The sequence below is a fragment of the Thauera sp. 2A1 genome, assembly GCF_009469595.2.
GTDB lineage: Bacteria > Pseudomonadota > Gammaproteobacteria > Burkholderiales > Rhodocyclaceae > Thauera.
Genome location: NZ_SSXV01000018.1, coordinates 1 through 99,226, shown reverse-complemented (window position 1 = coordinate 99,226; position 99,226 = coordinate 1). Strand labels below are relative to the sequence as shown.

The 99,226-nt window shown below is 64.4% G+C and carries 89 protein-coding genes and 1 pseudogene; 64 read left to right on the top strand and 26 right to left on the bottom strand.

Features of this window, described 5'->3' with window-relative positions; genetic code table 11:
* Positions 1–64: 64 nt before the first annotated feature.
* Positions 65–715, top strand: coding sequence for a hypothetical protein (locus GH664_RS15935; protein ID WP_153169055.1), 651 nt, complete (start codon positions 65–67; stop codon positions 713–715).
* 108 nt (positions 716–823) lie between these two features.
* On the opposite strand, the gene GH664_RS15930 is transcribed toward GH664_RS15935, so the two are convergent.
* Positions 824–1,738: a LysR family transcriptional regulator gene (locus GH664_RS15930; RefSeq protein WP_228111568.1), complete on the bottom strand. Its 915-nt coding sequence runs from the start codon at positions 1,736–1,738 to the stop codon at positions 824–826.
* Between the two features lie 305 nt (positions 1,739–2,043).
* Between GH664_RS15930 and ycaC the strand changes: the two genes are divergently transcribed.
* Entirely contained in the window at positions 2,044–2,670 is a 627-nt protein-coding gene (gene ycaC, locus GH664_RS15925; protein WP_153169054.1) for an isochorismate family cysteine hydrolase YcaC, read from the top strand.
* 201 nt (positions 2,671–2,871) lie between these two features.
* Positions 2,872–3,216: a cupin domain-containing protein gene (locus GH664_RS15920; RefSeq protein ID WP_153169053.1), complete on the top strand. Its 345-nt coding sequence runs from the start codon at positions 2,872–2,874 to the stop codon at positions 3,214–3,216.
* Positions 3,217–3,256: 40 nt separating this feature from the next.
* On the opposite strand, the gene GH664_RS15915 is transcribed toward GH664_RS15920, so the two are convergent.
* From GH664_RS15915 to GH664_RS15900, 4 genes are all read right to left on the bottom strand, one after another.
* Positions 3,257–3,712: a nuclear transport factor 2 family protein gene (locus tag GH664_RS15915; RefSeq protein WP_153169052.1), complete on the bottom strand. Its 456-nt coding sequence runs from the start codon at positions 3,710–3,712 to the stop codon at positions 3,257–3,259.
* 109 nt (positions 3,713–3,821) lie between these two features.
* Positions 3,822–5,954, bottom strand: coding sequence for an FAD-dependent oxidoreductase (locus GH664_RS15910; protein WP_153169051.1), 2,133 nt, complete (start codon positions 5,952–5,954; stop codon positions 3,822–3,824).
* Positions 5,955–5,962: 8 nt separating this feature from the next.
* Positions 5,963–6,793 carry an alpha/beta fold hydrolase gene (locus GH664_RS15905; RefSeq protein WP_153169050.1) on the bottom strand — a complete coding sequence of 277 codons (831 nt, stop codon included), beginning with the start codon at positions 6,791–6,793 and terminating at the stop codon, positions 5,963–5,965.
* Between the two features lie 42 nt (positions 6,794–6,835).
* Positions 6,836–8,185, bottom strand: coding sequence for an MFS transporter (locus GH664_RS15900; RefSeq protein ID WP_153169049.1), 1,350 nt, complete (start codon positions 8,183–8,185; stop codon positions 6,836–6,838).
* A gap of 270 nt (positions 8,186–8,455) precedes the next feature.
* Between GH664_RS15900 and GH664_RS15895 the strand changes: the two genes are divergently transcribed.
* The 23 genes from GH664_RS15895 to GH664_RS15785 all read left to right on the top strand — a co-directional run bounded on the left by GH664_RS15895 (position 8,456) and on the right by GH664_RS15785 (position 29,304).
* Complete coding sequence (locus tag GH664_RS15895; protein ID WP_153169048.1) at positions 8,456–9,190, top strand: SDR family NAD(P)-dependent oxidoreductase; 735 nt, start codon at positions 8,456–8,458, stop codon at positions 9,188–9,190.
* 11 nt (positions 9,191–9,201) lie between these two features.
* Positions 9,202–9,843, top strand: coding sequence for a nuclear transport factor 2 family protein (locus GH664_RS15890; RefSeq protein WP_153169047.1), 642 nt, complete (start codon positions 9,202–9,204; stop codon positions 9,841–9,843).
* Between the two features lie 57 nt (positions 9,844–9,900).
* Complete coding sequence (locus GH664_RS15885) at positions 9,901–11,748, top strand: long-chain-acyl-CoA synthetase (RefSeq protein ID WP_153169046.1); 1,848 nt, start codon at positions 9,901–9,903, stop codon at positions 11,746–11,748.
* A 217-nt stretch (positions 11,749–11,965) separates the two neighbouring features.
* Positions 11,966–12,169, top strand: a complete 204-nt coding sequence (locus tag GH664_RS15880; RefSeq protein ID WP_153169045.1) for a hypothetical protein — start codon at positions 11,966–11,968, stop codon at positions 12,167–12,169.
* A 219-nt stretch (positions 12,170–12,388) separates the two neighbouring features.
* Positions 12,389–13,600 carry a thiolase family protein gene (locus GH664_RS15875; RefSeq protein ID WP_153169044.1) on the top strand — a complete coding sequence of 404 codons (1,212 nt, stop codon included), beginning with the start codon at positions 12,389–12,391 and terminating at the stop codon, positions 13,598–13,600.
* 5 nt (positions 13,601–13,605) lie between these two features.
* Positions 13,606–14,565: an OB-fold domain-containing protein gene (locus GH664_RS15870; RefSeq protein ID WP_153169043.1), complete on the top strand. Its 960-nt coding sequence runs from the start codon at positions 13,606–13,608 to the stop codon at positions 14,563–14,565.
* 278 nt (positions 14,566–14,843) lie between these two features.
* Positions 14,844–15,746 carry a VOC family protein gene (locus GH664_RS15865; RefSeq protein WP_153169042.1) on the top strand — a complete coding sequence of 301 codons (903 nt, stop codon included), beginning with the start codon at positions 14,844–14,846 and terminating at the stop codon, positions 15,744–15,746.
* A gap of 26 nt (positions 15,747–15,772) precedes the next feature.
* Positions 15,773–16,648, top strand: a complete 876-nt coding sequence (locus GH664_RS15860; protein WP_153169041.1) for a CoA transferase subunit A — start codon at positions 15,773–15,775, stop codon at positions 16,646–16,648.
* Positions 16,649–16,662: 14 nt separating this feature from the next.
* Positions 16,663–17,463: a CoA-transferase subunit beta gene (locus GH664_RS15855; protein WP_153169040.1), complete on the top strand. Its 801-nt coding sequence runs from the start codon at positions 16,663–16,665 to the stop codon at positions 17,461–17,463.
* 22 nt (positions 17,464–17,485) lie between these two features.
* Positions 17,486–18,397 carry an enoyl-CoA hydratase gene (locus GH664_RS15850; protein WP_153169039.1) on the top strand — a complete coding sequence of 304 codons (912 nt, stop codon included), beginning with the start codon at positions 17,486–17,488 and terminating at the stop codon, positions 18,395–18,397.
* Positions 18,394–19,536 (top strand): nitronate monooxygenase family protein, encoded by a 1,143-nt coding sequence (locus GH664_RS15845; protein ID WP_153169038.1) that lies wholly within the window; start codon positions 18,394–18,396, stop codon positions 19,534–19,536. Before GH664_RS15850 ends, GH664_RS15845 begins: the two co-directional genes overlap by 4 nt.
* A 63-nt stretch (positions 19,537–19,599) precedes the next feature.
* Positions 19,600–20,352, top strand: coding sequence for an enoyl-CoA hydratase family protein (locus tag GH664_RS15840; protein WP_153169037.1), 753 nt, complete (start codon positions 19,600–19,602; stop codon positions 20,350–20,352).
* A gap of 7 nt (positions 20,353–20,359) precedes the next feature.
* Positions 20,360–21,529, top strand: a complete 1,170-nt coding sequence (locus GH664_RS15835) for an acyl-CoA dehydrogenase family protein (RefSeq protein ID WP_153169036.1) — start codon at positions 20,360–20,362, stop codon at positions 21,527–21,529.
* A gap of 13 nt (positions 21,530–21,542) precedes the next feature.
* A complete protein-coding gene (locus GH664_RS15830) occupies positions 21,543–22,601 on the top strand; it encodes an acyl-CoA dehydrogenase family protein (protein WP_153169035.1) in 1,059 nt (352 codons plus the stop codon).
* Positions 22,602–22,603: 2 nt separating this feature from the next.
* Entirely contained in the window at positions 22,604–23,767 is a 1,164-nt protein-coding gene (locus tag GH664_RS15825) for an acetyl-CoA C-acetyltransferase (RefSeq protein WP_153169034.1), read from the top strand.
* Between the two features lie 14 nt (positions 23,768–23,781).
* Positions 23,782–24,657, top strand: a complete 876-nt coding sequence (locus GH664_RS15820) for an SDR family oxidoreductase (RefSeq protein ID WP_153169033.1) — start codon at positions 23,782–23,784, stop codon at positions 24,655–24,657.
* Position 24,658: 1 nt separating this feature from the next.
* A complete protein-coding gene (locus GH664_RS15815) occupies positions 24,659–26,227 on the top strand; it encodes an amidase (protein WP_153169032.1) in 1,569 nt (522 codons plus the stop codon).
* Positions 26,228–26,307: 80 nt separating this feature from the next.
* A complete protein-coding gene (locus GH664_RS15810) occupies positions 26,308–27,195 on the top strand; it encodes an SDR family NAD(P)-dependent oxidoreductase (protein WP_153169031.1) in 888 nt (295 codons plus the stop codon).
* A gap of 12 nt (positions 27,196–27,207) precedes the next feature.
* Positions 27,208–27,639, top strand: coding sequence for a nuclear transport factor 2 family protein (locus tag GH664_RS15805; protein ID WP_153169030.1), 432 nt, complete (start codon positions 27,208–27,210; stop codon positions 27,637–27,639).
* A gap of 127 nt (positions 27,640–27,766) precedes the next feature.
* Entirely contained in the window at positions 27,767–28,009 is a 243-nt protein-coding gene (locus GH664_RS15800) for an AbrB/MazE/SpoVT family DNA-binding domain-containing protein (RefSeq protein WP_153169029.1), read from the top strand.
* Positions 27,990–28,412: a PIN domain-containing protein gene (locus tag GH664_RS15795; RefSeq protein WP_153169028.1), complete on the top strand. Its 423-nt coding sequence runs from the start codon at positions 27,990–27,992 to the stop codon at positions 28,410–28,412. Before GH664_RS15800 ends, GH664_RS15795 begins: the two co-directional genes overlap by 20 nt.
* A 173-nt stretch (positions 28,413–28,585) precedes the next feature.
* The gene (locus tag GH664_RS15790) at positions 28,586–28,813 is read left to right on the top strand and encodes a DUF4160 domain-containing protein (RefSeq protein ID WP_228111567.1); all 228 of its coding nucleotides are present in this window, start codon (positions 28,586–28,588) and stop codon (positions 28,811–28,813) included.
* The gene (locus GH664_RS15785; protein WP_153169027.1) at positions 28,810–29,304 is read left to right on the top strand and encodes a DUF2442 domain-containing protein; all 495 of its coding nucleotides are present in this window, start codon (positions 28,810–28,812) and stop codon (positions 29,302–29,304) included. The genes GH664_RS15790 and GH664_RS15785 overlap by 4 nt, the downstream gene beginning before the upstream one ends.
* Before the next feature lie 101 nt (positions 29,305–29,405).
* On the opposite strand, the gene GH664_RS15780 is transcribed toward GH664_RS15785, so the two are convergent.
* The 6 genes from GH664_RS15780 to GH664_RS15755 form a co-directional block, all read right to left on the bottom strand.
* Positions 29,406–31,235 carry a restriction endonuclease subunit S gene (locus GH664_RS15780; RefSeq protein WP_153169026.1) on the bottom strand — a complete coding sequence of 610 codons (1,830 nt, stop codon included), beginning with the start codon at positions 31,233–31,235 and terminating at the stop codon, positions 29,406–29,408.
* Complete coding sequence (locus GH664_RS23935) at positions 31,232–31,834, bottom strand: endonuclease domain-containing protein (RefSeq protein ID WP_153169025.1); 603 nt, start codon at positions 31,832–31,834, stop codon at positions 31,232–31,234. The genes GH664_RS15780 and GH664_RS23935 overlap by 4 nt, the downstream gene beginning before the upstream one ends.
* A gap of 118 nt (positions 31,835–31,952) precedes the next feature.
* The gene (locus GH664_RS15770; protein ID WP_153169024.1) at positions 31,953–33,422 is read right to left on the bottom strand and encodes a class I SAM-dependent DNA methyltransferase; all 1,470 of its coding nucleotides are present in this window, start codon (positions 33,420–33,422) and stop codon (positions 31,953–31,955) included.
* A gap of 247 nt (positions 33,423–33,669) precedes the next feature.
* Positions 33,670–36,015 (bottom strand): EcoAI/FtnUII family type I restriction enzme subunit R, encoded by a 2,346-nt coding sequence (gene hsdR, locus GH664_RS15765; protein WP_153169023.1) that lies wholly within the window; start codon positions 36,013–36,015, stop codon positions 33,670–33,672.
* Positions 36,016–36,152: 137 nt separating this feature from the next.
* Entirely contained in the window at positions 36,153–37,427 is a 1,275-nt protein-coding gene (locus tag GH664_RS15760; RefSeq protein ID WP_153169022.1) for a type II toxin-antitoxin system HipA family toxin, read from the bottom strand.
* Positions 37,417–37,677 carry a helix-turn-helix transcriptional regulator gene (locus GH664_RS15755; RefSeq protein WP_153169021.1) on the bottom strand — a complete coding sequence of 87 codons (261 nt, stop codon included), beginning with the start codon at positions 37,675–37,677 and terminating at the stop codon, positions 37,417–37,419. The genes GH664_RS15760 and GH664_RS15755 overlap by 11 nt, the downstream gene beginning before the upstream one ends.
* 220 nt (positions 37,678–37,897) lie before the next feature.
* On the opposite strand from GH664_RS15755, the gene GH664_RS15750 reads away from it, so the two are divergent.
* The 6 genes from GH664_RS15750 (at position 37,898) to GH664_RS15725 (ending at position 43,498) form a co-directional block, all read left to right on the top strand.
* A complete protein-coding gene (locus GH664_RS15750) occupies positions 37,898–38,683 on the top strand; it encodes an SDR family oxidoreductase (RefSeq protein WP_194270427.1) in 786 nt (261 codons plus the stop codon).
* A gap of 16 nt (positions 38,684–38,699) precedes the next feature.
* Positions 38,700–39,155 carry a MaoC family dehydratase gene (locus tag GH664_RS15745; RefSeq protein WP_269468955.1) on the top strand — a complete coding sequence of 152 codons (456 nt, stop codon included), beginning with the start codon at positions 38,700–38,702 and terminating at the stop codon, positions 39,153–39,155.
* 72 nt (positions 39,156–39,227) lie between these two features.
* Positions 39,228–40,430 (top strand): acetyl-CoA C-acyltransferase, encoded by a 1,203-nt coding sequence (locus GH664_RS15740; RefSeq protein ID WP_153169018.1) that lies wholly within the window; start codon positions 39,228–39,230, stop codon positions 40,428–40,430.
* Positions 40,430–41,554 (top strand): acyl-CoA dehydrogenase family protein, encoded by a 1,125-nt coding sequence (locus tag GH664_RS15735; RefSeq protein ID WP_228111565.1) that lies wholly within the window; start codon positions 40,430–40,432, stop codon positions 41,552–41,554. Before GH664_RS15740 ends, GH664_RS15735 begins: the two co-directional genes overlap by 1 nt.
* A gap of 24 nt (positions 41,555–41,578) precedes the next feature.
* Positions 41,579–42,736, top strand: a complete 1,158-nt coding sequence (locus GH664_RS15730) for an acyl-CoA dehydrogenase family protein (protein WP_228111564.1) — start codon at positions 41,579–41,581, stop codon at positions 42,734–42,736.
* Positions 42,737–42,820: 84 nt separating this feature from the next.
* Complete coding sequence (locus GH664_RS15725; RefSeq protein WP_228111563.1) at positions 42,821–43,498, top strand: EthD domain-containing protein; 678 nt, start codon at positions 42,821–42,823, stop codon at positions 43,496–43,498.
* A gap of 8 nt (positions 43,499–43,506) precedes the next feature.
* Here the strand turns inward: GH664_RS15725 and GH664_RS15720 are convergent, their stop codons facing one another.
* From GH664_RS15720 to GH664_RS15710, 3 genes are all read right to left on the bottom strand, one after another.
* On the bottom strand, positions 43,507–43,896 hold the full coding sequence (locus tag GH664_RS15720; RefSeq protein WP_153169016.1) for a type II toxin-antitoxin system RelE/ParE family toxin: 390 nt from the start codon (positions 43,894–43,896) through the stop codon (positions 43,507–43,509).
* On the bottom strand, positions 43,893–44,186 hold the full coding sequence (locus tag GH664_RS15715; protein ID WP_153169015.1) for a type II toxin-antitoxin system Phd/YefM family antitoxin: 294 nt from the start codon (positions 44,184–44,186) through the stop codon (positions 43,893–43,895). The genes GH664_RS15720 and GH664_RS15715 overlap by 4 nt, the downstream gene beginning before the upstream one ends.
* A gap of 131 nt (positions 44,187–44,317) precedes the next feature.
* The gene (locus GH664_RS15710; RefSeq protein WP_153169014.1) at positions 44,318–45,424 is read right to left on the bottom strand and encodes a Rieske 2Fe-2S domain-containing protein; all 1,107 of its coding nucleotides are present in this window, start codon (positions 45,422–45,424) and stop codon (positions 44,318–44,320) included.
* A 241-nt stretch (positions 45,425–45,665) separates the two neighbouring features.
* Between GH664_RS15710 and GH664_RS15705 the strand changes: the two genes are divergently transcribed.
* The 4 genes from GH664_RS15705 to GH664_RS15690 all read left to right on the top strand — a co-directional run bounded on the left by GH664_RS15705 (position 45,666) and on the right by GH664_RS15690 (position 51,671).
* Positions 45,666–46,739 (top strand): MBL fold metallo-hydrolase, encoded by a 1,074-nt coding sequence (locus GH664_RS15705; RefSeq protein ID WP_153169013.1) that lies wholly within the window; start codon positions 45,666–45,668, stop codon positions 46,737–46,739.
* 21 nt (positions 46,740–46,760) lie between these two features.
* Positions 46,761–48,461, top strand: coding sequence for a class I adenylate-forming enzyme family protein (locus GH664_RS15700; protein ID WP_153169012.1), 1,701 nt, complete (start codon positions 46,761–46,763; stop codon positions 48,459–48,461).
* A gap of 176 nt (positions 48,462–48,637) precedes the next feature.
* Complete coding sequence (locus GH664_RS15695; RefSeq protein WP_153169011.1) at positions 48,638–50,020, top strand: DUF1329 domain-containing protein; 1,383 nt, start codon at positions 48,638–48,640, stop codon at positions 50,018–50,020.
* A 28-nt stretch (positions 50,021–50,048) separates the two neighbouring features.
* Positions 50,049–51,671, top strand: a complete 1,623-nt coding sequence (locus GH664_RS15690; RefSeq protein ID WP_153169010.1) for a DUF1302 domain-containing protein — start codon at positions 50,049–50,051, stop codon at positions 51,669–51,671.
* Positions 51,672–51,706: 35 nt separating this feature from the next.
* Here GH664_RS15690 and GH664_RS15685 read toward each other — a convergent pair whose 3' ends face one another.
* From GH664_RS15685 to GH664_RS15675, 3 genes are all read right to left on the bottom strand, one after another.
* A complete protein-coding gene (locus tag GH664_RS15685) occupies positions 51,707–52,048 on the bottom strand; it encodes a hypothetical protein (RefSeq protein WP_153169009.1) in 342 nt (113 codons plus the stop codon).
* Between the two features lie 497 nt (positions 52,049–52,545).
* A complete protein-coding gene (locus GH664_RS15680) occupies positions 52,546–55,005 on the bottom strand; it encodes an RND family transporter (protein ID WP_228111562.1) in 2,460 nt (819 codons plus the stop codon).
* Positions 55,005–56,006, bottom strand: coding sequence for a YCF48-related protein (locus GH664_RS15675; RefSeq protein ID WP_194270426.1), 1,002 nt, complete (start codon positions 56,004–56,006; stop codon positions 55,005–55,007). The genes GH664_RS15680 and GH664_RS15675 overlap by 1 nt, the downstream gene beginning before the upstream one ends.
* A 318-nt stretch (positions 56,007–56,324) precedes the next feature.
* Here GH664_RS15675 and GH664_RS15670 point away from each other — a divergent pair, with 318 nt between their 5' ends.
* The 7 genes from GH664_RS15670 to GH664_RS15640 all read left to right on the top strand — a co-directional run bounded on the left by GH664_RS15670 (position 56,325) and on the right by GH664_RS15640 (position 62,869).
* Positions 56,325–57,548 carry an acyl-CoA dehydrogenase family protein gene (locus GH664_RS15670; RefSeq protein WP_153169008.1) on the top strand — a complete coding sequence of 408 codons (1,224 nt, stop codon included), beginning with the start codon at positions 56,325–56,327 and terminating at the stop codon, positions 57,546–57,548.
* Between the two features lie 32 nt (positions 57,549–57,580).
* The gene (locus GH664_RS15665; protein ID WP_153169007.1) at positions 57,581–58,624 is read left to right on the top strand and encodes a ferredoxin--NADP reductase; all 1,044 of its coding nucleotides are present in this window, start codon (positions 57,581–57,583) and stop codon (positions 58,622–58,624) included.
* 195 nt (positions 58,625–58,819) lie between these two features.
* Positions 58,820–59,587 carry an SDR family NAD(P)-dependent oxidoreductase gene (locus GH664_RS15660; protein ID WP_153169006.1) on the top strand — a complete coding sequence of 256 codons (768 nt, stop codon included), beginning with the start codon at positions 58,820–58,822 and terminating at the stop codon, positions 59,585–59,587.
* A gap of 13 nt (positions 59,588–59,600) precedes the next feature.
* Positions 59,601–60,677, top strand: coding sequence for an alkene reductase (locus GH664_RS15655; RefSeq protein WP_228111561.1), 1,077 nt, complete (start codon positions 59,601–59,603; stop codon positions 60,675–60,677).
* A complete protein-coding gene (locus GH664_RS15650; RefSeq protein ID WP_153169004.1) occupies positions 60,674–61,126 on the top strand; it encodes a MaoC/PaaZ C-terminal domain-containing protein in 453 nt (150 codons plus the stop codon). The genes GH664_RS15655 and GH664_RS15650 overlap by 4 nt, the downstream gene beginning before the upstream one ends.
* Before the next feature lie 39 nt (positions 61,127–61,165).
* Positions 61,166–61,915, top strand: coding sequence for an electron transfer flavoprotein subunit beta/FixA family protein (locus GH664_RS15645; protein WP_153169003.1), 750 nt, complete (start codon positions 61,166–61,168; stop codon positions 61,913–61,915).
* A 9-nt stretch (positions 61,916–61,924) separates the two neighbouring features.
* Positions 61,925–62,869 carry an electron transfer flavoprotein subunit alpha/FixB family protein gene (locus GH664_RS15640; protein WP_153169002.1) on the top strand — a complete coding sequence of 315 codons (945 nt, stop codon included), beginning with the start codon at positions 61,925–61,927 and terminating at the stop codon, positions 62,867–62,869.
* 155 nt (positions 62,870–63,024) lie between these two features.
* On the opposite strand, the gene GH664_RS15635 is transcribed toward GH664_RS15640, so the two are convergent.
* The 3 genes from GH664_RS15635 to cadR form a co-directional block, all read right to left on the bottom strand.
* Positions 63,025–63,237, bottom strand: a complete 213-nt coding sequence (locus tag GH664_RS15635) for a GDCCVxC domain-containing (seleno)protein (protein WP_034928676.1) — start codon at positions 63,235–63,237, stop codon at positions 63,025–63,027.
* Positions 63,234–63,587 carry a hypothetical protein gene (locus GH664_RS15630; protein WP_228111559.1) on the bottom strand — a complete coding sequence of 118 codons (354 nt, stop codon included), beginning with the start codon at positions 63,585–63,587 and terminating at the stop codon, positions 63,234–63,236. Before GH664_RS15630 ends, GH664_RS15635 begins: the two co-directional genes overlap by 4 nt.
* A 120-nt stretch (positions 63,588–63,707) precedes the next feature.
* The gene (gene cadR / locus GH664_RS15625) at positions 63,708–64,178 is read right to left on the bottom strand and encodes a Cd(II)/Pb(II)-responsive transcriptional regulator (protein ID WP_043743675.1); all 471 of its coding nucleotides are present in this window, start codon (positions 64,176–64,178) and stop codon (positions 63,708–63,710) included.
* Positions 64,179–64,296: 118 nt separating this feature from the next.
* On the opposite strand from cadR, the gene GH664_RS15620 reads away from it, so the two are divergent.
* A complete protein-coding gene (locus GH664_RS15620; RefSeq protein ID WP_034928684.1) occupies positions 64,297–64,809 on the top strand; it encodes a hypothetical protein in 513 nt (170 codons plus the stop codon).
* A gap of 191 nt (positions 64,810–65,000) precedes the next feature.
* A complete protein-coding gene (locus GH664_RS15615) occupies positions 65,001–67,235 on the top strand; it encodes a cation-translocating P-type ATPase (protein ID WP_211164110.1) in 2,235 nt (744 codons plus the stop codon).
* Positions 67,236–67,306: 71 nt separating this feature from the next.
* Here the strand turns inward: GH664_RS15615 and GH664_RS15610 are convergent, their stop codons facing one another.
* Together GH664_RS15610 and GH664_RS15605 are read right to left on the bottom strand one after the other, a co-directional pair.
* Positions 67,307–68,650 (bottom strand): heavy metal sensor histidine kinase, encoded by a 1,344-nt coding sequence (locus GH664_RS15610; RefSeq protein ID WP_034928685.1) that lies wholly within the window; start codon positions 68,648–68,650, stop codon positions 67,307–67,309.
* Complete coding sequence (locus GH664_RS15605) at positions 68,647–69,336, bottom strand: heavy metal response regulator transcription factor (protein WP_034928687.1); 690 nt, start codon at positions 69,334–69,336, stop codon at positions 68,647–68,649. Before GH664_RS15605 ends, GH664_RS15610 begins: the two co-directional genes overlap by 4 nt.
* Before the next feature lie 168 nt (positions 69,337–69,504).
* On the opposite strand from GH664_RS15605, the gene GH664_RS15600 reads away from it, so the two are divergent.
* The 8 genes from GH664_RS15600 to GH664_RS15565 all read left to right on the top strand — a co-directional run bounded on the left by GH664_RS15600 (position 69,505) and on the right by GH664_RS15565 (position 78,700).
* Complete coding sequence (locus tag GH664_RS15600) at positions 69,505–69,837, top strand: DUF4148 domain-containing protein (RefSeq protein WP_034928689.1); 333 nt, start codon at positions 69,505–69,507, stop codon at positions 69,835–69,837.
* 69 nt (positions 69,838–69,906) lie between these two features.
* Positions 69,907–70,266, top strand: coding sequence for a hypothetical protein (locus GH664_RS15595; protein WP_034928692.1), 360 nt, complete (start codon positions 69,907–69,909; stop codon positions 70,264–70,266).
* Positions 70,267–70,406: 140 nt separating this feature from the next.
* On the top strand, positions 70,407–71,753 hold the full coding sequence (locus tag GH664_RS15590) for a TolC family protein (RefSeq protein ID WP_228111558.1): 1,347 nt from the start codon (positions 70,407–70,409) through the stop codon (positions 71,751–71,753).
* A 1-nt stretch (position 71,754) separates the two neighbouring features.
* Positions 71,755–73,344 (top strand): efflux RND transporter periplasmic adaptor subunit, encoded by a 1,590-nt coding sequence (locus tag GH664_RS15585; protein WP_034928694.1) that lies wholly within the window; start codon positions 71,755–71,757, stop codon positions 73,342–73,344.
* Positions 73,345–73,359: 15 nt separating this feature from the next.
* Positions 73,360–73,701 carry a P-II family nitrogen regulator gene (locus GH664_RS15580; RefSeq protein WP_034928697.1) on the top strand — a complete coding sequence of 114 codons (342 nt, stop codon included), beginning with the start codon at positions 73,360–73,362 and terminating at the stop codon, positions 73,699–73,701.
* A gap of 10 nt (positions 73,702–73,711) precedes the next feature.
* Complete coding sequence (locus GH664_RS15575) at positions 73,712–76,873, top strand: CusA/CzcA family heavy metal efflux RND transporter (RefSeq protein ID WP_096453055.1); 3,162 nt, start codon at positions 73,712–73,714, stop codon at positions 76,871–76,873.
* A 90-nt stretch (positions 76,874–76,963) separates the two neighbouring features.
* Complete coding sequence (locus GH664_RS15570; protein WP_034928700.1) at positions 76,964–77,350, top strand: hypothetical protein; 387 nt, start codon at positions 76,964–76,966, stop codon at positions 77,348–77,350.
* 276 nt (positions 77,351–77,626) lie between these two features.
* Complete coding sequence (locus GH664_RS15565; RefSeq protein WP_096453053.1) at positions 77,627–78,700, top strand: glycosyltransferase; 1,074 nt, start codon at positions 77,627–77,629, stop codon at positions 78,698–78,700.
* A gap of 90 nt (positions 78,701–78,790) precedes the next feature.
* Here GH664_RS15565 and GH664_RS15560 read toward each other — a convergent pair whose 3' ends face one another.
* The gene (locus GH664_RS15560; protein ID WP_034928702.1) at positions 78,791–79,774 is read right to left on the bottom strand and encodes an arsenic resistance protein; all 984 of its coding nucleotides are present in this window, start codon (positions 79,772–79,774) and stop codon (positions 78,791–78,793) included.
* A gap of 161 nt (positions 79,775–79,935) precedes the next feature.
* Between GH664_RS15560 and GH664_RS15555 the strand changes: the two genes are divergently transcribed.
* From GH664_RS15555 to GH664_RS15545, 3 genes are all read left to right on the top strand, one after another.
* Positions 79,936–80,493 (top strand): recombinase family protein, encoded by a 558-nt coding sequence (locus GH664_RS15555; RefSeq protein WP_034928705.1) that lies wholly within the window; start codon positions 79,936–79,938, stop codon positions 80,491–80,493.
* A 2-nt stretch (positions 80,494–80,495) separates the two neighbouring features.
* Positions 80,496–83,462 (top strand): Tn3 family transposase, encoded by a 2,967-nt coding sequence (locus GH664_RS15550; protein WP_096453049.1) that lies wholly within the window; start codon positions 80,496–80,498, stop codon positions 83,460–83,462.
* A gap of 75 nt (positions 83,463–83,537) precedes the next feature.
* Positions 83,538–84,629, top strand: coding sequence for a helix-turn-helix transcriptional regulator (locus tag GH664_RS15545; protein ID WP_153169001.1), 1,092 nt, complete (start codon positions 83,538–83,540; stop codon positions 84,627–84,629).
* A 55-nt stretch (positions 84,630–84,684) separates the two neighbouring features.
* On the opposite strand, the gene GH664_RS15540 is transcribed toward GH664_RS15545, so the two are convergent.
* Positions 84,685–85,572: a cache domain-containing protein gene (locus GH664_RS15540; protein ID WP_153169000.1), complete on the bottom strand. Its 888-nt coding sequence runs from the start codon at positions 85,570–85,572 to the stop codon at positions 84,685–84,687.
* A gap of 250 nt (positions 85,573–85,822) precedes the next feature.
* On the opposite strand from GH664_RS15540, the gene GH664_RS15535 reads away from it, so the two are divergent.
* The 3 genes and pseudogenes from GH664_RS15535 to GH664_RS15525 all read left to right on the top strand — a co-directional run.
* A complete protein-coding gene (locus GH664_RS15535; protein WP_153168999.1) occupies positions 85,823–86,590 on the top strand; it encodes an SDR family oxidoreductase in 768 nt (255 codons plus the stop codon).
* An 81-nt stretch (positions 86,591–86,671) separates the two neighbouring features.
* Positions 86,672–87,526, top strand: a complete 855-nt coding sequence (locus GH664_RS15530) for an SDR family NAD(P)-dependent oxidoreductase (protein WP_153168998.1) — start codon at positions 86,672–86,674, stop codon at positions 87,524–87,526.
* Positions 87,527–87,559: 33 nt separating this feature from the next.
* A pseudogene (locus GH664_RS15525) lies at positions 87,560–89,062 on the top strand (4Fe-4S dicluster domain-containing protein); the annotation flags it as partial.
* A 379-nt stretch (positions 89,063–89,441) separates the two neighbouring features.
* Here GH664_RS15525 and GH664_RS15520 read toward each other — a convergent pair.
* A complete protein-coding gene (locus tag GH664_RS15520) occupies positions 89,442–90,056 on the bottom strand; it encodes a hypothetical protein (RefSeq protein ID WP_153168997.1) in 615 nt (204 codons plus the stop codon).
* A gap of 175 nt (positions 90,057–90,231) precedes the next feature.
* Between GH664_RS15520 and GH664_RS15515 the strand changes: the two genes are divergently transcribed.
* The 4 genes from GH664_RS15515 (at position 90,232) to GH664_RS15500 (ending at position 96,703) form a co-directional block, all read left to right on the top strand.
* The gene (locus GH664_RS15515) at positions 90,232–93,012 is read left to right on the top strand and encodes a hypothetical protein (RefSeq protein WP_153168996.1); all 2,781 of its coding nucleotides are present in this window, start codon (positions 90,232–90,234) and stop codon (positions 93,010–93,012) included.
* A 29-nt stretch (positions 93,013–93,041) separates the two neighbouring features.
* On the top strand, positions 93,042–94,019 hold the full coding sequence (locus tag GH664_RS15510; protein WP_153168995.1) for a hypothetical protein: 978 nt from the start codon (positions 93,042–93,044) through the stop codon (positions 94,017–94,019).
* A gap of 536 nt (positions 94,020–94,555) precedes the next feature.
* Positions 94,556–95,338, top strand: a complete 783-nt coding sequence (locus tag GH664_RS15505) for a hypothetical protein (RefSeq protein WP_153168994.1) — start codon at positions 94,556–94,558, stop codon at positions 95,336–95,338.
* 273 nt (positions 95,339–95,611) lie between these two features.
* Positions 95,612–96,703 carry an ISAs1 family transposase gene (locus GH664_RS15500; RefSeq protein WP_153169056.1) on the top strand — a complete coding sequence of 364 codons (1,092 nt, stop codon included), beginning with the start codon at positions 95,612–95,614 and terminating at the stop codon, positions 96,701–96,703.
* 473 nt (positions 96,704–97,176) lie between these two features.
* Here GH664_RS15500 and intI1 read toward each other — a convergent pair whose 3' ends face one another.
* The gene (gene intI1, locus GH664_RS15495) at positions 97,177–98,190 is read right to left on the bottom strand and encodes a class 1 integron integrase IntI1 (protein ID WP_153168993.1); all 1,014 of its coding nucleotides are present in this window, start codon (positions 98,188–98,190) and stop codon (positions 97,177–97,179) included.
* A gap of 168 nt (positions 98,191–98,358) precedes the next feature.
* Between intI1 and GH664_RS15490 the strand changes: the two genes are divergently transcribed.
* Entirely contained in the window at positions 98,359–99,030 is a 672-nt protein-coding gene (locus GH664_RS15490; protein WP_153168992.1) for a hypothetical protein, read from the top strand.
* Positions 99,031–99,226 lie beyond the last annotated feature (196 nt).

Below are 99,226 nucleotides of genomic sequence, written 5' to 3'. Positions count from 1 at the left end.
CATCGGTCGCCCAAAAAGACAGGAAGCTACACAAAACAATGGCTTGTGAACAGGGGTATCGCAAGTGATTGATCGTGAACGTCATTTTGGCGTGGTCAACGACAAGCGGGTAGCTGCGGCAGCCCTGGGCCAGGAGCTTGACCGATTCCCCGCCGAAATTGACGACGAAATCCGGATGTGCCGCTGTCGCACGGACACTCCGGTCCCGGTACGTGTCGCCGATCAAGGTCAGGTAGACGAGGGCCTTCTTCGGGTCGCCGGTCCTGAAATCGATCACGGCCTTTGCAGGTTTCAATTCCTTGAGGGCTTCGCCCGCCGCGCTGTGAGCGATTCCCGGTCACGGATCGCCGCCGAGCTGGGCCAACTGGAGGAGGCCCGGGCACTGCTTCAGGTCCTCGCGGCGGAACCCCGCATGGGGGAATCCGGTTCGGTGGCCGGGCAAGTCGAGTACGTCCGCGCCGAACTGGCCTGGGCGGAAGGTCAGCCGGAGGAAGCATTGCGCCTGCTGCATCGCGCGCTGGACCTGCTGCTGCAACGGGGCGCAGTCATGGACGCAGCAAGGATCCATTTGCGCCTGGCGAAGCTCCTGGCCCGCCCGGGAGACCAGGCTGCGGCCTGGCTGGAACTGAGCGCCGCAGAAGAGGTGTTCGGGACGTCAGGCGCCGAAGGCTATCTCGTCCAGTGTCGCAGGCTGCGGGATACCTTGTCGGCTTGAACCGGGACCCTGCCTGCTTCCGGCCCCTCGGATTCGCCACCGGTAGGGCCGCCACGATGCGTGGCGCTCGCCGATCATGCCCGGAAATCGGTGATGGAAGCTCGCGGCCTAGGCTTCGTCGAGGGACGCGTAGCTGGCCGCGAGGTGGTCGATCAAGGACCGGACGGCAGGCAGCAGGCCACGTCGCGACGGGTAGACCACATGGATGATCTCGTGGCGCGGCGCCCAATCGGGTAGCAGCCTCACCAGCTCACCGCTGGCGAGTTCATCGCGCACCATCAGCGCCGGCAACTGCACGATCCCCACCCCGGCAAGCGCCGCGCGCCGCAGCGCGATCATGTCGCTCGTGATGAATCGCGGACGATGACGCTGCACGACCTGTGCCCCGTCGGGTCCGAATAGCGTCCATGCGGGATCGTCCTGCGGGGGACCGAGGGCGAGGCTGGGGTAGCCGGCCAGGTCGGCGGGCCGGGCAGGGGGGCCGAAATGCGCGACCAAGGCCGGGCTGGCTACCAGGCACTGGCTTCGATCGGACAGGACGCGCAGGACGAGATCGCTATCCTCGAGCGGGGGCGGGCGGACGCGGATGGCCAGATCGAAGCCTTCGCTGACCAGCGACACGCGCCGATTGGTCGCCTCGAGATGAATCGACACCAGCGGGCAGGCCGCCATGAATTCGGCGAGCATGCGGTCGACATGCGCGTGCAGCAGCGCGATGGGGCAGCTCAGGCGGATGACGCCACGCGGCTCGGCTCGAGTCCGCTCGATCGCCTCCTGCGCGGCCTCGGCCTCGACCAGCATCGCGCGGCAATGCTCATAGTAGGCACGGCCCACCTCCGTCACCGAGAAATGACGGCTCGACCGATGGATCAGGCGCACGCCAAGCCGCTCCTCGAGCAGCGCGATGCGGCGGCTGAGCTTCGATTTCGGGATCCCCAGGGCGCGGCCGGCGGCGGCGAAGCTGGCGTGATCGACCACGCGCACGAAGTAATGGAGATCGTTGAGGTCCTGCATCGGGATCATCGTTCTACCTATGTGACGCTGCAACCGAATTTTGCCGTCTGTTGGATGCGCCGACTCGATTCTATAGTTGATTCACGCAATGAGTACGCAGCCGGGAGAACGCCATGAAAGCGATGCGAGGCCGCACGGGCGACCGCCGAGTTCAGCGCCGGCCGCTCTGGCCGCGTGGCGTCGTGGCCGCCCCGAGTCGCGACTCCTGAACCGGTGCCCAGCACGAGCTGGGCGCCACCACGGTCGGCCAGGGCTCGTCCCGACACGGCGCCTGCTCGGCCATTCCACCCCGAGAGAGAGAAAGGAGTTTCACCATGAGCAAGCCCTACGTGCGCCTCGACAAGAACGATGCCGCCGTGTTGCTGGTCGATCATCAGGCTGGCCTGTTGTCGCTGGTGCGCGATATCGATCCGGACCGCTTCAAGAACAACGTTCTCGCACTGGCCGATCTGGCCAAGTATTTCGGCCTGCCCACCATCCTCACGACGAGCTTCGAGCAGGGCCCCAACGGGCCGCTCGTGCCCGAGCTGAAGGAGACCTTCCCGGATGCGCCCTACATCGCCCGTCCCGGGCAGATCAACGCCTGGGACAACGCCGACTTCGTCCAGGCGGTCAAGGCCACCGGCAAGAAGCAGTTGATCATCGCCGGTGTCGTCACTGAGGTCTGCGTCGCCTTCCCGGCGCTGTCCGCCCTCGAGGAAGGCTTCGAGGTCTTCGTCGTCACCGACGCCTCGGGCACCTTCAACGAACTGACCCGCGATTCGGCCTGGGATCGCGTGTCGGCCGCCGGCGCCCAACTCATGACCTGGTTCGCGGTGGCCTGCGAATTGCACCGCGACTGGCGCAACGATATCGAAGGCCTGGGCACGCTGTTCTCGAATCACATTCCTGACTACCGCAACCTGATCACCAGCTACAACACGCTGACCAGCGGCAAGTAAGGAGCGGGTCGGCCGGGCGGCCTCGAGCCGCAGCTCGCCCAACGGCCGGTCCGCGCTCCTGCGGACCGGCCTCATCTCGAGGAGAAGCTTGCGACGGACCACGAATGGCATACGGAGGCGACCGCCGAGGGACTTTCATGCCGCACTGCACCCGGCTGGTTCCGAGGTGGCCGTATTGCCGATTAAAGAAAGGAGAGCACGATGCGCAATGAACGGAACGCACCCGAGACCAAGGGCGTGACGGTGGAATTGCTCGGGACCGTCGATCTTGGCCCCGAGATCGAGGGCATGGCGGGGCGCGAGCTTCGCATGCGCAAGGTCACGATCGAGCCGGGTGGCGTCTTCGGCCCGGTTCATGACCACAAGGACAGGCCGGGGATCGTCTTCATCCTGCAGGGGACGATCACAGACCATCGAAATGGAATCGCCACCGACTACGGGCCGGGTGTGGGCTGGCCCGAGGACAGGAACACCACCCACTGGCTCGAGAACCGGGGAACGATTCCGGCGGTCGAGATTTCGGTCGACATCGTCAGGCAAGCCTGAGCTCGGGTCCGACATCCTGATACGGCCGCGGGCGGCGCGCTCAGGTTCGGCTGGTTGCCTTGACCGGGACGCGCAGGTGGCGACTCAGGTCGCCGGTGAAGTCGAGCCGGCGGTAGTCGCGCTCGACGAACCACCACTGGCCGTCGATGTGCGCGAAGCGGTCGTGGTAACGGCCGCTGGCGATGATCTGCAGCGGGAAGTCGTCGGTGGCCTGCAGCACGGTGAAGCAGGAGCTGACCCTGGCGGTGCCGGCGGCCTCGTCGATGTCGAGGATGGGGTTGGTGACGAGGTGGCGGGTGCGCGGGGTGCCGCAGGGATGGATGACCAGGATGCGATGCCAAAGGGCCAGCACGCCGTCGGCGTCGAGCGGGCCGGCGGCGCCAGTCTCGATGCGCGCGTGACGGAAGAGGGCGGCGGCATCTTCCAGGCGGCCTTCGTCGATGGCTTCGGCGTAGCGGTAGAGGAGGTTGCAGATCTCGGTGGCGGAGGTGCTCATCGTGCGCTCCGTGAGTGCGCCTGCCGCAAGCGCGGTGGGCGGAAGCAAAAAAGGCCGGGCGGCGGCTTGAACGCCGCACACCCGGCCGAGGGACGACCGGAGGGGCCGGTCAGGCCGACAGGCCGGCGAGCATGCCCGACTTGACGGCGCCTTCGATGTAGCCGATCTGCGCGCCGTCGCCCACCGAGCTGACCGGCACGCCAGCCGCTTCCAGCGAGCGCGCCAGGCTGTCGTCGGGACGCGCGCCGACGGCGAGCACGACCGAATCGGCTGGCAGGGTGTGCTGGACGCCCTCGGCGTCGGCATAGCGCACCGCCTTCTTGTCGATCGACTCGATCTTCACCTTCGTGTGCAGCGCCACGCCGTGCTCGCGCAGCGTGTCGAGCACGCGCCAGCGGCGCACGATCGACAGCTCGCGTCCGAGGCTGGGGCCTTCTTCCAGAACCACGACCTCGCGGCCACGGTCGACCAGGAACTCGGCAAGCTCGACACCGACCAGTCCGCCACCGATGATCGCGACCTTCTTGCCCAGCGGCATCCACACCCGCGACAGGTTCTGGATGGCGTCGGTGCTGTCGGTCACGCCGACCAGGCTGCCGGCCTTCATCAGCGTGCGCTGGGTGAAGGACAGCTTGCGCTTGGCGATCTCGTCCGCACGGTCGTCGGTCATCAGGCGGCGCAGCTCGTCGCCCGACCACACGTGGTCCATCTCGGCGCCGGGGATCGGTGGCGCGTTGCGCTCGGCGCCGGTGGCGACGATCACCGCGGTGGCGCCGAGCTGGCGGATGAGCTCAGGGGTGGCGACGGTGTTCAGGCGCACATCGACGTTCAGCTTCTTCACCTGCGTCGTCAGGTAGTCGAGCAGGGCGCCGTTTTCCGCGTAGGCCAGCGCGGCGAAAAACAGCGTGCCGCCCAGCCGGCTGCCGCGTTCGACCAGCGTGACCTTGTGGCCGCGCAGTGCGGCCGTGCGGGCCGCCTCCATGCCGGCCGGGCCGCCGCCGACGACCAGCACGTGGCCGGGCTTTTCCGCCGGCACGAGCCGCATCTCCGCCTCGTGGCCGGTCATCGGATTGACCGCGCACTTGACGCGCTCATTGATGAAGATCTGGCTGACGCAGGCATAGCAGTAGATGCAGGGGCGGATGTCCTCGGGCCGGTTCTCGACGAGTTTCTTCGGCAGCTCGGGGTCGGCCAGCATCTTGCGCGCCATGGCGACGAAGTCGCACTGGCCGGCGGCGATGGCGTTGTCCGCCACTTCGGGCTCGAGACGGCCGACGGCGATCACCGGGATCTTCAGCACGTCCTTGATCTCGGCCGCCCAATGCAGGAAACCGGCCTTCTGCTGCACCAGCGGCGCTTCGGTGAAGGCCACGCCGGTGCTGATGTTCGCGTAGGCGGACACGCTGACGGCATCGCAGCCGGCGGCTTCGGCCATCTTCGCCACCGCCTTGGCGTCTTCCAGCGTGATGCCGCCTTCCGTGCGCAGCTCACAGGCGTCCAGCCGCAGCCACACCGGGTAGTCGGCACCGACGCGCGCGCGCACCGCGGCGATCACCTCGAGCAGGAAGCGGGCGCGGTTCTGCAGCGGGCCGCCATATTCGTCGTCACGCTTGTTGTAGTAGCCCGACAGGAAGCCGGCGATGATATAAGTGTGCGCGGCGTGGATCTCCACGCCGTCGAAGCCGGCGCGCCTGGCACGGTCGGCCGCGGCGGCGAACCATTCGATCATCTGCGCGATGTCGGCCTTGTCCATCACGCGGATCTTCACGCCGGCCTTCTCGCGGCCCTTGGACGAGCTCACGAAGGCGCCGAGTTCTTCCTGCGTGAGCGCGGCGAACATGTCGGTCTTGAGCGCCGGCGGCATCGACGGCACCCACAGCTCGCGGCCTTCTGCGAGGTCGCGCACCGAGGACTTGCCGGCGTGCTGCAGTTGCACTGCGATCTTGGCGCCATGCCTGTGCACGCGGTCGACGATGCCCTTCAGGCCGGGGATGAACTTGTCGTCGGAAATGCCCACCTGGTAAGGCTCGGCGGTGCCGTGCGGATAGGCGATGGACACCACGCCCATCGTCAGCAGGCCGGCGCCGCCCGCGGCGCGGGCTTCGTAGTAGGCCTGGATGCGTTCGCCGCAAGTGCCGTCGGATTCGGCGAAATTGGACCCCATCGGCGCCATCACGATGCGGTTCCGAAGCTCCATGTTGCCGATGCGGCCGGGCTGCAGCAGGTTGTCGAAGGCTCCCATGGCGTGGCTTACCCCTTGGTCAGAAAATCGATGCAACTACGGTTGAACAGGTCACGGTGTTCCACCTGCACCCAGTGTCCGCAGCGGTTGAGCAGGATCATGCGCGCATCGGGTGCGTTCTCGACCACCTTCAGCGCGCCGGCGTGCGGGTTGAACTTGTCGTTGGTGCCCCAGAAGCCGAAGATCGGCGCCTTGATCTCATGCAGGCGGGTGGTCATGTTCGGGACCATCATGGTCGAGAACAGGTTGGCCGGTTGCGAGGGGGCGATGGCGGAACGCTCGTTGATGATGGTGTCGTCGAGCAGGTCGGGATCGAACACCTGCAGGCTCATCACATGGCGCATCTCGGCGGGCCCCATCGGGCCCTTGGCGAAGGTTTCCACCATGCGCACGATGCCTTCCATCTTGAAATAGGTCTCGCGCTCCTCGACGCCGCCCGGCGCCATGAGAATCAGCCGTTCCACCGTCTCCGGATGGGCCAGCGCCTGGCCGAGCGCAATCGCACCGCCCAGCGAGTTGCCGAGCAGCGTGCATCGGGCCACGCCGATCTTCTTCAGGAAGGCGTCCAGGCTGGAAACGAAGAAATCCAGGTTGTAGTGCACGTCCGCGGGCTTGTCGGAGCGGCCGAAGCCGGGCAGGTCAAGCACGATGTTGCGGAAGCCGGCTTCGGCAAAGGCCGGGTAGTTGCCCTTGAAGTTGCTGTAGCCGCTCGCGCCCGGGCCGCTGCCATGCAGCCAGACGACGACCGGCCCCTGGCCGACGTCGAGGTAGTGCAGGTGCAGGCCGTTGTCGAGCGCGGCAATCTGGTCCAGCGGGATGGGCAGGTCGGTTGAGGTCATTCGTGAGTCTCCGGCTTGGCTTTCAGATGTGGAATCGACATGTCAGGAGTTGGCCAGCGCCACGGCGGCGCCTGGTCGCCGCTCGCCGAGCAGTTTCTGGCGGTAGCGTGGGACGGCTGCGAGCAGGCACGCCGACGTCAGCAGGTACAACAGCACCGAGCCCGCCAGGGCGTAGCGCAGGGCCTCCTGCCCCAGGCGAGGGTTGAGGAAATCGCTCAGCGAGCCGACGATGATCGGCCCGAGTCCGACGCCGAGCAGCGTCATCGACATCACGAAGATCGCCGTGGCCTGGCCCAGGCGGTAGGCCGGAAACAGATGGCTGATGGCGCCGAAGCAGGGCACCGACCACCAGATCGCGGTGAAACTGAAGGCGAGGTAGAAGAGGAAGGCGGTGGGGACGGGCAGGGCGCCGACATGAAAGGCAATGCCGACGGGCCAGAGATAGAAGGCGAGTCCGAGCGGGACGCTGACCATGCAGCCGATCAACGGGATGACCAGTTGCCAGCCCGGATCCCGCGCCACCATGCGATCGGTGACGCTGCCGCAGAGAAGGGTGCCCACGGTCGAGCTGATGCCGCCGCCGAGGCCGACGAGCAGACCCGCCTGCTGCATCGTGAGCCCGTGCGAGCGAATCAGGAAGCTCGGATTCCAGGTGCCGATGGCGTAGCCCATGACCGCGGCAAGCGTTCCGGCAGCGACGATGAGCAGGAATGCCGGCGTGGCGAGCAATTGACCCAGGGTCGTGCGCCAGTCTTCCTTCGCTGGATGATTTGTCGCCACGGCCCGTGTCGGCGCTGCCGGACTGCGCACCGTGAGCCACAGCAGCAAACCGAGCAGCACGCCAGGTGCGCCGATGGCGATGAAGGCGGTACGCCAGCCGTAGGTCTGGGCGATCCAGCCGCCGAGGCCGAGGCCGAACACCGCACCCAGGCTCGGTCCCATGAGGAAGACCGACAGCGCACGCGAGCGCTTCTCGGGCGGATAGAGATCCGACACCATCGCGACCGAAGGTGCCGTGCCGCCCGCCTCGCCGACCGCGACGCCGATGCGGAACAGAAGCAGCATGGCGAAGCTGGTTGCCAGGCCGCACAGCATGGTCATGCCGCTCCAGGCGATGCAGGCGAGGGCGATGACGGGCTTGCGGCCGATCCGGTCCGACAGCCGGCCGGCGGGAAATCCGAACACGGTATAGAAGAGCGCGAAGGCCACCCCCGACAGCAGGCCGACCTGCGTGTCGGAGATGCCGAACTCGAGCTTGATCGGCTCGATCAGGATCGAGATCACCAGCCGGTCGATGTAATTGAAGACGTAGATCGTCGCCAGCATGAACAGCGCATAGTGCGTGTGCCAGGTCGGGCGTTGCGGGGTTGCGGGGCTCGTGCTCACTGCCATGTCTCCGTGGGTTGCCCGGGTGCCGACACTACGGTCCGGGTCTTGTCGGGCGTCTATCGTCCCGTTCCCCCTCATGCGCGGCATCGTCCATTCAGACGAATGGGCTGCAGCGAACCGTCATGCCGTCCATGATGCGGCTGCTCGCCGAACCCTTAGTCCCATTGGACGATGCCGGTCTGCGTCATCGCGAGAAAACTGCGCTCCATCGCGTCCCTCGCCGGTCCCCCGGTGCGGGAGTGTTGCCATAAAACACGATGATGGAGACGGCAGATGAGCTTTGAAGGCAAGGTGGTATTCGTGACGGGTGCGGCCCAGGGCATGGGACGTGCGATCGCGGCGCATTTCGGCGCGCTGGGCGCAAAAGTGGTGGCGGCCGACATCAATGCCGCAGCCGCAGGCGAGGCGGTTGCCGCGTTGGGCGAGCGTGGCCTTGCGCTGAGCTGCAATGTGTCCGAGCCGGCCTCGGTCAGGGCGGCCTTCGATGCCGTCGGCGAGCGCTTCGGTCGTGTCGATGTCGTCGTCAACAGTGCCGGCATCGGCTCGGTCGATGCCTTTCTCGATACGCCCGACGACAACTGGGCGCGGGTGATCGGCGTCAATCTCACCGGCACCTTCCTGTGCTGCCGTGAAGGCGCCCGCCTGATGCAGAAGGGCGGCACGAAGGGGGTGCTCATCAACGTGTCCAGCACCGCCGCGATGTCGGGCGAGGGGCCGAGCCACTACTGCGCGTCCAAGGCCGGGGTCATGGGGCTGACGCGCAGCATCGCACGCGAGCTGGCTGCCAGCGGCATCCGCGTGAACACCATCGTGCCGGGGCCGACCAATACGCCGATGATGGCGGGCATCCCGGACGAATGGATGCAGTCCATGATCAAGGCCATTCCGCTGGGACGCATGTGCGAGCCGGAGGAAATCGCCCGTGTCGCCGCCTTCCTCGCCAGCGACGACGCGAGCTTCATCACCGGCCAGAACATCGCCGTCAACGGCGGCATGGCCTTCATCTGAGCGCCGCCGGCATGACCACCGCCAATGTCCCGGCCGAGCTGCTGGCGCGCATCGATCGGCTCGAGTCGCTCGACGCCATCCGCCAGTTGGCCGGCAAGTATTCGCTGTCGCTCGACATGCGCGACCTCGACGCCCATGTGAACCTGTTCGCGCCGGACATCCGCGTCGGGCGCGAGAAAGTCGGCCGTGCCCATCTGAAGGCCTGGGTGGACGACACGCTGCGCAACCAGTTCTCGGGCACGTCCCACCATCTCGGCCAGCACATCATCGAGTTCTCCGATGCGGATCACGCCACCGGCGTGGTGTATTCGAAGAACGAGCATGAGGCCGGCCCGGAATGGGTAATCATGCAGATGCTGTACTGGGACGATTACGAGAGGATCGACGGCCAATGGTATTTCCGTCGCCGCCTGCCGTGCTACTGGTATGCCACCGACCTGAACAGGCCGCCGATCGGCGATCGCAAGATGCGCTGGCCGGGCCGTGAGCCTTACGAAGGTAGCTTCCACGAGCTTTTTCCGTCGTGGAAGGCGTTCTGGGCGGAACGGCCCGGCAAGGAGCATCTGCCCGAGGTCGCCGCGCCGGCGCCGATGGAGAAATTCCTGGCAACGATGCGGCGCGGCGCGCCCGAGCCGAAGATCCGCGTGCGCTGACACCGGCGCCACCACAGCCTTCCGAGAGACTTTAGAAAACTCATTGGAGATGGACGCATGTCCGATTCCGCCGTCCTTATGGACCCCGTTGCCGCGCGCGGCAAGATCGTGTCGCGCGAGGTCACCCAGGCCAAGCTCGACCTGCGCTCGCGCGCGGCCAACCTGACCAGGCCGGGTGACCTGTACACCGTCGCCGATCGGCTGGAGGAGCAGGCTCGTCGATTCGGCGATCGCGACTTCGTCGTCTATGGCGATCGACGCTACAGCTACGCCGAAGTCGACGCGCGGGCCAACCAGGTTGCGCACGCCCTGCAGGCCCGTGGCCTGCGTTGCGGCGACGTGTGCGCGCTGGCGATGGAGAACCGCCCCGAGTTCTTCTTCTACTGGTTCGGTCTGGCCAAGCTGGGCGTCGTCACCGCCGTGATCAATACCCAGGTGACCGGCCGCCCGCTGGTCCATGCGCTGGAGACCACCCAGGCGCGCGCGGCGATTGTCGGCGAGGAGTGTCTCGAGAACTTTGCCGTGACGGACGGACGTCCGGCACAGCCGATGTATCTCGTCGCCGATGCCGAGAAGCCGGTTGCGGCCGGCCTGCGCGAGATCGTTGCGGCCGACATCAGCGAAGAGGTCGCGGCGGCGTCGCGCGCCGTTTTCCCGCGCGACGGGCGCGCAGCGGTGCGCGCCGACTCGTCGATGCTGCTGATCTTCACCTCGGGCACCACCGGACTGCCCAAGGCCGCGCGCTACAGCCACATGCGCTGGATGTCGTCGGGCGACGTGATGGAGGTGACGCTGGACGTCACGCCGGAAGACGTCTTCTACTGCTGTCTGCCGCTGTACCACGGCGCCGCGGCGACATCGGTGACCTCGACCGCGCTGAAGGCCGGCGGCAGCATCGTCGTCCGGCGCAAGTTCAGTACGCGCGAGTTCTGGACCGACGTGCGCCGGCATCGCATCACGGTCTTCCAGTACATCGGCGAGATCTGCCGCTATCTGCTGAATGCCCCGCCGCAGCCGGACGACCGCGAACATAGCCTGCGCTGCATGCTTGGCGCGGGCCTGACGCCCGAGAGCTGGGTGCGCTGGATCGAGCGCTTCGGGCCGGTCCAGGTCTTCGAGGGCTGGGGTTCGACCGAAGCGAACACCGCGCTGATCAACGTCGACAATTATGTGGGTTCCTGCGGGCGCGTGCCGGACTGGGACAAGACCAACTTCCGCCTGGTGCGCTACGACGTCGAGACCGAGTCGCACCCGCGCGACGAGAACGGCCGCTACATCCTGTGCAAGCCGGGCGAAGTGGGCGAGGGCATCGGCTACATCGTCGACCATCCAGAGATCGGCGCCGGTCGCTTCGAAGGCTACACATCGGCGGAAGCCACCGAGAAGAAGATCCTGCGCAATGTCTTCGTCGAGGGCGACGCCTACTGGAGCTCGGGCGATCTGCTGCGCTATGACGAGAACGGTTACTTCTACTTCGTCGATCGCATTGGCGACACTTTCCGCTGGAAGAGCGAGAACGTGTCGACGGCCGAGGTCGCCGACGCCCTGTCCGACTTCCCTGGGCTGGAGCTGATCAACATCTACGGCGTGAAGGTGCCCGAGCACGAGGGGCGCGCCGGCATGGCGGCGATCGTCATGCAGCCGGGCCATGCGTTCGATCCGCAGGCTTTCTACGCGCTCACCGAGGCCCGGGTTCCGCGCTACGCCGCGCCCCAGTTCGTGCGTGTGTCGAGTGCCGCAGACCTGACGACCACCTTCAAGCTGCGCAAGGTGGACCTGCAGCGCCACGGCTACGATCCGAAGGCCTTCGACGATCCGCTCTACGTGCGCGACGACAAGGCGGGCACCTACCAGCCGTATTCGGACGACGCGCTGAAGAACGCGGGACTGCCGCCTTTCGCCTGATCATCGTGTTGGGGATCGTATGGAGGGGAGCCGTCAGGCTCCCCTTTTTTGTGTCTAGTCCGATCGGACGATGCGCAGACGTTCCGATCGCGACAACCTGCCGACCATGCAGGAGGAGACACTTGGGCGGCAGTCGCAGGCGAAGCGGCGCTGAACCGGGTTCCTGCCTCGATGGTGTGCGTGCGCACCCGATACCCGGGAAAGGAAGGAGAGAGGAATGTTCACCAAGATTCTGGTCTGCAGTCTGGTGCTTGGCTGCGTCTCGGCGCTGACTTCGCTGCTGGACCGTGGCGTCGAGCGATCGCTCGACGAATCCGTGCAGCTTCCGGCGTGCGGCGAAGCAGGCGGCGCCTGCCTCGCGATAGGCGGTCAGCCACGCGTTTCGACCGACCGCTTCCTCGCCATGCTGGCGACTCACTGAAGCGGCCTTCAGCCTCTCCCCGAATCTCTCTTGTCCTTTCCGGCCCGGTGCGTCGATGCGCATCGGGCTGTTGCGCTTGGTGGTACAGGCGCGATCACCCGCGCGGCGGTCCATGTCGGGGGGGACTAGTCGATTTGAACGATGGACGCGGATCTGCCGTGTGGCATCTTTCTCACCCATGCAGGGCCGCGTAGGCCCCGATCAGCGAGGTAAGGGAGCATGGGTCTGAAAGGAAATGCAGCAATCGTCGGCGCCGCGCAGTACAAGCCGGAGAAGTACGCGACCGCACCGCGGATGTTCCATCTGGAACAGGTGGCCGACCTGGCCGGCATGGCACTGGCCGATGCCGGGCTCAAGGCCTCGGACATCGACGGCCTGGTGATCCACGGACCGCAGTTCCACGAGGCGCAGGTCTTCGTGCCGGCGATGGCGGCCGAATACCTCGGCCTGTCGCTCAACTTCGCCGAGGTCGTCGACCTGGGCGGCTGCTCGTCGGTGGCGGCGGTGTGGCGTGCGGCGATGGCGGTCGAGATGGGCCTGTGCCAGGCCGTGCTGTGCGTGATTCCCGCGCGCATGGCGCCCTTCGGCCCGGACGAGGATCCGAGCTGGATGGCCCGTGCGATGCGCTTCGGCGGTCACAGCACCGCTTTCGGCGCGCCCGAGGCCGAGTTCGACCTGCCCTACGGCCACATGGGCCAGAACACCGGCTACGCGATGATCGCCCAGCGTTACGCCGCCAAGTACGGCTACGACCCGGTGGCGATGGCGAAGATTGCGGTCGACCAGCGCACCAACGCCCTGGCCAATCCGCAAGCCAGCTTCTTCGGCAAACCGCTCTCCATCGAGGACGTGCTGGCCAGCAAGATGGTCGCCGAGCCGCTGCGCGTGCTCGAGATCGTGATGCCGGTGGCCGGCGGCGCGGCGGTGATCGTCGCCTCAAAGGAAGTCGCGGCTCGGGCGAAGAACCGCGGCGCTTGCATCACCGGCTTCGGCGAGCACCTCTATTTCAAGTCGCCGACCTACGCGACCGAGATGACCGACACGCCGATCGGCCCTGCCGCAGAGCGCGCCTTCGCGATGGCGGGCATCAAGCGCAGCGACGTCCAGGCCGCGCAGATCTACGACTGCTACACCATCACCGTGCTGCTGACGCTGGAAGACGCCGGCTTCGCGCCCAAGGGCGAGGGCATGCGCTGGGTGCGCGAGCACGACCTGACCTACAAGGGCAACTTCCCGATGAACACCCATGGCGGGCAGCTCAGCTTCGGCCAGAGCGGCACTGCGGGCGGCATGTCGCAGGTCATCGAGGCCTTCCACCAGATTTCCGGCCGCGCCGGCGAGCGCCAGCTCAAGCGCTGCGACACCGTGTTCGTCTCGGGCACCGGTGGCGTGATGAGCGAGCAGGGCGCACTGATTCTCCAGGGAGCATGACGAGCATGTCGACCAACAAACCGCTGCCGACACCGACCGAGATCTCGGCGCCGTACTGGAACGGCCTCAAGGAAGGCCGCCTGACGCTGCCGCACTGCAAGTCGTGCGGCCACTGGATCTTCTTTCCGCGCCGTCACTGCGACAAGTGCTGGTCGCAGGACCTCGAGTGGAAAGAGGTCAAGGGCACCGGCACGCTCTACACCTACACCCTGACCCGCGTCCCGACGCTGCCCGACTTCGCCGACGATATGCCGCAGAAGATGGCGGTGGTCGAGCTCGACGAGGGCGTGCGCATCAACACCACGCTGATCGGCCTCGACGAGGCCGATATCAAGGTCGGCATGCGGGTCAAGCCGGTGTTCGACACGGTGAAATCCGACGGTACCGCGCTGCTGCGCTTCACCGCGGCGCACAAGGATATCCCGTCCCGCATCGACAGCACGCCGGCTGCGCTCGCCGCGGCCGCCGAGGCCCAGGCCAGCGCCGAGCCGGAGGCCGCGAAGCGCCAGGTGCGTTTCGACGACGAGGCGGCGATGAAGGCGCTGGTCAGCGAGACCTACTCGGCCTGGAGCAACCAGGTGGTGGTCGATCAGGCGCTGATCGACGAGTTCGCCAGGCTGTCGGGCGATGACTACTGGATCCACACCGATCCCGAGCGCGCGCGCAAGCAGAGCCCCTTCGGCGGCACCATCGCGCACGGCGCGCTGGTGCAGGTGCTGCAGTCGCGCTTCCGCATCCCGCTCGACTACGAAGTGGTCGGCTTCAACAACATGCTCAACTACGGCTCCGATCGCCTGCGCTTCCCGGCGCCGGTCCCGACGGGTTCGCGCATCCAGGCCCGCTCGCGGGTGAAGGCGGTCGAGAAGCTGCCCAAGGGCATGCAGATGACGATCGAGATCGTCACCCATGTGGTCGGCAGCGAGCGGCCCTCGGTCATCAACGACCTGGTGATCCTCTACATGTGATCTGCCGGTGTCAGGGGTTTCGTAGTGCGTTGTTGGCGTTGTAGTGCGTTGTAGCTGTACCGGCAGTTTCGTAGCATGGTTTACTCTCCTCTGTTTGCGGCCGCCTCCCGGAAGGGTTGGCGGCCTCTTTTTTTTGGGGGGTGTGCAGCGGGCGGCCGGCGGCCCGAACAGGGCGGCCGTCACAACCGATCTGCTTAGTCTCAACGGACGATGAGCATCCCTCGCGCTCTTCGCACAATGCTCCCATCGCAAGAAAGCAGTTCACAGGGAGTCAGCAGATGGTCGATATCCGTGGTTTGGCCTATTTCGTCGCCCAGATCGACGACGTCGATGAATGGAAGCGTTATGCCGAGGACGTGCTGGGCATGATGACTTCGCCGGCACCGGGTGGCGGGTTGTACGTCAAGATGGACGAGCGCCCCTTCCGCATTCTGGTCGTGCCGGGCGCCGAGCGCCGCTATGTCGCTTCGGGCTGGGAGCTGGCCGGCGAGGGCGCCTTCAAGGCTGCTCTCGCCACGCTGGAGGCCAAGGGCGTGGGCTATGAACTGGCTGATCCGGTCGCCGTCGCCCAGCGTGGCATGCAGGCGATCGCGGTCGTGGTCGATCCTTCGGGCAACCGCCACGAGCTGTGCTGGGGCCACCTGTCGGACTGCCAGCCCTTCGTGTCGCCGCAGGGCGTGCCGCGCTTCCTCACCGGCGACATGGGCCTGGGCCACACCGTGATGCCGGCGCCCAACTTCGATGCCACCGCGGCCTTCTTCCGCGACGTGCTCGGTTTCGGCCTGTCGGACATCTTCAACTTCCGGCCCGACCCGGCGGCGCCGCCGATTCGCATCCACTTTCTGCACTGCAACAACGCGCGCCATCACAGCCTGGCGATCGCCGAGTATCCGGTGCCGAGCGGCTGCGTGCATGTGATGGTGGAAGTGGATTCGATGACCGAAGTCGGCCGCGCGCACGACCGCCGCATCGCCCACAAGGTGCCGCTGTCGGCCACCCTGGGCCAGCACCTCAACGACCGGATGATCTCCTTCTACATGAAGACGCCGTCCGGTTTCGACCTCGAATACGGCTACGGCGGCCTGCAGTGCGACTGGGAACGCCACAACGCCTTCGAATTCACCCGCGTCAGCATCTGGGGCCACGACTTCGGCGTGGGTCAGCAGGAACAGGCCGCCTGAGCGCGGCCGGCAACAGGAAAGAATCCATGAACAAACTGATGACGACGGCCGATGTCGTCGACCAACTGCGCGATGGCATGACCATCGGTTTCGGTGGCTGGGGCCCGCGGCGCAAGCCGATGGCGATCGTGCGCGAGATCCTGCGCTCGAACGTGAAGGACCTCACCGTGGTGTCCTACGGCGGCCCGGACGTGGGCATGCTGTGCGCCGCCGGCAAGGTGAAGAAGCTGATCTTCGGCTTCGCCACCCTCGACGCCATTCCGCTCGAGCCCTGGTACCGCAAGGTGCGTGAATCCGGCGCGCTGGAGTTGCTCGAGCTCGACGAGGGCATGTGGCAGTGGGGTCTACGCGCGGCTGGCATGCGGGTGCCCTTCCTGCCCACGCGCTGCGGTCTCGCAACCGACATTACCAAGCTGAACCCCGAGCTGAAGACCATCCAGTCGCCCTATGCCGATGGCGAGGTGCTGCTGGCGATGCCGGCGCTCAAGCTCGACGTCGCGCTGGTGCACGTCAACGTCGCCGACCAGCTCGGCAACACCCTGATCCAGGGCGGTGACCCGTACTTCGATCACCTCGTCGCACGTGCGGCAGACGCCTGCTACGTGTCGGCCGAGCGTGTCGAGGAGCGCCTGGCGCTCACCCCCGACCAGGCCCGCCTCAACACCTTCGAGCGCTACCTGGTGAAGGGTGTGGTGCATGCGCCCTGCGGCGCCCACCCGACCACCTGCGCGCCCGAGTACGGCTGGGACATGAGCCACTTCAAGCGCTACGTCGCCAGCGCGGCGGAAGAGGGCGGCTGGCAGGCCTACATGGACGAGTTCGTCACCCCGGGCGAGGCGGCTTACCAGGTCAAGAACGGCGGCATCGAGCGCATGGGCAAGCTGCCCCTGCCGGTGTTTTGAGGAGCGCGAGCGGCATGAGCAACAACACTGAATTCACCCTGGCCGAGCTGATGATCGTCGCGGCTTCGGAAGCCTGGCGCGGCGACGGCGAAGTGCTGGCCTCGGGCATCGGCGTCATTCCCCGCCTGGGCGCCAGCCTGGCCAAGCTCACCTACGCCCCCGAGCTGCTGATGACCGACAGCGAATGCTTCCTGATCGAGGAGCCGATTCCGCTCGGCCCGCGCGGCGACTATGTGCCGAAGTACTCCGGCTACATGTCCTTCGAGCGCGTGTTCGAGTGCGTGTGGGGCGGCCGCCGCCACGCCATGATCGGCCCGACCCAGATCGACCGCTTCGGCCAGACCAACCTCTCGGTGGTGGGCGATTACAAGAAGCCCAAGGCTGCCATCCTCGGCGTGCGCGGCCTGCCCGGCAACAGCATCAACCACATCAACTCCTTCTTCGTGCCCAACCACAGCAAGCGCGTGTTCGTCGAGGGCGAGGTGGACATGGTGTCCGGCGTCGGCTTCAACCCGGCGCGCTGGGAGCCCGGCATGAAGCAGGATTTCATGGACATCCGCCGCATCGTCACCGACCTCTGCGTCCTGGACTTCGAAGGTCCGGATCACGCCATCCGCGTGCGCTCGCTGCACCCGGGCGTCAGCTTCGACGAGGTGCAGGAGAAGACCGGCTTCCCGCTGCTGAAGGCGCCGGAGCTGGGCGAAACCCCGCACCCGACCGCGGCGCAGCTGGAGATCATCCGCCGCCTCGATCCGCACGACCTGCGTGGCGCGCAGATCAAGGGCAACCCGCCCGGCATCCGCACTGCAGCCTGAGGCCGCAAAGGAAGAAGCAGAGATGAGCGCCCCCGACCAGAACTTCGTCACCCGCCCCGACAACGCGGTGTACGAGACCGACAGCCCGGTGCAGTACGCCGTGGCCGACGGCATCGCCACGGTGACGATGAGCCGTACCGAGTTCAACAATGCGCAGAACTCGCAGATGACCTATGCGCTGGACGCCGCCTTCCGCCGTGCGGTGGATGACGACGCGGTCAAGGTCATCGTGCTGCGCGGCGATGGCAAGCACTTTTCCGCCGGCCACGACATCGGTACGCCGGGGCGCGACATCAACAAGCCCTTCGACCGCGTGCACCTGTGGTGGGACCACACCAACAAGCCCGGCGGCGAGTACCTCTACGTGCGTGAGCAGGAGGTCTACCTGAACATGTGCCGGCGCTGGCGCGAGCTGCCCAAGCCGACGATTGCGATGGTGCAGGGCGCCTGCGTCGCCGGCGGGCTGATGCTGGCCTGGGTGTGCGACCTGATCGTCGCCAGTGACGACGCCTTCTTCCAGGACCCGGTCGTGCGCATGGGCATCCCCGGCGTGGAGTACTTCGCCCACCCCTACGAGCTCAATCCGCGCATCGCCAAGGAATTCCTCATGACTGGCGATCGCATGGGGGCCGAGCGCGCTTACCAGATGGGCATGGTGAACCGCGTGGTGGCGCGCGCGCAGCTCGAGGCCGAGACCTACGCGCTCGCCGCGCGCATCGCCAAGCAGCCGCGCATGGGCCTTGCGCTGACCAAGCAGGCGATCAACCACGTCGAGGACCTGCAGGGCAAGCGCACTGCGATGGACGCGGTGTTCGCCTGGCACCACTTCGCCCACACCCACAACGAACTGCTGTCGGGCGACAAGCTCGGCGGCTACGATGCGAAAGCCATGGCCAGCGCCAACAAGCAGGCCGCCGGCGAGCACAAGGCATGAGTCACTCCGCCATGAATCCTGATTTCTCCGCGCTGCTGCGCACGCCGCTCACCGAGCGCCTCGGCTGCCGCTTTCCCATCATCCAGACCGCGATGGGCTGGGTGGCCGACGCCAACCTGGTGATCGCCACCACCAAGGCGGGCGGCTTCGGCTTCCTGGCCGGCGCCACCATCGACGCCGGCAAGCTCGAAGGCGAGATCCAGAAGGTCATCGCCGCCACCGGCGGCAGCAACTTCGGCCTCAACTTCCACATGTTCCAGGAGAACGCCGCGCAGTGCGTCGACCTGGCGATCCAGTACAAGCTACGCGCGGTGAGCTATGGCCGCGGGCCGGACAAGAAGACCATCGCCCGCTTCAAGGAAGCCGGCGTGCTGTGCATCCCCACCGTGGGCGCACTGAAGCACGCGATCAAGGCGGTCGAGCTCGGCGCCGACATGATCACCATCCAGGGCGGCGAGGGCGGTGGCCACACCGGCGGCGTGCCCACCACCATCCTGCTGCCGCAGGTGCTGGCGGCGGTGAAGGTGCCGGTGATCGCCGCCGGTGGCTACTCCACCGGGCGCGGCCTGGCTGCGGCGCTGGCCGCCGGTGCGGCCGGCATCGCCATGGGCACACGCTTCCTGATGACCACCGACTCGCCGACGCCGCCGGCCACGCTCGAGCGCTACGTCAAGGTCGACGACCCGCAGAAGGTGCGCGTCACGCTCGCGGTCGATGGCATGCGCCACCGCATGATCGAGAACCCCTTCATCAACAAGCTCGAGGGCGCCAGCCCGATGGGCCGGCTGCTGATCGCGCTCAAGAGCGCGTGGCACTGGAAGCAGCAGACCGGCATGAGCCTCGGCCACATGCTCGGCGTGTTCCGCCAGGCGCTGAAGGAAGACCCGGGCGCGGTGTCGCAGACGGTGATGTCGGCCAACCAGCCGGTGCTACTGCAGCGCTCGATGGTGGACGGCTTCCCCGACGAAGGCATCCTGCCCAGCGGCCAGGTGGCGGCGGCGATCGGCAAGCTCGAGAGCTGCGAGGACGTCATCCACGGCATCGCCGCCGAAGCCGAGGCCTGCCTCGCCGCGCTGTACGCCCGCCTCGACGACGCGCGTGGCACCGAACCCTGCAAAGAGACCGCGGCCGTCGCCTGAGCGCGCAGCCCGCGCCCCACCGCAACCCCAGACCCGACAAGAGACCCAACGGAGCCCGATAACGTGAGCCAGGCCTTCCAGACCATCATCGAGGGCGGCATTGCCGAACTCGTCATCAACAAGCCGCCGGTCAATGCGCTCGACAGCAGCGAGTGGTTCGCGCTCGCGCACCGCATCGACGAGCTCGGCCACGACCCGGAGGTGCGCGTGATCGTGATCCGCGCCGAGGGCCGCGGTTTTTGCGCGGGTGTGGACATCAAGGAACTCGACGCCCATCCCGAGCGCATCGTCGCGGTCAACGGCGGCAACTACGCCACCTTCAAGGCGGTGCACCGCAACCCGGTGCCGGTCATCGTCGCGGTGCACGGCTTCGTGCTCGGCGGCGGCATCGGCATCACCGGCGCGGCCGACATCGTGGTCGCCTCCGACTGCGCGACCTTCGCGCTGCCCGAGGTCGATCGCGGCGCCATGGGTGGCGGCGCCCACCTGCAGCGCCTGTTCCCGGTGCAGAAGGTGCGCTACCTGTTCTTCACCGGCGAGAAGATCGGCGCACGCGAAGCCGAGCGCTACGGTTTCATCGAGCGCGTCGTGACCAAGGCCGAGCTGCGCGGCGCCGCGCTCGAGATCGCCCGCAAGATCGCCGAGAAGAGCCCGGCCATGATCCGCATCGCCAAGGAGGCGCTGAACGGCATCGAGGACGGCAACCTGGAAGACAAGTACCGCTGGGAGCAGGGCTTCACGCTGCAGGCCTACACCAGCCCCGACTCGGCGGAAACCCGCCGCGCCTTCGTCGAGAAACGCGAAGCCAAGTTCTGAGGACACCATGGATCTCGCCTACACCCCCCGGCAGAAGGCCTTCCGCGAGGAAGTGCGCGCCTGGCTCGCGGCCAACCTGCCGCGCGAGCCGCTGGCCAGCTATGACACCCGCGAGGGCTTCGAGCAGCACCGCGAATGGGAGAGCAAGCTGTTCGACGCGCGCCTGTCGATGGTGATCTGGCCCGAAGCCCTGGGCGGCCGCGGCTGCGACCTCATCGAATGGCTGATCTTCGAGGAGGAGTACTACGGCGCCGGCGCACCGATGCGGGTGAACCAGAACGGCCAGTTGCTGCTCGGCCCGACGCTGATCGAGTTCGGCACCGAGGAACAGAAGGCGCGCTTCCTGCCGCGCATGGCCTCGAGCGAGGACATGTGGGCGCAGGGCTGGTCCGAGCCCAATGCCGGCTCGGACATGGCGGCGATCACCAGCAAGGCCATCCTGTCGGCCGACGGCACGCATTATGTGGTCAATGGCCAGAAGACCTGGTCGACGCGGGCGAGCTTCGCCGACTGGCTGTTCGGCCTGTTCCGCAGCGATCCGGGCTCGAGCCGCCACCACGGCCTGTCCTACCTCGCGGTGCCGCTCGACGCGCCGGGCGTGACCATCCGCCCGATCCAGGCGCTCAACGGCAAGCAGGCCTTCGCCGAGATCTTCTTCGACGACGTCAAGGTGCCGGTGGAGAACCGCATCGGTGACGAGGGCCAGGGCTGGCACGTGGCGATGGCCACCGCCGGCTTCGAGCGCGGGCTGCTGCTGCGCTCGCCGGCGCGCTTCCAATACACAGCGCGCAAGCTGGTCGAGCTCTACAAGGCGAACCGCGAGCTTGCCGACCGCGACCCGAGCATCCGCGACGCGGTCATCGAAGCCTGGACCGGCACCGAGGCCTATGCGCTGTCGGCCTACCACACCGTCGGCCGCCTGGCGAAGGGCGCCCGCATCGGCGCCGAGGCCAGCACCAACAAGATCTACTGGTCCGAGCTCGACCTGAAGATGCACGAGACCGCGATGCGCATCCTCGGCCCCTTCGCCGAGCTCACCGGCGACGCCCCGGAGGCGGTCGAGGCCGCGCGCTGGCTGGACGGCTTCCTGTTCGCCCAGGCCGGGCCGATCTACGCCGGCACCAACGAGATCCAGCGCAACATCATCGCCGAGCGCATGCTCGGCCTGCCGAAATAAGGAAGGGGCCGCCATGGACTTCACCTTCACCGACGACCAGCTCACCTTCCGCGAGGCGGTGAGCCGCTTCCTGATGACCGAGGCCGCCCCCGAGCGGCTGCGCGAGATCTGGGACACCGACACCGGGCGCTCGCCCGAGCTGCGCAAGAACATCGCCGAGCAGGGCCTGACCGCGCTGTCGGTGCCCGAGGACTGCGGCGGCCTGGGCATGGACGATGTCGCCTGGGCGCTGATGACCCAGGAGCTCGGCTACTACGCCCTCCCGGATTCGCTTGCGGATGCCGCCTACGTCGCCGCCGGCCTCATCACCGCGCTGCCTGCCGGCACCGCGTCGCGCGAGGAATGGCTCAGCCGCATCGCCGAGGGCAGCATCCGCATCGCGGTCGGCCATCCGGTCAACCCGCTGGTGGCCGACGCCAACCCGGCCAACCTGCTGCTGCTCGCCGACGGCGACGCGGTGCATGCCGTGCCGCGCGAGCAGGTCGAGGTCGAGGCCAACCCCAGCATCGACCTGTCGCGCCGCCTGGCGCGCGTGCGCTGGACGCCGGCCGCCGCCACCCTGATCGCCGACGGCGAGAGCGGTCGCGCGCTGTGGGCGCAGACGCTCAACCGCGGCGTGCTGTCGGCCGCCGGCCAGCTGCTCGGCCTGGCACAGCGCATGCTCGACCTGTCGGTCGACTATGTCGCCCAGCGCAAGCAGTTCGGCAAGTCGATCGGCAGCTTCCAGGCCGTCAAGCACCATCTGGCCGACGTCGCCACCAAGATCGAGTTCGCCAAGCCGGTGCTGTACCGCGCCGCCTACGCGCTCGCCCACGGCGAGGCCGGTGTCGATGCGCGCGTCTCGCACGCCAAGCTCGCCTGCGGCGAGGCCGCCTGGCTGGCCGCACGCCACGGCATCCAGGTGCATGGCGCGATGGGCTACACCTGGGAAGTCGATCTGCAGATGTTCATGAAGCGCGCCTGGGCGCTCGATGCGTCCTGGGGCGACCGCGGTTTCCACAAGGCGCGCGTCGCCGACGCCATCCTGGTCGAGGGCGCGGCCCTCGGCCCCGGCCACACTTTCGAGGAATGAAGATGGCGCAAGCCTCCAATCAAGCCTACATCGTCGATGCCCTGCGCAGCCCCACCGGCAAGCGCAAGGGCGGTCTGTCCCACGTGCATGCGATCGACCTCGGTGCGCATGTCCTGAAGGCGCTGGTCGAGCGCAACGCCATTCCCGCCGACGAGTACGACGACGTGATCTTCGGCTGCGTCGACACCATCGGCTCGCAGGCGGGCGACATCGCGCGCACCGCGTGGCTGGCCGCCGGCCTGCCGCTGAACGTGCCCGGCACCACGGTGGACCGCCAGTGCGGCTCCTCGCAGCAGGCGGTGCACTTCGCCGCCCAGGCGGTGATGAGCGGCACCCAGGACGTGGTCGCGGTCGGCGGCGTGCAGACCATGACCCAGATCCCGATCTCGTCGGCCATGCTCGCCGGCCAGCCGCTCGGCTTTCCCGACCCGTTCTCGGGCAGCAAGGGCTGGAAGGCGCGCTTCGGCGACCAGCCGGTGAACCAGTTCTATTCCGCCCAGCGCATCGCCGACCACTGGCAGTGCAGCCGCCGCGACATGGAGGTGTATGCGCTCGAGAGCCACCGCCGCGCGCTGGCCGCGATCGCCGAAGGCCGCTTCGAGCGCGAGATCGTCGGCCTCGAGGGGGTGACGAAGGACGAGACGCCGCGCGTGTCCACGCTGGAGAAGATGGCCGAGCTGGAACCGGTCGGCCCCGAGTACCCGTCGATCACCGCCGCGGTGTCGAGCCAGACCTGCGATGCGTCCGCGGCGCTGCTGGTGGTGTCGGAAGCCGCGCTCAAGCGCTACAAGCTGACCCCGCGCGCGCGCATCCACCACCTGTCGGTGATGGGCGACGACCCGATCTGGCACCTCACCGCGCCGATCCCCGCCACCCGCGCCGCGCTCAAGAAGGCCGGCATGCGCATGAGCGACATCGACGTGGTCGAGATCAACGAGGCCTTCGCCTCGGTCGTCATGGCCTGGCAGAAGGAACTCGACTACGACCCCGCACGCATGAACCCCAACGGCGGCGCCATCGCGCTCGGCCATCCGCTGGGTGCCACCGGCGCCCGCCTGATGACCGCGCTGCTGCACGAGCTGGAGCGCAGCGGCGGACGCTATGGCCTGCAGACCATGTGCGAAGGCGGCGGCCAGGCCAACGTCACCATCATCGAACGGCTGTAAGGGAAGGGATCGACATGGGAATTTGTGAAGGACGCACCGTCATCATCACCGGCGCCGGCGGCGGTCTGGGCCGCGCCTATGCGCTGGCCTTCGCGGCCGAGGGCGGCAACGTGGTGGTCAACGACATCCGCAAGGAAGCAGCCGACGCCGTCGTCGCCGAGATCACCGCGGCGGGCGGCAAGGCGATCGCCAACGCCGACGACATCACCCGCATCGACACTGCGCAGCAGATCGTCGACGCCGCCGTGGCGGCCTTCGGCGAGGTGCATGTGCTGGTCAACAACGCCGGCATCCTGCGCGACCGCATGTTCATCAGCCTGTCGGAAGACGATTGGGACCAGGTCATGCGGGTGCACCTGAAGGGCCACTTCTGTCTCGCCAACATCCTCGGCAAGCGCTGGCGCGACCAGGCCAAGGCCGGCAACAAGATCGCCGCGCGCATCATCAACACCAGTTCCGGCGCCGGCCTGCAGGGCTCGGTCGGGCAGTCGAACTATTCCGCGGCCAAGGGCGGCATCGCCACGCTCACCCTGGTGCAGGCTTCCGAGCTGGCGCGCTACGGCGTCACCGCCAACGCGCTGGCCCCGGCCGCGCGCACCTCGATGACCGAGAGCGCGATGCCCGACGTGGTCAAGGCGCCCGAGACCGGCTTTGACGCCTGGGCGGCGGAGAACGTCGCCCCGCTGGTGGTGTGGCTGGGCAGCGAACAGTCCTCGCACGTCACCGGCCAAGTGTTCGAGAGCCAGGGTGGGCGCATCTCGGTGTGCGACGGCTGGCGTACCGGCCCGCAGAAAGACAAGGGCGCGCGCCTGACGCCGGTCGAGGCCGGCGCGATGGTCGACGAACTCATGAAGCAGGCGGTGCCTGCGCAGAAAGTGTGGGGGAGCTGAGGTGAGCGAACGGGCCGTGGCGCAGGGGCGCAGAGAATTCCTGAAGGCGGGCGCCGCGCTCGGTGGTGCCGCCGTCACCGGTCTGGGCATGGCTTCGCCGGCCGCCGCAGGGACGGGCTCGGCGCTGCCCCTGCCGGATTACGAGCGCTGGGATGCAACCGAGATCGCACGCCGCATCCGGCGCGGAGACGTCAAGCCCGGCGAAGTGCTGGAAGCAGCGATCGCACGCGCCGAGGCGTACTCCGCGATCAATGCGGTGGCTGCACGGCATTTCGACCGCGCACGCGAGCTCGCACGCCAGCTTGACGGTGCCGGGCGGGCCGAACGCGAGGCACGTGCGCCGCTTGCCGGCGTGCCTTTCGCACTGAAGGATCTGGGCGTCGCCCTCAAGGGGACGGTGACGACCAACGGCTGCGCGTTCTTCAAGGATGCGGTCGCCGACTACGACTCCACTCTGGTGCAGCGCTACCAGGCGGCCGGACTCAACATCTTCGCCAAGCTCACCTCGCCCGAATTCGGCCAGACCGGCACCACCGAGTCGCGCCTGTTCGGACTCACGCGCAACCCGTGGAATCTCGAGCGCAGCACCGGCGGTTCGTCCGGCGGCTCCGCCGCCGCGATTGCCGCGGGCGTGCTGCCGGCCGCGCATGCGAGCGATGGCGGCGGGTCGATCCGCATCCCGGCTTCGCACTGCGGCCTGTTCGGGCTCAAGCCCAGCCGCGGCCTGATGCCGATGGGGCCGCGCGTGCTCGAGAGCTGGCTCGGCCTGTCCGTGACCAACGTGATCAGCCGCAGCGTGCGCGACACCGCGCTGCTGATGCAGCTCAGCCAGGGCCCCGAGGCGGGCACGCGCACTGCGCCACCGACGGCCGACCTGCTCGCGGCCTTGGCGAAGGCGCCTCGCGGTCTCAGGATCGGGCTGTTCCAGACCAATCTGTTCGGCAGCGGCGTTCACCCGGAATGCCTGGAGGCATCGAACAAGGCCGCCACGCTGTGCGCCGGCCTGGGACACCACGTCGAGCCGATCGACCTGTCGGCGCTGCCGTTTCTCGAAATGGCGGGCAGCATGGGCGTCGTCACCTCCAGCGGCATGTTGTACTCCGTACGCGAGCGCGAGAAGGCGATCGGCCGCGAGGGGCGCGAGGACGAATTCGAGCCCATCGATTGGCGCAGCATGCAGAAGGCCAAGACCTACACTGCGGAGCAGATCCTCGCCGCGCGCAACGTCTTCGACCGCGGCGCACGCGTTCTCGACGAGCTGTTCGCGCGCTACGACCTGATCCTGTCGCCGACCACTGCCGCACTGCCGCCGAAGCTCGGCGAGCTGTCGCTCGACCAGCCCTTCGAGGATTTCGCGCGCAATGCGGTGCAGGCCTCGGCCTTCACCTCGATGTTCAACATGACCGGCCTGCCGGCGATGTCGGTGCCGCTGCACTGGAGTGCGGAAGGGCTGCCGATCGGCGTGCAGTTCGCCGCCCCCTATGGCGGCGAGGCGCGCCTGATCGCGCTCGCCGCGCAACTCGAAAAGGCCGCGCCGTGGGCAGATCGCCGCCCGCCGGCGCTGGCCTGAGGCCGGTCCTGCACTCGACATCACCCGCCCTGCGCGGGCGGTGATTGCACCCTGCGGCGGCTGTCGATGAAGGAGAACCCATGAGCACATCCCAAGCCGCTGCGGCAGGCGTTGCGGTCGTCACCGGCGCCAGCCGCGGCGTGGGCCGGGGCGTGGCCGAAGCGCTCGGCGCGGCCGGCATGACGGTCTTCGTCACCGGGCGCAGCACCACCGACGGCGCATCGCGCATCGGCGACACGCCGCTGCACGGCACCATCCACGACGCCGCCGCCGCGGTCACCGCCGCGGGCGGGCAGGGCATCGCGGTGCATTGCGACCATGGCGACGACGCCCAGGTGAAGGCGCTGTTCGAGCGCATCGAGCGCGAGCAGGGCCGCCTCGACATCCTGGTGAACAACGCGCTGTGCATCGACGACAGCCTGATCGATCCCGGCCCGTTCTGGACCAAGCCGCTCGCCCAGGCCGACATGTTCGGCGTCGGCCTGCGCTCGAACTACGTCGCCGCCTGGTACGCCGCGCCGCTGCTGCTGCAGGCGGGGAGGGCGCTGGTCGCGTTCACCTCCTCCTACGGCGCCGGCTGCTACATGCACGGCCCCGCCTACGGCGCGCAGAAGGCCGGCTGCGACAAGATGGCGGCCGACATGGCGGTGGATTTCGAGGGCACCGGCGTGGCGGCGGTCTCGCTCTGGCTGGGCGTGCAGCGCACCGAACGCACCGAGATCGCCGCCCGGCTGCGCGGCGACGCCTACGGCGACTTCATGGCGCGCAGCGAAAGCCCGCAGTTCGTCGGCCGCGTCATCCATGCGCTGTGGCGCGATCCGGACCGGGCCGCGCTGACCGTGCGCACCCAGATCGTCGCCGAGCTCGCGCAGCGCTATGGCGTGCGCGACGAGGACGGCCGCGAGCCGCCGACCTGGCGCAACATCCTCGGCGCGCCGTGCGCCTTCCATCCGGCGCGAGTGAGCTGAGGGAGCGGGGCGATGACGCTTGAACAACGCATTGCGCGGCTCGAGGCGCTGGAAGCGATCCGCCAGCTCAAGCACCGCTACCTGAACGCCTGCGACCTCAAGGAAGTCGAGACCATCCGCGACTGCTTCGCCAGCGGCCCGATCCTGGTCGACTACGAGGCCGTCGGCCGCTTCGAGGACCGCGACAGCTTCGTCGCCCTCTACCAGTCGCTCGCCTGCCACCCGCGCGTGCGCGACAGCCACCACGGCGCGAACCCCGAGATCGAGCTGCTCTGCGATGACCATGCGCGCGGGCGCTGGGCGCTGTCCTACTTCAACCTCGACGCCGAATCCGGCGCCACCCGCCGGCTCGGTGTGATGTACGACGACGAGTATCGCCGCATCGACGGGGCGTGGAAGATCGTGGCGACGCGGTCGCGGATACTGGCGGCGGTCGCGGGCTGATCCAGCCGAAGCGTCCCGCGCTTGGACTGCAACAATCTTCGCGCGTCCCCGCACGACCTGCCTGCTCTTGGCGCCAGCTTTTATGGATATACTTGTTTTGCTTTGTATATCTTGATGAGGTGCAGCCATGCAGGTCGCCAAATGGGGCAATTCGCTCGCCGTTCGCTTGCCTGCCGCGGTCGTTCAGGCGTTGGACCTGACGGAAGGGGAGGAGATCGAGCTGCATGTCGTCGGTGAGCGCTCGCTCGAGGTCGCGCGCAAGACGCCGCCACAGGAACTGCTGACCCGCCTTCGCCGCCTGCGTGGCCGGCTTCCTGCGGATTTCCGTTTCGACCGCCTCGAGGCCAACGATGCCGACCGCGAGCGCTGAACCAACCCAGCGGGTGTTTCTCGACACCAACGTGGTGCTCTACCTGTTGTCGGCGGACGAGGCGAAGGCGAACACGGCCGAGGCGCTGCTGGCACAAGGCGGCCTGGTCAGTGTGCAGGTACTGAATGAGGCCGCGTCCGTCTGTCTGCGCAAGCTGAAGCTGCCCTGGCCCGAGGTCCGCGAGCTGCTCGACGCGGTGAAAGCCTGCTGCGAGGTGCTGCCGCTCATGCTCCCCGTCCATGAACGCGCGCTGTATCTCGCGGAGCGGTATCGGTTATCGCTTTATGACGCGCTGATTTGCGCCGCGGCACAGAACGCCGGCGCCCAAGTGCTTTACACCGAGGACTTGCAGGACGGTCTGGTGCTCGATGGCCTGACCGTCCGCAATCCTTTCAACGGTTGATGCCCTGTTGCCTGATTCTTTGCGGAGACCTTCCTGGCTCTGCGCGGGCGGGTCGCCTATTCGGCAGTCTGCTCATCGAAGCGGATAATGTGGGCCTGGCTGGGCCTCTCCGCGGATGACCAACCGAAGCAGCGGCGTTGAAGTGGGGCAATCATTGCACTACACTCCGATGCATGCCGATCCTGCAACGCTTCAACGACGTACGTGTTCTGATGTACCTGAGCGACCATCCACCGCCCCATGTCCACGTCAAGCTGCGTGATGGCAGGGAATGCACGGTCGATATCGATGGGGGCGCGATCAAGGGGCGGGTGGCTGAACGCGAAATACGTGAAGCGCTGGCCTGGATCAAAACGAACCGGGATTTCCTGTTCGATCAATGGCGGAGGAACAACCCGTGAGCGATTACTTTTTCCCGAAGCTGACAGCCGTTGTGGCGCTGGCACCCTACCGCCTGCGCACCACCTGGAGCACAGGTGAAGTGCTGGAGGTCGACGTGGGCGACATTCTGCGCAAGATCCCCGCGCTCGCACCCATCCTCGAACCCGAGGTGTTTGCGCGTGCGCATATCGCCGACTGGGGAGGCGGCATCGAGTGGTTCGATACCGAGTTTGGCGAGGACAACGTCTATGCGTGGGCCAAGGAGCAGGCCGGTGAAGTCAGTCATGAAATGTTCGGCGACTGGATGCACCGTAACGATCTGTCGCTGACCACGGCGGCCGAGGCGCTCGGCATCAGCCGCCGCATGGTGAGCTACTACCGCACCGCGCACAAAGCCATTCCGCGTTCCATCTGGCTGGCCTGCCTCGGTTGGGAAGTCACTCGACCGACGACGAAGGCACTGCCGCGTACCTTGCCGACGGTGCGCGAGTACGCTGCTGCGCGTGCTTGAGGGTGACGACCTCGGTTAACGCACCCCATGTGCATGATCTGCAGTAACGGAGGTTGGTGGTAGCGCGGTGTCTGCGAGGATGCGTTCGAGGTAATCACAGGTCATTGCCGTGCAGCCTTGTCGAGCAAGGCCAGGCCTGTCACCTCCCGTCCCTGGCCACGCTGCGTGCGCAGCGCGAAGCGCGTCTCTGCATCGAATTCAGCGGGCGTCGGGGTGGTCAGTTCGCTGATCAGGGCTTCGGCCAGATGCGCCTGCTTGGTCTGGGCGGCGGTGAGTAGGGTCTTGAGGCTGGCGGTCAGTGACTGCAGTTCCTCGACCTTGGCGACGATGCGGGATTGCTCGGCGAGTGGGGGCAAAGCTATACCGAGCGCGCATGACTTCGCCAAGTACAAGCAGGGTTGAGCACTCTGTTTAACCGACTGCCAGATTTCGGTTTGAGTGGCCGGCGAGTTCAGGTGAAGTGCCAGATAGTTTTTGTCGCAAACGGACGCAATTGGCCGGAGAAGTGTCACGCTTCGGACGAGGACCATCGCTTGGGTTTCTCGTAGCACGGAAAGGCGTCCTAGCGTCGCGCCGACAGACACCATCAATATGTCTCCTACTTCCGGCTTGCAGCGGGTCCAACATTTTTCTGCAACTGCTCTCGGTACGAAGTCGGTGACCGTGTAGTCCATATATCCGTTGCGAACATTCTTCGCGGTAACCAGCGGTACCTCTGTTGGATTCTCGACACGCTCTGGCGTGATGTGCTCGCCGTCCGTGACCTGGGAGCAAGTTTCGGCGAGCCTCACCCAGTGCCACCCCTTCGGTATTTGGTAGGGTCTTTCGTCGTCGGTGATCGGCGCAAGCGGCTTGTCGCGCTTGACCTTGCCTTCCTTGATCAGCCGCTCCTTCTCGGCGCGGATCTGCTTGAGCAGTTCGCTGGCGGGCTCGTCGTTCGGGTCTTGCGGGACGAGTTTGCCGCGCACGGCGAGTTGGAGCAGGGTGGCGTCGAGGCGGTCGATGGATTCGGGCGTGGTGAAGAGGGTGTCGAAATGCGCGGCGAGGTGCAGCCAGTGGCGGCGGAACTCATCGGCGTCGGCGGATTCGGCGAGCTGGTCGAGCGCGGCGTCGACCCAATGCCCCTGCACCCGCGCGGCGTGGCCTTGCTCGGCTTCGAGCCGGTCGCACAGGGCCATGAGTTCCTCGACCTTGGCGACGATGCGGGATTGTTCGGCGAGCGGGGGGAGTGGAATCACAAACTGTCCAAGCTTGCCGATGCTCAACCCCTCGCGCGAGACACCAACTTGCACGTCCATCACCGTCTGTTGGACGTGATTGGAGGTCAATACCACGTGCAGGAAGTGCCGTATCTCAGTTAAGGCGGGCCGAATGATCGTTACATGCTGGCTGACATTCGCTTCGTCGAAATCGTCGGGGACGAGCGCGCATCGTCCGATTGAGGCGCCAGTGATGTTGAAGAGAATGTCCTGCGCCAGAACGACTGTTCCAGACATGCGCGCATGTACTTCCGCAGGGATAAGCGCGACATCGGTGAGATGCAGTCCGTTGTTCCAGACGTTCTGCGACCGCAAGAACTTGACCCCGGAGTTCGTGTAGACCTCCTTGCCACCAAGCGGTGTTGACCCGGCGCCGATCTTTGAAAGCAGCGTGCTCAAGCGCACCCACTCCCAACCGGTTGGCAACTCGAAGGGTTGTTCATCATCGGTAATGGCCACCAGCGGCTTGTCCCGACTGATTTTCCCTTCCTTGATCAGCCGATCCTTCTCCGCGCGAATCCGCTTCAGCAGCTCGCTCGCCGGTTCATCGCTCGGGTCCTGCGGCACCAGCCTGCCGCGCACGGCGAGGCTCAGGATCAGTTCGCGCATCCTGGCGACGCCGCCGACGCTGGTGGCGAGCAGGTTGAAGTTTTCCAGTAGCGCGGCGCTCATGGCTGATCCTCCAGAGGGAGGGCGGGAGAGGTGTTCTGGACTTCGACGAGGTATGGGTCACCCGAGCAAATCCCCCCCGGCCCCCCTTTTGCAAAGGGGGGAGTTGCGCTGTCGGGAGTTACGGAGGGGGGAGTTGCGGAGGCGGGGCTTGCAGCGGGGGAGGGTATGGGCGTGGGCGTGCTTGTGACGCTGGACGTCGCCGCGCAGGTTTGAACCCCCCTTTGCAAAAGGGGGGCAGGGGGGATTCGGGTTTCCAACGTCCGATGAATCAGCTGAATCACTGCTTCAGTTTCTTTGAGCACTTGCAGGTTGTCGAACCGCAGCACCATCAAGTCTTGCTGCGCGAGGTATGCATCCCGCTGCTGGTCCCTGGACCGATGCGCGGGCTCGAAATGCTGACTGCCGTCGAGTTCGATCACGAGGCGTGCGGCGGCGCAGTAGAAATCGACGATGTACGGGCCGATCGGCTTCTGGCGATAGAACTGGAGGCCATGGAGTTGCTTGCGGCGCAGGCGATGCCAGAGTTGCTGTTCGGCATCGGTCTGGTGGCTGCGGAGTTCGCGGGCGAAGGCTTTTTGGGCGGGGGGGTAGGGTTTCATCTGGGCTTCCTGCAAAAGGCAAATCCCCCCTGGCCCCCCTTTTGCAAAGGGGGGAAATTCATTGCATATCGGCTGCTTGAGGTGGAAATGCTACGCGGCGCGTAGCGGTTTGATGGCGTCATGCGCGCCCCTCGAGCGCCGCGGCGAGGATGGCCTTGAGTTCGTCGCGCGTGGCCTGGATCTGGGCCTGCAGCGCGGTGTATTGCGCGAGCAGTTCCTGCGGGTCGTGGCTGTCTTCCTCGGGGTGGTGGGGGTTCTTGATGTCGAGGTTGAAGTTGCGCGCGCGGAGCTCGTCGATGCTGACCTTCCAGGCGAACTCGGTCTCGACGCGGGCGGCGAAGCCGTCTTCTTCCGTGCCCCACCAGGCTTTCTCGGCAGCGAATTCCTCGATGCGGATCGGCTTGGTCTTGGAGTAGCTCTTGTAGCCGGCGGGGTAGGGGTGCTCGTAGTACCAGACGTGCTCGGTGGGTCGGCCCTTGGTGAAGAACAGCAGGTTGGTCTTGATGCCGGTGTAGGGCGCGAACACGCCGTTGGGTAGGCGCACGATGGTGTGCAGGTTGCACTCGGTGAGCAGGCGCTCCTTGATGCGAGTCTTCACGCCTTCGCCGAACAGGGTGCCGTCGGGCAGCACCACCGCGGCGCGGCCGCCGTCCCTGAGCAGGTGCATGATCAGCACCAGGAAGAGGTCGGCGGTTTCCTTGGTGCGGATGTCGGCGGGGAAGTTGGCCTCGATGCCGGGTTCCTCGGTGCCGCCGAAGGGCGGGTTGGTGAGGATGACGTCGACGCGGTCGGCCGGGCGGTAGTCGCGCAGCGGGCGCGACAAGGTGTTGTCGTGGCGGATCTGGCTGGGGACTTCGATGCCGTGCAGCAGCATGTTGGTGACGCACAGCAGGTGCGGGAGCTGCTTCTTTTCGACGCCGGCGACGGCGCGCTGCCAGGTGTGGCGATCCTCGACCGTCCGGATCTGGCCGCGCAGGTGCTCCAGCGTGCAGGCGAGGAAGCCGCCGGTGCCGCAGGCCGGGTCGAGCATGCGCTCGCCGAGTCGGGGATTGACCTGGTCGACCATGAACTGGGTGACGGCGCGTGGGGTGTAGAACTCGCCCGCGTTGCCGGCGCTCTGCAGGTCCTTGAGGATCTTTTCGTAGAGGTCGTTGAAGAGGTGGCGCTCGGCCTGGTCGTTGAAGTCGATCTCGTTGACCTTGTTGATCACCTGGCGCAGCAGCTGGCCGGACTTCATGTAGTTGTAGGCGTCCTCGAACACCGACTGCACGACGTAGCCGCGCGGGTTGCGCGCGGGGTCGGCGGCGAGGCCTTTCATGCCGGGGAAGAGTTCGGTGTTGATGAAATCCTGCAGCTCGTCGCCGGTGATGCCTTCGGCGTCCGCCGCCCAGTTGCGCCAACGCAGCGGCTCGGGGATGGGCGAGCGGTAGCGGTCGTGCATCAGCTCGAGCTCGGTTTCCTGGTCGTCGAAAATCTTGAGGAAGAGCAGCCAGCTGAGCTGCGACAGGCGCTGCGCGTCGCCGTCGACGCCGGCGTCCTGGCGCATGATGTCCTGGATGGATTTGATGAGGGTGGTGCTGATTGGCATGGGGTGTCTTTGGAGCTTAGTATCCGAGTCGTACACGTTGTCGGGTCACTGATGCAAACCCTCAGCGTAATGAAAGAAGGGGCCGAAAGGCCCCTTCGCCTTTTCTGGGCAGGCGTCTCCCCGCGTCCGCGAGACGCAACGTGGACCGTTGCCGGTTCTGTTGCCGGTTCCTCCGTCTCGCTGAAAGCCTTGCTGGGCTTGAGTCAGAAGCCGCGAACGGATCGTTCATTGTTCGAATTTTTGCCGGTTAGTTTGCCGCCTGCTGGTAGAGCCCGCGCTCTAGCTCGCGGATGGCGCCGAGGTAAGCGGGCTTGCCGCCGAAGGCCTTGATGATCTGGGAGACGGAGCCGAGCGCATCGAAGGGCTGGAGCTGCAGCACTTCCATGGTCTCGACCTCGGTGATGCCGGCGTCGGCGTACTTGTCGAGCAGCAGCTCCAGCACCTTGCGCGCGGTGCCTTCGTAGCGGGTGAAGTAGTCGCGCTTGCGGACGTTGTCGGCGCGCTCGCGGCGGGTGAGCGGCTTGCGGCCGAAGGCGATGTGGCATACGAGGTCGAAGGGGTCGAGCGCCTTGCCGGTTTCCTTGGCGAGCTCCTCGAAGAGGATGCCCTGGTTTTCCAGTTCGGCGATGACGGCGGCCTTGCGGTCGGCGTCGTTCCAGGTCTTGAGGAAATCGTCGAGCGAGGCAAAGCGTTTGCCGATCTGGATGCGGGTGTAGTCGCGCAGCGATTCGGTGATCAGCCGGCCATCCGGGCCGTAGTACTGGACGCGTTCGTTCACCACGTAGACCGGCACGTCCTTAATGACGTACTTGATGCGTTCGCCGCCAGTCGTGGGCGGTTCGGGAAGCTCGCCGGGCTGGCCCCGAGTCTCCTGGTCCGGTGGCGGCGGGTCCTCCGGCGGCACGACGGGCTCATCGCCACTCGGGTTGTAGATGACCACCGGCTCGCCATCGAAGGCCGGGTCGGCGAACAGTTCGGTTGCGCGCTTGAAGTCGAGGATGGAAAACCAGAGCTTGTCGTACTCCTCGTCGATGCGGGTGCCGCGGCCGATGATCTGCTTGAACTCGGTCATCGAGTTGATGGTGCGATCGAGCACGACGAGCTTGCAGGTCTTGGCGTCGACGCCGGTGGTCATGAGCCGGCTGGTGGTGGCGATGACCGGATACGGCTTTTCTGGGTCGATGAAGTTGTCGAGCTCCAGCTTGCCTTCGAGGTTGTCGCCGGTGATCTGCATCACGTATTTGGGGTTGCGGCTGGCGAGGTCGGCGTTGGCGTTGATCAGCGCCTGGCGCATGCGTGCGGCGTGGTCGATGTCCTCGCAGAACACGATGGTCTTGGCCATGCGGTCGGTGCCGCGGAGGAACTCGCTGATGCGGCGGGCGACGGCCTCGTCGCGCTGGGTGAGCACCAGCGTGCGGTTCATGTCGCGCTGGTTGTAGATGCGGTCCTCGACGAGCTGGCCCTTGGCGTCGAGCTTGCCGGCCTGGGGACGCCAGCCGAGGTCCTTGTCGAGGTCGACGCGGATGACCTTGTACGGGGCGAGAAAGCCGTCCTCGATGCCCTGCTTGAGCGAGTAGGTGTAGACCGGCTCGCCGAAGTAGCTGATGTTCGAGACCTCTTCGGTTTCCTTCGGCGTGGCGGTGAGCCCGAGATGCACGGCACCGCTGAAGTAGTCGAGCACCGTGCGCCAGGCGGAATCCTCGGCCGCGCTGCCGCGGTGGCATTCGTCGATGACGACGAGGTCGAAGAAATCCGGGCTGAACTGGCGGTAGATGTTCCTTTCTTCCTCGGTGCCGGTGACGGCCTGATAGAGCGAGAGGTAGATCTCGTAAGACTTGTCGATCGAGCGGTTCTCGATCTTGGTCATCGCGCCGCCGAAGGGCTTGAAGTCGTTGCTCTTGGTCTGGTCGACGAGGATGTTGCGATCGGCCAGGAAGAGGATGCGGCTGTTGGGGTGCGACTTCCAGAAGCGCCAGATGATCTGGAAGGCGGTGTAGGTCTTGCCGGTGCCGGTCGCCATGACGAGCAGGACGCGGTCCTGGCCCTTGGCAATGGCCTCGATGGCGCGGTTGACCGCTGTCGTCTGGTAGTAGCGTGGCTGCTTGCCGGTGTTGTGGTAGTCCTGCGCGTAAACGGGGGCGATGTCGGCGCCGATGCCTTTCCAGGCCAGGTAGCGCTGCCACAGCACCTCGGGCGACGGAAAGTCGCTCAGCGCGATCTCCGTTTCGAGCGCGCCTTCCGTGCGCGTCCTGTCGTGGAAGACGAAGCCGTCGCCGTTGCTGGAAAAGGCGAAGGGCACGTCGAGCATCGTCGCGTAGTCCAGCGCCTGCTGGATGCCGTCGCGCATCGAGTGATTGTTGTCCTTGGCTTCGACGACGGCGAGCGGCAGGCCGGGCTTGTAGTAGAGGACGTAGTCCGCGCGCCGGATGCTGTTCTTGTCGCGCCTCCCGGTCTGCCCGCGCACCACCACGCGGCCGTCGGTGAGCCGGACCTCTTCGCGCATCTGCAGCTCGGTGTTCCACTGCGCCGCAGCGATCGCCGGGGTGATGTACTGGGTGCAGATGTCGCGTTCGGATAGCGTCTTCTTGTTCATGAGCCCGGAGGGGTCTGGCGTTGAGCTTGGCGGGGATGATGACAGCAACAAGCGCGCGGATGCAAAGGCGATGGATTCCTCTGCGGGCACGCCGGGTCGAGCCCACCTTCGTTCGCTCAAAGTGGGTGGGCGGAGACCTATTGATCACGAGCGCCGGGGGGGCTCAGCCTCCGAAGCGTCAGCGCGCAGCGTTGCTCGATCAAGGCGACGATGCTTTCGACCACCTCATTTTCGGCAAAGCCGTACTCACCCGCAGACTGAAGCGCGCGTGCAGTGTCGGGAAGCAAGTTCGCCAATTCCAGGATGCGTCGTCTGGCCGGTGCCTTGGCAAGGCCCACGCTTTCGGCGAATTGCTCCCAGTGCCGTGCCTCGACTTCGCTGAACTTGTACTTGCTGCCGATCTTCATCGCCATCTTCGGCGTCAGGGTCGGATAGACGGCGGTCGAGAGCGTGTCGTAGAGCGGGGCGAGAACTGGTGTCCTGCCGGAGTAGAGCAGCGAGAAGTTCTTGGCGTGCGCGTCGTGATTGCCGATGAGCGCGTTGAAGATCACGTAGTCGAACAGGCGCAGCACCTGCGGCGCGCTGGGGCGTGTCGCACGCCGTACCAGATCGAAGCATTGCGCCAGGTCCGGCCCGCCCTCGTTCTGGTACTTCATCTCGGGCACCACGCCGAGTGCCTGGCAGAAGTCTTCCTGGTGGAGGCGCTGGCGGCGTCCTTGTGCATCCAGCACACGGTCGTAGCGTTCGACCAGCAGGAAGGGGCGATGCAATACGGCATGGACGCTCGCCTTCGCCGGCTCGAGCTGCAGGGCCTTTGCCAGCGTCATGCAGAATCCTTCGTTGACCACGCTGTCCTCGACGGCGTGGATGGCCGGTTTGAGGATGTGCGAGCTCGGGCTACCGTTGAGGGGGAGGCCGAGGCGTGCGCCGTCGAAGACCACCGGTAGCTTGTCCTGGGCGCCCGCGAGCGAGAGCCGCAAGCCGTCCTTGCCCGCCAGCATCGGGCGACGAGGCAGTTCGTCCAATAGCTCGACGACTTCCTCGTCACTCAGCCATTGAACCTCGCCGGTCTGCGCAGGCGTGGGCAGAGTCTGCCCGGGCGCGATGAAGGTTACGGCTCCGGCACATTCACCTCCGATGTGGTCGAGCAGGGCGAAGTCGTTCTGGCCTGAGACCTGGAATTGCCGCGCGATCAGGCGACGCATCTGTCCTTCCGGCAGCAGGCCGGCAAAGAAGGGGCGAGTCGCCCGATCGTCGAACGGCTCGGCCCGCAGGGGCAGCGAGTGCGACAGGGCGACAGCGTTTGGCCGCGACAGCCAGCCGGACGCATAGCAAAAGCCGAGGCGCCCATCGACCAGCGCCAGGGTCCCTACGCGCTCGGAGAACAGCCAGACCTCCAGCTCATGCGCCATGGCTGCTGCCCTCGGTTGAGCGATTGGCATCCGCGACGGGCAAACCGCTCAACTGGAGCTCTCCTCCCAGGGCATCGATCACCCGCAGGACATTCTCCAGCCGCAGGGTTGGTTTACCCGCTTCGAGGTCGACGATGAAGCGCACCCCGACGCCCGCGGCGAGCGCCAATTGAGGCTGGGTCAGGCCGAGCTGCTTGCGTGCGGCACGCAGTGCATCGCCGAGTTGTTGGGGGGCGCGAATGGACGTCACGGCTTTCCTTGTTTCCCGTTCGGGAAATTATGGGCCAGGCTCCCGCTTTGTGCCAGCAATATTTACCGATCGGGAAACATATGCTCAGAGAGCCGCATCAGGAGGGAGAAATTTACCGATCGGGAATCCGCCACTGCTGTGGCCCCGTCCGTTTTGACGATGCCGGCACCCTGCGACCTCCCTATAAATGACGGCATCTCCACCCTTCGAGGTTCACGCCGTGAAAGAAGCCCCCGCATACGTACCCGGTCACCAGTTGCTCGCTGGCAAGTCCGTCCTGATCACCGCAGCGGCCGGCGCCGGCATCGGCTTTGCCGCCGCGCGCAAGTGCGCCGAAGAAGGTTGCCGCGCGCTGATGATCTCCGACATCCATCCGCGCCGCCTGGAAGAGGCGGTGGCCAAGCTCAAGGCCGACACCGGGCTGCAGAACGTCTGGGGCCAGCTCTGCAACGTGACCAACGAAGAGGAAGTGCAGGCCCTGGTCGCCGCGGCCGAGGACAAGCTCGGCGGCGTCGACGTGCTGATCAACAACGCCGGCCTGGGTGGCGAGAAGCGCGTCACCGAGATGACGGACGACGAGTGGAACCGGGTGCTCGACATCACGCTCACCGGCACTTTCCGCATGACGCGCGCGATGTTGCCGCACATGGAGAAGCGCGGCCGTGGCGCCATCGTCAACAACGCCTCGGTGCTTGGCTGGCGCGCGCAGAAGGGCCAGGCCCACTACGCCGCGGCCAAGGCCGGTGTGATGGCGCTGACGCGCTGCTCGGCGGTGGAAGCGGCCGAGCATGGCGTGCGCATCAACGCGGTGTCGCCGTCGATCGCGCTGCACGAGTTCCTGAAGAAGGCCTCCAGCGAGGAGCTGCTCGCCCAGCTCGCCAGCCGCGAGGCCTTCGGGCGTGCCGCCGAGGTGTGGGAAGTGGCCAACGTGATGGTCTTCCTCGCCAGCGACTACGCGTCGTACATGACGGGCGAAGTGCTCTCCGTCAGCTCGCAGCACGCTTGAGGGCGCGGCGATGACCATGGTTTTCTCCAGCGCCGAGCAGCTCGTCGCGGCCGAGGGCCAGGACCTGGGCACGACCGACTGGGTCGCGCTCGACCAGGACCGCATCGACAAGTTTGCGGACGCCACCGACGACCACCAGTGGATCCACGTCGATCCCGTGCGCGCCAAGGACGGCCCCTTCGGCGCCTGCATCGCGCACGGCTACCTGACGCTGGCGCTCGCCAACCTGTTCCTGCCGCAACTGATCCGCGCCGACAACCTGAAGATGGGCGTGAACGTCGGCTGTGACCGGGTGCGCTTTCCGGCGCCGGTCAAGGCCGGCTCGCGCGTCCGCGGCCGCGGCGAGATCCTCAAGGTCGAGCGCATCAAGGACGCGGTGCAATCGACCGTGCGCGTGACCATCGAGATCGAGGGCAGCGAGCGCCCGGGCTGCGTGGTCGACACCATCAGCCGCTACACCTTCAACGACTGACGCCGCTGCGCTCAGCCACCCGAACCCAGACATCCGCACCCACATTCCCGAATTCCGAGAGAGAGCATCGCCATGACCGAAGCCGTCATCGTTTCCACCGCCCGTACCGCGCTCACCAAGTCCTTCCGCGGCTCCTTCAACGACACCGAGGCGCCGGTGCTGGGCGGCCATGTGGTGCGCGCCGTCGTCGAGCGCGCCGGCATCGAGCCGGCGGCAGTGGAGGACGTGATCATGGGCGCCGCCGTGCAGCAGGGCACCCAGGCCTACAACATCGGCCGTCTGTGCGCCTACACCGGCGGCCTGCCGGACAGCGTGCCGGGCATGGCGCTGGACCGCATGTGCGCCTCGGGCCTGATGACGATCGGCGTCGCCGCCAAGAACATCCTGGCCGGCGAGATGAAGATCGCGGTGGCTGGCGGCGTCGAGTCGCTGTCGCTGACCCAGACCAAGCACAAGAACACCTACCGCGCGCAGTCCGAGGCGGTGAAGGCGATCGTGCCCGCGGCCTACATCCCGATGCTGGAGACGGCCGAGATCGTGTCGGCACGCTACGGCATCTCGCGCGCCGCGCAGGACGAATTCTCGCTGCAGAGCCAGCAGCGCACCGCCGCCGCGCAGGCCGCTGGCCTGTTCGACGCCGAGATCGTGCCGCTGGCGGCGCGGAAGCTCGTGTTCGACAAGGAAGGTAAGCCGGTGGGCCACGAGGATGTGATCGCCACCCGCGACGAGTGCAACCGTGCCTCGACCACGCTGGCGGATCTCGCCAAGCTGAATCCGGTGGTGAAGGACGGCCAGTGGGTCAAACAGGGCGAGTTCGTCACCGCCGGCAACGCCTCGCAACTGTCCGATGGCGCCTCGGCGGCGCTGGTGATGAGCCGTGACGAGGCCGAGCGCCGTGGTATCGCGCCGCTGGGCGCCTACCGCGGCATCGCCGTGGCCGGCTGCGCGCCGGAGGAGATGGGCATCGGCCCGGTGTTCGCCATCCCCAAGCTGCTCGAGCGCTTCAACCTCAAGGTCAGCGACATCGGCCTGTGGGAAATCAACGAGGCCTTCGCCTGCCAGGTCCTGTACAGCCGCGACAAGCTCGGCATTCCCAACGACCGCCTGAATGTCAATGGCGGCGCCATCTCCATCGGCCACCCCTTCGGCATGTCGGGTGCGCGCATGGTCGGTCACGCGCTGCTGGAGGGCCGTCGTCGTGGCGTGCGCTACGTGGTGGTGTCGATGTGCATCGGCGGCGGCATGGGCGCGGCGGGCCTGTTCGAGGTGCTGTGATGAACTTGTCCGACGAACAGCGTGCGCTGCAGGAGACGGCGGCCGACTTCCTCGCCGCCCACACCAATGCGCGCAAGGAAGCGGATGCCGACGCCGAGCTGTGGTCGCGCATCGTCGAGCTGGGCTGGGCGGCGGTGCAGGTGCCCGAGGCGCTCGATGGTCTGGGCCTGGGCGCGGTCGAGCTCGCGCTGCTGATGGAGGAGATGGGCCGGCGCCTGGCGCGCACGCCCTTCCTGGCCAACGTGGTGCTGGCGCAGACCGCGCTGCTGCAGGCCGCAAGCGCGGAGGCGCAGCAGCGCGCACTGGCGGCGCTGGCCTACGGCGAGCGCACCGCCACGCTGATCCTCGGTCCGGGCCTGGATGCGGCGCCGGCGTCGTTGACGGTGAAGGCGCGTCGCGACGGCGAAGGCTGGGTGCTGGCCGGCGAGGCCGCGCAGGTGCTCGACGACGGGCTGCTGACGCACGCCTACGTGGCGGCACGCATCGAGGAGGCACCGGGTGTGGCGCTGTTCGAGCTGGCGGTCGACGCCGCCGGCTTGTCGCGTACCCCGCTCGAGGTGTGGGACCTGACCCGCCCGCAGGCGCACTGGCGCTTCGACGAGGTTCGGCTGACGGCCGACGCGCGCGTCGATGACCCGGCGCAGGTGCTGGCCGGCCTCGCGCGCACGCGCGTCCTCGCTGCGCTGCAGGTGGCGGCGGAGCAGGTCGGCGGTGCGGCGCAGTGCCTGCAGCTCGCGGTCGATTACACCAAGGAGCGCGTGCAGTTCGGCAAGCCGGTGGCGAGCTTCCAGGCGATCAAGCACCGCGCGGCCGAGATGATGGTGCGCATGGAGACCGCGCGCTCCACCGTGCTCGGCGTGGCGTCACGGGTGTCGCAGGGCGCGCAGGGGAACGGACTCGACGACGCTGCGCTGGCGGCGGAGATCGCCGCCGCGCGCGTGCAGGCCACCGAGGCCTATCGCTACTGCGCGCAGGAAGCCATCCAGTTGCACGGCGGGGTCGGCTTCACCTGGGAATACGACCCGCAGATGCACTTCAAGCGCGCGCAGTGGGCGAGCCAGTGGTTCCGCCCCACCCGCGACTGGCGCGAGGCGCTCGCCGCCCATCTGCTCGACGCCGCCTGACAGGACCGACAAGGACCGATGAGCATGAACGAACAGCAATTTCGCCAGGAGGTCGCCGACTGGATGGCGACCCACCTGGTCGGCCGCTTCGCCTGCCTGAAGCACCGCGGCGGCCCCGGCGACGAGGAAGCCTTCCCGGCGCTGCGCAAGGAATGGGAACAGGAACTGGCCGCCGGCGGTTGGGTCGGCTTGGGCTGGCCGAAGGAGCACGGCGGGCGCGACCTGCCGCTGGCGCTGCAGCTCGCCTTCCACGAGGAATACGTGCGCGCCGGCGGGCCCGGCCGCATCGGCCACATCGGCGAGACGCTGATGGCGCCGACGCTGATCGCGCTCGGTACCCCCACACAGCAGGCGCGCTTCCTGCCGGGCATCCGTGAAGGGCGTGAATACTGGGCGCAGGGCTACTCCGAACCGGGCGCCGGTTCCGACCTCGCCGCCATCACCACGCGCTGCTGGCAGGACGAGGACGGCCGCTGGCGGCTGCAGGGGCAGAAGGTGTGGACCTCGCTCGCGCACGAATCCGAATGGATCTTCGTCGTCGCACGCAGCACGCCGGGCTCGGTGGGGCGCGAAGGCCTGTCCTTCCTGCTGGTGCCGCTGGCGCAGCCGGGGATCGAGATCCACCCCATCCGCCAGATGACCGGCGAGGCCGAGTTCAACTCGGTCTTCTTCGACGGCGCGGTGACCGAGGCCGACTGCATCGTCGGCAAGCCGGGCGAGGGCTGGAAGGTGGCGATGGCGCTGCTCGGCTTCGAGCGCGGCGTGTCCACGCTCGGCCAGCAGATGCACTTCATCCACGAGCTGCAACTGGTGATCGAGGTCGCCCGCGCCAACGGCGCGGCGCGCGACCCGGCGATCCGCCAGCGCATCGCCGACGCCTGGGTGGGCCTGCAGGGCCTGCGCTACAACGGCCTGCGCATGCTGGAAGAAGACACCGGTTCGACCAAGGTCCGGCCCGAGGCGCTGATCTACAAGTACGCCTGGTCGAACTGGCACCGCGAGCTCGGCCAACTGGCGATGGACGTGATCGGCGTGGCGGGCGACGTGCGCTCGGACGACGACGCGGTGCGCCGCCTGCAGCAGGTGTTCTTCTTCTCGCGCGCCGACACCATCTACGCCGGCACCAACGAGATCCAGCTCAACATCATCGCCGAGCGCGGGCTGGGCATGCCGCGCGGCTGAGCCGGGGCTTTCCGCATAGTCAATACACGGCAGCGCGACTCCCGACAGGGCGTGCGGCCGTTTTCATTTGGAGCATCGATGCCGATGGATGAACGCTGGAAGATGATCTACCTCGCGAGGCGCAACCCCGCCCTGGCGCCCGAGGATTTCCCCCAGGCCTGGCGCGAGCATTCCGCGCTCGGCCGTGAGTGCCGCAACGTGCAGGACAAGGTGCTGGGCGTGCGCCAGTGCTCGCGCGTGCTCGACCGGCCGGGCGTGCCGAGTGGCGCCAGCACCGACTACGACGGCGTCAACCTGCTGTCGCTGCGCGACCGCGAGGCCGCCGACGATATCTGGAACGACGAGGAGACGCTGCGCATCATGCGGCCCGACGAGCCGCGGGTGTTCTCGACCTACGTGCGGGACTTCACTCTGGTCGCAAGTGAGCAGGTGCTGGTCGACGGCACGGAGACCGGCGTGTGTCTGGTGCTGTTTCTGCGCGCGCTGCCCGGGCGACGCTTGCGAGCGCGTGACCTCGCCGGAAGCACCGCCGCACCGTGGTCGGCTGCGACGCGGCTGGTCTGGAACGAGGTGGGGGGCGAGCGACCGCCCGGCTACGAATACGACGAAATCGTCGAGGCCTGGTACGAGTCGGTCGATGCCGTGGCCGCTGCGTTCGCCGGCCCGCCGGTGTGGCAATGGCTGCCGTCGGCCTTGGCGGACGCTGTCGACACCGCTGGATCGGTGTGCATGCTGACGCGGATCACGCACAGGCGACCCTGAGCACCGTTTCAGTACGCGCGATCGGGCTTCCCGAGATCAAAGTCGAGCTGGCGGTGATGGCGGATCGCGAGCAGGTGGACGGTCCCGGGCAGTCGTGCGTAGAGGATCAGGTAGTGCGCCAGTACGTACTCGCGGATGCTGCCTGCGGCGTGCAGAGCGCTCAACGACTCGATCACCGCTTCGCGCCTAAATTGCGCTTCCATCGAGTCGGCGGAGCGGGCGAGATGATCCCGTCCGATGTCGGGATGCCGCTCAAGCATGGGGATCACGCGTTCCGACAACTCATCCAGCAGTCGATCGAAGGCTTCGGGCGCTTCGGCTCGGGTCAGAAAGGCTTCGATCTCATCCAGATTGCGCTCGAAGTTACGGGTGATCCGCACCGTGACGTGGCCGCTCATGCTCGCGAGCGCACCTGTTTCCGCTCCGTCAACGCCTCCCTCGCGTCGCGCGTCTGACCGGATACAACATCCTCGAGACCCCGCTGCACTTCGTCGAGCATCAATAAGTGGAGATGGGCTTGCTCAAGCCGATGGTAGTAGTCGAGTCGGTTTGCATCGATGAGCGCAACGTAGCCCTCGCCGTTCTTGGTGATGATCTTTTCAGCACCCGCTTTGACCTGCTCGACCAATTCGGAAAGCTGCGCACGGGCTGCAGTCAGCGAAACGATGTCTTGTGCCGTGATCGTCATGGCAGAACCTCGCTGTACAGAATTCAATGCCGAATTCTAGGACAGATTGTGTTCATTCGCCTGAGGTTCAAGTAAAGATGGCCTGCTTTCGAAAGCAGGCCATCAAGGTTGAAACTGACGCGGGAGGTGAATCAGGCAACCGCTTCAGGTTCGGTGTAGGGCGAGATGCCCTTGGGCACGTAGTAACCCTCGCACTGCTCGAGGTACTCGTTCTTCTTTGCGCGCGGGTTGTAGAACTGCTTGTACCAGATGCGCGCCTTCATGAACGGGCCGTCGCTGGGGATGAACAGGCCGTTGAGGCAGGCGGCCTTGTGCGACCACACCTCGAAGTCCTGGGCGAAGGCGGTGAGCGCCATCTCCTGGTAGTGGCGCGCGGCCACCATGTCGGTGTGGGTCGCCACCTTGCTGCCGCTGGGCGACTTCACCAGCAGCGCATGCCAGACCTTGATCGTGCCGTCATCGACCGGGGTGTTGCAGATCATCATCACCGCGTCGTAGAGGCCGGTGAGGTGCGAGATCAGTACGCCCGGGCCGTGGTAGATGGTGATGGTGTGCAGGATGGGGCTGACGCCGTCCGCGCCGACCAGGGTGCGATGCGGCCCGCACTGGCGCTGTATGGCGTTGTGGCCGTGGAACTCGTTCTCGTACTTGAGTACGGTCGAGCCGTGGATCGGGCTCAGGTGGCCGTAGTCGCAGATGTTGTCGATGACTTCCTGCGGGTGCTGGTTGAGGACGCCAAGGTGGTCGAACTTCCAGTGTACCCAGGCTGGGTCGTTCCATTCCTTGAGGCTGGGATGATCCCATTCCGGCTCGCCGCCCTCCGGGTCGTGCCACACCCAGATCGCGCCCAGACTCTCGACCACCGGCCACGACTTGACCTTGGCGGCGGCCGGGATCTGGCCCTCGTGGTAGGGGATGTGGTCGCACTTGCCGTCGGCACCGAAGCGCCAGCCGTGGTAGGGGCAGCGGATGCCGTCGCCTTCGACGTTGGTTCCACCGCCGTCGAGCACGACGTACGAGGTCTTGTTGGGCGCGGCGAGGTGGGTTTTCATGTGCGGGCAGTAGGCGTCGAGCAGCACGACCTTGCCACTTTCGCGGCCACGATACAGGGCGAAGTCCTGCCCGAAGAAGCGAACCGACAAGGGCTTGTGGGTGTCGAGTTCGGACGCCTCCGCGATCATGAACCAGCCGCGCGGGTAGGTGAATTCGCCGAGGCGATAGTCTTTCGTTGTGGCCATGCGGCCCTCCTTTTCGAAGTGATCCTGTCTGCGAGCCAACGGCCGGCGCCAGCAACTGACGGGAGGCCTTGAGCGTGTCGAATTCTGTTGACCCCGATCGAGGGGCGCATCCCCTGTTTGGACGATGGGGCCGCAGCCGCGACGCCGCCCGACGGGCCGGCATCGTCCTTTTGGAGGTGTCCGGACGGAGGCGGCCCGCCTAAGGTGAAGGTCGGACAATATTGACCCCCACGGAGACCACATGGCCGATGCCCGGCAAGCCCCTGCGGATGCAGCGCCCGATGCGGCGGATCGGATCGAGTTTCCATTCGAGCCGCCGCGGCCCGATGGAGAAGTCGTGGCGCTGGCACCCGGCGTGCTGTGGGCGCGCATGCCGATGCCGATGCAGCTCGATCACATCAACGTCTATCTGCTTCGCGACGACGACGGCTGGTTCATCGTCGATACCGGACTCAATCTCCCGCGATCACGCGAGCTGTGGGCTTCGATCGTCGAGCAGCATTTCGACGACTTGCCCCTGAAGGGCGTGATCTGTACCCACTTTCACTATGACCACGCGGGGCTCTCGGCCTGGCTCACCGAGCATTTCGATGTCCCGCTGTTCATGACGCATGGCGAGTACTTCACCATGCGCACGCTCGCCGGCCCGCCGCCCGAACCGCTGCCGCCGTCGCTGTTGCAGTTCTACGTACGTGCAGGGATGCCGCGCGAACGCGTCGAAGAGATGTTCGCCAAGCTGAGACGCGACCCGTTCATGCCCCCGCATCCACGCGCCTTCAACCGCCTGCGCGAAGGGCAGGTGCTGGCGATCGGCGGACGCGACTGGCGGGTGGTGATCGGCGAAGGCCACTCGCCCGAGCATGCCTGCCTGTACAGCGAATCCGATCGGCTGCTGATCGCCGGCGACCAGTTGCTGCCCCGCATCACGTCGAACGTGCTTGTTTCGGACATCGAGCCCGAGGCGAATCCGCTCGAGCTCTGGCTCGACTCGCTCGATCGCCTGGCGTCGCTGGCGCCCGATACGCTCGTGCTGCCTTCGCACGAGCGCGTCTTTCGCGGTCTGCTGCCGCGAGTGGCCGAGCTGCATGCTCATCATGCGGAGCAGTTCGATATCGTGCGCGCCCATCTACGCCAGGCCGGCGCAGCGACCGCATTCGAAACCAAGATGAAACTCTTCCCGCGCCTGCTCAGTGCGGTCGAGGACATGATGGCGCTGGGCGAAACCATCGCGCACCTGTCCTGGCTGCGGTACTCGGGGCAGGTGCGGCGGGTGCTGGACGATGACGGCCTGTACCGGTTCAGCCTTGCAAACTGATTTAGTGAATTGGAGTGATCGATGTCCCAGCTTTCCGACCTTGCGCACAGGACCCGCGCCCAACTGACCGCGCCGGGTGCGCCTTTCGAAGTGATCGAGGAAACCGTCGGCGGCCGTTCCCTGCGGGTTTATCGAAATGCCTTCCAGACTTTGCCGGCGCTGCTCGAGAGCGCGCGCGTGCATGGTGACAAGCCCTTCATCCGTTACCTGGGCGAGGAGTGGTCTTTCAGCCGCTTTTTCGCGGAGGCGGATGCAGTCGCGGCCCAGTTGCGGGCCTGGGATGTGCAGCCGGGCGAGCGCGTCGCGATCGCCATGCGCAACCGTCCGGAGTGGGCCGTGGCCTTCGTCGCTGCGGCCCTGATCGGCGCGGTGCCGGCGCCGCTCAACAGCTTCGGCCTCGGCGAGGAGCTGCACGATGCGCTGGCCGATGTGGAGCCCCGCGTTCTCGTTTGCGATGGTGAGCGTCTGGCGCGCATCGGGGGCGACACCCGGGTCGCAGGGTGTCGAATCCTGTGCGCCAGTGATGCCGACCTGCCCGCGGGTGTCGCGGACTTTCGAACGGTGGCGAGTCAGCGGGCCGAACCGGCACCGCCGGTTCGAGTCGGTCCGGATGATCCGGCACTGATCCTCTTCACGTCGGGTGCGACAAGCCGCGCCAAGGGCGTGTTGTCGTCGCAGCGCGCGGTGTGCCAGGCGCTGTTCAACATCGACTACATCGGCGCGATGTCGGCCATGACCTCGCCAGACGCAGTGGCTGCGATGATGGCGCGCGGCATCCCGCCGACGACCTTGACGGCGGTGCCGTTGTTCCACGTCAGCGGACTGCATGCGCAATTGCTGGCTTCGCTGCGCAACGGGCGCCGGCTCGTGTTCATGCCGCGCTGGGACCCGGCGCAGGCGATCGACATGATCCGCGAAGAGCGCATCACGCAGTTCAACGGCGCGCCGTCCATGGTGATGCAGTTGCTGGCGCAGCCCGGCTTCGACGATCCACAGCAGACCGGCAGCCTCGCGGCACTCGGCTTCGGTGGTGCCGGCCTGCCTCAGCGCGCGATCGACGACGTGCTGCGGCGCCGGCCGGACTCGATGTCCGGCATCGGCTTCGGCATGACGGAATCAAACGGCGTCGGCGCCGCGGCTTCGGGCATCTTGTTCGCCTACAGGCCGCGCAGCTCGGGCCTGCTGTCCCCGATCATCGACGTACAGGTTTCAGATCCGGAGGGCCGGCCACTGCACGCCGGTGAGGCGGGCGAGATCTGGCTGCGCGGGGTGACCGTCATGCAGGGCTACTGGCGCAATGCCGAGGCCACGGCCGCCTCGATGAGCGACGGCTGGTTCCGAAGCGGTGATGTCGGGTACGTGGATGACGAGGGTTTCCTGTTTATCGTCGATCGCATCAAGGACGTGATCAACCGCTCGGGCGAGAAGATTGCCGCGGCCGAAGTCGAGTCCTGCCTGCTGCAGATGCCCGACGTGCTGGAGGCCGCCGTGTTCGCCGTGCCGGACGAGACCACCGGCGAGGCAGTGGCTGCCGTGGTGTCTGTGCGCGAGGGGTCGACACTCGACGGGCCTGCGCTGCGAGCGCACGTCGGTGCGCATCTGGCAGCGTACAAGGTGCCCGCGTCGGTGCAGGTGCTGTCCGTGGCGCTACCCCGCAACGCCGCAGGCAAGCTGCTGAAGGGCGAAGTGCGCAGCGCCTTCCTGGCCAGCCGCCAGGGATGAGCGCGGTGCCCCCTGGGCGCCCTCATGCGGCTTAGTCCCATCGGACGATGTAGCGAAACCGCGATCGAAAAACAATGCGCAGCAGATGCAGTGGTGTCGAAACGAGATGGGCACCGTGGCATCCCCAACGCTTGAGTAATCGGGACAGAACGATCCCCACCAGGAAGGAGACGCAAATGACCAAGACCCAGATTTGGGTGCCCGTAGTGACGACGATCGCGCTGTCGCTCGCCGCGACAAGCGTGTCGGCCAAGGTGAGCGAGGCGGAAGCCGCCAAGCTCGGCAAGGAACTCACCTGTGTCGGTGCCGAGGCGGCCGGCAACAAGGAAGGCACCATCCCGCCGTTTTCCGGCAAGTGGCTGGGGACGCCCCCGGGCATCAAGTATTCGCTGCATACCGGGCAGCATCCGGTCGACGTCTATCCGGACGACAAGCCGCTGTTCCAGATCACCGCGGCGAACATGGACAAGTACGCTGACAAGCTGAGCGAAGGCCAGAAGGCCATGCTCAAGAAGTATCCGGACACTTTCCGGATTCCGGTTTATCAGAGCCGGCGCGACTTCCGTTACCCCGACGCCATCTGCGAGGTCGCCAAGAAGAACGCCCTCGAGGCTGAACTGACCGATGGTGGCCTGGGCTACACCGGCTACAAGGGCCCGGTCGGCTTCCCCATCCCCAAGAGCGCGATGGAAGTGCTCGCCAACATGAACTTCCCGTACCGCGCCTACACCGAGGAGATGGTGCGTGACATCGCCGACGTGGCTTCGGACGGCAGCGTCACCTGGGGACGTCAGGTCAACAAGAACCTGAACATCGTCACCCAGCCGACTGAACTGGGCAAGCCGATGGAAGGCCTGATGGCCTATTCCCTTTCGGGCACGCTATTGCCCGAGCGCGACCGCGGCAGCTTCACCGCCTCGCAGGAGCCGGTGAACTTCGCCAAGGCCAAGCGCCTGGCCTGGCAGTACGACCCGGGCACCCGTCGTGTTCGTCAGCTTCCGACCTATGGCTTCGATTCGCCGCTGGGCGGCACCAGCGGCAAACTCACCATCGACCAGGACCGCCTGATGAACGGCGACCCGAGCCGCTACGAGTGGAAGCTGCTCGGCAAGCGCGAGATGTACATCCCGGCCAACGCCTACCGCATTCACTCGAACAAGGTGAAGTACGCCGACCTGCTGCAGAAGGGGCACGCCAATCCGGACTTCGAGCGCTATGAGCTGCGTCGCGTGTGGGTGCTCGAGGGCAACCTGAAGGATGGCTACCGCCACGCCTTCGGCAAGCGCGTGATGTTCATCGACGAGGACAACTGGCAGGCGTCGGTGGGCGATTACTACGACACCCGCGGCCAGCTCTGGCAGCACGCTTTCATCAACCACTACTACGCGTTCGACCTCAATGCGTGGCAGGCCGGCACCTCGTTCTACCACGACCTGAACTCGGGTTCGTACGTCGGCTTCAACCTCATCCAGGAGCGCGAGAAGGGCTACGTGCTCAACAAGGGCGACCTGACGCCGGAAATGTACACGCCGGCTTCCTTGCGTGCGCTGGGCCAGTGATCGAATCGACTCTCAGGGAGTAGGCAGAATGAAGCTGCACAAACAGATGAAGCCGATCGCGCTGGCCGTGATCGGGATGGGGACGATCGCGCCGGCGCAGGCCTTCGACGAAATCACGTTCGACAACGGCATGGTGTTCGAGTCGCGGCTGACGACGACCTACACCCTGTCGTCGCGTCTCGAGGACCGCGACCGCGTGCTGAGGAAGAACGCGTCGGGCAACGACGGCGACAACAACTTCGACAAGGGCGCGCTGACGTCGAACCGCGTCAGCCTGCTGCTCGACACCCGCCTGAGGAAGGGCGACTCGGGCCTGGTCGTGTCGGCCAGTAGCTTCTACGACGACGTCTACCACCGTTCCAACGACAACGACGGCACCTCGTTCCCGAACAAGATCGGCGGCGATGCCGACGAGTTCACGCGGGACGCCAGGCGTTATCACGGCGGCTACACCCGTCTGCTCGATGCCTATGGCTATACGGGCTTCGACGTCGGCAGCGAAGGGCACGCCACGGTCCGCCTCGGCAAGCACGTCGTGTCGTGGGGCGAGACGCTGTTCATCCCCGGCATCTCGGGTGCACAAGGCCCGGCGGACGGCACCAAGGCCGGCATCCCGGGTACCGAGGTGAAGGACCAGTTGCTGCCGGAGGACCAGATCTCGGCGCTGTACGAGGTCAACGACAAGCTTTCGCTGATGGCCCAGTGGCAGTACAACTGGCACAAGACGCTGGTGAACGCGCCCGGATCCTTCATGAGCACGTCCGACGTCGTTGGCCCGGGTGCAGTGTGCCTGACGCCGGGACCGGTATGCACGGTTCCACGGCGGGCCGGAGAATCTCCGGGCAAGACCGGCCAGTGGGGCGTCGGGGCCAAATACCGTCTGACGAACGAGACCGAGGTCGGGCTGATCTATCTGAACTACAGCGATCGCGCCCCGATGGTGGACATCAACTACCTCGATCGGGCTGGTCCGAGTTTCCGTCATCACTACTTCGACGACATCAAGATGCTCGGTGCGACTTTCAGCACCAGCTTCGGCATCGCGACGCTGGGTGGCGAAATCTCGTATCGCAAGGATGCACCCGCGCTGGTGAATACCAAGGTGAATCTGGGTCGGTCCACCCCGCTCTGGGTCCAGTTGCCGACGGCGACCAAGGCGGATGTCCTGCAGACGAACATCAATACCTTCGTCAACCTCGGTCGGACCTTCCTCGCGCCGCAAGCCAACTTCCTTGCGGAAATTGCCTACACGAGCGTGAGCAATCCGGAAGCGCGGCGCGTTCCGGGTGCGACGGCCACGACCAATCGGTTCGGTCTCACCCCGTTGTCCGATGACCTCAATTTCGGCAGCTATGGTCTCGCCTTTGCCTCGACGCTCAGCCTGACCTATCCCGGTATCATCGAGAACTGGGAGCTGGGCGTGCCGATCAGCTACTCGCACCAGTTGGCAGGCCGTACGCTGCAGGGCAACCTGGGCATGGGCGAAGGCGATCATCGCCTGAGCATCGGTGCGACGATGACCTATCGCCGCAACTTCCAGATCGGCCTGACCTACCTGGGCTATTTCGGCAATGCGAGCACCGACCCGGTCAGGAACCGCCTGCTGACCGACCGCGACCAAGTGTCTCTCGTCGCGAAGTACACGTTCTGAGGATCTGACTCCTCGAATGCAGGGCCAGCCAGTGCCTAGAGCACTGGCTGGCCCTTTTTTTGGTTCATCGCGCCGTTTCGGGGAAGGGCTGCCTCGATGCATGCCGCCTCTGGCCGCGCTTCCTCATGCGCTCTCATCCGAGTTCCCGCTTCGTTTTCCTTGCTGCGTTCCACGCAAAGCTTCGCGGCGACCTCGTAGACGTCGTGGATGGCGCACATGATGTCCGACACCTTGCGCGCATCGGCGGCGACGAGGTACCCGGGAACCGGGCAGTCTTCGATCGCCTGCCATGGCGCCTGTTCGGCCGTGTAGCCGATGGCCCCGCCGATTGTGTCGGCCTCAACCCGCTTCGCAGTGCCTTGGACGAGGAACGTCACGGCGCCAGCGCTGGCGCCCTGGACACGGGCATCTGTGCAGTACCGCTTCGGATTCTCGGAACACTTCGCGTAGATGCGCTGCTCACCTCAGCCCCTGGAAACGCGCTGACTCGACCGACGCACCCCTCCGGACACGAGATGCACGGATGGATTTCGTTCCGACGCTGCTCCCATATCTTGTCGGCGACTTCCGGGCCTGTCCGTGCCGGGCGTCCGAGGCTGATGATGTCGGCCGCGGCTTCCCCGATGGCGCGCAGCGCGAGATCGGGGTTGTTCATGCGGCCGGCCAGGATCACGGGGAGATCCGTAAGGATCTGGCGCCCCTGCACCGAAAAGGGCATATGGACGCCCGCGTGCATGATCGATCAACATCGGCGAACGGCCGGTCCGCGAAAGTCCACCGGCCCTCGCTCCCGCAAAGAGAACGCAAAAAAAAAACAGGCCGGGAGGGCCGATGTCGCCATCGGCCTTCACCGGCCCAAGAGAGGGAGTTCTGGTCAGGAATGCAGCGGCTGCGTGGCTGCGGCGCGCATCGCCTGCTCGTCGAGCGGCGTGGCGGCATCGGCTCGGGCGCTCCCGGTTTCCACCGAGGTGGCCTGCCGTCCGCTTGCCGACCTGCGGCCAACATTGAGCCAGCAGGCCAGCGCCGGTAGCAGGAAGATCGCGCCGATCACGTTCACCAGGAACATGAAGGCAAGCAGGATGCCCATGTCGGCCTGGAACTTGAGAGCCGAGAATGCCCAGGTGCCCACGCCGATGGACATCGTCACCGCGGTGAACACGGCAGCCGTGCCGCGCTGGCGCATGGCTTCATAGAACGCCTCGCGCAGGGTATAGCCGAACTCCGCCATTTCATGCTGCATGCGCTCATAGATGTAGATGCCGTAGTCCACACCCACGCCGACGCCGAGCGCGATCACCGGCAGCGTGGCCACCTTGAGGCCGATGCCGAGCAGCGCCATCAGCGCGTTGCACATGATCGTCACCAGCATCAGCGGCACGATCACGCACAGCACCGCGCGCCACGAGCGGAAGGTGAGCCAGCACAGCAGCGAGATCGACGCGAAGATCGATGCAAGCATCTGCACCTCGGCGCGCTCGACCGCCTCGTTGGTCGCCGCGGCGACCCCCGCATTGCCGCCGGCGAGCCTGAAGCGCACGTTGGGCGTCTTGTCCGCCGCAATGAACTTCTGCACTTCGTCGACGACGTGCTTGAGCGTCGGCCCCTGGTGATCGTTCAGATACACCACCAGATGGATCGTCTTGCAGCCGTGCGAGTTGAGGCCGTTCTCGGGGTTGGCGGCACGCCCGCCGGTGCGCAGCGCGGATTCGGTGCGCTGCAGGGCTTCCCATCGCGGATTGGCTTCGTTGTTGCCGGCGGCGTAGAGCTTGGCCATGCCGGCCACGGTGCTGACCGACTGCACGCCGTCGACGCCACGCATGTGCAGGTCGAAGCGTTCCACCGCGTTCATCACTTCCCAGTTCAGGCAGGCCTCGTTCAGGTTGGAGGTCTCGGCGTACACCGACAGCACGTCCATGCCAATGGAATAGTTGCTGATGATCTTCGCGTTGTCCCTGTTGTAGCGCGAGTCGGCGCGCAACTCGGGTACGCCGCTGCCGATGTCGCCGGTCTGCAACTGGCGCGAGAAGTGGGTGGCAACGCCCAGGATGACCAGCATGACCACGAAGGTCACCAGCGCCGGACGCGGCTCCGACAGGGCCGATACCTTCCACCAGGTCGGATGCTTCTCCTTGGTGTCCACCGGCTGGTCGAGGGCCATGCGCTCCAGGTGCAGGTGCGACAGGATGATCGGCATGAACATCTTGTTGGTCATGATCATGAGCGCAACGCCGAGGCAGGCTGTGAGGCCCAGTTCATGCACGATGGGGATGTCGATGAGCATGATCACCATGAAGCCGAGCGCGTTCGCGAGCAAGGCCATGATGCCGGGTACGGCGAGCTTGCGGAACGCACCTTCGGCCGCCTCCATCGCCGTGGCGCCGGCGAGCACGTCCTGCTTCCAGGCGTTGGTCATCTGGACCGCGTGCGACACGCCGATGGAAAAGATCAGGAAAGGCACCAGCACCGACATCGGATCCACGCCGTAGCCGATCAGCGGCAGGATGCCCAGCAGCCAGATGACCGGCAGCAGCGCCACCGCCAGTGCGAGCACGGTGAGCTTGAGCGAGCGCGAATATAGCCACAGCAGCAGGGCGGTGATGGCGAATGCGATGACGAAGAACATCACCACGGTGGTGAGCCCTTCCATCACGTCGCCCATCACCTTGGCGAAGCCGACGATCTGGATGTCGACCTTGTCGCTGGCGAACTGGCTCCGGATGGCCTCGAGCTTGTGGGCCACCTCCGCGTAGTCGAGTTTCTGCCCGGTCTCCGGGTTGATCTCGAGCAGGTCCGCCTGGACCAGTGCGGATTTCAGGTCGTTGGCCACCAGCCGGCCGACGACGCCGGCCTTTGCGACGTTGGCGCGGACCTGGTTGAGGCCGGCCTCGTTGGCCTCGAAGCGGGCGGGAATGACGACGTCGCCGTTGAAACCTTCCTCGGTGACTTCGATGTAGCGCACGTTGGGCGTGAAGATGGAGCGCACGCTCGCACGATTGACGCCCGGCGTGAAGAAGACCTCGTCGTTCACCTTGCGCAGGATGGGCAGGAACTCGGCGTTGTAGATGTCGCCGTCTCCTTTCCACTGCACGCTGATGAGGATGCGGTTGGCGCCCGAGAACGTCGATGAATGCTCGAGGAAGGCCGCCATGTACTCATGCTTGAGCGGAATCAGCTTGTTGAAGCCCGGATCGAGCCGGGTGTTCAGTGCCGAATAGCCCAGGCCCAGGGTCAGCAGCAGGAAGAAGGCTCCGAGCGGCTTGCGCCATTGGATGAGCATGCGCGCGAGAACGGCAACCAGCGCGTCCGTCCGGCTGATGGTGTGGGCAGTGGTCATCAGGCTGCTCCCTTGTTCGTGGGTTGATTGTTACCGGCTTCATTGGCCTTCGGCGCGAAAGTACGCAGGCCGCCGTCGCTCGACATCAGCCATTCACCGTCACGCTTGACGAGAATCCCGGTGAGGCTGGCGCGGCCGCCGCGGCGTTCGATGGCGAAATGCGCGCCGCCATCCTTGCTGCTCAGCACGACGCCGCCCTGGCCCACGAGAAGCAGTTCGCCGCCCGCCGTCAGGGTGTGGCCGTAGAGCGAAACCGGCGCCGGAATCTGGGCTGCACTCCAGGTCTGGCCAGCGTTGTCCGAGAAGAAGGCCTTGCCGCGCATGCCGTAGGCCACCCAGCGGTTTCCGCCGAGGTGGACGGCGCCGTACAGGGAGCCGTGATAAAACGGCTCCACCGCTTCCCATGAACGGGCGCTGTCGGTTGAGCGCAGTACGGTGCCGTTCTCGCCGACGATCATCCATTGCTTCCCGTCCGCGGAGCTGGAGATCTGGTTCAGATGCCAGTCCGACAGGCCAGGCAGCGTGTCCGGTTGCCAGGTGTTGCGATCGTCGCTCGAACGCAACACCTGCCCGAACGCGCCGACGGCGAGCCAGTCGCCGTCGGGCAGGCGAGCGGCGGACATCAGCGGCTCGCCGTTCTTTTCGGTGAATGCGGTTTCCGTCCAGTTCTGCCCGCCGTCGTCGGTGCGCAGGATCCAGCCTTCCTGGCCGAGGGCGACGCCATGACTGTCGTCCGCGAAGACGAGGCGGGTGATCAGCGCCTGACGATCATTCGTCACCGATGCGGGCTTCCAGGTCTTGCCTTCGTCGGGCGAAACCAGGATCAGGCCGAGTTCGCCGGCGACGATGGTGCCGGCCTTGCTCTGCTTGATGTCCATGAGCTGCATCGTATCGGCCGGGATACGGGTTTCCCGCATGGGCGGAACCGATCTCGGTGAGAAGGAATAAATGCTGGCTGCCGCGACAATCGATGCCACGACCAAGCCGACCGCTACGCGCATGGGGCGCCTCCTGTTTTTTCTGGTTGCCATCCGCCGGAAGGATCGCAGGGTGTGTGCATTATTCGCCCGTGGTCGGCGAGGGCATCGTCCAAAAGGGTTACCGTCCCGCGCTTGCCCGGCGTCGGGACGCGGCGCCGGCGGGTCTCGCGTGCGCGTGCGCGGCAAACGCCCTCTGCAAAGGCAAGAATCGTTTCACGTCAGCCGTTTACGGTAGTCCGTTCAGACGATGAGTCGACGTCCGGGCTGTGGAAAATTGCGCTCATTCGGATGGCCGCACGATCCGACAATCTGCAGCACGAGATCACGGAGGATATGGAAATGGGCGCAATTGGACACGAGCAGGTACTTGGCGTCGCAACCGAGGACTACATGACGCCGGAGGCGGTCGAACTGGTCGCCAAGGCAAGGGAGATGGCTCCACGCCTCGCCGAGCGCGCCCGCGCCGCCGAGGCTGCAGGCATGGTGCCGGTGGAAACGGTGCAGGAAATGAAGGAGGCGGGGCTGTTCCGCGTGCTGCAGCCGAAGCGCTTCGGTGGCTACGAACTCGATCCGCGCGTGTTCTACCGCGTGCAGATGGCGCTTGCCGAGGGCTGCATGTCCACCGCCTGGATCTACGGCGTGATTGGCGTGCACAACTGGCAGCTTCCGCTGTTCCCCGAACAGGCGCAGCAGGACGTGTGGGCCAAGGATACCGGCGTGCTGATCGCGTCGACCTACATGCCCACCGGCAAGGCCGAGGCGGTCGAGGGCGGCTATCGCTTCTCCGGGCGCTGGAGCTTCTCGAGCGGCGTCGAGCACTGCGAATGGATCTTCCTCGGCGGTCTGCTGCCCAAGAAGGACGGTTCGGGTCAGTTGGAGCACGCCACCTTCCTGCTGCCGAAGTCGGATTTCCGCGTCGATAAGAACTGGGATGTGCTAGGCCTGCGCGCCACCGGCAGCCATGACATCGTGGTCGATGGCTGCTTCGTGCCCGCGCACCGCACGCACCGCACCAACGATCACAGCGACGCCGGCTGCCCCGGACGTGAGACCAATCCGGGTTGGATCTACAAGATCCCCTTCACCCAGGTTTTCCAGCGCGCGGTCTCGTCGGCCTGCATCGGCGCGCTCGACGGTGCGATCGCCCACTTCCGCGAACGCGCTGCCGCGCACATCGGCAAGCACGGCGCGAAGACGGCCGAGGACGTCAATGCCCAGCAGGCCGTCGCCGAAGCGATGATGACCACCGACCAGCTCAAGCTGGTGCTGTTCCGCAACTACGCCCGCATCGTCGAATGCGCCAAGACCGGCGAGCGCATGCCGGTGGAAGAACGCCTGATGCAGCGCGCCCAGGCTTCGCAGGTGCCCAAGCAGTGCGCGAGCGCGGCGAGCGAGCTGATGCGGGCCTGCGCGGCGTCCGGCACCTACAAGAGCAACCCGATCGAGCGCGTGTTCCGCGACATCCACCAGGCTCGCGGCCACATCGCCAACAACACGGATGCCTACGCGCGTGCTCACGGTGCGGTGATGCTTGGCCTGCCGAACGCGGATCCCTACATCTGAGCGGCTCGGCCGCCAACGGAGAACGACGCGACATGACCGCCCAGCGCTATCACGCCCTCACGGTGAGGGCGGTGACCGAGGAGACGCACGACGCGAAGTCGGTCGTATTCGAGGTGCCGCCCGAGCTGGCCGAGACCTTCAAGTACCGCCCCGGCCAGTTCCTGACCCTGCGCCTGCCGGTGCTGGGGCGTCATCTGCCGCGCTGCTACTCGATGTCGAGTGCGCCAACGCTCGATGCCACATTGCGGGTCACGGTCAAGCGAGTGACCGGCGGGCGGGGCTCGAACTGGGTGTGCGATCACGTGCGCCCGGGCGCTACGCTCGAAGTCATGGCGCCGGCGGGCGTATTCACGCCTGCCTCGCTGCAGGGGGATTTCCTGCTGTGCGCGGGCGGCAGCGGGATCACGCCGGTGTTTTCCATCCTGCGTTCGGTGCTGGCGCATGGCCAGGGGCGCATCTGCCTGCTGTATGCCAATCGCGACGAGCGCTCGGTGATCTTTCGCGACGAATTGAGGGTGCTCGCGGCGGCGCATCCCACGCGCCTGCAGGTCATCCACTGGCTCGATTCGGTGCAGGGCGTGCCTTCGGTGGCACAACTGGCGGAGCTGGCCCGACCGTGGGTGCAGGCGCAGGCCTTCATCTGCGGCCCCGGCCTGTTCATGGACGCGATGGTATCGGCGCTGGGCAATGCCGGCATGGCGGCCGAGAGCGTGCATGTGGAGCGCTTCGTGTCGTTGCCGGATGAAGAGGATGTTGCGGCGATCAACGCTGCGGCCCCACCTCCCGCGACGACGGTCGAACGCGCCACGGTAGAGATCGAGCTCGACGGCGAGGTGCATACGCTGGAAGTGGCCGGCAGCGAGACGCTGCTCGAGGCCGCGCTGAAGGCCGGCATCAACGCCCCGCATTCCTGCCAGGCCGGCATGTGCGCGTCCTGCATGTGCCAGGTGGTGGAGGGCGAAGTGCACCTGCGCCACAACGAGGTGCTCGACGCCAAGGACCTGGCCAAGCGCTGGACGCTGAGCTGCCAGGCACTCCCGACGAGTGAGCGGGTCAGGGTTCGCTTTCCTGGCTGAAAGGCTCTCTTCGCCGCCGCCCGCGCTCGCCCATGAGCGGGCGAGGGTTCCTTTTTTTTCAACGGCTTGTAGCCGAATGGCGTCGCGCTGCCGATAGTCTTAATGGACGATGAAAGCGTTGGCCCGAACCCGTATCTTCACTCCTCATGCAAGACGTTTGCGGATTTTCCGCGCACCAGGACGAGGAGAACATTCATGACGGGTCGTTTGCAGGGCAAGGTGGCGTTCGTGACTGGAGGTGGCAGCGGGATCGGCGCAGCCACGGCGGGGCGTCTCGCGCAGGAAGGGGCGACGGTGATCGTGTGCGGCCGCCGGCAGGGGCCGCTCGATGAAGTGGTCGGGCAAATTGCTGCGGCAGGCGGCAAGGCCGAAGCGGTCGTCGCCGACGTCAGTGACGAGGCGGGCTTCACCGCTGCGCTGGAAGCGGCGGCGAAGCGCCACGGCAGCCTGGACATCCTGGTGAACAATGCGATGGCCTACACGTGGGGCAGCATCGAGGAAATGTCCACCGCGGACTGGCACGCCAATTTCAGCACGTCGGTCGACGGCACCTTCTGGGGCACGCGCACCGCGATGCGCCTGATGAAGGGCAAGGGCGGTGCGATCGTCAATGTCTCCTCGATCTGCGGTTCGCTTGGCACGCCCTGGATGTCGGGCTACTCGGCAGCGAAGGCTGCGATCGACAATTTTTCCCGTGCCGCCGCGGCCGAGGGCGCGCCCCACGGCGTGCGCGTCAACGTGGTGGTGCCGGCCGTCGTCGAGACGCCGGCGACCGCAGGCATGCTCGCCGACGAAGCCTCGCGCAAGGCGACCGAGAAGCTGATTCCCATGGGGCGCGTCGGCCGGCCCGAAGAGCTTGCCAATGCCATCGTCTTTCTCGCCAGCGACGAGGCCTCCTACATTACGGGCGCTACGCTGCCTGTCGATGGTGGACGCTCGGCGGTGCTGGTGACCGCGCTCTGAGGAGGGGATGCCCGTGCTGCCTCATCTCTTCAGCCCCGTACGGCTCGGGGAACTCGCGCTTTCAAACCGTATCGTGATGGCGCCGATGACGCGCAATCGGGCCGACGCCGATGGCGTGCCAGGCGAACTGATGACCCTGCATTACGCACAACGTGCCGATGCCGGACTGATCGTCGCCGAAGGTGCCTGGCCGAGCGCAGCCGGGCAGGCCTACTGCCGCCAGCCGGGCATCGCGACGGCAGCGCAGATCGCCGGCTGGCGGCGGGTGACCGATGCGGTGCATGCGCGCGGCGGCTGCATCGTGCTGCAGATCATGCACGCGGGCCGCATCGGCAGCCGCCACATCAAGGGCGACAAGGTCGAGACCGTGTCGGCGTCGGCCATCCAGGCCGCCGGCGAGATCTACACCGATGCGGCGGGAATGCAGCCCTTCGACATGCCGCGCGCGCTGAGCACCGAAGAAGTCCGTGCCGTGGTCGAGGAGCACCGTCAGGCGGCGCTCAATGCGCGCGAGGCCGGGTTTGACGGCGTCGAGCTGCATTGCACCAGTGGCTATCTGCCGATGCAGTTCATGTGTTCGGGAACCAACCACCGCAGCGACGAATACGGCGGTAGTGTCGAGAACCGGGTGCGTTTCGCATTCGAATGCCTGCAGGCAATGGCCGAGGCCATCGGACCGGGCCGGGTGGGGCTTCGTTTCAATCCGGGCAACACCTTCAACGACACGAGCGACGGCGACTCGGCGGCGACCCATGCCGAACTGGCGCGCCAGGCGGCAACACTCGGTCTGGCCTACGCCCACGTGATGAAGGCGACGGTGCCGGGCATCGACGCCTTCGCGCTGGCACGCGAGGCCTTCGGCGAACGGCTGATCCTGAACGATGGCTTCGATGGCGCGTCCGCCGAGGCGGCCGTTGCCCGAGGGCTGGGGCTGGCGGTCTCGTTCGCCCGTCATTTCATCGCAAACCCCGATCTGGTGAGCCGGCTGCGCGACGGGCGCATCCTGGCCGGCTTCGACCGTCGGACGCTGTACACCGCCGGCGCGGCAGGTTATACCGATTATCCGCGGGCCGAGGGAGCGATCGCATGATCTACTGGGAAGATGTCGTCCTGGATCAGCCGCGGGAGTCGGTGCAGAGCTATGTGCTGAGCGCGGAAAACATCAAGGCGTTCGCTTCGGAATGGGACCCGTTCCCGCCGCACGTCGATGACGCGGCCGCTGCCAGATCGCCCATCGGCGAGCTGTTTGCCGCGGGCGTGCACCTGCTGTCGATCACGATCCGCCTCAGCCATACCGTGGCACACGAGGACACCTCGTCGATCGCGGGACGTGGCTGGGAGCGGTTGCGCTTCCACCGGCCCGGCGTGGCCGGAGACGAGCTTCGCGTGCGGGTGACGCATGTCGAACGGCAGCCTGCCAGCCGGCCCGAGCGCGGCCTGCTCGTCTCCCGTTTCGAACTGTTCAACCAGAAAGGCCATGTACTGGTGAGCTTCGACAATCATGTGGTCATGTTGCGGCGCGAAGCAGCGGCCGCGTGACTTTTCCTCGATACACGATCAGTCAGGAAGGAGTGCAAATTGAAGATTCTGGTCCCGGTGAAACGGGTGGTCGATTACAACGTGAAGGTGAGGGTGAAGTCGGACCATAGCGGCGTCGAGCTCGCTGGGGTCAAGATGGCGATGAATCCCTTCGACGAGATCGCGGTCGAGGAGGCGGTGCGCCTGCGCGAAGCGGGACGGGCAACCGAAGTGGTGGCGGTGAGCTGCGGCACCTCGGCCAGCCAGGAGACCCTGCGTGCCGCGCTTGCCATGGGCGCGGACCGCGCGATCCTGGTCGAGACCGACGTCGAACTGCAGCCGCTGGGCGTGGCCCGCCTGCTCAAGGCGGTCGCCGAACGCGAACAGCCGCAGGTGGTCATATGTGGCAAGCAGGCGATCGACGACGATGCGAACCAGACGGGCCAGATGCTGGCTGCGCTGCTGGGCTGGCCGCAGGCGACGTTCGCCTCGCGCATGACGTTCGGCGAGGGTGTCGTCAATGTCACGCGTGAAATCGATGGCGGCCTCGAAACGCTCGAGCTGAAGCTGCCCGCCGTCGTTACCGCGGATCTGCGGCTGAATGAACCGCGCTATGCGACCCTCCCCAACATCATGAAGGCGAAGAAGAAGCCTCTCGATGTGGTGGCGGCCGGCGATCTGGGCGTGGACATTGCGCCGCGGCTGCGCCAGGTGCGCCACGCCGAACCGGCTGCACGCAAGGGCGGCGTCAAGGTGGCCGACGTGGCCGAACTGGTGAACAAGCTTCGCAACGAAGCAAAGGTGATCTGAGGCGGAAACATGAAGACACTGCTCATTGCGGAACACGAAAACGGCCGTCTGGCGACGGCGACCCTCAATACCGCGTCGGCCGCTGCACGTTTCGGCGGCGAGATCGATGTGCTGGTCGCGGGGCACGGTTGCGACGCTGCCGTCGCGCAGGCGCAGGCGATCGCGGGCGCGAGCCGCGTGCTGAAGGTCGATGCGGCGCATTACGCCGAACCGCTGGCCGAAAACCTGGCGGCGCTGGTGACGGGGATTGTGGCCGACGGCGGCTACCGCGCGGTGCTTGTCGGTGCCACGAGTTTCGGCAAGAATCTGGCCCCGCGCGTGGCGGCCCTGCTCGACGTGGCGGCCGTCTCGGACGTCGTGGCGGTGGCGGCCCCCGGTCGCTACGAGCGCCCGATCTACGCCGGCAACGTCATGGTGGCGGTGGAGTCCGACCAGCCGCTCGACGTGCTCACGATCCGCTCCACCGCCTTCGATGCCGCGCCGCTCGGCGGTGAGGCGGCGGTGCAAGTGGTGGCGGCCGGGCCGGATCTGGGCCTGTCCCGCGTGGTCGGTCGCGAGCTCAGCAAGTCCGAGCGTCCCGAACTGGGGGCGGCCTCGATCGTCGTGTCCGGCGGGCGCGGCCTCGGCAGCGGTGAAAACTACCACCGCCTGCTGGATCCGCTGGCGGACAAGCTGGGTGCGGCGCTGGGTGCGTCGCGCGCGGCCGTCGATGCCGGGTTCGTGCCGAATGACTATCAGGTCGGCCAGACGGGCAAGATCGTCGCGCCCGGGCTGTACGTCGCAGTCGGGATCTCGGGCGCGATCCAGCACCTGGCAGGCATGAAGGACTCCAAGGTGATCGTGGCGATCAACAAGGATCCGGACGCACCCATCTTCCAGGTGGCAGACTACGGCCTGGTGGCGGATCTTTTCGAAGCGGTGCCGACCCTCGTGTCCAGCCTGGAAGCAGCCTGAGAGTCGATCCGCGGTAACTGGAGGGAAGGGCGTTGGCCAACATACGGGTCGTCTCAGAAAACGGAAAAAATCGTACGCTAAGCCGTTCCTCAGCCCCACGATGCAAACAGCCCGCGCGAAGGCGGGCTGTCGATGATGCCGGTGAAAGCTGGGCGCTACCCGCAACACCCGCGCTGCGCCTGAATCGGCGGGCATTTCACCGAGCCGAAGGAACAGAACACGCAGCAGTCGCCGGGGTTGGGGCGCAGCAACGCCTTGCAGTTGCAGCACTCGTAGAAGAACTGGCAGGCGTCGGTCGGCATGGTTTCCTGCTGGGCATATCCACAGCGTGGGCACGTCAACACGGACTCCAGGACAATGGGACTCACGGCGCACCTTGCCCGGTGGCGCGGACGCTCAGACTTACCTTGCCCTTGCTGGCAAGGTGCGCAACAACATGAATTGCGCTTGCCTCGCTGATCTTGAGCTTGGTCGCCAGGGCCGTTGCATCTGCCGCGCCCTGGTCGTCCAGTGCCGCGAGCGCCTCACGTTCCAGGCTTTCCATCCACTCGCCGAACAGGGTGTGAAGTTCGGGCGTAGCAAGCGCGGCCATCGACGTTGTCTTGTGGATGGCCGCCAGGATTTCCGAGCACATTCCCATCATCTGCTGCATGGGGTTGCCGGCCTCGCCGCCGGGCTGACTTCCCATCTGCCCCATCATCTTCTGCATCATGTCCATGGGGCCTTCGCCGCCCGAGCCCATCTGAGCCATCATCTTTTTCATCTTAGGGTCGTCTCAGAAAACGGGAAAAAATCGTACGTTAAGACTCGTTGACCAGCCGCCGCAACGCAGCGCCGATCAACGTTCCTTCGCTTTTTGCGTCGTCACTGCTGGATGTTTTCTCCCCGCCGGATGGCATACGCACGCCTCGCCATGGGCGGCGGCCTCCAGTTCGTGCAGGATGCCGCAGTCCGCAGCCACGTGCCCGGCCCCGCAGCTCGCCCGCAACGCCACCAACTGATTCTCCAGGGCGTTCAGGGACTTCAACCGCGCCCGCACCCGTCCGAGATGCTCGTCGATCAGCCGGTTGATCTCACCGCAATCGGCCTCCGGGTGGGCGACGAAATCGAGCAGGTGCCTGATCTCCGCAAGCGACATGTCAAGCGCCCGACAGTGGCGGACGAAGCTCAGGCGTTCCAGGTGTGCCGCGCCGTAGGCGCGGTAGCCATTCGCTGCCCGGGCGGGCGGCGGCAGCAACCTCGCCTTCTCGTAGTAGCGAATCGTTTCGACATCGACGCCGGTCGCCTGGCCAAGTTCTCCGATCCGCATGACACCTCCTCGCACGATTGCTCATGCTAAGCCGTTGACCCCGGAGCGACTACAGGGTTTTCAATGTTGACACTGCCGCAGCGGGCAGGACTCAGGGAACCCTCGAAAGGAGCGCAAGATGAAACCATTGATCACGTTGGGATTGGCCGCGGCCCTCGCGATGCCGGCGCCGTCCCTCTTTGCCGCCGACCCGCCAGCCGGCGCGGGCGGGCAGACGAAACAGGAGGCCCCCGGCACGACGGACTTTGACAAGCAGATGGCGCAGGTGCAGGAGAACATGAGAGCGATGCAGGAGCAGATGGACAGGATCCGCCAGACGGAGGATCCCCAGGCGCGGCAGAAACTGCTCCAGGACCACTGGACCACGATGCAGAACAACATGCAGATGATGCACGGCATGTGGGCACCGGGGATGATGGGGTGTTGCGGCGGGGCGCCGATGATGGGCCAGGGCCGTATGGGCGGCCGCATGATGGGCGGGCCCATGTGGGGGGACTACCGGCGTCTGACGCCCGAGCAACTCAAGCAGCGCCAATTCATGATGGAGCAATACATGCCGATGCAGCAGATGATGATGGATCAAATGATGCAGCATCAGCAGTGGATGTCGCAGCAGCCGCAGCCGAAGTGAGCCGTCCCGGGGTGGTCACTTCGGTGTCATGCCCCGCGAGCGACCGTTGCATTCCTCGTGCAGGACCACCATGAAGCAATCCGTTTTCGTCATCACCCACATGGACTGCCCGACCGAGGAGGCGCTGATTAGGGTAAGTGGTTGACTCTGTGGTCACTACAGGGTTTTCAATGGCGTCAAGGAGCGTGATCATGAACAAAGTGACTGAAGATACCCAGCTCTGCAATGTCGGGGGTGCATGCGCGCAGGACGCGACGCCGTCGCAGGAGCTTTTGCCCGGCGCGGCGGCCGAGAATACGGTTTATCGCATTCCGGCAATGGATTGCGCTACCGAAGAGATGGAGATCAGGCAGGCGCTGTCGTCGGTCGTCGGGGTTCGCCGGCTTGGCTTCGCGCTGGGTACGCGCACGCTTATGATCACGGCCGGCGCGGCCGGGCAGCAACAGGCACAAGATGCAATACGTGCGGCGGGCTTCGAGATCAATCTCGTCGATGCGGGGCAGTCTGGCCAGACGTTGCAAGCCGAGTCCGCTGACGACGATCGGCGAATCGGAGCTGGGCTCGCGCGGCTGATGGGTGCCCTGATCTTGGCGGTGGGCGCTGAAGCATTGGCCTACCTTGCACCGGCAACCCTCCTGGTCAAGGTCGTGGGTATGGCCCTTGCTGCTGCGGCAATCGGCTTGTCGGGTTTGAGCGTTTATAAGAAGGGGCTCGTCGCGCTCAGTCGTGCTCGCCTGAACATCAATGCCCTGATGTCCGTCGCCGTCACGGGCGCATTCGTGATTGGCCAGTGGCCCGAGGCGGCCATGGTCATGGCGCTCTATGCCATCGCCGAGTTGATCGAGGCGCGCGCGGTCGACCAGGCACGCAATGCGATCACGAGCCTGATGGCCCTGGCCCCTGACGAAGCCGAGGTGAGGCAGGCGGACGGAAGTTGGGTGCGCGTCGCGGCGGCCTCGGTGCACCTGGAGGCCATCATTCGCGTGAAACCCGGCGAGCGTGTGCCACTTGATGGTGTCGTGACCGTCGGAAACAGTGCGATCAACCAGGCGCCGGTCACGGGCGAAAGTATTCCCGTCGACAAGCAACCCGGCGATCTCGTCTTTGCCGGGACGATCAATGAAACCGGGTTGCTCGAATGTCGCGTGACGGCCGTGGCGAGCAATACGACGCTGGCACGCATCATTCATGCTGTGGAAGAAGCACAGAGCACGCGGGCGCCCACGCAGCGATTCGTCGACCGTTTCGCGGCGATCTACACGCCCGCCATCTTCGTGATCGCGCTGGCGGTGGCGATCGTCGGACCATTGGGATTCGGCTGGCCATGGCTTGATGCGCTCTACAAGGCGCTGGTCCTGCTCGTCATCGCCTGTCCCTGCGCGCTGGTCATCTCCACACCGGTGACCGTCGTGAGCGGGCTCACCGCGGCTGCACGACGGGGCATTCTGATCAAGGGTGGAACGTACCTCGAGGATGCGCGCAAGATCAAGGCGATCGCGCTTGACAAGACCGGCACCGTGACCGAAGGCAAGCCACGCCTCGTGGCCTTCGACGCCATCGCCGCCGACCATACCGAGCAGCGAACCGGGAGCCTTGCCGCAAGCCTTGCCGCCCACTCGGACCATCCGGTCTCGAAAGCCATTGCGGCCGGGCTCGATCACCCGCTGGAGGCCGTCGACGAATTCAATGCCCTTGCGGGGCGCGGTGTTCAGGGGCGCGTCGGCGACGACGTCCATGCTCTGGGTAACCACCGTTTGATCGAAGATCGCGGCCAGTGCAGTGCTGAACTCGAGGCACGGCTGGCGGAGCACGAATCGCAAGGACGCACTGTCACGCTGCTGGCCTCGTCGACGAAGGTGCTGGGCCTGTTCGCGGTCGCGGACACGATCAAGGCATCGTCCCGGACTGCCATTGCCGAATTGCGTGCGCTGGGGGTCACCCCGGTGATGCTGACCGGCGACAATGAAGCGACCGCACGGTCGATTGCCGCGCAGGCCGGTATCGAGGATGCCCGCGGCAATCTACTGCCTGAAGACAAACTCGCTGCGATTCGCGACCTGCAGCGCCAATATGGTCCTACGGCAATGACAGGGGACGGCATTAACGATGCGCCGGCACTTGCTCAGGCCGACATGGGGATCGCCATGGGCGCGGCGGGCACCGATACGGCGATGGAGGCGGCTGACATCGTGATCATGAACGACGATCTGCGCCGTATCCCCGAGACGATCCGTTTGTCGCGGCGCACGCATTCGGTACTGTGGCAGAACATTACCCTGGCGCTCGGCATCAAGAGCGTTTTTCTGGTGCTCGCTCTTCTGGGGTCGGCCACGATGTGGATGGCCGTGTTTGCCGATATGGGCGCGAGCCTGCTCGTCGTGTTCAACGGCCTGCGCCTCTTGCGCCCGACCGAACGCACGGACTGAGGGACGGAACATCGGTGGAGGAGAAGTATCGTGCATGCGAGCAGCCGCTGCGAAACGGGCGCTGACCAACGCTACCGGTCGCTGTACGGAACCGAGAATCCGATCGTCGTCATTCCCTGAGAGGAACGAGCAAACGTCCGCCCCCCATGCATGCGCGCGATCGCGGCAACAATCGCAAGGCCCAAGCCATAGTTGTTATCCTCGCCATGCTTGCGCGCAGCATCGACCCGGTAGAAACGGTCAAAGAGGCGAGAAAGGTGCTCTTCGGCAATCTCGGGACCCGTATTGGTAACGGATAACGCGACTTCTCCCGGCGCCGCTTCGTGGATATCGACCTCGATCGTCGTGCCAGGTTGCGCGTATCGGGTGGCATTCGACAAAAGATTCGACAGCGCCTGCCGAACGAGACGACCATCGACGCACGCTACGGCATCGCCAATGATCCCGATCGTGAGCCGCGCCTCGAGCAGCGGGGCCTCATGGTACTCGGCGACTTCACGCGCAAGCGCGGCAAGACTGCTGATCGTGCGGGTGCGTGCCTTGACGCCCCGGTCCGCATTGGACAGGAACAGCATGTCGTGCACGAGACTCGAAAGACGGTGTAGCTCTTCGAGGTTTGAACCCATGATGTCGCGAAGCTCAGCCGCGTCACCTTTGCCCTTCAGCGCCAGTTCCGTCTGCCCTATCAGCGTCGTCAAGGGGGTTCGCAGTTCGTGTGCGACGTCTGCGTTGAAACCTTCCAATTGGATGTACGCTCCCTGCAAGCGTTCGAGCACGGCGTTGAACTGCTGAACCAGCGGCTGCACTTCCTCTGCCTGCGCGGCGCCGTCGAGCCGTTCTGCGAGCCGTTCGGGCACGAGACGCATCGCCTGTTGCGCCAGTTCGTTGACCGGCTCGAGCGCTCGACGCACCAGCCACGCTCCTCCCAATGAAATCGCGATCGTGCCTGTCAAGGCGCAGGCGGCCAGTGTCCATGCAAGTCCGCGCAGCAACTGATCGTCGGATGAAACGTCCAACGTCAGTTCTGCCTGCATCAGGGCGAAGGGATGTGTTGGAGAAGCGATCTCGAAGACCACCCGCTTCTCGTTTGCGAGCATGAGGAGGCCTCGATCATCGGCGCCGTAGACCCACTGGCCCGATGCGGAGCGCAGGCGCAAGCGCAGATCGGATCGACCGGCAAAAAAGTCGTCGAGCTTGTGACGCAAGATGGCCAGGTCGCCCGGGGTCGTAAGCTCTTCAACGAGATGTTCAATCACCTGACGATGTTGCTCGAGCGAAACCGCCTGCCGGGACGCCAGACTCAAGTGTGTGGCCACATACACGGCTGCGCAGACCAGACCCAAGCCGACGAGGGTCAGGAGGGCAAGCCCTCGCGAGAGCCACCGGCGCAGCGAACGAGGGGCCGCCGGTTTCATTCTTCCCGGCTTTCGAGCACGTAGCCCATCCCCCGGACCGTGTGCAGAAGCTTCCGGTCGAAGGGATCGTCCAGTTTCCCGCGCAGGCGGCGAACGGCGACTTCGACGACATTGGTATTGCTGTCGAAATTCATGTCCCAGACCTGCTCGGCCAGGACGGTGCGGGAGAGGACCTCCCCCTGCCGGCGCAGCAGCAACGTCAGTAGCGTGAACTCCTTGGCGGTCAGCTCCAGCCGCAGCCCGCCGCGGGTCGCCCTGCGGCGCATCAGGTCGAGTTCGAGGTCTTCGAGGCGAAGCATGTTGAGTTCCGCCGCGGGTGACGCGGAAAGGGCACCCCGGCGCATCAAGGCCTGCACCCGCGCGAGCAGTTCGGACAGCGCAAACGGTTTGCCGAGGTAATCGTCGGCGCCGTCCTGTAGCCCCCGTACCCGGTCTTCGATCCTGTCGCGCGCCGTCAGCATGAGGACCGGAACCTGATTACTCTTGCGCAGTTCGTTCAGGACGCCGAAGCCGTCGACGACCGGCAGCATGACATCCAGCAGGATCAGATCGTATTGCCCTTCGCGGGCGAAGTGCAGTCCGGTGGCCCCGTCATTGGCGACATCGACAACGTAGCTGCTCTCCGACAAGGCCTTGCGAAGATAGTCGGCAAGCTTGGGCTCGTCTTCAATCACCAGGACTTTCATGATCGAATTATGTCAAGAACCGGCTGAGCCGGACATTACAAAAACGTAATGCGGCAGTTCGCAAATTGACGAAGCGGCCTTCGTATAGTCGATTCATGCCTTCACCCTCAAGGCATCGGCAGGCCCAAACCGGTCTGGCGTCACGGATGATTCGACAGGAGTTCCATCATGGTCGCTCGCATACTCACTTCCACTGCGCTCATCGCCAGCCTTCTGGTCGCCCCCACCGTCTCGTACGCGGACGTCTGGCATCGCACGACGACCGAGGTGGGCTGGACGTTTCATCCCGACCATGGTGAAAGCACCAAGACCCGCGCTGACGTGATGCGCGAGCTTGCGCAGGCCAAGGCAGACGGAAGTTACGAATCTTTCCTGCGTGATCTGCCGATGCCGGATACGAACGCGGGCCCCGGCAAAACGCGAGAGCAGGTCCTGCAGGAACTCAAGAACGTGACGCCTGCCGAGCGCGCTTACATGGAGGAACTCTATGGCGCGAACTGAGCCTCCAGTTCGCGCCACGGATTGATGCCACCCCATTTCCAACCCTGAGACCTCCTGTAGAATCGGTGCGTGCGCAAGCTTCTGATCGTCCTCCTCGTGTTTTTTCTGCCGCTGCAGTGGAGCACCGCGGCCGTGGCGGCATTTTGCTCGCACGAAGGCGGTTCCCTGAAGCGCGCTCATCTGGGTCATCACACGCACGATCATGCGGACCGTGACGGCACCGAGCGCTCGGATCACGGGACGAGCAAGGCGTGTGACGCCAGTTGCAGCGCCGATCACGACCACAGCCATAGCCCGCACGCCCTGTTTGCCGCCACGCACAGTCTCGAGGTCTTCCCGGACCGCTCGGGCGACAGTCCCTATCGCTCCCCGCTGTCCGAGCCGCCGCCGGACAACCTCCTTCGCCCGCCCGCATCCCTCCTCGTCTGATTCCGCCGACGAGTTCGGGTTTCATGGATCCACGCATCGGTTGAGCACCGGTCGCGTGGCCGCCCTCGTCGGTTTCCTTTTGATCCGTCTCGCCGGGCGCATTGCCCGAGCGAGCCTGACGCCGTCCAGACGAGGACTCAATGACGAAGATCGACCCTTCGCGCGGCATCGGCCTGTGCGTCGCACTGTGCTTTCCCCTCATGACGTGGGCGCAGAACCCGCCCACTTCCGCGCCGGCCGCGCCAGCGCCAGCATGGCGTTCGCAGCCGGCAGCCGGCGACGCGGCAGTGAGTGGCACCCTGTCGCTAGGCCAAGCGCTCGCGCTGGCCCACGCGCAGAACCCGGAACTGGCCGCATCGCGGCTCGAGGTGGAGGCGATGGCCGGCGCGAGCCAGCAAGCGCACAGCCGCCCCAACCCCGAAATCGCCTACCTGCTTGAGGACACCCAGCGTCAGACGCGGACGACGACGCTCCAGCTCAACCAGACGATCGAGCTGGGCGGCAAACGCGCGGCGCGCATGCTGGCGGCCGAGCGCGGCCACGACATCGCCGCCGAGGAACTCACGGCAAGGCGACTCGCGATCCGCGCGTCCGTCACCTCCGCGTATTACGACGCGCTGACCGCACAGGAGCGCGTGCGCCTGGCCGAGCAGGCCATGGAGCTTGCCCAGCGGGCAAGCCGGGCCGCCGGCCAGCGCGTCAAGGCCGGCAAGGTGGCGCCCATCGAGGAGACCAAGGCCCACGTTGCGCAAGCGGGCGTACAGGTCGAACTGAGTCAGGCGCGCAGTGAGTGGGTCGGTGCGCAGGCGCGGCTGGCGGCCTTGCTCGGCGAGCCCGGCGGCCTGTCGTGGAGGCTGGACGCCCAGCTCGATGCGTTGCCCGCGGTCCCGTCGATGGCCGATCTCGAGCGCTCGCTCGACAACGCGCCGGCCCTGCGCCGCGCCCGACTGGAGATCGACCGACGGCAGGCGCTGACGGAACTCGAGAAGGCGCGCCGAATCCCGGACATCACCGTCAGCCTGGGGGCGAAGCGGTCTGAAGAGTTGGGGCGCAACCAGGCCATCGTCGGCCTGTCCGTCCCGCTGCCGATCTTCGATACGAATCGGGGCAACCTGCTCGAGGCGCTCAAGCGCGAGGAGAAGGCTCGGGAAGGACTCTCCGCCAGCCAGTTGCAGGTGTCGGCCGAAGCGCGGGAGACCCGTGCGCGCCTGGCGTCGCTACGCCAGGAAGCCCAGCTCTTCGCCGAGCAGGTGCTGCCCGGCGCCCAAAGTGCCTACGACGCGGCGGCGAAGGGCTTCGAACTGGGGAAGTTCAGCTTCCTCGAAGCGCTCGATGCGCAGCGCACGCTGCTGCAGGCCCGCAGCCAGTACCTGCGCACCCTGGCCGATACCCACCGCGCCCGCGCGGACCTCGACCGGCTGCTCGGCCTCGACGAATCAACCGAAACCCCGCTCGCGCCGGCAACGGTCCGGCGCACTGGAGAGTGAAATGGCAGAAACCAAACCGAAGAACACACACTGGGCGATCGTCGCCGTGCTCGTCGTCGGGCTCGCGTTGGGTGCAGCGATTCTTGCGACCGATGGCAACAAGGCCGTCACTGACGAACATGGGCATGCCGCCCACCCGGAGGCGCCCGGGCACGCCGAGGAGGAGCATCACGGTCAGGCCAAGTCGACCGACCACGCCGACGATGCCTCGCATGCCGATGAAGAGCACCACGAGGCCGCCGCCGAACCGGCCAAAGGTCCACACGGCGGCAAGCTGCTCACCGATGGCCGCTACGGCATCGAGGTGACGATCTTCGAAACCGGGGCGGAACCTCAATTCCGGCTCTACACGTACTGGGAGGGCAAGCCGCTCGATGTCGCGCAGAGCCAGATCCAGCTCGTCCTCGAGCGGTTGGGACAGTCGCCGCAACGTTTCAGCTTCATCAAGGAAGGGGACTACCTCAAGGGCGATGCGGTCGTGGCCGAGCCGCACTCCTTTGCGGTCAAGGTACAGGCGGACTACGAAGGAAAACGCTACCAGCTCGGCTACGAACAGGTCGAGGCCCGCGTCACCATGACCGATGCACAGCTCCAGGGCGCCGGAATCGAGCTCGCCGAAGCGGGGCCGGCCACGATCGGAACAGCGCTCGAGTTACTGGGAGAGGTGCGCTACAACAGTGATCGTACCGTGCAGGTCGTCCCGCGGCTGGCCGGCCTGGTGGAGTCGGTGGCGGTCAGCGCAGGCGAACGTGTGCGCAAGGGACAGGTGCTCGCCGTGCTGAGCAGTCAATTGCTCGCCGACCAGCGTACCGAATTGTTGGCCGCGCAGCGTCGTCTCGCACTCGCGCGGACCACCTACGAGCGTGAAAGGACGTTGTGGCAGGAGAAGATCTCGCCCGAGCAGGACATGCTGCAGGCGCGCACCGTCATGCAGGAAGGCGAGATTGCCGTACAGAGCGCACAACAGAAGCTCGCCACTCTGGGCAGCGTTGCTTCGGGCGGCAGCGCACTCACGCGCTATGAGCTTCGCTCCCCGATCGACGGGGTCGTGACCGACAAACGCCTGTCGGTCGGCGAGGCGGTCAAGGAGGACGCCGCGGTCTTCACCGTCTCGGACCTGTCGTCGGTATGGGTGGAGGCGCCGGTGTCCGCGCAGGATCTGGGTGCGCTCGCCGCAGGCCAGACGGTAACGATCCGCGCCAGCGCCTTCGACGCGTCGGCGCCGGGCAGGGTCACCTTCATCAGCCCGCTGATCGGCGAGCAGTCCCGTACTGGCATCGCCCGCATCGTGGTGCAGAACCCCTCCGGTGTCTGGCGACCGGGATTGCCGGTGTCCGTCACCGTCGTCGCCGCGGAAACGAAGGTGCCGGTCGCGGTCGCGGTGGACGCCGTCCAGGATCTGCGCGACTGGAAGGTGGTATTCGGCCGCTACGGCGACGCCTTCGAAGCGCGCCCGCTCGAACTGGGTCGCAGCGACGGCCGACACGTGGAGGTGCTGGCAGGCCTGCAGGCGGGCGAGCGCTACGCGGCGAAGAACAGCTATGTCATCAAGGCGGAGCTCGGCAAGGCCGGCGCCAGCCACGACCACTGACCGGGAGCCCCCGACATGAAACAGATCACTGCCATGATTCGCCCCCACCGCCTCGACGCCGTCGAGACGGCGCTCGAAACGCTCCCGCATTGCCCCGGCTTCACCGTATTCGGCGCGAAAGGCCATCCCCGCGGGCATGGGCCGGACCACCGGTTCGTCGCCGATGAATGGAATCCCCACGCCCACGATGTGCTCGTGCTGCTGATCCTGTGCCAGGACGATGACGCGTCCGCCATCGTCGACGCGGTCGCGGCGGCGGCACGCACGGGGCAACCGGGCGACGGGATGGTCGGTGTCGTCGAACTCGTCACCGCGGTCCGTATTCGCACCGGCGAACGCGACGCCGCGGCGCTTTGAGGAGAGGCTCGTGTTCGAACGCATCATCCGCTTCGCCATCGATCAACGATGGCTCGTGCTGCTCGCCGTGCTCGGCATGGTCGGCGTCGGAATCTACAACTATCAGCGTCTGCCCATCGACGCGGTGCCCGACATCACCAATGTCCAGGTCCAGATCAACACCGAAGCACCCGGCTACTCCCCGCTGGAGTCCGAACAGCGCGTGACCTTCCCGATCGAAACCACGATGGCCGGTTTGCCCAATCTCGAGCAGACCCGTTCCCTGTCGCGCTATGGCCTGTCCCAGGTCACCGTCGTGTTCAAGGACGGCACGGACATCTACTTTGCCCGGCAACTGGTGAACGAGCGCATCCAGGAGGCCCGCAGCAAACTGCCGGCCGGCCTCGCCCCGGCGCTCGGCCCCATCGCCACCGGGCTGGGCGAAATCTACATGTGGACGGTCGAGGCGACCGAGGGCGCGAAAAAACCCAACGGAAGCGCGTACACACCGATGGATCTGCGCGAGATTCAAGACTGGATCATCAAGCCGCAATTGCGCACCGTCCCAGGGGTCACCGAGATCAACACGATCGGCGGCTATGCAAAGGAGTTTCAGGTGGCACCCCTGCCCGAGCGCATGGTGTCCTACGGGCTGGCCATCAGCGATCTGGTCACGGCGCTCGAGCGCAACAACGCCAACGTGGGGGCAGGTTATATCGAGCGTCGGGGCGAGCAGTATCTGATCCGCGCACCGGGACAGGTCGCCGGCATCGACGATATCGCCAATATCGTCGTCGGCCACGCCCAAGGGGTCCCGATACGCATCCGCGATGTGGCTGAAGTGGGCCTGGGCAAGGAGCTGCGCACCGGTGCCGCGACCGAGAATGGCCGCGAAGTGGTGCTGGGCACGGTGTTCATGCTCATCGGTGAGAACAGCCGCGACGTGTCGAAGGCGGTCGACGCACGCCTGCAGGCAATCAACAAGACCTTGCCCGAGGGCATCGTCGCCAAGACGGTCTATGACCGCACCATCCTGGTCGAAAAGGCCATCGACACGGTCAAGAAGAACCTGACCGAGGGCGCTCTGCTGGTCATTGCCATCCTGTTCCTGTTTCTCGGCAACATCCGTGCGGCGCTCATCACCGCGATGGTGATCCCGCTGGCGATGCTATTCACCTTCACCGGCATGGTGACGAACCGGGTCAGCGCCAACCTGATGAGCCTGGGCGCCCTGGACTTCGGCATCATCATCGATGGGGCCGTGGTGATCGTCGAGAACTGTGTGCGCCGCCTCGCCCACGCGCAGGCTGCGCTCGACCGGCCGATGACGCGCAACGAGCGGTTTCACGAAGTCTTCGTGGCGTCGAAGGAATCGCGGCGGGCGCTGCTCTTCGGCCAGCTCATCATCATGGTGGTGTACCTGCCGATCTTTGCCCTGACCGGGGTCGAAGGCAAGATGTTCCACCCGATGGCCTTTACCGTCGTGACCGCATTGCTGGGCGCGATGATTCTGTCGGTCACCTTCGTACCCGCAGCGGTTGCGCTCTTTCTGTCCGGCAAGGTCAGCGAGACCGAAAATCGGCTGATGACGATCGCCAAGCGCGGCTACGCCCCGGCGTTCGACTGGGTCATGGCGCGCAAGCCGTTGGTTCTGACGATCGCCTGCGTCAGCATCGTGCTGTCAGGGCTACTGGCGACCCGCATGGGCAGCGAATTCATCCCGAGCCTCGATGAGGGCGACGTCGCACTTCATGCGTTGCGCATTCCAGGCACGAGCCTGAGCCAATCGATCGACATGCAGGTGCAACTGGAGCGCACGGTCAAGACCTTCCCCGAAGTCGACAACGTGTTCGCCAAGATCGGTACGGCCGAGATCGCCACCGACCCGATGCCACCCAATGTCGCCGACAACTTCGTGATGCTCAAGCCGCGGGACCAGTGGCCGGACCCGCAGAAGTCCAAGAGTGAGCTGGTCGCGGCGATGCAGCGTGCGGTCGGTCAGATACCGGGCAACAACTACGAGTTTACGCAACCGATTCAGATGCGATTCAACGAGTTGATCTCGGGCGTTCGCAGCGACGTGGCGGTGAAGGTCTTCGGTGACGACATGGACACCATGAACGAGACGGCAGAACGCATTGCCGCCGTGCTCGAGGGGGTTCCGGGTGCTGCCGACGTGAAGGTGGAGCAGACCACTGGCCTGCCCATGCTGACGGTCCGGATTGAGCGGAATCAGATTGCCCGGCTCGGCCTGAACGTCGCCGACGTCCAGGACAGCGTCTCGGCTGCGCTCGGCGGGCAGGAGGCCGGGGCGGTGTTCGAGGGCGACCGGCGCTTCGACATCCTGGTCCGGTTGCCCGATGCGATTCGCGGTGACCTCGAGGCGATCCGCCGTCTGCCAATCCGCGTGCCCGCCGGCGAGAACGGCGCGCGTGGCTTCGTCCGGCTGGGCGATGTCGCACGCATCGAGTCTGCGCCCGGCCCCAACCAGATCAGCCGCGAAAACGGCAAACGTCGGGTTGTGGTGACCGCCAACGTGCGCGGGCGCGACATTGGTTCCTTCGTCGCCGAGGCGGAAACGAAGATCGCCACGGCGGTGCAGGTGCCCACAGGGTACTGGACGACCTGGGGCGGCACCTTCGAGCAGTTGCAGTCGGCCGCCAAACGGCTTCAGATCGTCGTGCCGGTCGCGTTGCTGCTTGTCCTAACGTTGCTCTTCATGATGTTTGGCAATGTCAAGGACGGGCTGCTGGTCTTCACCGGCGTCCCCTTCGCGCTGACCGGCGGCATCCTGGCGCTGTGGTTGCGCGATATCCCGCTGTCGATCTCCGCCGGTGTCGGCTTCATCGCGCTGTCGGGCGTGGCCGTGCTGAACGGCCTGGTGATGATCTCGTACATCCGGAGTCTGCGCGATGACGGCTTCGATCTCGATGACGCGATCCGGGAGGGCGCGCTGACGCGATTGCGTCCCGTGCTGATGACGGCGCTGGTCGCATCGCTCGGGTTCGTTCCCATGGCGATCGCGGTCGGTACCGGTGCCGAAGTGCAGCGGCCACTGGCCACTGTGGTCATCGGCGGCATCCTGTCGTCTACCGCACTGACGCTGCTCGTGCTGCCGGCGCTGTATCGCATCGCCCATGGACGCGAGAGGCGAATGGCGTCACCCGCGGAGACATTGGCTCCCGCCCATTGATCCTGTGTGGGGCGGAAGGGTACGGACCGCTGCGCTTTCGCCCGATAGACCCGATCCACCCGCGGTTCTCTCCTTCGTCATGGAGGTCGCATGAAACACGCTTCTGTCATTGCAACGGTGATCGTCCTGGTGTCCTTCAGCGTCTTCGCCGCAGGCGGGCATGACCATGACAAGGACCATGTGCCCCGACATGGCGGCATGGTGGCCGAAGTCAATGAAGTGGACTATGAACTCGTGGCTACGCGAACCCTGCTGCAACTCTACCTTCGCGATCATGGGAAGAGCGTTGCCGTCACCGGAGGCGCCGCAAGAGTCACTTTGCTGTCGGGTAAGGAAAGGATCGAAACCGCGCTCTTGCCCGCCGGGGAGAAATTCGAGGTGCAAGGCCACTTCAAGATCATCCCCGGCATGAAGTTTGTGGCCGTGGTTGCCCTCCCCGGGCGGGGTGAGGCAACCGTATGGTTCCGATTGCGATGACTTGACGCACCCATTGCGCTCTACGTGCTGAGCACGTTTCGAGCAGCCGCCTGATCCGCATTCATTGTTGCGCTCCCTGGTGTCGCTTCCGGCACCGGGCGGCCGGTCACGCCTTATGCACACCGTTCAGTGCCGCGTACTGCCTCGTCCCCTTGGCGTCGTGGGCGATTGAGGCTGCGACTGTGCGCCTGTACGGCAGCAGCCTCGACAGCGAAGCCCCATCGCGCGCGTTGCCCAAATCAATTGTTCCAAAGATAACTTCACAGGCGTCAAATCATGCGTTCATTGCATATCATCGGCAGTCGGGAACTGGGCGGCGCAGAAAGCTTTTACTCCCGATTTGTCCCTGCGTTGTCAAATTTCGAAGGGCAGGAGGTCGTTGCCGTAACGCGCCCCGGTGCAATGGTGGCGCAGACCTTGCCGTCCGATTTGACATGTCAGGGCGTACCCATGCGAAGTGGATGGGACCTTGCATCCGTCGTCTCGATTCGGCGGCTGATTCATCGTCTTCGGCCGGATATCGTCCAAACCTACATGGGGCGGGCGACGCGGCTGACACGCATTCCACGCAGTGCGTCGGCTGTTCACGTCGCTCGGCTGGGCGGCTTCTACAAGATCGATGGCTATTATCGGCATGCCGATGCCTGGGTCGGAAACAGCAAGGCCCTGTGCGACTATCTGATCAGAGAAGGGCTGCCTGCTCAGCGCGTCTATCGTATTGGAAACTTCGTCGAGCCACCTGCGCCCACGCCGGCCAGCCTCATCGGCGCATTGCGCAAACAGTATGAAATTCCTGCCGATGCCATCGTGCTCTTCTCGCTCGGACGCCTGATTCCCAAGAAGGGCTTCTCGGACCTCCTTGAGGCGTTTGCAGCGTTGCCGACTCATATCGGCGGACGTCCCCTTTTTCTCGTGATTGCCGGGGATGGACCCCTATGCACGAAGCTGGCAAGCCAAACGGCGGCGCTAAGTATCGAGCACAGAACACGATGGCTCGGCTGGCAGATGCAGACGACGCCGATTTTTCATCTGGCCGATATCTTCATCTGCCCGTCACGCGATGAGCCGCTGGGCAATGTCATTCTCGAGGCCTGGGCACATCGACTGCCGGTTGTGTCCACCGACACGGTAGGCGCTCGCGAGTTGATTCAGGCGGAAGACAATGGGCTCGTTGTTGCAACGGGTCGGCCCGACGAACTTGCAGGATGTCTGCGGTCATTGCTCACGGCGGGGCCGACTGCCTGGCATCGGCTTGCCGAGCGGGGCGCCCATACCGTGCGAGCCCATCATTCCAGGGCTGCCGTCGTTGGTTGCTATGTGGCGATGTATGAGGGGTTGGTGCGTCGATAGCGAATCGGGTGCAGTAGTCGGGGTCGGCTCACGAAAGGGAAAAATCGTACGCTAAGCCGGTCGTAGCGGCCCTAAATTTGCCACGCTCGACTACGAGGAGGTTTGCGAAGCAACAGGATCAATATCGCCGAGTCGCGCGATGAAGCGGACATAGGCTAACTCGCTGAGCAGCTCGATAAGAGTTTGCGTAACGACGATGGCAGGCAATACGGGTATGGCCCCAGGCACAGCGAGAGCAAGCGGCAACACGACAAGGGAATTTCGAGTGCCTGCGCTGAAAGCGATGGCTCGGCCGGCGGGGGCATCAAGGCGGAACAGCCGGCTGATGCTCCATCCGATCAGGGGGGCGATCACAGCAAAGGCGATATAGAAGGGAATCACACCCAAGGCCGCATCGGTCGCGGAGCCGAGGCGCGGCACCACGGCCGCGACGACGACGAATAGGACAAGGGCGGTCGCTGGTACCGGCAATAGACCAAGTGCCGCTGAGGTCTTTTCACCGGCCAGGCTTCGAGCCGCCCATAGTTGCACAAGCCCAGCAAGAGCGAGTGGAACCGCGATCAACCAGACGAAGGCATGAACGAACGGGCCGGGCTGCACGAGGGTTGCGGCATCGTTCCCGAGAAGCAGGCCGAGATAGACCGGCAGCAGCAGCATTTGCACAACCAGGAGCGCAGGGGTTGCCGCCAGTAGCAGCCGCGCATCGGCACGACCGAGGTGCGAGAACGTAACCACGTAGTCAATGCAAGGCGTCAGCAACACCAGCAGCACGCCAAGCCTCACCATAGGGTCCGATGGCAGGAATTGCACCAATACGGCCACCACGAGCGGCGTTACGATGAAATTGGTAATGAGCAGTGCGGCAAGGAACCGGCCGCGACTGAAGGCCCGGCCAAGGTCGGCCAGGGGCACTTGCAGGAATGTCACGAACAGCATGAGTGCAAGCGCCGGGTTGACGCCACCCTCAAGCGCTGCCGTGCCGGGTACGAGCAAAGCGACAAGCGCAGCCAACACAACGGCCGCGAAGTAAATGCCGACTTGGTGCCTCTCGAATATTTCCCGGATGTCTTGCATGTCTGTATTTCGCTCCTTTGTGTCAATTTGAAGCATACCCTAACCTGGCGTCAGACCAGCCGACGCGAAAGCGTCAGGATAGACTTGCTTTCCGAATTGATTGACACACGCCACCAAGGGTCATAAATTTCTTCCTGACACATTGTCCTCAGGAGTACACCTTGAACGGTCAGCGCATCGGCTACGTCCGCGTCAGCAGCTTCGACCAGAACCCGGAACGCCAGCTCGAGCAGGTTTCGGTGGACCGGCTGTTCACTGATAAGGCGTCGGGCAAGGACACCCAGCGTCCTGAGCTGGAACGGCTGCTCGCCTTCGTGCGCGAGGGCGACACCGTGGTGGTGCACAGCATGGACCGCCTGGCGCGCAACCTCGATGATCTGCGCCGCCTGGTGCAAAAGCTCACCCAGCGCGGCGTGCGCATCGAATTCGTCAAGGAGAGTCTGACCTTCACCGGTGAGGACTCGCCGATGGCGAACCTCATGCTGTCGGTGATGGGCGCGTTCGCCGAGTTCGAGCGGGCGCTCATCCGCGAGCGGCAGCGCGAAGGGATCGCGCTCGCCAAGCAGCGCGGAGCCTATCGGGGGCGCAAGAAGTCTCTGAACAGCGAAAAGATCGAGGAACTGAAACGGCGCATCGCGGCGGGCGAGCAGAAAGCCAAGCTCGCCCGCGAGTTCGGCATCAGCCGCGAAACGCTTTACCAGTACATGCGAGAAACCTGACCATGCCTCGCCGTTCGATCCTGTCCGCTGCCGAGCGCGAAAGCTTGCTGGCGTTGCCCGATACACAAGACGAACTCATCCGACACTACACCTTCAGCGAATCCGACCTGTCACTGATCCGCCAGCGGCGCGGTGAGGCCAACCGCCTGGGTGTCGCGGTGCAGTTGTGTTTGCTGCGCTTCCCCGGTCAGGGCCTGTTACCGGACGCTGAGGTGCCGAGGCCCCTGCTGCAATGGATCGAACGGCACCTGCGACTCGATCCGGCATGTTGGCCGCAATATTCCGAACGGGAGGAGACCCGGCGCGAACACCTGCTCGAACTGCGGGCGTACCTGGACATGGAGCCGTTCGGCTTGGGGCACTATCGCCAGGCTGTTCATGCCACGACCGCACTGGCCTTGCAGACCGACAAGGGCATCGTGCTGGCCGGCAGTGTCCTCGACTCCCTGCGGCACCAACACATCATCTTGCCGACACTCGATGTGATCGAGCGCGTCTGCGCCGAGGCGATCACCCGCGCCAACCGGCGCATCTACGACGCCTTGGCCGAACCGCTGTCGGACGCGCATCGCCGCCGCCTCGACGATCTGCTCAAGCGCCGCGAGAACGGCAAGGCGACCTGGCTGGCCTGGCTGCGCCAGTCACCGGCCAAGCCGAACTCGCGGCACATGCTTGAACACATCGGACGCCTCAAGGCATGGCAGGCGCTCGATCTGCCTTCCGGTATTGAGCGCCTGGTACACCAGAACCGCTTGCTGAAGATCGCTCGCGAGGGCGCCCAGATGACGCCCGCCGACCTCGCCAAGTTCGAGCCGCAGCGCCGCTACGCCACCTTGGTAGCGCTCGCCATCGAGGGCATGGCCACCGTCACCGACGAAATCATCGACCTGCACGATCGCATCCTGGGCAAGCTTTTCAACGCCGCCAAGAACAAGCATCAACAGCAGTTTCAGGCATCCGGCAAGGCGATCAACGCCAAGGTGCGCCTGTTCGGCCGCATCGGCCGGGCGCTGATCGAGGCCAAACAGGCGGGCAGCGATCCGTTCGCCGCCATCGAGGCGGTCATGTCGTGGGACGCCTTCACGGAGAGCGTCACCGAGGCGCAGCGGCTCGCGCAGCCCGAGGACTTCGATTTCCTGCACCGCATCGGCGAGCACCACGCCACGCTGCGCCGCTACGCGCCGGAATTCCTCGACGTGCTCAAGCTGCGAGCCGCGCCTGCCGCCAAGGATATGCTCGACGCCATCGAGGTGCTGCGCGGCATGAACCGCGACAACGCCCGCAAGGTGCCCGCCGATGCGCCGACCGACTTCATCAAGCCGCGCTGGCAGAAGCTGGTGATGACCGACACCGGCATCGACCGGCGCTACTACGAGTTGTGCGCGCTGTCGGAGCTGAAGAACGCGCTGCGCTCCGGCGACATCTGGGTACAAGGCTCGCGCCAGTTCAAGGACTTCGAGGACTACCTGGTGCCGCCCGCGAAATTCGTCAGCCTCAAGCAGGCCAGCGAATTGCCGCTGGCCGTGGCCACCGACTGCGATCAGTACCTGCGTGACAGGCTGACACTGTTGGAAACGCAGCTCGCCACGGTCAACCGCATCGCGCTGGCCAACGAACTGCCGGACGCCATCATCACGGAGTCGGGTCTAAAGATCACGCCGCTCGATGCGGCCGTGCCCGACACCGCGCAGGCGCTGATCGACCAGACGGCGATGATCCTGCCGCACGTCAAGATCACCGAACTGCTCTTGGAGGTGGACCAATGGACGGGCTTTACCCGTCACTTCACCCACCTCAAGTCGGGCGATCTGGCCAAGGACAAGAACCTGCTGCTGAGCACGATCCTGGCCGACGCAATCAACCTCGGCCTGACCAAGATGGCGGAATCCTGCCCCGGAACGACCTACGCCAAGCTGGCCTGGTTGCAAGCCTGGCACATCCGCGACGAAACCTACGGGGCGGCGCTGGCCGAGCTGGTCAACGCGCAGTTCCGTCACCCCTTCGCCGAGCATTGGGGCGACGGCACCACCTCGTCGTCAGACGGCCAGAACTTCCGCACCGGCAGCAAGGCCGAGAGTACCGGCCACATCAACCCGAAATACGGCAGCAGTCCAGGGCGGACGTTCTACACCCACATCTCCGACCAGTACGCACCGTTCCACACCAAGGTCGTCAACGTCGGTGTGCGCGACTCGACCTACGTGCTCGACGGCCTGCTGTACCACGAATCCGACCTGCGCATCGAGGAGCACTACACTGATACGGCGGGCTTCACCGATCACGTCTTCGCGCTGATGCACCTGCTGGGCTTTCGCTTCGCGCCACGCATCCGCGACCTGGGCGACACCAAGCTCTACATCCCGAAGGGCGATGCTGCCTTTGAGGCACTGAAGCCCATGATCGGCGGCACGCTCAACATCAAGAACGTCCGTGCCCATTGGGACGAAATCCTGCGGCTGGCCACTTCGATAAAGCAGGGTACTGTGACGGCTTCGCTGATGCTCAGGAAGCTCGGCAGCTACCCGCGCCAGAACGGCCTGGCCGTGGCCCTGCGCGAGCTGGGGCGCATCGAGCGCACGCTGTTCATTCTGGACTGGCTGCAAAGCGTCGAGCTGCGCCGCCGCGTGCATGCCGGGCTGAACAAGGGCGAAGCCCGCAACGCGCTGGCCCGCGCCGTGTTCTTCAACCGGCTGGGCGAAATCCGCGATCGCAGTTTCGAGCAGCAACGCTACCGGGCCAGCGGCCTCAACCTGGTGACGGCGGCCATCGTGTTGTGGAACACGGTCTATCTGGAGCGGGCGGCGAACGCCCTGCGTAGCCACGGCCAAGTCATCGATGACAGCCTGTTGCAGTGCCTGTCGCCGCTGGGCTGGGAGCACATCAACCTGACCGGCGATTACCTCTGGCGCAGCAGCGCCAAGATCGGCGCGGGCAAGTTCAGGCCGCTACGACCGCTGCAACCGGCTTAGCGTACGATTTTTTCCGTTTTCTGAGGCGACCCCAACATAGAGCTGGACCTCGAGGAATATGACCATATCGTCTCGATGCTGTATGAGGCGGCGCTCGACAGCCGCCGGTGGGGAGAAGCGCTCGATCTGTTCAGGTCTCTCTTCCAGGCCAACTACGTCACCCTGATCCTTCGCGGCCCCGATGCGAGCAACCTCGGGATGATGATCGCGGTGGGGCTGGAGGGGGCGGACAAGGTGAGTTACCTGCCTTATGGGCACACCACGACGCCCTTCGTTAACCAGCCCGCAGACAAGGTTTTCACTGTCGAGGACCTGATGACGGAGGCGGAATGGCGGCGCACGCCCTACTTCCAGCACTGGTGTGCGCCCAACGACGTCTTCCACGTGCTCGGAGCGGACATCTCCACGCCTGATTCGGGCAAGCTGCGTTTCCGTATCACGCGCGGCGAGGCCGCTCCTAAATTCAGCGCGCTGGATCGTGCACGGTGTGAGGCCTTGCTGCCTCACCTGCGCAGGGCGCTGCACATCCACAACCTCATCGATCGTAGCGAGTCGCTCGGCACGCTTTACTCGCAGGCGATCGGCCGCCTGTCGGTTGGCACCATCCTGCTCGACGAGACCGGCAAGGTGCTCGAGCAGAACCTGGTCGCGCGCGAAGTCCTGGCTCAGAACGACGGCCTGAAGCTGGTCGGCGGCCGGCTCGAGGCCTCCTATCCGAGTGACAACCGCGAGCTGCAGCAGCTCGTGCGCAGTGCCTTCGCGCGCAACGCAGGGGATCCGGTAAGCATCGCCTCGGCCATGTCGGTGTCACGGCCGTCGGGTCAGGTGAGCCTTGGCGTGGTCGTGGAACCGGTTCCGTCCCAGGAATGGGCCGAAGGCAAGGGGCAACCGGCGGTGGTCGTCTACATCCGCGATGCGGCAGGCAAGTCGCTCGCCAGCACCGCGGCCGCAAAGCAGCTCTTCAACCTGACGCCAGCGGAGACGGCATTGGCGATGGAGCTCGCCAACGGCCTGTCTCTGGAAGAGGCGGCGGAAGCGCTGAACATCCGCCGCAACACCGCGCGTGCGCACCTTCGGTCGATCTTTTCCAAGACCGGCGTGCGGCGTCAGACCGAACTGGTGCGGATCATGTTGAACAGTGTCGCGGCGCTGAGCCGGAACCGCTGAGCTGCAGGCTCCCGGCGTGCCGCGTGCCCGGGAGCCTGCCTTTCGCTAGGCTCGCTCAGCGCAGCGGCCCGAGGTAGGCGCCCGAACCGACGAGATAACCGCCCACGCGCACGATGTAGGCGCGCTTCTTTTCCACTTTCTGGCTCGCCGGGTTGCGCCAGGCATATTCGACCTCGCCTTCGCCCTTCCTGCGTGCGATGTCGAGCATCTCGCGCACGAAACGCCGGCCGTTCGCATCGGTGAGGTCACCCACCTTGCGGCCGATCATGCGCGGGTTGGCGCCGTTGGCATACATCAGCTCGTCGTCGAGACCGATTGCGAACACGTACAGGTCTTCCTGCACGAAACTGTCGCTGGGGTTGTTGAAGCGGTCGAAGGCAGCAGTGCCGCGCTGCTTAAGCTCGTGGACCGCGCGCCACACCATGGATTTCGCAAGCTCCAGCGAAGCATTTGGCACGTAGTAGCCGACCACCAGGATGCGGTCGCCCACCGTGCGGTAGCTCGCGATCTTGTATTCATTTCGGCCACGCACCGGGTTGAGCCAGCGGTACTGCACCTGTCCGCTTGCGCGGGTCTGCGCTCCGTCCAGGATTTCGCGGAAGAACGGCCGGCCGTCGCTGTCCGTCATGTCCCGGACGTTGCGCCCGATCAGCGTGGACGACGCGCCGCCGCTGGCGAGAAAAGTGCCGTCCCTGCCCAGCACGTAAACATAGAGATCGCCGGCCTGGAAATCGCTGGAGCGGCTGAAGGCCGCCAGCGCCTGGTCGCCCTTGTCGCGCAGGAAGGCTTCGGCGCGGTCGAGGAGGGCCTGGGTACGGGCCGCCTCGGCGGTCTCCGCACCCATCGCGACGGATGCTTGGTCCGCTGCGCCACCTGCGGATGCGGCGAGCAGACAGGAGAATGCCAGGGCGAGCGAGACGACGACGGGGCGGTGCACTTTCATGATTGGTGTTCCCGAATGGTTTCTGCTCATCGATCGTGTGTGCTGGGATTGTACGGCTCGTCAACAGGACTCGTGTTAGTCCGGGCGGACGATGCCGGCGCGAGCGACAAGAAGGGATACTCGGTCGGATCGTGGGGTCAGCCGCCCCCGAGTCAGCCAACGACGCCGCTGAGCCCATTTCCGGCGCGGTGTGCGGCGGAACCAGTCATCATCACGCCGGTGTGCGCCGGCCAAATATCGGGAGTCGTCAATGTCCGTCACCGTCGTCACCGGCTCGGCATCAGGGATCGGGGCCGCAATCAGCGAACAGTTGAAACGAGCCGGACACCGCGTCATCGGCATCGATCGCCAGCAGGCCGACATCGTCGCCGACCTGTCCACCGCCGAAGGGCGCAAGGCGGCGGTCGCCGCGTCACTGGATGCCTGCGGCGGAGTGCTCGATGGCCTGGTGTGCTGCGCCGGTCTCGGCTCCACCGCACCGTCGAGCAGCCTGATCGTATCGGTTAACTATTTCGGCATGAGCGAGATCATGGACGGCCTACGTGACGCCCTTGCCCAGGGCAGCCGGCCGGCCGTGCTGCTAATCGGCTCGGTCGCTTCCGTGCAACCGGGCATGGACAAGCTGCCGATGGTGGCGGCGATGCTTGCCGGCGACGAGGCCGGCGCATGTGTCCAGGCCGATGCGACGGGCATGACGCACGCGGCTTATGCGTCGTCGAAATTCGCGATTGCCGTCCATGCGCGTCGCCGGGCGGTCGAATGGGGCGCGCGCGGCATCCGGGTGAACGTGATCGCGCCTGGCGCGGTCGAGACGCCCTTGCTCAAGGCCTCGTTGGACGACCCCCGCTTCGGCGAAGCGACGCGCAAGTTCGTCTCGCCACTCGGCCGCAACGGCAGCCCTGAGGAGATCGCGCGTGTGGCGACCTTCCTGCAGTCGGAACAGGCGAGCTTCGTCAATGGCACCGTCGTCTTCGTCGACGGCGGCATGGACGCAATGATCCGCCCCGACCGGTACTGACGGATTCTTCCGCCCGCCGGCGAGGCGGTGAGCGTGTTCTCGCCGGCGTGGCCGAGCGATGCAAATGATGGAGGGATGGCAATGAAGAAGGTGGCTTTCATTACCGGGGCGAGCCGCGGCATCGGCCGCGAGACTGCGCTGGCCTTGGCCCGTGCGGGCTACGACGTGGCGATCAGCGCGCGCACGATGGAAGAGGGCGAGACGCATGCGCATGCAATCGCCCATGCGGACGGCTCGCCGCTCGCCGGCAGCCTTGCGTCGACGGCGAGCGCGATCCGCGCCCTCGGCCGCGAGGTGTTCGCGGTGCGCATGGACCTGCTCGACGAGCAGTCAGTGCGCAGTGCTGCCGCCCAGGTACTGGAGTATTTCGGTCGGGTGGATGTGCTGGTGAACAATGCCATCTACCAGGGAAAGGACCTCAATCTCCCCTTCATGTCGCTGGGGCACGAGACGCTGCAGCGCGTGTTCCAGGGCTATGTGATGGCGCCGGTGGCGCTGACCCAGGCCTTTCTGCCAACCATGCTGGGGCAGGGTGGGGCGACGATAATCAACGTCACCTCCGGCGCGGGCGAGAGCGACCCGCCGGTTGCCGCGGGCAAGGGCGGATGGGGCTATGCCTATGGTGCCGGCAAGGCCGCGGTGTCGCGCCTGTCTGGCGTACTCGTGGCGGAATTCGGCGACCAGGGAATCCGTGCATTCACCATCAATCCAGGGGTGGTGACGACCGAGGCGCTGCGCGCCACGATCGGCGACAAGGGCGTCATCGCGTTGCGCAATGGTTCGGCCCCGCCTGAAATTCCGGCTGCAGTGATCCGCTGGCTTGCGACGACCCCGGAAGCGGCCCGTTTCCAGCGGCGGACCATCCAGGCGCAGAGCTTCGCGCTCGAACAGGGCATCGTTTCGGACTGGCGCGTCGCGGCAGCCGAACAAAGCTGATCGGCAGGCAAGGAAACGAGTGGGAGGGCGAACATGAGCGTCGAACGCGAATCGATGGAATTTGACGTGCTGATCGTCGGCGGCGGCCCCGCGGGGCTGGCGGCGGCGATCAAGCTCAAGCAACTGGCCGCGGCCAAGGGGCAGGACGTCTCGGTGTGCCTGATCGAGAAGGCCGCCGAGATCGGTGCCCACATCCTGTCGGGCGCGGTGATGGATCCGCGTGCGCTCACCGAGCTGATTCCCGACTGGAAGGACAAGGGCGCGCCGCTCAGGACCGCCGTCACCGAGGACAAGGTGCTGATGCTCTCCGAGACCGGTGCGCGCGCAGTGCCGCACGGCCTCACGCCCGATTGCCTGATCAACCACGGCAACTACATCGTGCGCCTGGGCAACGTGGTGAAGTGGCTCGGCGAGCAGGCCGAGGCGATGGGCGTGGAGGTCTACCCGGGCTTTGCCGGCGCCGAGATCCTGTTCGATGAGGCGGGCGCGGTGAAGGGCGTGGCCACCGGCGACATGGGCGTGGGCCGCGATGGCGAACCGGGCCCCGCCTACCAGCCGGGCATGGAGCTGCACGCCAAGTACACCCTCTTTGCCGAAGGCTGCCGCGGCCACCTGGGCAAGCAGCTCGAGGCGAAGTTCAATCTCAGGGACGGCGTCGATCCGCAGACCTACGGCATCGGCATCAAGGAGCTGTGGGAAGTGAAGCCCGAGAACCATCGCCCCGGCCTGGTGGTGCACACCGCCGGCTGGCCGATGGACAACGCCACCTATGGCGGCGGCTTCGTCTATCACCTCGAGGACAACCTCGTCGCAGTGGGCTTCGTGGTGGGGCTGGGCTACAGCAACCCGCACCTGTCGCCCTTCGAGGAGATGCAGCGCTACAAGACCCACCCCGAGATCCGCAAGTACCTCGAAAGCGGCAAGCGCCTGGCCTATGGCGCGCGCGCCATTGCCGCCGGTGGCCTGCAGAGCCTGCCACGGCTGATCTTCCCGGGCGGGGCGCTGATCGGCGACGACGCCGGCTTCCTCAACGCCGCGCGCATCAAGGGCAGCCATGCGGCGATCAAGTCCGGCATGCTCGCCGCCGATGCTGCCTTCGAGGCGCTCATGACGCAGCGCCAGCGCGATGCGCTCACCGCCTATCCGTCGGCCTTCCAGGATTCCTGGCTGCACGCCGAGCTGCACCAGACGCGCAACTTCAAGCCCTACATGAAGAAGGGCCTGTGGCTGGGCTCCTTCCTGTTCGGCGCCGAGCAGAAGCTCTTCAAGGGCAAGGTGCCCTGGACGCTGCACAACAGCGCCGACCACCTCGAACTCCGGCCCGCGGCCGAGTGCGCGAAGATCGCCTATCCCAAGCCCGACGGCGTGCTGACTTTCGACCGCCTGTCGTCGGTGTTCCTGTCCAACACCAACCACGAGGAAGACCAGCCCTGCCACCTGCAGCTCAAGGACCCCTCGGTGCCGATCAGCGTGAACCTGGCGAAATACGATGCGCCCGAGCAGCGCTACTGCCCGGCCGGGGTGTACGAGATCGTAGTGCCTCAAAGTAATTCTCACGGGTGAAGGTGCAGGCCATACGCCTTAAGAAACAGAGCGTTAACTTCTTACAGCCCCACTCGCATGATGCAGTTACACCGGCTACATTTTTTTGGGCAAATTAAATGTGTCGGCGGGATGCTGGTTCCGATTAACTCTCAAACAAATTCATGAGACGAGCGGATGGGTGGTAAACAAGCACTGCCGCCGAAACTCGATGGAGTGAGGGCTCAAGGCCTAATGTTGGTACGAGACGTGATCGGAACCAGTTCACAACCCAGCGCCGCGAGTACGGAGGCACTCCGGATATGGCTCTGATCGCCTTGGACCACCGCATCGTCTCAGCATGGAACGCGGTCGCAGGAGACGGCTTTCATACTCAACGATTACTGGAAGCCGGGTCTAGATGCTTAAGATGCTCTTTCAGCAACACTAGGAACCTGCTCGAGGACTCAACCGCTGCTAGTAATGCCTCCGGCTCAAAAGCCCTCGTAGCGTGTGCAAGTATCTTCAACTTCGGCTTTGGACCAAGTGAAGACTTGCCGGAACGGATCGTTGCGATAGTGTTGTGTTGAACTTCGAGAAACTTGGCTAGTTCGGCATCGGTTCGATGGCCGAACGCGATCTTAGTAGCTTCCAACAGTGCGACGTTTGGGTCTTCAGCGTTCTCCCTCAACGCTTTCTTGATGAGTTCTGCTACCAACTGGTTGTTGAACTCCACCAAAACCTTCGCAAGATTCTCCGGAAGAATCGACTCAAGGATGGATCGCGCCTTCAGGAACCCGATGTGATCGAGCACTCTTAGCCTTGGAACGAGGCCGAGTCGTCGTTTCCCTGCCCGCACCGCATATAAAAGCGACTTATCAATCTCGAGCCAAGCGGCAAGTTGCGCATCGTTCTTTATCCCGAAACCACGTAGCAAGACGTCGAGAAGTGCAACCTCATCCGAATTCTTGGTAGCAGCCTCTCCCTGATCCGTGTAAGGTGACGTCACCGACGTCACCTTTTCCTGTTCACCCCTAGCGGGAAAGCAGTTTTTGGATTCAGTTCGTCTAGGCATTCTCCGCTTATAGGTAAAGCAAAACGCTTTTTAATTATACATTAAGCCGGCCTAGGGCGCAATACTGGCCCACCCCCTGCTGAGAAGAACACAACGGAGGAGCGCTACTGTGTCGAACGATTCTCATCAGAGTCTCGCGACAGAACACGAGATTCGCGACAGCGTCGCAGATCTCCGCGACGCTCTCTCCGGTGACAACGTGCTGCCCAACATCTGGGGCTTCTATTCCCCCAAGAATCAACGGCTACTCACCTTACTAGGCGACGTAGCGTTCATTCAAGCAGTAATTCTAGAGGGCGACTCAGCCGTTATTTCGTATTCCGTTGAAGGCGACATGACAGCCCCAGAAGATCAAGCCTATGGGCGTATCCTCGCAGCGCAGAAATACGATGGCGAGATCGAGTGGCTACTATGTTGCCGATATGAATCAACTACCAAGTCGAAGGCGACACAGTTCAGAAAAAACGTGGAGAGAGAACGAGAACGAGCTGCAGGAGCAGGGTGGCGCTTTTTCATTCGCACCGAGAAAGATCTAATGCCTAGAATGACGGAGTTCTGGAATTGGCTTGCTCTATGCTCCGCGATGACTCGAGCAAGAGACTTCAACAAGCAAAAAGAGATATATGCACTGAAATCTCACCTGGCAGACCACAAATCATCCACGTTCGAAGATGCGATGCGCATCGAGGGCGTAGATCCCGCGTTAATCGTAGCGGTGGTAGCAAATCAACTTGCTACGGGGTTGCTCAAATGCGACCTTGTGAATCAGTCATTGAACGGACGAACAAGTTTTTGGGAAGACGAGAGCACAAAATGCGTTCCCCAAACAACAAGAAAACAAGATACAGACTCTTCTACTAGCCCCATTAAAAACATCCTTATGAGGAACCGACGCACCTCACCGATACCCGAAATGTGGCTCGACATCGCCTCCTGGCCAGCCCCAAATATCGATCATCTCGTCGATTCTGACGAGTATAGGAGAAAAAGAGAGGCTGTCGAGATGTACTTCGGGAACCACGATTTTACTAGGATAAAAGCGCAGACAGGATTAAACGAGGACTGGTTAAGGGTGCTCGTAAAGAAATGCCTGCATCCCCATGTGGATGGTCGCATTCATGGCTTTAGGGCGCTCGTACGCTACTCGCGGACAGCAGGTTACAGGCGACAAGCCCCTTTACCTTCGTCGAACCTTCATGAGGGGCGAAAAGGAGGATATGCGGGCGCAATGACCGCATTGTTCCAAAAATATCCAGATCTTCTCAATCTTATCGAGGCGCAAGTATTAAAGAAGCGTCGGGAAGTCTGTGATAACCAACTGATTGGAAACGTCCGTTGGATAGACCTAAAAGCTGCAGTGCATACCTTCCTTCGTGGGAGAGGCGTTAAAGACTCGGAGTATCCATTCAATACTCGCGATCAAGGATACGCGACGCTTTCTCAGATAGGCAGATCCCTTCTATTCAAGCACCCCACGAAATTCATCAAGTCTCGCTTTGGTAGCGACGCCGCCCGATTCTCAGGGAAGCGGAGTGGAGAACTCTCGCTCATCCACCCGACGGCTCCCTTTCAGGTGCTAGAGGCGGACTTTCACAAGCACGACAGCGCCACGACGGTCGAAATTGATACACCAATAGGAGGGGTTGTCGATGCGCTGGTTCCAAGGTTTTGGATCGGCTGCGCCGTTGATGTTTTCGACCGCGCAATCATAGCCACGAGCGACTCATTCGAACCACAGACCACCGACTCGTGTGTTCTAGATCTTATTGACGCGTGCATTGCCCCTCCAAAACCTATCGCTGAACTTACCGAATTCAAGGGGTGTGTGGATGGCTACTGGCAACCCAATCAGATTCTTCCCCAGTTCGCTTGGCATGGATGGGACATCATAAAACTTGATCGAGCATGGGCTCACAAATCTAGTAATGCCATTTCGAGACTAATTGCCACATCAGGTAGCGCTGTATGTTACGGCCGCCCGGGAGAATGGTGGGCTAGGCCAATAGTCGAACGTACATTCGGCGAACTAACTCAGCGTGGATCGCAGCGTCTATCCACGAGCTACGGCACGGGGCCAGCGGATCCGCATCGCCAAATGCCTGAAGAAAAAGCCAAGGCTACAAAATTGCGCCGTTGGGAAATATGCGTTTTTGCGAAATCTATAGTGCGTGAAATAAATAGCACAGTGAAAGAGGGCAATTATTGGGAAACCCCACTCTCAATCCTTAGGCGGTGCGACTCTGACAGCAGGTATTTCCCAAGACCGCTTCCACTCCAACGCAAGACCGATCGACCAACTCGATGGGTGTCTCTTTCGGTAAGAGTGGACGCGTATCCGCAGAAAGGAATTGCACCGAGTGTAAGAGTGAATGGCTGTCGATACTATGGAGATGAACTCCATGATGCGTGGCACTTGATGGGGCAGTTCATAATAATTGAAATAGCTCGGGACGATATTAGAATTGCTCGTGCAATCGACCCAAAGAATGGGGATATTATTGGTAAATTAGCGCCAGAAAAAAAATGGCGAATATTCTCCATGACTTGGCAAAACTTCATTCTGCTTCAGAAGTTTGGTCGACTTAAACGCAACCACAGTCGGCCCGAAAGCGTCACCAATGATTTTATTAAAAATCGCCAGGAGAAACTATTTGGAGGCGGGACAAAAAGCCCCGCTGAAGCAAAGAAAGCAGCGTCCGATTTAGATAGAATTAAAAAGGAAACTAGCCTAGATGACGATACTGCTTCGATGAGCATGGATTCGGCAAATCAAGGCACCGTGGAACTAAAAGAGAATGACGTTGCTTCGAAAGAGGAAAGTCCCTCTAGCTCAAATCTAGTCAGTCTACTTAATCCAGCGCCTGAAATTAGATCATTCTCTAGAAAGTAATTTGCAGTTTCTGAGGGCTTAGACACATCATGGATAAGAGTGCTAGTTTCGACTCGGATGCAACGGAACTCCAGAAGGAATTACTATTACTAGGCCCAATTTTCGAGAAGCTGGTTTTCACCTCCGATCCACTGCGAAAGACATATGAACAGTTGCGGCTTGTAGTTTATCTCAAGGTGCCGGGCTGCTGGCTTGCAGCTGCACGTGGAAGAGGAAAGACAATCGCAATCGAGTACTGTGCCAGAAGACTGCGAGCGGAGATTCCAGGGCTTCCGGTTTTTATTATAAATGAACAGATTCTGCCGGGTAACGAACTTAGATCATTCTTCATTAGAGCATTAGCTGAGTCTGGGCACGACAAGCCTGTTTCTCGAGACACTACGGCCCTGCGACATAGACTTCCAATGTATTGGGCAGAACTCTCAAGATACAGCCCGATAGGCTGTGTAGTCGTCCTTCTGGACGAGTGTCAATCGATGCGAGATCTTGATATGTTCTTGATGAAGGATTTGTCGAATGAAATCGCACGGATGGGCGGGTCTCTAATGACCATTGCGTTCGGGGAAAGCCCGAGTTTTGAAGCGCTAATAAGTCAGAAGACAGCACTGATGAACGACAACGGCGCCGTCGATCGACTTTTCGGTGGACGTCAACTTAAGCTCTTCGGATACGAGAGTGAGTCGGACTGGGTCTCACTTTTTTCGGAAATGGATTCGATGATATTCGAAGAACTTGGAAATCGTTCGATAGCGCAAGCGTATTTTTCCCATATGGACATGAGTGCTCTGAGGTTAGCTAACGAGGCGGTTCGGTTCTGTAAGGCCCTGAGGATGGCGCAAGGAAGGACTCCATTGATAGAAGCTAATCTTAGACGGGTATTTGTGGGGATCAGACACGCAATGGTGACAACGGCGTTGAAGTCGATTGATAAAAGACTGACATCGATTACTGAGATACCAATTGAAACCTGGAAAGAGGGGCTCGACTTTGCGATGAATTCAAAATGAGCAAGCCAAGATCAAAGGCTTTAGGCGTCGATAACGCGGAAGCTTATCATCTTACTGGTTTTAGGTACTCTCCATTACCCTATGAGTCGACCTATTCTGCTCTTATGAGACTCGCGTGGCTTAATGCATTTAATCTTAGGGATTTAATCCACTATTGCATTGGACTGAAAAGAAGTGCGCCGTGGAACAGAGACATGGGATTTCCGCGATGGATAAAAACTGAACTTTTATATCAATCGACTGGGTGGGCTCTTCCGAGCGCTATTGAGCGGGAAATAAATATAAAATTTGGGCGTCGTTTCTATAGTTTATTTTCATGCTCGACGCTTAAATACTGCCCGATATGCTTTCAATCGTTGTATCACTCTTTTTGGTTTCAATTGGATAATCTGCACAGATGCCCAATACATCATTGTAGCTTAAAGAAAGTTTGCATGCATTGCGGTAGTGAAAGCCCACCCTATCGGTTCGAGCGGGAAGTCTTCGATCACCCATATCTTTGCAGATTTTGTGGAAATACGTTCTTTGGGGCTCCTTTGGAAATCGAACTTCACTTGGAGATGCGGAATAACATCGCTTTGCTGCAAGCCGCGTTCCGAGATTATCACCTGTGGCTAGAGCGCTTTGATCCGGAGAAACTCGCTAGCTTATGGCCCGATGATGAAATGCCAGATTGGTCAAATTGGTGTGACGTTTCGGGAATTCGTCTTCATTATATAAACCAGATCTCGAAGATGCCCTTGGAGATTGCCCCGAATCCTCGCAAAGACTTGACTGTGCTGTGCTGGAAAATAAGGATGCTCGACAACGGGAAATGGATCCGTCGCAATAGGTTGGTTTATCAAAACCGTGGCGATATGTTAAAAACTTTGAATGTTTTCCTGCGTCACATAAAGCCATGGGTGTTTATTAATGTTTCGGATGAAGAGCAGAGAAGTATTGAGTCCAGGTTTATAAAGGAGGATTTTCACGACCCGCAAGCGTATGATCCTAAGCATCTTGCGTATCTACTTGTTGCACATACGCTTCAATGGGGGTTTGGCCCGCGGAAGGGAGAACTTGGCTTCATGGATGACTGGTGCAATCGTGTTCCGAAGGTCGCGTATTGTGCATATCTTTATAGTATCTATGCGGGCCTGTACCACAAATTACGCCGCCTGAGGCGCCGACAAGAAGTCGCTAGACATCACCATTTATGCTTTATTGTCGAAAACTATTCAATCATTCTTTCTGACGTGAGCGACGAGGGGGTGCATTTTGGTAGAACAATATTCCCGACGATTGACGGATTGCCGATTTTGTTACGTTTTGGGTCGTAGAGAAAGCTCCCGCTAAGAACTGCGCAACGTGAAAACTCAGTGCCTGACATTACAAACAGGAAAGTTAGTAACGGTGACATAGCCTAAAAAAAGGCGCGGCACTCAGCGATGAGTCACCAGGGCCATCGCACTCGAATGACATGCACTTCCTGAAGATCTTCAGAAGATTCGTTCACGTTCAATAGGTTATGCAGCCATCTTGTGAACCCTCTCGAAAACGCGTCTACTCTCGTCCTTTGGGCGATGGAAATGCGCGGAGCGGGAGTCAGTCTGATGGAGAAACTCAGTGAGCTTGAAGATCCGCGTCAGCCCAGCAACGGCACCCGCCACGACTTCCGGGAGATCCTGGTGATCGCGGTGTGCGCCATGCTCTCGGACGCCGACAGCTTCGAGGACATCGCCCTGTGGGGTCGGCTCAAGGCCGCCTGGCTGCGGCGCTTCCTCGTGCTCGAGAACGGCATCCCTTCGCAGGACACGTTCCTGCGCGTATTCCGAGTGCTCGACCCGAAGCTGTTCGAAGCGGTGTTCCGGCGTTGGGTGGGCGGGATCGTTGGCGCACTCGAGGGCATGGTGGCCGTCGATGGCAAGACGCTGCGCCGTTCGGCCGATGGCGATGCGCCGCCGGTGCATATGGTCAGCGCATTCTCGACCGAGCTTGGGTTGGTGCTCGGTCAGGAGAAAGTGGCCGGCAAGAGCAACGAGATCACCGCCATTCCGGAGCTGCTTGAAGCCTTGCACATCAGAGGCTTGCTCGTGAGCATCGATGCCATGGGCTGCCAGCGCGAGATTGCTGCGAAGGTGATCGAGAAGGGGGCGGACTACCTGCTCGCGGTCAAGGGCAACCAGCCCACGCTGCATCAGCAGGTGCGTGATTTGATCAGCGATACCCAACTCGCCAACGACGGCTTCAAGCACGTGGACAAGTCCCATGGCAGGACGGTGATGCAGCTCAGTTGGGTTGCCGCCAGCGGCAAGGAGATTGACCCCGAACTCTGGCCCGGCTGCAAGACGATCGGCTGCGTCGTCTCGCAACGCGTGGTCGGCGACAAGGTCGCTGAGCTGGAAGAGCGCTACTACATCAGCTCGCGCAAACTCACCGCCGAGGAGTTGGCCAAGACCGTGCGTTCCCACTGGGCCATTGAGAACCGCCTTCACTGGATGCTCGATGTCTGCTTCGGCGAGGACGACTGCATGATCCGCAAGGACAACGCACCGCAGAACCTCTCGCTGCTCAAGAAGATCGTGCTGAACCTGATTCGCGCGGACAAGACCGACACCGCCAAGACGAGCCTGCGGCTCAAGCGCAAGCGGGCGGCTTGGGATGACGATATCCGTATGAAAATGCTGGGGATTCATCCGTTATGACTTTCGAGTGCGATGGCCCTGGATGAGTCACCGGCCATCAAGGCGGGTAGTGCGGATGTCCCGTAAAAAGCATCACACTAACATCTCTATACCGGGATCGCGGCAAAGTTGACGGCGGTCGCAGCGACGGAGACGACAGCCCCAGCACGGTTGACGGCGGCGGCCGAGGACCATGGGGAGGGCGAGAATAATTCGAAGTGAGGGGAGCAAGGGCACGAATAAACCCATACGTATGTATGCGTGTGGTTTCATCATATCGTGGCTCTGGAAGCGGGAGCCGACTTGTCGGCCTGACCTGACGCTCACCATCTGCCTCGACTCGCGATCAACGGCAGCTATGTGGATGCGGTTTCCAACAGCGGCAGCCGGCCATCAGCGGACGCAGGGAGGACTTCCCGCAACCGGCCGTTCGATGCGGCACCGATGGCCTTCACGCAGGGGTAGTGAATCCGCCAGGATTGACTTGCGCTGCCCTACCTCTCACTAGAGAGGGGCGGCAGCGCATCAAGCGGTGAGCGCACTCCGGCACCGCCAACTTTCAGCACATGCGTGTAAATCATCGTCGTGGAGACGTCGGAATGGCCGAGCAGGTCCTGCACGGTTCGAATGTCGTAACCACTGCGGAGCAAGGCCGTCGCGAACGAGTGGCGCAGGGTATGCGGTGTGGCGGGCTTCGCGACACCTGCTGCTTCCACGGCACGTTTGAAGGCGCGCTGAAAGGTCTGGTCGTACATGTGATGGCGACGCACGACACCGCTCCGTGGGTCGGTCGAATGTGTGTGCTGCGCAAAGACCCAGAACCACGGCCAAGAATGCCCGGCGCGCGGATACTTCCGCTCAAGGGCGTCGGGAAGCGCAACGCCGCTGCGGCCCTCGGCCTGGTCCTTCAGCCACCATGCCCGGGCACGCGCCAGCTGCTCGCGCAGGCCGGGCGCCAAGCTCTCGGGCAACATCAATGCCCGATCCTTGGAGCCCTTGCCCTCCCGCACGATGATCGTGCCGTGATCGAAATCCAGATCCTTGACCCGCAGTTGCAAACCCTCGCTGATCCGCATGCCCGTTCCATACAGAAGCTGGGCGAACAAACGATGCTCCCCTTCCAGAAAACCGAGGATGCGAACCACCTCATCCGGGGTCAGCACGACCGGCAAGCGTCGCGACGGCCGAGGTCTTCCGATCTCCTGAAGCCAAGGCAGATCCGCGCACAGCACCTTGCCGTAGAAGAACAGCAAGGCCGCCAATGCCTGCCGATGCGTGGATGCCGAAACCTTACGCTCGTTCGCCAGCCAGGACAGGAATGCCTCGACTTCGCTGCTGCCCAAGGTTGCCGGGTGACGCACACCGTGGAAACGGATGAAGGCACGAACCCAGTGGACATACGCCTGTTCGGTTCGTAAGCTGTAATGCAAGTAGCGTATGCGCTCACGCAACTGGTCCAGAACCTTGACCGAACGCAGCGGTGGTAACGGTGCAGTGCTGGTTTTCATGGCTTATTAAGACTGTTTTTTTCTACAGTCTATGCCTCGGACATCCAAGCAGCAAGCGCGTTACGCCGTGGGTCGATGTGTGATGTTATGGAGCAGTAACAATGTTACGCAGCAGTGCAGTCGCCAGAAAACAAAGTTGGGCAACACAAGCAACAGGAGAATTGACCTATGAATACGATTGCTAAAGCGATCTCATTGGCAGCGCTGTTTTTCGCCTTAAATGCTTATTCGGCAGCACCTTGCGACTGTACGGCGGCTGGATGGATTGGAGAGTGTATTGCGACGCTCCAAATTAGAGGTACATGGGTAAAAGTTAGTACAAATGTCCAACAGTGCAGCCGGGTCGACTGGTTTGTAGATGACGAAAAAATATCTCAAATGACCATTGTTCTGAACGGTAGTGAAGTTGAAGATGTTTCACCTAGAAAGCCTAAGGCCGTTGTCGCACAGAGTTGCAAGGTATGCAAAGACAATAGAATTCCTGTTGCCTCACGTGACACAGCGCCATCGGATCAGCCTGCCCAGCAAAGTAGAAAATCTCCATCAACTTCACTGTTTTCTGGAACATGGAAAGTATCGGGCACGAACAGTCTCGGCTATGCGCAAAAAGGGGAAATGACCTTTACTCCGATAGATGACCATCGAATGAAAGTATCCTCCTTATGGGAAATTGCAGGTAATTCTTGGTCATCAACTGGAGAGGGCACGGTCGACGGGAAAACTCTTCGATTTTCGATAGGTCAGGCAAATTGCTCGGTAACGCCAACTACTGAAAACGAATTGGCCCAACAATGCACTGAACTTGGCACAACAGGCACGCACCGCCTTATCCGCCAATAGTGCTGTTTACGCCCAACCCGGCAGTCGAGCGGACCTGCGCGAAAAGCCGCGCAGTCCGCTCACTTCTACGTTGAACTAAACCGCTGACGCGGTGGCCGCGAACCCAAGCGCCACCGCGTTTTTCATGACGTCTGCGACGACGACCTACCTTGAAACCGGGGATGTCCCCGCGTTCAAGGAGAAGTGTCATGAGCCC

Coding starts and splice junctions, on each gene's coding strand:
- GH664_RS15930 (WP_228111568.1), bottom strand. CDS start 1,738: ATGATCCCGATGCAGGACCTCAACGATCTCCATTACTTCGTGCGCGTG.
- ycaC (WP_153169054.1), top strand. CDS start 2,044: ATGAGCAAGCCCTACGTGCGCCTCGACAAGAACGATGCCGCCGTGTTG.
- GH664_RS15920 (WP_153169053.1), top strand. CDS start 2,872: ATGCGCAATGAACGGAACGCACCCGAGACCAAGGGCGTGACGGTGGAA.
- GH664_RS15915 (WP_153169052.1), bottom strand. CDS start 3,712: ATGAGCACCTCCGCCACCGAGATCTGCAACCTCCTCTACCGCTACGCC.
- GH664_RS15910 (WP_153169051.1), bottom strand. CDS start 5,954: ATGGGAGCCTTCGACAACCTGCTGCAGCCCGGCCGCATCGGCAACATG.
- GH664_RS15905 (WP_153169050.1), bottom strand. CDS start 6,793: ATGACCTCAACCGACCTGCCCATCCCGCTGGACCAGATTGCCGCGCTC.
- GH664_RS15900 (WP_153169049.1), bottom strand. CDS start 8,185: ATGGCAGTGAGCACGAGCCCCGCAACCCCGCAACGCCCGACCTGGCAC.
- GH664_RS15895 (WP_153169048.1), top strand. CDS start 8,456: ATGAGCTTTGAAGGCAAGGTGGTATTCGTGACGGGTGCGGCCCAGGGC.
- GH664_RS15890 (WP_153169047.1), top strand. CDS start 9,202: ATGACCACCGCCAATGTCCCGGCCGAGCTGCTGGCGCGCATCGATCGG.
- GH664_RS15885 (WP_153169046.1), top strand. CDS start 9,901: ATGTCCGATTCCGCCGTCCTTATGGACCCCGTTGCCGCGCGCGGCAAG.
- GH664_RS15880 (WP_153169045.1), top strand. CDS start 11,966: ATGTTCACCAAGATTCTGGTCTGCAGTCTGGTGCTTGGCTGCGTCTCG.
- GH664_RS15875 (WP_153169044.1), top strand. CDS start 12,389: ATGGGTCTGAAAGGAAATGCAGCAATCGTCGGCGCCGCGCAGTACAAG.
- GH664_RS15870 (WP_153169043.1), top strand. CDS start 13,606: ATGTCGACCAACAAACCGCTGCCGACACCGACCGAGATCTCGGCGCCG.
- GH664_RS15865 (WP_153169042.1), top strand. CDS start 14,844: ATGGTCGATATCCGTGGTTTGGCCTATTTCGTCGCCCAGATCGACGAC.
- GH664_RS15860 (WP_153169041.1), top strand. CDS start 15,773: ATGAACAAACTGATGACGACGGCCGATGTCGTCGACCAACTGCGCGAT.
- GH664_RS15855 (WP_153169040.1), top strand. CDS start 16,663: ATGAGCAACAACACTGAATTCACCCTGGCCGAGCTGATGATCGTCGCG.
- GH664_RS15850 (WP_153169039.1), top strand. CDS start 17,486: ATGAGCGCCCCCGACCAGAACTTCGTCACCCGCCCCGACAACGCGGTG.
- GH664_RS15845 (WP_153169038.1), top strand. CDS start 18,394: ATGAGTCACTCCGCCATGAATCCTGATTTCTCCGCGCTGCTGCGCACG.
- GH664_RS15835 (WP_153169036.1), top strand. CDS start 20,360: ATGGATCTCGCCTACACCCCCCGGCAGAAGGCCTTCCGCGAGGAAGTG.
- GH664_RS15830 (WP_153169035.1), top strand. CDS start 21,543: ATGGACTTCACCTTCACCGACGACCAGCTCACCTTCCGCGAGGCGGTG.
- GH664_RS15825 (WP_153169034.1), top strand. CDS start 22,604: ATGGCGCAAGCCTCCAATCAAGCCTACATCGTCGATGCCCTGCGCAGC.
- GH664_RS15820 (WP_153169033.1), top strand. CDS start 23,782: ATGGGAATTTGTGAAGGACGCACCGTCATCATCACCGGCGCCGGCGGC.
- GH664_RS15810 (WP_153169031.1), top strand. CDS start 26,308: ATGAGCACATCCCAAGCCGCTGCGGCAGGCGTTGCGGTCGTCACCGGC.
- GH664_RS15805 (WP_153169030.1), top strand. CDS start 27,208: ATGACGCTTGAACAACGCATTGCGCGGCTCGAGGCGCTGGAAGCGATC.
- GH664_RS15800 (WP_153169029.1), top strand. CDS start 27,767: ATGCAGGTCGCCAAATGGGGCAATTCGCTCGCCGTTCGCTTGCCTGCC.
- GH664_RS15795 (WP_153169028.1), top strand. CDS start 27,990: ATGCCGACCGCGAGCGCTGAACCAACCCAGCGGGTGTTTCTCGACACC.
- GH664_RS15790 (WP_228111567.1), top strand. CDS start 28,586: ATGCCGATCCTGCAACGCTTCAACGACGTACGTGTTCTGATGTACCTG.
- GH664_RS15780 (WP_153169026.1), bottom strand. CDS start 31,235: ATGAGCGCCGCGCTACTGGAAAACTTCAACCTGCTCGCCACCAGCGTC.
- GH664_RS23935 (WP_153169025.1), bottom strand. CDS start 31,834: ATGAAACCCTACCCCCCCGCCCAAAAAGCCTTCGCCCGCGAACTCCGC.
- GH664_RS15770 (WP_153169024.1), bottom strand. CDS start 33,422: ATGCCAATCAGCACCACCCTCATCAAATCCATCCAGGACATCATGCGC.
- hsdR (WP_153169023.1), bottom strand. CDS start 36,015: ATGAACAAGAAGACGCTATCCGAACGCGACATCTGCACCCAGTACATC.
- GH664_RS15760 (WP_153169022.1), bottom strand. CDS start 37,427: ATGGCGCATGAGCTGGAGGTCTGGCTGTTCTCCGAGCGCGTAGGGACC.
- GH664_RS15745 (WP_269468955.1), top strand. CDS start 38,700: ATGGTTTTCTCCAGCGCCGAGCAGCTCGTCGCGGCCGAGGGCCAGGAC.
- GH664_RS15740 (WP_153169018.1), top strand. CDS start 39,228: ATGACCGAAGCCGTCATCGTTTCCACCGCCCGTACCGCGCTCACCAAG.
- GH664_RS15735 (WP_228111565.1), top strand. CDS start 40,430: ATGAACTTGTCCGACGAACAGCGTGCGCTGCAGGAGACGGCGGCCGAC.
- GH664_RS15730 (WP_228111564.1), top strand. CDS start 41,579: ATGAACGAACAGCAATTTCGCCAGGAGGTCGCCGACTGGATGGCGACC.
- GH664_RS15725 (WP_228111563.1), top strand. CDS start 42,821: ATGGATGAACGCTGGAAGATGATCTACCTCGCGAGGCGCAACCCCGCC.
- GH664_RS15720 (WP_153169016.1), bottom strand. CDS start 43,896: ATGAGCGGCCACGTCACGGTGCGGATCACCCGTAACTTCGAGCGCAAT.
- GH664_RS15715 (WP_153169015.1), bottom strand. CDS start 44,186: ATGACGATCACGGCACAAGACATCGTTTCGCTGACTGCAGCCCGTGCG.
- GH664_RS15710 (WP_153169014.1), bottom strand. CDS start 45,424: ATGGCCACAACGAAAGACTATCGCCTCGGCGAATTCACCTACCCGCGC.
- GH664_RS15705 (WP_153169013.1), top strand. CDS start 45,666: ATGGCCGATGCCCGGCAAGCCCCTGCGGATGCAGCGCCCGATGCGGCG.
- GH664_RS15700 (WP_153169012.1), top strand. CDS start 46,761: ATGTCCCAGCTTTCCGACCTTGCGCACAGGACCCGCGCCCAACTGACC.
- GH664_RS15695 (WP_153169011.1), top strand. CDS start 48,638: ATGACCAAGACCCAGATTTGGGTGCCCGTAGTGACGACGATCGCGCTG.
- GH664_RS15690 (WP_153169010.1), top strand. CDS start 50,049: ATGAAGCTGCACAAACAGATGAAGCCGATCGCGCTGGCCGTGATCGGG.
- GH664_RS15680 (WP_228111562.1), bottom strand. CDS start 55,005: ATGACCACTGCCCACACCATCAGCCGGACGGACGCGCTGGTTGCCGTT.
- GH664_RS15675 (WP_194270426.1), bottom strand. CDS start 56,006: ATGCGCGTAGCGGTCGGCTTGGTCGTGGCATCGATTGTCGCGGCAGCC.
- GH664_RS15670 (WP_153169008.1), top strand. CDS start 56,325: ATGGGCGCAATTGGACACGAGCAGGTACTTGGCGTCGCAACCGAGGAC.
- GH664_RS15665 (WP_153169007.1), top strand. CDS start 57,581: ATGACCGCCCAGCGCTATCACGCCCTCACGGTGAGGGCGGTGACCGAG.
- GH664_RS15660 (WP_153169006.1), top strand. CDS start 58,820: ATGACGGGTCGTTTGCAGGGCAAGGTGGCGTTCGTGACTGGAGGTGGC.
- GH664_RS15650 (WP_153169004.1), top strand. CDS start 60,674: ATGATCTACTGGGAAGATGTCGTCCTGGATCAGCCGCGGGAGTCGGTG.
- GH664_RS15640 (WP_153169002.1), top strand. CDS start 61,925: ATGAAGACACTGCTCATTGCGGAACACGAAAACGGCCGTCTGGCGACG.
- GH664_RS15630 (WP_228111559.1), bottom strand. CDS start 63,587: ATGGACATGATGCAGAAGATGATGGGGCAGATGGGAAGTCAGCCCGGC.
- cadR (WP_043743675.1), bottom strand. CDS start 64,178: ATGCGGATCGGAGAACTTGGCCAGGCGACCGGCGTCGATGTCGAAACG.
- GH664_RS15620 (WP_034928684.1), top strand. CDS start 64,297: ATGAAACCATTGATCACGTTGGGATTGGCCGCGGCCCTCGCGATGCCG.
- GH664_RS15615 (WP_211164110.1), top strand. CDS start 65,001: ATGAACAAAGTGACTGAAGATACCCAGCTCTGCAATGTCGGGGGTGCA.
- GH664_RS15610 (WP_034928685.1), bottom strand. CDS start 68,650: ATGAAACCGGCGGCCCCTCGTTCGCTGCGCCGGTGGCTCTCGCGAGGG.
- GH664_RS15605 (WP_034928687.1), bottom strand. CDS start 69,336: ATGAAAGTCCTGGTGATTGAAGACGAGCCCAAGCTTGCCGACTATCTT.
- GH664_RS15600 (WP_034928689.1), top strand. CDS start 69,505: ATGGTCGCTCGCATACTCACTTCCACTGCGCTCATCGCCAGCCTTCTG.
- GH664_RS15590 (WP_228111558.1), top strand. CDS start 70,407: ATGACGAAGATCGACCCTTCGCGCGGCATCGGCCTGTGCGTCGCACTG.
- GH664_RS15585 (WP_034928694.1), top strand. CDS start 71,755: ATGGCAGAAACCAAACCGAAGAACACACACTGGGCGATCGTCGCCGTG.
- GH664_RS15580 (WP_034928697.1), top strand. CDS start 73,360: ATGAAACAGATCACTGCCATGATTCGCCCCCACCGCCTCGACGCCGTC.
- GH664_RS15570 (WP_034928700.1), top strand. CDS start 76,964: ATGAAACACGCTTCTGTCATTGCAACGGTGATCGTCCTGGTGTCCTTC.
- GH664_RS15565 (WP_096453053.1), top strand. CDS start 77,627: ATGCGTTCATTGCATATCATCGGCAGTCGGGAACTGGGCGGCGCAGAA.
- GH664_RS15560 (WP_034928702.1), bottom strand. CDS start 79,774: ATGCAAGACATCCGGGAAATATTCGAGAGGCACCAAGTCGGCATTTAC.
- GH664_RS15550 (WP_096453049.1), top strand. CDS start 80,496: ATGCCTCGCCGTTCGATCCTGTCCGCTGCCGAGCGCGAAAGCTTGCTG.
- GH664_RS15545 (WP_153169001.1), top strand. CDS start 83,538: ATGCTGTATGAGGCGGCGCTCGACAGCCGCCGGTGGGGAGAAGCGCTC.
- GH664_RS15540 (WP_153169000.1), bottom strand. CDS start 85,572: ATGAAAGTGCACCGCCCCGTCGTCGTCTCGCTCGCCCTGGCATTCTCC.
- GH664_RS15535 (WP_153168999.1), top strand. CDS start 85,823: ATGTCCGTCACCGTCGTCACCGGCTCGGCATCAGGGATCGGGGCCGCA.
- GH664_RS15530 (WP_153168998.1), top strand. CDS start 86,672: ATGAAGAAGGTGGCTTTCATTACCGGGGCGAGCCGCGGCATCGGCCGC.
- GH664_RS15510 (WP_153168995.1), top strand. CDS start 93,042: ATGGATAAGAGTGCTAGTTTCGACTCGGATGCAACGGAACTCCAGAAG.
- GH664_RS15500 (WP_153169056.1), top strand. CDS start 95,612: ATGGAGAAACTCAGTGAGCTTGAAGATCCGCGTCAGCCCAGCAACGGC.
- intI1 (WP_153168993.1), bottom strand. CDS start 98,190: ATGAAAACCAGCACTGCACCGTTACCACCGCTGCGTTCGGTCAAGGTT.
- GH664_RS15490 (WP_153168992.1), top strand. CDS start 98,359: ATGAATACGATTGCTAAAGCGATCTCATTGGCAGCGCTGTTTTTCGCC.